The following is a 115,343-nucleotide window of genomic DNA, read 5'->3' on the forward strand; positions in this document are numbered from 1 at the left end:
TTTGTCTTATATCAGTCGAATATGCTGCTGCCATATATATCTCAATTATTTTCTTTTTTTTCCATCTTTAAAGTTTACCATCTTTGTACCGCTTTTGATCTCAAACTGCTGTAATTGCTACAATGTGAATCTGATGGGGTGGAAAATGCCGCCCCCAGATTATAGATACTGTTTAATTGAAAATACAATCCATAGAATAAACATAATGGCAGAAGTGTTGAATGTTAAGATTTTGAGGATTGTGTCCAAGTTGTGCATTGGTATTGGTGATACCAAATTTGATCAATTAATGACTCTATTCTCAATAGACAATGGATTTTACCTGGGTAAAACACAAAGATTGTAAAGTTTTATTGCAGGATTCAACACTTGTGACATAATGGTTACTATTTAATAATTCAATGGATTGAAATATAAGAATTCTTTACAAGAACTATTGTGAATTTGTTTAATCAGGTAATTCTTTTTTGGCACAGATAACGGTAAGCTATTTTTAACAATATTAAATCAAGATAAATTTTCATTATCTGTCATGACTAGATTGAGAGGGATCAACGCTAGTCAGTCTGTTTTCTTTAATTTTTGCTGGAAACTATAGGAGTAATTGAATGGATCAGTATTTGCTAGACACTATTTGGCTAATTCCAGTTTATGCTTTAATAGGTGGGCTTTTGGCCATACCTTGGTCGCCGGGAATCATTCGCAAAACAGGTCCCCGACCTGCGGGATATGTCAACGTAGTGATGACCTTTTTCTCCTTTTTCCATGCAGTCCTTGCTTTCTTTGCTATTTGGAATCATCCAGCTAAAGAAGTATTTATTCCTTGGCTATCTACCGCAGGTTTAAACCTAACCATTAATTTAGAAATTTCTGCTGTCAGTGTGGGGGCATTAATTGTTATTACTGGCTTGAACTTGCTGGCGCAGATATACGCTATTGGTTACATGGAAATGGACTGGGGTTGGGGACGCTTCTTTTCCTTATTGGGATTATTTGAAGCTGGTCTTTGTGGCTTAGTTTTGTGTAACGATTTATTTTCCACTTATGTAATTCTGGAAGTCCTCACCTTGGGAACTTACCTATTAGTAGGTTTGTGGTTTAGTCAACCCTTGGTAGTGACTGGGGCGCGAGATGCTTTTTTAACCAAACGAGTGGGAGACTTGTTTTTATTAATGGGTGTCTTAGGACTTTGGACACTTTCCGGGACTTGGAATTATTCGGAATTAGCTACATGGGCGGCCACGGCTAATGTTGACCCCACAATTATTACCTTAGTATGTTTGGGTTTAATTGCTGGTCCTATGGGTAAATGCGCCCAATTTCCCCTACATTTGTGGTTAGATGAGGCTATGGAGGGACCAGTTCCCAGTACGATTTTGCGGAGTTCGGTGGTAGTGGCCAGTGGGGCGTGGGTGTTAATTAAATTACAACCTGTATTCAGTTTATCTCCTGTTGCAGCTTCTGTAATGGTGGCTATTGGTACAGTAACAGCTATTGGTGGGGCGTTAATTGCGATCGCCCAAATTGACATTAAACGCTGTTTATCCTATTCTGTTAGTGTTTACATGGGATTGGTATTTATTGCGGTAGGTACACAACAGAACGAAGCTGCATTATTATTAGTTCTTACCCATGCTGTATCCGCTGCATTGTTAGTTATGAGTACCGGGGGAATTGTTTGGAATAGTGTCACCCAAGATGTTACCCAATTAGGTGGATTGTGGTCACGTCGTCCCATATCCGGTTTAGCCTTTATTGTCGGGACCTTAGGTTTAATAGGTTTTCCGCCTTTAGGTAGTTTTTGGGCACTATTTAAACTAGCTGATGGTTTATGGGCAACACATCCAACTTTAGTAGGAATAATTATTATTGTCAACGGCTTAACTACCTTCAGTTTAACTAGGGAATTTAGTTTAATTTTTGGTGGTAAACCTAAACAAATGAGTGAACGTTCTCCTGAAGCTATTTGGTTAATGGTTTTGCCAATGGTGATTTTATCAGGCTTTGTTTTACATCTGCCTTTAGTATTACAAAGTTTATCATTACTGCCTGATTGGGCAACATTAAATAAAGATGTTGCACTGCTATTGATTTGGTCAAGTATTTTCGGTTGCAGTATTAGTAGTATCATCTATTTAGGCAATATTCCTAAACCAATTCGTCTACCCTGGCAAGGTTTACAAAATTTATTTGCTTACGATTTTTACACCCCTAAATTGTACAAAATTACAATTATTTTTGGTGTTGCCCAACTTTCTAAATTTGCCGATATGTTGGACAAATTTGTAATAGATGGTATTGTCAATTCTGTGGGTTTATTCTCTCTATTGGGTGGTGAAGGCTTAAAATATAGCAATAATGGACAAACTCAATTTTATGCCTTGACAGTGCTTTTAGGAGTGGGTGTTTTAGGCACTTGGTTGACATGGCCTTTTTGGGGTGTACATCTCATGAAATTCATTTTTTAATTTGCACCTGACTTATAGCATTACCAATTACCAATTACCGATTTATAAATATGTTGAGTGTTTTAATTTGGCTACCAATTATAGCCGCTATAATCATCGGTTTTTATCCAGCAAAAGATATTCCGGCAAATAGAATTCGGTTAGCATCTTTAACCGTTACAGGTTTAGTTTTGCTGTGGAATATTTTCATTTTGTTAAAATTTGATATCAACAATCCAGGGATGCAATTTACAGAATATCTACCTTGGAATGAAACATTAGGTTTGAGTTATCATCTAGGAGTTGATGGATTATCAATATTAATGTTAGTATTAAATAGCTTTCTAACTTGGATTGCTATTTACAGCAGCAGTAAAGATACAGAACGTCCCCGGTTATTTTATTCCTTGATTCTGTTCATTACTGGTGGAGTTGCTGGTGCTTTCTTATCACAAAATTTGCTTTTGTTCTTCCTATTTTATGAATTGGAATTAATTCCTTTTTATTTACTAATTTCCATTTGGGGAGGAAAAAATCGGGCTTATGCGGGCATGAAATTTCTGATTTATACAGCAATTTCTGGGGCGTTAATTTTAGCCACATTTTTAGGAATGGTATGGTTAGGTGGTTCTCACAGTTTTGCTTTTGATACTGTTGCCACTGCAAACATTTCTGCGGGAATGCAATTAATATTATTAGCAGGAATAGTTTTAGGTTTTGGCATCAAAATTCCGTTAATTCCCTTTCATACTTGGCTACCAGATGCTTATGTAGAAGCTTCTGCACCTATTGCTATTTTATTAGGTGGAATATTAGCCAAATTGGGAACTTATGGACTATTAAGATTTGGTTTGGGAATGTTTCCCCAAACTTGGCATATTATCGCCCCAACATTAGCAATTTGGGGGGCAATTAGCGCGATTTATGGAGCAGTTGTAGCCATTACCCAAAAAGACATTAAAAGGATGGTAGCATATAGTTCTATCGGCCACATGGGCTATATTTTACTAGCAGCAGCAGCGGCCACACCCTTAGCCTTAGTTGGCGCAGTAGCCCAGATGTTTAGTCATGGAATTATTCTCGCTATTCTCTTCCATTTAGTGGGAGTTATTGAAACCAAAGTTGGCACAAGAGAATTAGACAAACTTAATGGTTTAATGAGTCCTATTCGTGGTTTACCCCTAGTTAGTGCCTTACTCGTTTTAGGTGGAATGGCTAGTTCAGGTATTCCTGGTTTGACAGGTTTTATTGCGGAATTTATTTCCTTTCAAGGCAGTTTTTCCAGCTTTCCAATTTCGACAATTTTATGTGTAGTTGCCTCTGGTTTAACCGCAGTTTATTTTGTTATTCTTCTTAACCGTACCTGTTTTGGTAAGTTGCAAAATAACTTAGCCTATTATCCCAAAGTTCTCTGGAATGAAAAATTTCCCGCGTTGATTTTGGCATTCTTAATTATCTTTTTGGGAGTACAACCGACTTGGTTAGTGCGTTGGAGTGAAACTACAACTACCGCTATGGTGACAGCAATTCCCACTATCGAAAAAAACCTAATTGCGGAAATTGTGTTGAAGTCCAATTAACATAAAAACGGCGGTTATAAGCCGCATTTATATGGGCAAAACCCACCTCTGTGGGTTTCAAACACCGGATTTTTATTAGTCCTCCTAGGTAGACTTCATTTGTGTAACCGCGAATTATTCGCCTTTTATAAATAACCCAATCCAAAAATGTTATGGTACAAACTCCAGAAAAACCAACTAAAATACCACCTTCAAAACACGAATTTGCCGAAATCATTCATCGTTTAGAATCTGGCGGTTCAATGTTACCAGATACCCCAGAAAACTTAATGCAAATTATCGGTATTTATAAAGCCTATGCCGTACCGATGGATTTTTATTGGCGAGATTTATTATATATTGCCGAAAGGGTATTTTTAGACCCTTTACCAGCTTTTAAATACTTCCTACCACAAGAATATTTAGACCTCCATAATCACTATGCAGGTGATGATGCTGATTTAAGAATTTGGCGAGGTGTAGCTACTGCACACCCAGAACTTTTGGCATTTATGGAAAAGGGTGAAACTAGGAAAATGCCGAAAATTTTCCATCATTTATTCCATGATAGAATCAATATGGAATTTGCAGAAGCTTGTATGCAAGCTATGTTTTGGCATCGTAAAATGTACGCACCAGTTAACCAATTTGATAGTTATTTAGATTCAGCAGAATATAAAGCTAATGCTGATAAAGCAATTAAAGCTTATTTTCGGAAAAATCCCCTCATGTCAGGACTTTATAAACTGTTTCCTGAGATGTTTTTGGAACAGTGCCGCATGATGTCCTATTATTCTAACTTAGGACTTTTTTGGGAAGTTATGGCACCGGTATTTTTTGAAATGTCAGATATTTATGATGAAGGTGGTTTTAAAAGTGTACCTGATGCCATGAATTTTCTCATAAATGGTATATTTGCTATTGCTGGTCGTCCTATTTATCATCATGTTTATATTGACGGTAAATGTTATGAAATAATCCCCAAATCAAAAGGGTTTACCTGGTTATATGAAGCCGCTTTACCCTACGTTGAAGCTGTTTTTTATCGCACCGCACCATTTAGAGGTACAAAGTCATATAATGCCCAAGCCGGAGAAGTTCCAGAAGATCAAAAAGACTTCCATTATGGTATTCTTTATGCTGATGTATTTCCCGTCGGTACAGCGGGTATTCCTCCCACTTTATTAATGCAAGATATGCTGCATTTTTTGCCCCAATATCTTGTTGATTATTACCAAGAACATTGTCGAGGAGAAGAGGATATTTTAATTCAATTGGGGATTACTTTTCAACGTTCCATGTACAATGTAACATCGGCCGTAATTCAAGCTTTAAGAACTGCCTTATTGTATCCTTTAGATGATGAAAATCCCCAGCATTTACAAGCAAACCGAGAATTTTTTGAAATGCAGCTAAATCGCTTTACTCGCAGTGATTATAATATGCGTGATGCAGCGAGATTGAGAGATATTCAAAGACAGAATTATAGATAAATTACTTTCACTACCCGCTCTTTCTCTTAATAGATTTAATGATTAAGAAAGAGGCGGGTATAGGCTTATTAATGTCTAATTTTGATGTTCTTGTCCATGATTTTTACAACCACCCTGACCATGATGGTGTTCGTGATTATGCCCATTAGCGCAGCCTTGAAGGTCTTGCTGCATGAGTTTTTCACTCATTTCTTTAAAAGACTCGTCTACGGCTTTTAAGCCTATCCATGCGTCAATTTTCTCGACATCAAAGCCTACTTCTCTTTTATCTCCTACTTGTATCAATGGACGACGAATTAATAGAGGATCTCTAAGCATCATTACCAACGCATTTTCAGCACTGATGTTTTCAGGATTTACCTCTCCTGATTTTATTCTAGGTGCGGCTTTATTAAACCATTCAATGACCGGGCGATTACCAAAAAATGACCGCAATTTTTCCGCTGTCCAAGGTTCTGTTAATAAGCTATATGCTACCACTTCATGACCTGCGGCTGTGAGTAATACTTTTTGTCTAGTATTGTTCTTACAACCTGGTTTTTCATAGAAAATTACTCTAGTCATTGCTGTTTCTCCTATAAGGTTATTGGATGTTTGGAGAGGAAGTAATTAACCGCAGATGAACGCAGATAAACGCAGATGGAAGATGATTATTTTGATTGATAGCTAACATTTAGATCCCTGATTTCTAAGATTATCATTTATTGACAATATGTAAAAAGCAGTCGGGAATCTTATTTTCTATGATATTTATCAGCATAATCTGTTATTTCTTTTTTTGCCACTATCTTTAAAATTTTTTAGCACTGTGATTAGTTATGTCAAATTCAAATCTCTGTTTTGGATTTGTTTCCCCATAAATATTAAATGTTACTGTTGGTTCTTCACCAATAGCTTGAACTTGATGTATTGTTTGAGGTGTAAAACTAACAATATCACCGGGGGATAAATTTATTTCTCCTACTTTTTCAATTTTATTAGGAAAATCTGAGTTTGAACTACGTCGCCAAAATGTGTTTTTTTCCTGACCTTTTAAGATTGCGACTACTCCCCATGTTCCATGATTATGAATATTAGAATTTGTCCCTGGTGCAAATGTTACTGTTTGCACAGTTAAGGGAAATCCTAATTCATTATATAACAGTAAAACCGAGATTCCTGTTTTTAAATCAGGTTGTAAGAATTGACTTTGTACCCAATAGGAATTGATAATTAATCGTCTTACCAACATTCTAATTTCTGGAAGTCGAGTTGATTGATCTTCAACATTGTTAAGCACGTCTTCGAGTTCGGTTAAAAAACGATATAGACGATAATTATCACGCAATAAATCCCATGTTCTCGCTGATTTACAAATTTGATACTGTCCATTTTCAGCAATAAATAAATCCCGGCCTTGCATAATTTTTAAAATATTGACTGTGGAGAATTAGGTAAAAAAATCAGAGGAGGAGAGGTTTGAGGTATTTTAGTTATAGGAGTAATTGGAGATGTAGGTAGTCCAGGTAAAATCACCGTATTCTGGTTAGAAAATGACGATATTAGCTGGGAATTTGAGTTGATAGATAGCCAATTATTCATGATTTGTAATTTAGTGATTAGTTGTTAGTTGTAGGAGTTTTTGCCTATTCCCAGATTTAATCATTTTCTTCTGGTGGACGAGTTAAAATATCAAGAAGAATACCAGCACCAAAATCGTTTTTTTCATCAATACTTTTTATTCTGGTACTAATTTCTTTTGCTTGTTCTATTCTTCCTAGTTTAGTTAATACCAAACCAGAAGCAGCATAAGCAGTTAAGAATAATCTAATTTGAGATTCTTCATGACGGTTAATTAGGATAGGTTGAAGTTCTTGCCAATTATCAGGTAGATTTTCCTCTTCTCTAATTTTAGCAATGATTTTCTCTGCTGTTGTCAGTGCAAAAACATAATTATTTTTGTAGTAAAAATATCTATAAGCTGCAACTAAAATATCTGTATTATCTGCTGTTTTAGCTAAGGCTTGTTGCATATATTTTGTAGATTCTTCCGTATTTTCCCAAGTTTTTACAGCTAATATCAATAATTCTTTGACATCATCAATTCTTTGACATCATCTGCTACATTGAACCATGAATAGCTATTTGTATCAGTTTGCATAATAGGTAATTAATCCCATTTGTTATGGCATATTTGGGATTTCTCATGTCTATTATAGCAGTTCTCCTATTTTTGAGGTACAAAGTTTTTTAGTTTTATGGAATAGGAGTACCGATCCAAAATTCTTCCCTATCCTATCCAAATTTCTTGAGCAAAACCTATTGCTAATTTACCAAGTAAGGTAATAAACAAACCCATAATTAAATAAGCTTGACGGGGATAGCGAGATAAACAGATACCTATAGCTGCACTCAAAGGCACAATTCCATAAGCAAGACGACTTAAAGAAATTGTCCCCCCAGAAGCTAAAAGTAAACCAATACCACAAAAACCATAAATTACCATAATGGGAGTTAATTGCTTACGAAAACACCATAAAAGGTAGCTGCTACCTAAGATCATAGATACGTTAAGCAAATTGTTTATTAATCCTTGATCTGCAATTATTAAGCATAATATGACTATGGCATAAAAAGTATAGAATATCAAGGGATTGAAATATTTACGCCAATATAATAAACAGCAAGAACTAATCACAATTAAACTAAAAAACAGCGGATACCAAAGGTCTTTAATTCCACCTTGATCATTTTCAACCCAACCAAAATACCAATTTTGACCAAAAAGAATTTGCATGAACATATTTAACCAACCTTCCCAATCAAAACCAAAAGAAGGCCGCCATCCTTTCTGGGCAGCAATAAAGGCTAAAAAGTCATGAAAATTTAGTTGACAATATAGGCTAAATATTAATAAACCTGTGGCAGATAATAAACCTACAATATAAGCAATTGGTGGTTTATTTTGTCGCCAAGCTGTAATTAAAAATGCAGGAATTAATGCCATTCCTGTGGGACGTGTTGCAGTTGCCATTGCTCCACAAATTGCTGTCCAATGATATTGTTTTTGATCAAAGGCACGTAAAGCGATTGTACTCAATAACAAATATAAACCTTCTGTGTAAATTACTCCTGTAAATAGAGACATGGGACAACAAGTTATGACAGCAATTGTCCAATGAGCAGCACTGATGCCACATTGTTTTTTTACCCAAGAATATAAACAATAAACTGTACCTAAAAATGCCAAATTATTGATGATTAATCCGGCTATTTCAAAGGAAAAACCCAATTTCATGAACATAAAAATGCTAACAGGAAATAGGGGGAAAAATGCTAAATTATGTTGTTTGCCATCATTAATAAATTCATAACCTTCAGTAGCGATCGCTCGATAATGTACACTATCCCAAGCATCAAAAATCCCCCAGCCAAAATGGGGCGTAATACCATCTGGTAATGCTGGTAAATTGGGGGCAATCAAAAACATCGCTATCCCCATCAATAGACGACTTACAAGCCACATAGACACGGGAAACAAGAAATCATCTGTCCAAATAAATTTGGCGATAGCTGCGGCGAGGGTAGATATGGCCATTCGCGCTTTAACCATAGGTTTCTGTTTTTTCTGACTCGGAGGTAATGATAATGGTAGTTTTAAGTAATGTTACGCATTTATGGCCAAAATAGCAAAGGTTTTGATCGCAGTTAATTGATTGTCGGAATTCCGCTGATCAATGAGTCCCAGTCCATTTATAGTGGGAATTAACTGTTAATTCTTAAAAAATTGTGAAACCTATTACTTTACTTGGTTCTACTGGCTCAATTGGTACTCAAACCTTAGATATAGTCTCTGAACACCCGGATAAGTTCCGCATTGTCGGATTAGCTGCTGGAAGGAATGTGGAGCTATTCGCGGCGCAAATTCGCCAGTTTCGTCCCCAAATCGCTGCCATTTCCGCTGCGGAGAAATTACCAGAACTCCAAGAAGCTATCAAAGACCTCGACCCTCAACCTATTTTACTGACTGGGGAAGCGGGAGTGATAGAAGTTGCCCATTATGGCGATTCTCAAACGGTTGTTACTGGTATTGTTGGTTGTGCGGGTTTATTACCTACTATCGCAGCCATTGAAGCTGGTAAAGATATTGCTTTAGCCAATAAAGAAACTCTGATTGCGGGTGCTCCTGTGGTGTTACCTTTGGTGAAAAAACATGGGGTAAAACTATTACCCGCAGATTCCGAACATTCGGCTATTTTTCAATGTTTGCAAGGTGTTCCTAAAGATGGTTTACGGAAAATATTACTTACTGCTTCTGGTGGTGCTTTCCGAGATTGGCCTGTGGAAAAATTAGCAGCGGTAAAAGTTGCTGATGCTTTGAAACATCCTAACTGGTCAATGGGGAGAAAAATCACGGTAGATTCCGCAACTTTGATGAATAAGGGTTTGGAAGTAATTGAGGCTCATTATTTGTTTGGTGTAGATTATGATAACATCGAAATTGTCATTCATCCGCAAAGTATTATTCACTCTTTAATAGAATTACAAGATACTTCAGTTTTAGCCCAATTGGGTTGGCCAGATATGCGTCTACCTTTGCTTTATGCTTTATCTTGGCCAGAGCGAATTTACACTAATTGGGAAAGATTGAATTTAGTTAAATCTGGTGATTTAACTTTCCGTGAACCGGATCATCTAAAGTATCCTTGTATGCGTTTAGCTTATGCTGCTGGTAGGGCTGGTGGTTCTATGCCGGCGGTTTTAAATGCGGCTAATGAACAAGTTGTGGCGTTATTTTTAGAAGAAAAAATTCACTATTTAGATATTCCCAAATGTATCGAATTTGTGTGCGATAGTCATCAAAATGATAACAAACAAAATCCCTCTTTAGATGACATTTTAGCAGCAGATAAATGGGCTAGAGCAGAAGTTTTTACAGCTATGGAAAAGGTAACAACTCAACCACAGATAATTTCTGTGGGTTAAACGTTTACCCCCCGGTTTATTATCGGGGGATATTAACTAATAACTGAATTTATTCAGACTATTGCTCTTGTTTAATAATTGCTAATTTCCAGCTAAAAATATGAAGTTTAGCTTCATCAAATACAACACAGAGACGGGCAAAATTAGCCGGACAAAAAAATAGTAAATATCTTTTACTTAAGAATAAAGATAAGTTAACCAAAGAGCAATTAGAGCAACTCATTAAAGTTAAAAATTTCGGCTCTTGCGTCCCTTTTGTGGTAAAAACTAAAATCACTAAAATTTAATGCTGATAAATTTAAACAATAAAAGCTGAAAACTTTATCCCTGTAAAAGTTTGCAAACTTTTAGATATAAGTGAATCAGCATAAGAGTATAATCATAATTATCAAATACAAAAGTTTTAGGGATAGTAGCGATCGCATGCCCGATAGTTTCCCCTTGATCTACTGTGCCAATTTCTGGACATTCAGCAATGTAAACATCATCTTCTTTGTACAAAATAACTGTAAAGATGCGATTTTTCATCGTTTCTTATCCTCTAAAGCTTGCTCTGAAAATTATAACATCACTGTTTCCTATCGCACTTTATCAATCCAACCTACAAGCGATTCCTACGGAGCGCTTCGCTATCGCACTTTATCAATCCAAACTACGAGCTATCTAACCTACGGGTAAACTAACAAGTCAAGGTTCTTGAGAAAGAGATAAGATACGCTGATATAGCTGGGGACTGATGCGAAAACCAGCCCGGTTGATCAAAGCATCCATAACAGGTTGAACTTGAGGGATAAGACTTCTTTGTTTAGCAACAAGTAGAATACCCAGAATACCAATAATAGGTATCCCAAGCCGGAGAGCTTCTTGCCGTCCCAAGCGTTCATCAATGAGCAAATCATCGGCTTGTAGCTCAAGTGCCAAGGCTATAGCATTTGCTTCTCCAACATCAAGTCCGCGTTCCTGTTGAAGCTGGTTAGCAAGTTGGAAGTTGTTGAGGAATTGGCTTTGAATCCAGTCCAGTTGGAGAATAGCTGAAATAGTAGGATTGCTGGCGGCTACCAGTTCGCTGGCAACCACGTCGGGAATGATAACCTGATGGTAAATAGCTTTTAGCAACCCAAGATGATCAACAAGGGCAAGATTCGACAGAGCAGAAGTATCACTGACGACAATCATAGCCAGCCCCGACTCCGCAAGTGTTCAACATCCTGCTCAAAGTCTTCCACATCGTAATGGACACAAACATTGCGGTCTGCGAGCAGCTTTTGAAAGTTCATTATGTCTATTCCAGCAATTTTGCTGGCGCGGCTGAGGGAAATCCGCTGCTGCTGGAATAGGGCAATGGCTATTTCCTGAAGCCATTCACTCTGGTTAAAAGTTTCAGTTTTACTGAGGCTATCAGGTAGGTTCAGGGTAATTTGCATCAAGTTGTCCTCACGCAGTCACTTCTAATTTTAACTTTATCAATCCAACCTACGAGCGATTCCTGCGGAGCGCTTCGCTATCGCACTTTATCAATCTAACCTACAAGCGATCGCACTTTATCAATCTAACCTGTGAGCGATCGCCCCCAAATCAAAACCAAAATATCACAATATTGTCCGATCCAATACTTTGTTATATAGAGATCGCACTGTCCGCTCTCTCCGAAACAAATCCAATGTACTCAAAGACCGACTTTGAATACCGTTGCAAATCATATTCTATCTCTTCCAAAGATTTATTCTTGAGGTCTGAAAAGAATGAAAACTTTGCCAAAGCGTCATCAACTTTTCCTACATGCTTGATTTTATTATTCAGAACTCTGCATTCATCAATATTTTGATAATTAAGATAAGTAGTTATGTCAATATTCAATTTCTTGTATCGTGCTATTTTTTTATCCCAAACGTGCGAAGACTCGGAATAAGCCATACCAAGCTGTTTTTCTAAAGAGAGTAGGATTCGACTAGTGAATTGTTCAACTGTTGCCCAAAGTGAAATAACAAACGAACTGTTTGCAAAGTATTTAGTTCGGGCTAACATCAAATCATTGTTATAGATGAATTCCCTTACCCTGGAAAACGAAATTTCAAGTTGCGCTAGTTCATCCTCATCTGAAGATTCGTCATATTTTTTTTTCATTTCCTTTAACTCTTTTGTAAGGCTTTCAACATGCTTATCTTGTTGAACATGCTGAGAATAATACATTTGGTAAAATGTACATAAATCCGCGTGATAAAAGATTAAACTATTGAAAATGATCAGCAGATCACTATTCCGTAATATTGGAAATTCAGGTTTATCTTCTGGATTTAGCTGCATGATCGACAGAATAGGTGTATTCATTTAGCTTTCCTTAATGATTTTTTATACAGAGATAGCTTCACAATTATTCATCTTACGCAATTCTGTGTACTACTTCAATGGTCAGATGACTGAAGTTTAATACCCAAAACCTGAGTATAAGCACCTCTAGCTTGAGTTACACCAATTGTCCGCTGTGCTGATTCTATCATCGGACGGCGGAGACTCACAACTATAAACTGCGCTTGTTCTGCCTGTTGTTTAATCATTCTCGCTAGTCGTTCCACATTTGACCCGTCCAAAAACATATCCACTTCGTCAAAGGCGTAAAATGGAGATGGACGATAACGTTGTAGGGAAAATATAAAACTTAATGCAGTTAAGGATTTCTCTCCCCCTGACATAGAAGCAAGCCGTTGTACAGGTTTACCTTTGGGGTGTGCGACTAGGTTTAAACCACTGTTAAAAGGATCTTCGGGATTATCTAGTTGTAAATAACCGTCACCATCGGAAAGAATAGCAAAAATTGATTGGAAATTCTCATTTACTGCGTCGAAAGCTTCTTTAAATGCTTTTTGTCGGAGGGTGGTAAAGTTTTCAATTCTTAATAATAATTCTGTTCTTTCCCCTTCCAAAGTCTCTAATTTTTCCGTAAGTTCTTGAAGACGACCTTGGACTTTATCATATTCTTCTAAAGCTAACATATTTACAGGTTCCATTGCCTGTAAACGTTTGCCTAAACTCCGCAATTCTTTTTGCAAATCTTCTAAATTAACTTTACCAGGAACTTCTGGCAGCGGACTGGGTAATTCTGCACCTAAATCTCGCAGTTGGTTTTGTAGCGCTATTAAATCTTCCCGGCGTTTTTCCTGGGTTTCTCGTAGTTTCTCAATTTCCCATTGTAACTGTTGTTGACGCAATAAAAGCGATCGCAATTCTATTTCTACTGTATCTCGGTTCTTTTTCTCTTCCCCTAAATTTTCCTCTAATTTCCGCAAATTAGTCTGAATTTCGGTAATTAAAGCATTTAATTCTTCAAGTTGACCATTAACTGTTGTTTGTTGCTGTTTTCCTGTCGTCTCTTCTTGCTGATATTGAATAACTCTGATTTGGGATTCTTCTATTTTTTCTTGTAACCGCTGTTGTTGATTTTCAAGATTTTGTAATTGTTGTTTAACATCTGTTAACGCAGTTTCCCGTTGTTGTAATTCCTGTTCCTGGTTTTTAATAATAGCTTGGATTTGTTGCCATTCGCTGGGGGTTTGAGAAGATTCTAACTCAGCTAAAGTATGTCTCAATTGTTGTAATTGAGTTTCCTGTTCTGGCAATTCCCGATTTAAAATTTCTAAACGGGATTGTGCCGATGTAAATTTTGCCGTATTTTGAGAAAGTTGAGTGCGATTATGTTCAAACTGCGTTGTTAAACTCTTAATCTCTTTTTGTAACTGTTCTAAATATAATTGTTGTTCCCAGCGTCCTTGACGCGCTTCCGTTAACTCCAGGGAGAGGGTTTTAGTACGAATTGCTAAAGTAGAAATTGCTTCTCCACAACGCTCTAAAATACGATCAATATCTATTAAGCGAGATTTCAAATTAGCGACCTCTTGAGATTCCCCCGTTTCTCCTTTATCAAAACGTAAAGATGAGCGTTGACTACCACTACCTCCAGTCATTGCTCCGCTAGTTTCCAATAATTCCCCTTGTAAAGTGACTATACGATATAGTCCCATATTTTTTCGTGCTTGAGCAAGAGTAGCAAAGACCACCGTTGCGCCGAAAACATAGGCAAAAACATCACGATAACGGCGATCGCATTCTACCAAATTTACCGCATAATTAACAAAACCATCAGCTAAAGGCAAAGTTGCATCCTGAGTAAATTTAGGGACTTTAATTTTATTTAAAGGTAAAAAAGTTGCCCTCCCAGCCCGTTTTTGTTTTAATAGTTCAATTCCCGCTGATGCTACACTATCATCTTCAACGACAATATGCCCTAAACGTCCACCCGCAGCCATTTCTAACGCCAATTGATACTGAGAATCCACCTTAGCCAACTGCACCACCAAACCACACAAGCCGGGCATTTCCGACTGTAAAATTACCTTACTAGCCTGTGTTCCTTGGATCTCCTGTTGTGCTTGTGTTTGTGCTTCTAATTTATCTAACTGACGTTGTTTGTCTCGTTGTTCTTGTAAAAGCCGCTTTTGGGTATCTTGTTGAATTTGTAACTCTTGTTCCGTCGCGGCCAGATTTTCGGCTAAATTCTGAATAGGTTGACTAGAAGCATGAAATTCCAGGTCTAACCGCCCAAATTCCCCCTTTTTTCCAGCTAATTCCGGTTCTAAAGTCCCAATTAATTGAGACTGCTCAGAAATCAACAATTGTAATTGAGTATTACGCTCCTGTAATTGCGCTTGTTCTGTGCGTTTGGGTTCGACAATATGCAGTAAAGATTCAATAGAACGATTCAAAGCCGTTTGTTGTTGTACCCAAGCTTCCGAAGCAGTAGCAATTTCCGCAGCAGCTTGACGAGAACTTTCTAAATTTTGTTGAGCGGTATCACGTTCTGATTGTAGAGACGTTACATTTACCGTTTCTACATTTTGTTTTTTCTTAGCTTCTTCTAAATCAAGTTGATATTGTTGAATTTCCTGATAAGTTTGATTTAATCTTCTTGTAGACTCTTGAACAGATGTTTCTAACTCCCGTTGTTGACGTTGGAGTTGCTTGCGTTCCGCTTCTTGGGTAGCGAGATTAGACTGAACAGCAAGAAGTTCCTCCTCTCCCAAAGCTTTCACACGGAGATTTAGCTGATCTAATTCAGTAGTTTTCCGATTAATTTGAGCATTAGTATCCGTTAACTCAGTAGTAAAATTACTTAAACTGCGATCGCCCTCTTGAACTTGTGCAACCAGCTTTTCCTGCTGTAATTGGAGAGAACGCCAAGATAAAACCGCTGACCAAGATTGTTTTTCAATAAACTCAACCCGTAATAATTGATACTTTTCTGCCCTAACCTTATCTTGAGAAAGGCGATCGCATTGTATACTTAACTCAGTCTGAATAATCCGACAACTATCCTCCTTATCCTTGACCTCATCCAAGGTAGACTTAGCTTGAACAATTTTCCGATCATAAGTCGCCACCCCGGCCAACTCATCAATAATTTCCCGACGTTCCCGCGCATTCATAGAGATAATACTTGTCACATCACCCTGTAGAACCACATTATAGCCTTCAGGATAAATCCGCAACTCTTCCAAATCCTCATGTAACTCAGTCAGAGTACAAGCCACACCATTAATATAATAATTAGACGTATACCCCCCTTGCTGAGACACACGTAACCGCCGGGTAACACTCCAGTCAGAGGATTTAGGCTTTTCTTCCTCCTCTTCCTCCTTCCGCGTCTTTGCGTCTCTGCGAGAGACATCAGAAATATCAAAAGTTACAGTTACACTAGCTTCCAGAGCCGAACGTCCCTGATGTTTTTGAGCATTATTAACCAAATCTGGTAAACGTTCCGCCCGCATACCCTTAGAACTAGCCAGGCCCAAACAAAACAGCAAAGCATCAAGAATATTTGATTTTCCAGAACCATTAGGACCAGATATGACAGTACACCCCGGTAGTAAAGGGACAGCAGTAGTCCCACCGAAGGATTTAAAATTGGTAAGTTCAACGCGCTTGACATATACCATGAGGAACTGGTTAAGTATAATCTAGATTAATAGATAAGTGTACCAATAAATTTATGGAAATTAAAACGCCAGACTGGGTTAAACACGCGGTTTTCTATCAAATATTTCCCGACAGATTTGCTAGAAGCCAGCGTTCTCGTCAGGGCTTCTTAAATAATACCAATTTAGAAGCCTGGGACGCACCACCTACATATCAGGGTTATAAAGGTGGTGATTTGTGGGGGGTTTTAGAGCAATTAGACTATATTCAAAGTCTAGGGATTAATGCGATTTACTTTACACCCATTTTCCAATCTGCTAGTAATCATCGTTATCATACCCATGATTATTACCAAGTTGATCCGATGTTAGGGGGAAATCAGGCTTTGCGAGCATTAATAGATGCAGCCCATGACCGCAATATGAAAATAGTTCTTGATGGCGTTTTTAATCATTCTAGCAGAGGGTTTTTCTTTTTTCATGATGTTTTGGAAAATGGTTCTAATTCTCCTTGGGTAAATTGGTTTAAAATTATAGACTGGCCGCTGGCACCTTATGATGGTAATTTACCGGCTAATTATCATGCTTGGGCAGGAATTCGCTCTTTACCGACTTTTAACCATGATCATCCAGATGTTAAAGAGTATATCATGAAAATTGCTGAATATTGGCTAGAATTTGGGATTGATGGTTGGCGTTTAGATGTACCTTATGAAATTAAAACTCCTGGTTTTTGGCAGGAATTTCGCCGACGAGTTAAAGGTATTAATAGTGATGCTTATATTGTGGGTGAGGTCTGGTCAGATGCCTGTGAATGGCTTGATGGGACGCAATTTGATGGGGTATTGAATTATTTATTTAATGAGGCTACTATTGCCTTTGCAGTGGGGGATAGGGTTGTTTTAGAGCAGGTGAAATATAATAGTTATTACCCCTATCCTGCTCTAGATGCGGCTGAATATGCTAATAAGATTCAAGCCATTTTAAAACTTTATCCCTGGGAAATTCAACTAACTCAATTAAACGTGCTTGGTAGTCATGATACATCTAGATTAATTACCATTGCTGATGGGGATCAAACTAGTGTAGAATTATGTAATTTGTTATTATTTACCTTTCCTGGTGCGCCCAGTATCTATTATGGTGATGAAGTTGGTTTACCCGGAGGAAAAGATCCTGATTGTCGGCGGGTTTTTCCGCCTGAATCTGTATGGAATCAAGAGATTTTAAATACTCATAAACAATTAATTTCTCTGCGTCAAAATTATCCAGCTTTGCGAATTGGTAATTATCAAGTTCTTTATGCAGTAGCAACAGTTTATATATTTGTGCGAAGTTTAGAAAGGGAAGAATTAATTATTGCTGTAAATGTGGGAACTGAATCTATAATGGTGAATGTAGATTGTCGTAATTTACAAAATCAGCCTCATCAAGTTTTATTTGGGAATGGGGAAATGATCCAGAAAGGTGAAAATGTTTGTTTAACTATTCCTCCCCGGAGTGGTTTAATTTTGGCATAAATGTTAAGATACTAATTTAGAAATGATAGATGATATTTTTTTGCCTGTTCTGGGTAATCTAATACTATTAGGAGTAATGCTGATAAGTTTGACAACAGCAATGTTTGGTATATGGCTAAATCGGGGGATGATTACTTAAATAAGCGGAGCAAGCAAATTGAACAAAAGAAAAGAATTTTTTCTTATATTTCTGCTCTGTCTTTTGGTGGTTCAATTTTGTTCGGGGGAGTTAGTTTTATTAAAGAGGCTTGGGAAAAACCTCAGCAAACAGTGGTAAAATCAGCGGAAACCGAGTTACAGAAACAGATTAAGGGTTATGAATTAGTTTTACAGCGTGAACCTAATAATCAATTAGCACTGGAGAAGTTGTCTATTATTCGGTTAAAGTCGGGGGATAATCAGGGAGCGATCGCATTAATGGAAAAGCTGGTAAAATTATATCCAGATAGACAGGATTATCAGACTGTTTTGACGGATGTAAAAAAGAAAATGGTATCAAAATAAATTAAAAGGGAAATTATGGACACCCTCAAATTGAATCTGGGAATACAATTACCAGATCATAATCAGTTACCCTGTGAAGATGGAACATTTGTGAAAAACTTTCAAGAACATCCTCAAAGTATTCTATTAACAGAATCTATCTGGTCAAAATTACAAGAAATTCATCCAGATAGACAATTTTGTATCGGACAAGATAGCGGTATTTATTGGCGAATTACAGACCCTCCAGAAAGAGGAGCAGAAGCACCTGATTGGTTTTATGTTCCTGACGTACCACCTACTTTAAATGGTCAAATGCGCCGTTCTTATGTAATGTGGCAAGAATTAGTAGCTCCTTTAATTGTGATTGAATTTGTATCAGGTAATGGTAAAGAAGAACGAGACGAAACTCCATATCAGGGGAAATTTTGGGTTTATGAAAAAGCGATTAGAGTGCCTTTTTATGGTATTTATGAAGAGAAAAAATCATCTCTGGAATTATATCATTTAATCGAAGGACAATATCACCTAATGCCACCTAATGTAAGAGGTCATTATGTAATTGAAAAAATGGGTGTTGAATTAGGAATTTGGCAAGGAATATATAAAAATGTCGAGTTACCTTGGTTAAGGTGGTGGGATTTAGAAGGTAATTTCTTATTAACAGGAGAAGAACAAGCTGAACAGGAAAGACAACGGGCTGAACAGGAAAAACAACGGGCTGATAAATTAGCAGCGAAATTGCGGGAATTAGGCGTTAAATTTGATGATTAAGCAATTTCATATAATGGGATCTTGCGTCCCTTTTATGGAGAATTAATACTAAAGTGCCAGTTTAATAAACTACGTAATCTAAAATTACTAAAATTACGAAATCCATATCCAAGTTTTTTGATTAATTTGAGTTTATTATTAATTCCTTCCACGGTACCAGTAGTAGTTCTGCCGTCAAAATAACCTACGACTTCACCAAACCATCTAACCATTGTTCCTATACTTCTGGGAAAATACTTCATTCCATCATACATCCAATCTAATAAATTCATGATATTTTCACCCCCCAAGACTTAGTAGATTCAAATATGTCTCGAAATTCTTCTTTTAGTGCGTACATTTTCGCCAGAATAGGGGAAACTTCTTGAACATTATTTAATCTTCTTTTCTGTTGTTCATTTAAAGAATCTTCATTTTTTATTAAGCTATATTTGCTTTTATTTAATCCTGCTAATATTCGCTCCCGCTGTAATTTATTATCTAAATCCATGGTGGCTTTCTTTTCAGATTTACGCATAGCATCTAAATTCATCATTTACTTGTTTCATTACATGAAATCTATCAGCAGTTATATTTGCATTTGGCATTAATTCTTCTACTAAACTTTTATAAAGTGACCAGAGATCGATGCTCACTTCAACTATTTGTTCAAGTATCTGAGATCCCCATTTTACAATAACTTCACGTATTTCTTCTATTCTTCTTGACTTCACCAATTCAATTGGTTTACGAGTATCTATGGCTAATCTTTTAGTATATCCTTTACTTTTATCTACAAAATTTAGCTTTTCACTAAAGACCTTCTTACACTTGAATTGACGGTGATTTATTTTTAATAATTTTTCACTATAAATCATGAATCATCCGCCAATGATTTTGATGTATACTATAGGTAGTTTTTCCACAGTCTGGACAAGTAGAATAGTTGACAGCCTTCTCTATTGTTATAATTATTTCTGCCCCTTTCTTGAAAATCTAACACTTTCATCTCTAGGAGATTGAGAATTTGATCTACGCTAAATTTCATAACTATCCTTAAAACTTTTGTATTTGATAATTATGATTATACTCTTATGCTGATTCACTTATATCTAAAAGTTTGCAACCTTTTACAGGGATAAAGTTTTCAGCTTTTATTGTTTAAATTTATCAGCATTAAATTTTAGTGATTTTAGTTTTTACCATAAAAGGGACGCAAGAGCCAAAATTATTTGCTCCGAGGGTGATAATTTAGGTTCTGGATATATTCAAATATGTTGCTCATAATAGGCTGCTAACAAATACTATTGTATATTCTTTTATCACGCTTTGATTTTTTTCGGAGACGTCTATTTTAATTAAATTATAACACAGTTCGCTTTTTTAAATATCCATAATATGCTACTATCTAAAAAATAATACAAAAAAGCAGTTATGGCAACAGATGATATTTTTGCAACCGCAAATCAATCCTTATCTATCCCAAAAGTCAACATTTTGACCATGTTTCGGCTAGGATTATTTCAAATGGGGTTAAGTATGATGTCTATCTTAACTTTAGGTGTACTGAACCGAGTCATGATTCAGGAAATCGCAATTCCAGCAACTATAGGTAGTTTAGTATTAGCAATACCCTATTTTATAGCCCCAACAAGAATTTTATTTGGACAAATATCCGACAATAAACCCTTATTAGGTTATCATCGTACAGCTTATGTCTGGGTAGGAGCAGGAATATTTGCCATTGCTGCATTTTTAGCAGTACAAATAATGTGGCAGTTAAATGGCGCTAATATTGGTGATACGTGGGTATGGACTAACCAAACAATCGGTTGGACAGGAGTTCTGGGTTTAGTTTTCGCAATTTACGGTTTAGCAATTTGTGCTAGTGGTACAGCTTTTGCAGCTTTATTAGTTGATATCTCCGAAGAAGATAACCGTTCTCAAGTTGTCGGAATTGTTTGGTCAATGTTAATGGTAGGAATTATAATTGGAGCAATTATCAGTTCTACGATATTAAAAGAATTAACTGCAAATGCACCGATAGAAACTTTACAAGCGGCAATTAATCGTTTATTTGTGATTGTTCCGAGCATAGTTTTTAGTTTAGCAATTATTGCCACTGTAGGGGTAGAAAAAAAATATTCCCGATTTTTTAATCGTGTCAACCCAGGAAATAGAGAAGATAGTATTACCTTAAAAGATGCTTGGAAAATTTTAACAGCTAGTCCACAAACAGGCTTATTTTTCACATTTTTATTAGTGATGACTATTAGCTTGTTTATGCAAGATCCTATTTTAGAACCTTATGCGGGACAAGTATTTAAAATGTCCTTAGCAGAAAGTACCAAACTCAACGTTTTTTACGGTACAGGGATATTAATTTCCTACGGAATTACAGGTTTTTTCATTGTCCCTCGGTTAGGTAAACGCAGAACTATAAAATTAGGTTGTATTTTAGTCGCATTTGCGGCATTATTAATAGCTTGTTCTGGTTTCTCCGCAAATCCGTCTATACTGAAATCAACTTTAGTTTTATTTGGTTTAGCGACTGGTTTTGTCACTACCGCAGCGGTTACTTTAATGTTAGACTTAACAATTGCCGAAGCCGCAGGTACATTTATTGGCGCTTGGGGACTTGCTCAGTCTATGTCTAGAGGCATAGCAACTGTAACTGGTGGTGCTATTTTAGATATAGGTCGTAAGTTATTACCAGATAATTTAGTCTTAGCTTATGGCATGGTATTTGGATTAGAAGCTGTAGGAATGTTGATATCAATTTGGTTTTTAAATCGTGTGAATGTGACAGAATTTAAAACTAATACAAAACAAGTTTTAGCTTCTGTTCTCGAAAGTGACTTAGATAATTAACAACTAACAACTAACAATTGACAACTGACCACTGAACACTAACAACTGACCAGGGATACATTCTATGAGTTACTACATTGCTCCCAGTTTTCTTGATAAACTTGCAGTACATATCACCAAAAACTTTTTGAATATTCCCGGTATTCGAGTTCCCCTAATTTTAGGTATTCATGGGCGCAAAGGTGAGGGTAAAACTTTTCAATGCGAGTTAGTTTTTGAAAAAATGGGTATCGGGGTAACTTTAATATCTGGAGGAGAATTAGAAAGTCCAGACGCAGGAGATCCTGCGCGGTTAATTCGGTTACGATATCGAGAAACAGCAGAATTAATCAAAGTCCGGGGGAAAATGTGCGTACTGATGATTAATGATTTAGATGCAGGTGCGGGACGTTTTGACGAAGGAACTCAATATACAGTAAATACTCAATTAGTAAATGCTACATTGATGAATATTGCTGATAATCCCACAGATGTCCAATTACCCGGAAGTTATGATTCAAATCCTTTATGTCGTGTCCCGATTATTGTCACCGGTAATGATTTTTCTACCCTCTATGCTCCATTAATTCGTGATGGGAGAATGGATAAATTTTACTGGGAACCCAACCGCGATGATAAGATAGGAATTGTCAGCGGAATTTTTGCACCAGATGGACTTTCACAAGGAGAAATTAGCCAATTAGTTGATACTTTTCCCCATCAATCTATTGACTTTTTTAGTGCTTTGCGTTCTCGGATTTATGATGAACAAATTCGTAATTTTATCCATCAAATCGGTTTTGAAAATGTCTCTTTACGAGTTGTCAATAGTTTAGAAAGACCCCCAGCTTTTACCAAGCCAGATTTTACTTTATCTCATTTAATTGAGTCTGGTAAATTTATGGTAGACGAACAAAAACGGGTAGAAACTTCTCATTTAGTTGATGAATATAATCGTTTAAATCGCCCAAAAGGTTATCAATCAACTGCTCCCATTGCGGAACTTCCAGTTAATAAACCTGTGATTAATCAACCCACCCATTTAAGTTTAGAAACTCAAGAACAAGTTCGACAAATTTTAGCTCAAGGTTATAAAATTGGGATTGAACACATTGATGAAAGACGTTTCCGTACAGGTTCTTGGCAAAGTTGCGGTTCTTTTTTTAATATTGATGCCCATTCCGATGCTATTTCTAATTTAGAATTTTGTTTATCTGCATATAGCGGTGAATATGTGCGTTTAGTAGGAATTGACCCACAAGCAAAAAGAAGAATAGTAGAAACAATTATTCAACGTCCCCATGGTAAGTAATTAGTATTTTTTGAATGTAGAGACGTTCTATAAAACGTCTCCGATTGAATTTAATATTTAGCTGACAGGAGTTAAAAATAGTTTAGCTTCTGCCTGTCTTCTCCGTTTCAATCCCGCTTCTACATTGCTACCAGGATTTCTGTATTTTAGAAAAGTTTCTTCAATTTCATCCCACTTTTTATCTCTCAAAACTCTAGTCATACTTGAGAAGCCAGAACCACCATAGAAATTAGCTCCCAAGTTATAAGCAAAGCTTAATAAAGCACCCTGTTGATTAGCATTTAATTCATCCCAAACCGGAATTTTTTGCAGTGGTGGGAGATAGCTATTTTCTATCTGAATCATCAATAAATCATCTGCTTCTTGTTGACTAATACTTTCACCTAATTTCCAGTTACTACCATCTCTTTTTTTAGTACAACCCCAACCAATGGTAATAGGTAAATTACCACTTAAAGGATCTGGATAAGCTTTTAAATAACAACCTTCAAATTGTTTAATTAGAGGAATTGCTGGAAGTGGTAGTTTTCCAGTTGTACCACCAAAATATGATGAAGTAAGAACGCTAGAAGTTGGAGATGATATAGATGATACCGCGCTTGTTGTTACTTGTCCAAGAGCATCATTTAAGGCATTTTGAGTATTTTTTCCAACTATACCATCTACTTCAAGCCCTTTTTGACTTTGAAATTGTTTGACGGCTTTGAGAGTATTATTACCAAAATCACCATCTATTCTCCCTGGATTGAGATTCAGTACCGTTAAGATTTCTTGTAGTTGTTGAACTTTTGGTCTTTTTGCACCTTGTCTGAGAGTTTCGTCCAAGTTTAATTTATTGAGCATAATTTTATTCTGGTAGGTTGGATTGCATTCAGTTTAATTATTCACTAAGTATATAGTATGCAGGTGTATCTTCAATATTATACAAATGACAAAAATTGACAAAAATATATGAATTAACCGGGATACCATAACAAAGCATGATATTTTAAACTAAATGAAACATTACTAATCTCAGAATACTTGTCTAAAATATGCCTTGGTTTGTCAAAATTGAAACTGGTAAAGTTGATAAACCCACCTTTGATCAATATGTACCTGCCCACAAGTCCTACGTAAAAGAGTTAATTACTAAGGGTCACAAAGCTAAAACAGGTTATTGGTCACAAAAGGGTGGTGGAATGATGTTATTTGAGGCGGAGTCAATGGATGAGGCACAAGCAATAGTAGGGGCTGATCCCTTGGTACACAACGATTGTGTCAGTTATCAACTATTTGAATGGCAAATTGTTGTGGAATAGTACACCAATTTTAAATTTTAGTGTTATGATGATGGAAGACCTGGATCTATGCAACTGCAACGCCCAAATCTTGTCAGGACCGGAAGGTAGCAGCAATAAGGGATGCTTGCAGTAGGCGTAGTCTCCGGGTCGCCTTATTTTTAGGAGCTTTCAGCAGCAATGCCTGGTTTTGGAGATATTGTACAAAAAGCTTTTTATCTCGGTGTGGGGTTAGCCTCTTACGCCAGTGAAAAAGCTGGGGGGAAGTTAACCGAACTGCGATCGCAAGTCCAAAAATTAGCAGATGAAATGGTAGCTAAAGGCGAGATGAACACAGAAGAAGCTCGCCGCTTTGTCGAAGATATGATGAGACAAGCACAACAGCAATCAACATCTGGACAAGCACCTGAAAAAACAGCTTCTTCTGAACCCCGTCGGATCGAAATTCTCGAAGTTGATGAAGAACCAACTGTTAAGGAGGAGCAAAAAGAAAATCAGAAGAATAAACAAAATGGCGATAATGTAGATCAGCTACGTAATCAAGTGCTAGAACTACAGGAAGAGTTAAAACGGCTGCAACGCGAACCATAAAAGCAATTTTTTACTTTGGGTATTGGGGACATTTAGTTCTGGAAAAATGACGCTATACCCAAAATAGTCTGATTTGCGATTACCAACCCTTAACCCTAGAACTTCCTGTCAGACGGTTTTAACCGTCATGTTTTTAGCCTTTGAGAGTATAATTTATGGAAAAGTGGCAAAAAGACTTAATCAGCATGATCGAAGCTGTTGCTGATGAAGTAGAGCAGTTCTTCCTGGGAATAAATGACATGGTAGACGCTTTTTTTGAGATTACGGAAGAAGTTACCGAAGAAGTACAAAGCACACTTGCGGCTGATATTGATGCTTTCACTACCTTGCACGAACAATTTTTACAAGACTTAACTGAACCAATTTTAGGAATTTATTGGGAAGATATCTCAGAAGATTTAGATCCGGGTTTTCCGTATAAAGTAGAAGCTACACTAGAAAAGAATATTGCTTGCATTGGTTGTAGCAACTATCATGGACAAGTTTATGGTGGGAATTTATTAGTCTGTGGTATGCACCCTCATGGTTCAGATGATGGAAATTGCCCAGACTGGGAAAAAGAAATTGATTGATACTCTTGGATCTTGTGCTTTAAACTTACCGAATATTTCTGTCTGTAAATAACTTGTCAATCTGGGGAAAATGTGAAAGAATGTTAAGTTAATAATTGTGAGTCTCTGCATTTCTTTTTACTAACATCATGAGTAGCTTTGCACCTGAAACTGATTCCCCAGCAAGTCAAGAAATGAAATATGGTGAACGGGAAATTATGGAAGGTAATTTAATTACTTTTCCTAATCCCCGTATTGGAAGACGCTATGATATTAATATTACCTTACCGGAATTTACTTGTAAATGTCCATTTTCCGGTTATCCTGACTTTGCGACTATTTATATTAGTTACATTCCAGATCAACGGGTGGTAGAGTTGAAAGCGCTCAAGCTTTATATTAACAGTTACCGTGATCGCTATATTTCCCATGAAGAAACAGCCAATCAAATTTTAGATGATTTTGTCGCTGCTTGTAATCCTTTGGAATTGATTGTAAAAACAGATTTTACCCCCCGTGGAAATGTGCATACAGTGGTTGAGGTTAAATATCTACAGGGAAGTTAGTGGGGAATCTGGGGGGATTCCCACCCCTAGGGTTAACTAACTAAAGCATTGCGGAAAAAACCATTTTGTTGCACTAATTTTTCTGCAATTAACCTGTGATAAACTGCTTCATAACCATTAGTCATCTGCTGAACACTAAAATTTTCTTCCACATATTGACGACAAGCGTAACGATTTAAGTTACTTATTTTGTCAAGAGAATTAATACATTGCTCGATGTTATCACAAAGGAAACCTGTTTCGCCATTAACAATTATTTCCTCTGTTGAACCTATTCGCATGGCAATTACAGGTGTACCTGATGCCATTGATTCTATCATAACTAATCCAAAAGGTTCTCGCCAAGTGATGGGGAATAAAGTTGCATAAGCGCCACCCATGAGGGCATTTTTTTGACTATGATTAGCTTCACCTAAATATTCAATTTGCTTACTGTCAATATGTGGCTTAATTTTCTGTTCAAAGTATTCTAAATCTACCAGATCTATCTTACCTGCTATTTTTAACTTCCAACCAGTTTTTTGAGCAATTTCAATTGCTAAATGGGGTCCTTTTTCTGGAGACATTCTTCCCAAAAAAGCTAAGTAAAATGGTTCTGTTGGTTGGGGATAAAATTCATAACTACTAACATCAATGCCATTATAAACAGTGTCTACATAGTTTAATCCTAGTTTGGGTTCTTGTTGAGAATTAGAAATACTAATATAAGGCTGTTTTTTGCCATATTTAAAAATTTTTTCATTATCTGGAGTAAAAATTCCATGTAAAGTGTGAACCGTGGGAGTTTTGACTAAATTAGCATATACCAGTGATGCTAGTCCTACATGAGAGTGAATGATATCAAAATTTTCTGCTTGTTCATAAACTAAACCTAACAACAACATTTCATAAATAGTTGGCTCTTGGATACTAGGATCTAATCTTAAAGCACGGGGATGAACTGATACTAATTCGGCTAAAGTTAAAGAATCTCCTGATGCAAATAATGTTACTTCATGTCCTCGACGGACTAATTCATCAGTTAATAAACCTACTACCAATTCTATACCACCATAAGCTGGTGGGGGTACTCTCTCCCATTAGGGAGCAACCTGAGCAATTTTCATGTCAATCTCCTAAAATATCAGATTTCTATTTCTAGTTAGTTGATGAATAAATGAAATGACTAACAGAGAAATAGGCAAAAATACAAAAACCATCCTTATTTATGATTACTATTAAATCTTATGTTTTATATCTGATTTTTTTTGTCTATCTGAGGTAATGTAAATGTCTGATACTTAAGAAATAAATTAAAAATAATCTAATTATCATATTTATATTTATAATCTAATTTTTAACTTGACTTGAAATAAAAAAATCAGTATCATGTAATACGACAAATAAAAAATTGCATCTATTAAGCAGCATGAATATATACAAACAAATTAAAAAACCGCGTGTTTCGTGGCCAGCAGTTTTTGCCCTGGTGGTATTTGTGTTTATGTATTTACCCATTCTGGTACTAGCTTTTTATAGCTTTAATCAGTCACCTTACAGTGCTAAATGGCAAGGATTCACCCTGGAATGGTACGGAAAATTATTTAGTGACGAACGGATTTTATCGGGTTTATATAATAGTTTATTGGTGGGTTTTTGTGCTGTGGGAGTTTCCGCAATTTTGGGAACATTAATGGCTGTGGGGTTAGCGCGTTATGAATTTCCTGGTAAGAAATTATATCAGGGAATTGCTTCTTTACCGTTGTTAATTCCTGATATTGCGATCGCTGTTTCTACGTTAGTATGTTTAGCAGCTTTTGCTATTCCTTTGAGTATCTGGACTATTATCGCTGCCCATATTGTTTTTTGTCTATCCTATGTGGGTTTGGTGGTTTCTTCGCGCATGAATAATATTAATCCTCATTTAGAAGAAGCCGCTTTAGATTTAGGTGCAACCCCCATACAAGCCTTTATTTTAGTTTTATTACCGCAATTAATGCCGGGGATTATTTCTGGGTGTTTATTGGCTTTTGTATTGAGTTTGGATGATTTTTTAATTGCTAGTTTTACTGCGGGAAGTGGTACTAATACCTTACCAATGGAAATTTTTAGCCGCATTAGAACGGGAGTTAAACCGGATATTAATGCTTTAAGTGTGATGTTAATTTCTACAACTGCGATTGTGGCTTTGATAGGGGAATTGATTAGAACTGCGGGGGAAAGGAGAGAATAGGGTGAAATTAATTCAAAGTAGAAAAATGTTTTAAAAATTGCATAAAAGTAGGAATATGATATTTAGCATAATTACTCTGCTCTGAATAAAATTTAGCTATTTGCCTTAATAATTCATCCCTAAATACCTCCTCTGTATTAGTCCAATCACTTGGTGGTTTAATGTCTTCCCAATAATCCTCTTGAGTTTTGTTATCCTTAACTTTTTTAAGCATTAATAAGGCATAAATTAACTCATTTTTGTGTGTTTCATCTGGAGAATTTTCAAACTGTTCTTTCCAGGAATCGCGCAACTTTTCTAAATCTGTACAATCTAATCCTGAGCAATGACTAATGCGATTAGAGACGGTTGATAAGTTATTGTTTAAATCATTGCTATTAATAATAGCATCTGCCATAGTAATATAAATATCTTCAAGAATAACACTTTGACAATTATACATTGGAGAGTTTATTTGACTATTAAAGACTTCTTGCAGTTCGGGTATCATAAAATATGATTCTTTGTGAATTAATCCTGTCACCCAAATGCGATGATTTTTTGCATTTTCTTCATTAACTTGACCTTGCTGGTAAAGATTTAAGAAAATTTCCTCCGTATTAGAAAAATGGTAATTATCAATATTTTGGGACTGTAAATCTAAATCAACTATAGCAAATAGCTTATTAGGATTTAAGTAAGATTGTTGAGCATCTTCTTCATGCAATTCCAAAAGCTTAAAATAGGTCTGTATAACATCTGATCTACCTTTACAATTAAAAAATATTGGTATATATGTTGTCCATGTGTTTGGAACGCATTTTCTATAAAAATAGGCATCGTGCCACTGCTCCATTTTTCCATAATTTGCTACTGTCTTATCATCTAAAATGCTGCCTTGACCTTCACATAAAACAACAATTTTATTCCTAATTCTTCTATCTCCAAGAATTTTTTTACAATGTTGTATGAGTATTTCTTGATAAGTATTCATAGTGAAATATTCTTATCTGATTTGATAAGTTTTGGTTCTAGTTCCCTGACATGGCCAGGTGTAAGTGCCTGACATAATTCATAGGAGTGAGTGGCCAGAATATATTGATTACTAGGAGACCATTGCTCTAAATCTGGAATTATTCGATATTGCCAATCTGGATGAAATCCTATTTCAATTTCATCCATGAGAACAATAGCATCTTCGATTTTATTATATTTTAGCCATAGGTAAATACTCAATCTCTTTAATTCACCATGACTTAAATCTTCAGGATAAAGTTCAATATTTCCATCATTTGTATCTAACTTGAATGTGATTTTGGAGAAATCTGTAGAAATATTCACTTTTTTATTAGCTAACAATAAATTCAACTCAGCTAATAATTCTTTATATCTCTTACCATACTCACCTTCAGTTTCAATAGCAGTTATAAAATCTTCATCTCTAGCACTTGTGAATGCTTTAATTAATAAATCTACCGGAGCAAAATCATAAGTGAAAAATCCTGGTAGTTTTGATTTAGATAATTTTAAATCTGAATCGTAATTTCCACCACCATTTTTTGCAAATAATCGGTATCTGGACTCTCGAGAAATAAATAAGAAAACTTGAGTAATAGGAGCAGCTAAGAATATTTTATTTGATATTTCGTCTAACAAATCTTTTGCTTGATATCTATATAAATTACCACTAACTCGACATAATAAACGGTTTTCACCCATACCCACCGATAAAAAATAAGAACATATATATATTATGTGTTCTTCACGCAAAACGGGAGGATGTATCCCATTTCTATTATGGTATTCATCATCTAAATCTACTGCTATATCTTCAATAGGATAATCACCAACCAGAAATTTAATTTCAACTTCTTTTTCACCATCCCAAATATTGATAATAGCTAATACTCTGTCACTACCATCATTATTAAATGTAAACCCATGTAGTAAATTTTCTATATAATGGTGTCTTTCTGGATTTGTGCAGCAATGTAATAACACAAAAACTAATTGTAAAAGTGTACTTTTACCACCTCCATTGAGACTTCCTAAAGGAAAGATATTAGGGACAAACCTTCTATCAAACTTAATATCAACATCTTTCAAAACGCGGAAATCTGGTACTTGAACTTGTAGTAACTTCATGTGAATTTTCTTCTTTGAGAAATATTACATATTGGAATTATACCACAAGTGTTGAATCCTGCAATAAAACTTTACAATCTTTGCGTTTTACCCAGGTAAAATCCATTGTCTATTGAGAATAGAGTCATTACAATACCAATGCATAACATTGATATGGATTATATTTTTACTGCAAATTCTTCCAAAGCCTGAAAACTGCCTACTTCCCAACTCCTTTTGATCACATTAGGGATAATCTGAGTAATAGCTATATGTTCAAAATAAGGACTTTGATCAGATTTGATATATTTACCATTTTTCAACAAATAAATAGCCAATTTACCACTATCATATATCCATAATTCTGGAACTCCAATGGCTTCATAAGCATCAAGAGTTGTTTTTGATGTCACATCAATTTCTATAGCTAAATCTGGTGGTAGATGATCAGGTTGTAACCTCCGCAAACCAATCATTTGTTGATAATTTTGAATATAAAAACAAGCATCTGGTTCAATTCCTGCTATACCTTGTTTTTTAAAAGTTGTTGAACCAAAAGGTTGATATTTAATCCCTTTAGCTTTCAACAATATTTTAACAATATCAGAAATTAGATCTTTGGAAATTTCATGCTCAGGTAAAGGAACCATAATTTCTAAATTACCTTGATTATAGGCAATTCGTGAAGCTCTTTTTTCTCCCAGTTCTTGTAAAATCGCCTCAAATTCTTCCCAGCTAACATCTGGAATATTAATTGTACTACCAGGCGTTAATTGTATCTGACTAACGGCTTTGAAAACAGGAATAGCTACACTCATAGCATTTATTATTATTATTGATTGATTAAGTTTAACAAAATTAGGGTGGGAATGACCCACCACAAATAATTAAACTTGAATTACACCGTAAACTTAGCGGTAATTCGCTTCATAGCTTCTTCGACATTTTCCCGACTATTAAAGGCCGAAATACGGAAATAACCCTCACCCGCAGCACCGAAACCAGAACCAGGAGTTCCCACCACATTCACAGTTTCTAATAACTTATCAAAAAATTCCCAACTAGATAAACCATGGGGAGTTTTCACCCATACATAAGGTGCATTGACTCCACCATAAACACTTAAACCTGCGTTTGTGAGTTCTTGACGAATGATTTTAGCATTGTCTAAATAGAAGTTTACTAAAGCTTGAATTTGTGTTTGTCCTGCTTCTGAATAAACTGCTTCTGCACCACGTTGAATAATATAAGAAACGCCGTTAAATTTAGTAGACTGACGACGATTCCAAAGTTTCCAAAGTTCAACATTAGAACCATCAGCGGCTTTAGCTGTGAGGGTTTTAGGAACAACAGTTAAAGCGCAACGAGTCCCAGTAAACCCGGCATTTTTAGAAAAAGAACGAAATTCAATTGCACAATCTCTCGCACCTTCTATTTCAAAAATAGAATGAGGTAAACTAGGATCTTTAATAAATGCTTCATAAGCAGCATCAAAAAAGATAATTGAACCGTTGACTTTAGCATAATTTACCCATGCTTGCAAATGTTCTTTCGTAGCAGTTGCACCTGTGGGATTATTAGGAAAGCAAAGATAAATTAAATCAACTTTTTGGCTAGGAATTTCTGCCGTAAAATTATTTTCAGCAGTAACAGGTAAATAAACTAAACCACCATATTCGCCTTTTTCATTCACGTCTCCCGTATTACCCGCCATAACGTTAGTATCTACGTAAACCGGATATACGGGGTCTGTAACAGCGATAACGTTATTTTTGCCAAAAATATCTAAAATGTTGCCAGAATCGCATTTAGAACCGTCGGAAATAAAGATTTCATCGGCTTCTATGGCTGCTCCTCGCGCTTGAAAGTCGTGGGTAGCGATTTTCTCCCTTAGCCAATTATAACCCTGTTCTGGTCCATATCCTTTAAAACTTGAGCGATCGCCCATATCTTCCACAGCTTTAATCATGGCCATGCGACAGGCTTCCGGTAAGGGTTCAGTGACATCACCAATCCCCAAGCGAATGATTTTCGCATCTGGGTTAGCCTGTGCAAAAGCATTTACCCGTCGCGCAATTTCTGGAAACAGATAACCAGCTTTTAGTTTCAGGTAGTTGTCGTTAATTGTAGCCATGGTAAATTTTGAGAAAAAAGACAATGATACACCATCTTACCCGGTTTAATTTTCCCAGCGGTTAAAACTCTATCCTTTACCTGAAATCATCCCAATTCCTTATCCCCAATCACCTAATTTACAACTTGGCTACCATGACTGCGAGGATCATCTTGATTACCATCTGTTGCGACTGGTGCGGAAAATTGGGAGGTTTTACCATTATCTTGAACATGGGGAAGGGTAGAACCGGCAATTAAGGCCTCTAAATTACTAGCCATTATAGTCCGAGGCATATCACCAATGGTTTCTGCGATAGTTTCCCCTTGCTTACCCAAAAATACAAAGTGAGGAATCCCGTCTACTCGATATTTGAGCATTTCTGGCAACCATTTGGTATTATCAACATTCAACATCACAAAATTTAGGCTGTTTTCATACTGTTTTCTGAGTTTGTCCATGTCGGGGGTCATTTTTTGACAAACGCTACACCAATCGGCGTAAAATTCGACCAGAGAGGGTTTTCCGTTGCTCACAGCTACTTCTAAGGGAATAGCAGTTTTACTCAAGTCCATCAGGGAAACTGATGTAGAATCAGTTTTAAGCCCTAAGAAGAGGACAATTCCCAAAGCGATCGCTACAATAGCAATTAAGAAGTTTTTGATGCGATTACTAGAATTTACAGGAACTTCGGTACTCATAATTAATTAAGACTTATTAACTTAGTTCATCATCTAGTTTACTGTTTTCTTACATAATGAAAAAAAGAGTTACCCTGACTTTTCCTAAGCGTGCGATTCAAATGCCAGTTACCTACAGACTAGCAAAGGAGTTTAATGTTGCTGCGAATATTATCCGCGCCCAAGTTGCCCCTAATCAAATTGGTAAACTGGTGGTAGAATTATTGGGAGATATTGATCAATTAGATGCCGCAATTGAATGGATGAGATCCCAACATATTCATGTTTCCCTGGGTTTGGGTGAAATTATCATTGATGAAGATGTATGCGTTGACTGTGGTTTATGTACGGGAGTTTGTCCCACGGAAGCTCTAGCTATTAATCCAGAAACATATAAACTCACCTTTGTGCGATCGCGTTGTATTGTGTGTGAACAATGTATTCCTACCTGTCCTGTACAAGCTATTTCAACTAATCTTTAAGTAGGAATTAAGTATGAGTTAATAATAGCTCAAATATCAAATTATTATTCCTATTTCAAAAGAAAATATAGGAGTAATGACTGATTTTTTCTAGTGATATGATCGAAAAAATAGATAATATCGCCAATTGTTTTTATTTATGAAAATCTCCTCAGAAATATCCATCAAAACCCTCGGTGAAACTGCACACCAAGCCATTGAAAAACACTTTACAAAAACTATAAAATGGGAAAAAGCAGTTAAAAAAGATGAAGATCCAGAACCACTACATCAAATGCGTGTAGGAATGCGACGGTTAAGAACTGCTGTTAGTAAATTTGAGAAATATTTAGATTTACCAAAATCAGTTACTGATAAAAATATTGGTAAATTTGCCAGAACTTTAGGCAGTCTCAGAGATTTAGATATACTCAAAGAAAGTCTGGAAAAGAATTACAAACCCCATGTCCTGGAAAAAGAACAAAAATATCTAGAAACAGCTTTTACAGAATTGGATAAAGAACGAGAAATTGCAGTTGATCATGTTCAGAAAATATTTAAAGATCAAGTTTATAAATCTTTTAAAAATGAATGTGAAAATTGGTTAAAAAATCCCAGGTATCAAACTTTTTCATCAGTCCCAATTCATTATGTATTATCAGATTTACTCTCACCAGAAGTTAGTCAATTTTGTTTACATCCAGGATGGTTAATTGGTGCTAAAATTGCTAAATCAGAAATAGTAGTACAAACAAAATGGACACCCAGCCAATTAGAAAAACATCTGAAAACAGAATCTGAAACTCTACATAATTTGCGGAAACAAGCCAAACGTCTCCGCTACCAAATGGAGTTATTTACTGAATTATATAGTGAATCTTTTACCGCTCATATTCACGACGTGAAAAATATACAAGAAATCTTAGGCATGATTCAAGATAACATAGTTTTACATGGGTGGTTAAACAATATCTTTAAATCAGAACTTGAGACTGAATTAAGTGGGTTAACGACCCTATTAGCCGCAAATCGTTATCAATTGTGGCAAGAATGGCAACCACTACAACAACGTTATTTACAAGCAGATACTAAATATAATTTACATTTAGTGGTACTACAACCTACATTGGAAGATATTAAACAAGAAGAAAGACATGGTTAGTTGTCAGTGGTTAGTTATTAGTTGTTAGCTCCCTATTCCCTGGTAAAATAGTTCAATATCTTTGAAAATGAGTTATCATGACTACAGAAACCACCACAGGTGCTGATGCTATTGATCAAGCAATTACCCAGGGAATTGATTTTGATGGTTCTCCTATTCCCACAGCCAAGTTAGAATTGTATAAACAAGTTATGGATTTAGAAGCCAATAGACAACGCAGTGGTGTATCCAATACCATGCGTTCTCGAATTGTCCGTATTGGTGCTAAACATATTCCCCAAGTTGAACTTGATCAAAAGCTAATTGACGCTGGTTTTGCAGCCTTAAAAGAAAAAGAAATTGCCTTTTTCTATGGTAGTAAATAAACACGAAAAATTGGTGTTTTAACCCCTTGTCCATTACCATAACAATCAAGTATTGTTTATATAGCAATCCTAAATTAGTTATGAAAAACAAGATCCCCGACTCATTTAAACAGTCAGGGATCTAACCCTTGCAAATATACATTTGCATCAAAAGAAGAAACATAAAGATATCTAGAACAAATTCCAGTTATAGTCAGAAATTCTGCTAATTTATAAATAATTGGTTAAGCTACAAAGATTTTCACATCAATAAACCAAGTCAACCAGGTAATTTATCTTCAATACCTGCGGTATTCCGTAGGAGCTATCACCATTTACGTTTCAGGGGTTATGGCAATGGATATTGTGACACTATTAATTGTTTGGTTAGTCATGGCTTTTAGCTTGTGGATGATTAGTAAACTACCCTTGGGGGTTGAAATTGATACTCCAGAAAAGGTACTTTTTTCCGCAGTAGTTTTAGGTATTATTACAGCATTAGTTAAACCAGTTCTCAAAATTTTGTTCGTGATACCAAATTTAGACACCTTTGACTTATTATCTGGTATCTTTACTTTCATGATTGCTCTTGCTTGTTTCAGTATTGCTGCTTGGTTAATAGATGGCTTCCGGTTACGTTTTGGTATTTGGAGTGCTGTTTTAGGCGCTTTTGTTCTTACTATTATCAATAACATTATCTACAAATTATTAGGTGTGTAATTAGTAATTGGTAATTGGTAATTTTGCCCATTGCCTCTTACCTAGCTATATTAACGCCAATGTCAACCTACTTAAACCACATATCCCCCATCTGTATGTATGCTGGTTGCTACCCACTAGCAGCGAGTAACGATAGTCCTGAAAATGTATGTAATATATTATTTCTTCTATCTACACCCAAAACTTTTTATGTTATTTTAAGTCATTAATTGGATACTTTTATGAGCAGGAATATCACCGTGACTTTATTTCACCAACAAAGTAACTTATTAATAATTTCCGCCTTACTGGGCTTAATAACTTTACCGACCATGGTAACACCAGCCACAGCCCAAAAAATTGATAATACTGGTAATATTGACAAAAATCCCAATCTTAATCAACTCAATTCTACCCCCACCTATCCAGCCGCACCACCACCAAAAACAGTAAAACCCCTACCAAACGAGAGAGAATTACAAGAAAGGGAAATACGAGTAGATTATCGGATTAGTAACTTACTAGGAGATCCTACAGGTAATCTTTGGGTCGGTTCGTGGCGGGGATTATCACGCATTGATCCGAATACAGGTAGGGTAATTTCTCGTATCAGTTTACCAAATATTATAATTAGTGCCTTAGTACAAGATAAATTAGGCCGTTTATGGGTAGGAAACAATGAAGGTTTAACAAGAGTAGACCCCCAAACCAGTCAAATTACAGCCCAAAATTTATTATTACCCTCCAAACGAGTATTATCACTATTAATTGATAAACGAGGTTACTTGTGGGTAGGAACTGATGCCGGTTTAACCCTGGTTAGTCCCGACCAAGGTATGATCATGACCACTGTTAAAAATATGCCCGGTGTCAGTGTTAACACCATGACCTTAGATGCTGATGGTCAACTATGGGCTGGGACTCTAGAGGGAATAGTCAAGGTAAATACCGCCAGTGCTTTAATAATGAAGAGAATCCAAAATCTACCAGGAGGAACTGTCCAAGCTTTAGCTATTAATTCCCAAGGGTTAATTTGGGCAGGAATGCCAAATCAATTGTTAGTTATTAACCCCAAAAATGGTATTGTCTTACGCTCTGTAACTCCCATGCGCGGACGCAATGTTACATCAGTCAAATTTGCCAAAGATGGTAGTGTATGGGTTGGTACTAGCAATGGTTTATTCCGATTAAACCCACATACAGGAGCAGTATTAGACCAAGTAGCTGGACTTCCTTCCAGTCGAGTTTTGACCCTTGTACCAGATCTTGGTAATAAATTATGGGTAGGAACAATGGAGGGTTTAGCTTGGTTAATGCCTTCAGTCGGTCAAGCTCAACCTCATTTTGGTTTTGGTCGCTATGTACAATAGGGAAGAATTGACAATTAACAATTAACAATTAACAATTGACAATTATCAGTTATTTATGACAGTTACCAATTATTTATGGCAGTTACCACCCAACAATTAACTCAATGGAAACAACAGGGACGGACGATTGTTGCCTTAACTGCCTGGGATTATGCGATCGCTCAACTTTTAGATGTCGCTGGTGTAGACTTGATTCTAGTTGGTGATTCTCTTGCTGTTATCCTTGGTTATGAAACTACTTTACCACTAACCTTAGATGAAATGATCCATCATGCTAAAGCTGTGCGTCGTGGTGTTAAAAATGCTTTAGTAGTAGTAGATTTACCATTTTTGACCTATCAAGAAAGTGTTTCCCAAGCCATGCACTCTGCTGGTAGGGTGCTAAAAGAAACAGGAGCGCAAGCGGTAAAATTAGAAGGTGGTTATCCCGCAATGGTAGAAACTATTACCAGACTCGTTCAAGTGGGGATTCCGGTTATGGGCCACGTGGGATTAATACCTCAATCAATCCATCAATTAGGACTGCGACAGCAGGGAAAAACCCCGGAAGCAGGAGAGAGAATTTTTAATGAAGCGATCGCTCTCGAACAAGCCGGGGTTTTTGCTATAGTATTAGAACACATTCCTACAAAACTAGCGCTGCAAATTACTCAAAAAATCCGTATTCCCACTATCGGTATCGGTGCAGGTTCTAGCTGTGATGGTCAAGTATTAGTAACTTCTGATGTTTTGGGACTTTCGGAAAAACAACCACCATTCGCCAAAGTTTATACAAACTTACGAGAAACAATTACCAAAGCTGTACAAGATTACGCTGTGGAAGTGCGAGAAGGACAATTTCCTAAATAGTTAATATTCCCGGAAGAATAGCCTTATCAAAGGCTATTGATTCTGAGATTCTTGATTGATTTTGTTTTTTTCTTCTATCAAAGGAAGTTTTATATATTTTTCTGCTGCAATAATCATATATTCAATCAAACGGTTATATTCCGTCTCCCTTTCTATGTCAGTCCTAATTAACTGCTTTTCGCGCTCTAAGGCAATTCGTTCCTGAATAACTTGTTCCCCTAACCGGATATTTTCTTCTATTGGTACACCTTCTGCTGTCACCATTGGCGCATACCATGTAGCTTCTGAATCAGGAGTACGACGACTAACCAGAATATCTAAAGCCTCCAAATCATCGTGGTTTATCCGTACATAAGCTTTTAATTCAGACCTCGACATTTGAGCAAAATTAGGTTTCATCAATAAACCTCCAATTTCCTTCAGGAAAGATTAAAATTTCCATTTCATCACCTGCTGTCAATGTATACATATCCCTTAATTTCATTAAACCGAATTAAGTGGATGTCTAGAAAGCTGTTAGAGACCATCTGGCAAACCCTGAGACAGGTTAGGGCTTGTACAGCAGTAGGATTGAAAATGGTAGTTTCCTCAATTGTGACATAAATAATCTTAAAACGAATGTCGCAATTTTCCATTACAAGTCACTTCTAACTGTTTTGGTCTCTAAACCTCAATTAAACCAACTTCAAATCAGGATATTCCGCAAATAAATCATCTGATGTCAATGTATCCCCTGACGCTTGGGGAGTCCATAAAACTTCAATAGCTAATAGTTGTTCACCACCAAGACTACCAATTTGACGTAAAGCTTGACGCAAATCATCAGCATTATTAATAGCCGGAATTTCACATTTACTCAAAGTTGCCGCTAATAAAGTGACAATAATGTATTCTCCAGGACCTTGGCTAATTAAGCGGGTGGGGTTATCTTCACCAGATAAAGCTTCCTGACGAACAGCCTTTAGTTGATTATTGACATTAGAGAGAGTTTCTTCGCTAAACTTACTCCGTTCGGCTAAAGACAACCGATTAAATTGAGATTCTGCGGAATTTAACTTGGCTTGTTGAGTTCCACCACCTGCATATACCCAGTATTCAGGATGACGTAATAAAGCTAAACTAGCCTCTTGTAAAACTTCACTTCTTCCCGCTGGGGTATTAGTATCAGCAATTTCCGCAATGTGATTTAATTCAGTTTGTAGATCTCTTCCTTGAGCTAGTAACCCAACTTGTAACCGGGTGACAGACACAGAAGAGTTGCTATTATAACTTACTTCTTCCGTTTCTCCACTGGTAACACGGCGGAAGGTTTGGACTAAAAAATTGCCTATAGCAAAAAAGATTAAAATCCCAAACAACCCGCCAAAACCGCCCCCAAAACCCCACAAGGGCAAAAGAAACGGAAAGCCAAAACCACCACCATAGGGGGCGTAATAACCGCCACCACTAGGCATATTTGTCCGGGGGGTGTAGGTACGGCTAGTAGGCATTCTAAAAGAGCCACCACCAATTCTACCACCGGAACGGGCTGCTAAGGCCTCATTAGCATGACTAAAGGCCAAAGTTAGCACTAAGCTAATGATAAAGACGGTTTTAAATAGGGGCTTGAGGAATCCTTGTATTCTTTTATTCATAAGACCTTTATGGCAACAACTGTATTTTTATGGTGACTTCCCCTGTTTTGAAGAAGTGCGCTATCTCTAATCTACCGCTTCTGATCTTGGTTAGGGAGGAAATAGGGAGAGATTTCTGGTCTTGATAACCGTACCAGCAAACATCCTCACTATCAAAAAATTTGGGAATCAATTAACAATTAATTATTTCTCATCTTCGGTGAGGCCATAGTGATAATTGTATAGCTGGACAGGTACATTGTTATTTAAGATTCTAGCACTTGTTTATTTAGATGTAAATCCTGTTACTGATAAGTATTGCTCAAGTATCTAAACAATAGTTTTGTAAATGATACGAGTTTTACTAATTTTTCTACTAACTAATTTTTTCCGGATAGAGACGGAATATTTAGCACTTATATTTTAGGGGGTTATAGTTTTCGTCAGCAATGTAAGCAAAGTAACAATTAAAAATTTTACATTTACTATCTATCAATTGTTAAGTTAATTTGAGAAATTAACCTTGAAAATAGATTGTATTGTGGCCAATATATCCATGATTATCATTTAAGGGTATTCAACTTTAAACTGGGCTGAACGCAATAATTAATACCATGATAAATCATAAACATCATGTAAGCAACCAAGGTAAAAAGAATGGACAATATTAAATCATTATTTGGCAGTAAATGCTATGACACAGATTACAAAACTACTAATATTTTCTGGCGTTTTGGCACTAAAATAGACAATATTTACAGTATTATAGAAGAAATAGTTGGATTTAACAATTTCCCGAGTAGTTTCTGAGTAATCTCTTGGGAAGATCATTAATAAATCATAGCTATATTTGATTATGCAGATAACTTATCCAGTATTGATAAAACCGAACAAATTAAACAATAATTAGCGGCAAAATAGGTGATCAATTTATGGTTTTGCTCGCTAGGTGTTTAACAATTTTCATAATACTTGTTGACTATTTCTATATAAAGTAGGGGTTTAGCAATACTAAACCCCTACAAGAATTTAAGATAATGCCCTAATTCCAGTTAATTTATCAAGCTTAATTATGGAAAATATATCACAGCTAGGGTCACAAGTTAGAGATAAAACAACTTATCCAGATATCCTCGTTATTTCCCGAACATTCTGCCCAGAGGAGGCTGTAATTGGTGAATATGTTTATAATCGTTGTTTACAAGATCCAGATCGGGTAATTGTTCTCGCTGGTGGTTGTCCTGGGGATAAAAAATTTGATAAATCTCAACAATTTCCCATTTATCGTTGGTTTAATTTTCCTAATTGGTGTGATAACTGGTTAGGAAATATGATCCAATCTGGTTTTAATATTAGTGCTACTTTTTTATTGGCTATTAAGTTATATTTTCGCTATCATTACCGCTATATTGAATGGTGTCATGGGTATGATTTTCCAGCATTATTCGTACTCAGTTATATTTTACCAATTCGCTTTTTTATCTATTTACATGGGAATGATTTATTAAGTGTAGCTAGTAATCCGTTGTGGAGATGGTTATTAAAATTAACTCTCAAACGCGCTGCTGGAATTGTTTGTAATAGTTCTTATATTCGCAATTCTTTAAGAAATACTTTTCGCTTGGATACACCCACTCATGTTATTAACCCAGTCGTGAGACCAGAAAGATTTGGTAATCCTACTAGTCTTAGTCATATTGATGATTTGCGTAAACGCATCCGTCAGGGTTACAATATTCCTGAAACAGCAATAGTTATTCTTTCTGTGGGTAATTTGGTTAAATATAAAAATTTTGATCGAATAATTGATAATATTCCCGTATTGCTAAATTTTGGTGTAGATGTTCATTGCATTATTTGTGGTAAAGGATCTTGTGAAACCCAGTTAAAATCCCAAGTTCAAAGGTTACGAATTGATCAAAGAGTACATTTTGCAGGATATGTTCCAGAACGGGATTTAGCCGGTTATTATATAGCTTGTGATATTTTTGCTATGTTAAATTCAGATTATCATGAGGATCAAACCAGAGATAATTTTGGACTGGTTTATTTAGAAGCTGGTTATTTTGGTAAACCTGTAATCGCTTCTCGTTTAGGTAGTGTTTTAGATGCAGTTCATCATCAAGAAAATGGCTTGTTAGTAAATCCCGATTCTGGTTATGAGGTTTTACAAACTTTTAATCGTTTGTGTCAAGATTCACAGCTTCGGGAAAAACTCGGCCGTCAAGGTAAGGAATTAGCGAAAAGGAAAACCTATCATCGTTGGTTATATAGTCCTGAATCTGGTTATTCTTGTTTGTTGAATTAACCACCACCAACGATGGTGACTACTTCTAAGCAATCACCATTTTTGATTTCAGTTGTTGTCCAAAATTGACGATGTAAGATTTCACCGTTATATTCTACTGCAATTAAGCGAAGATTAAAACCCAACTGTTGGAGTAATTCGGGTAAAGTAATTGGGGATATACAATGATGAGTTTCTCCATTGACTTGGAGATTAATTTGATTGGACATAAAGGGGTAAAAGTTTAAATTGAGAACTGATGAAAATAATGATTTAATCAGAATTAGAATGTGCAGTATCAAAGCATAAAGGGGATAAAATAGGTATTTAATCTCCAATTGTCAATTTTACATTCTTGAAATCCATTTCTGATGTTTGCTACTATAGCGGTATGCACTTGAATGAAATACAGAATTTACTTAAAAAACCATAGGCCAAAAGATTTTTAACTCTGTTCTCTGCTATAGTAATCTTTCAAAAGTATCACCTTGAAATTACTGTCACTACTCCTGATTTATTTAATTCTGTGTAGTTGAGAAAGAAAATATTGAGTTGCTAGAGTAGGTTGATCCGATTGGACAAGCGATCGCACTACAGCTACCCGTCGCGCTCCCGCATTCATGACATCATTTAAATTACTCATATCTATTCCCCCAATTGCAAACCAAGGAATTTGACAATTTTGAGAAACATACTTAACATATTCTAAACCCGCTGCGGCTTTACCCGCTTTAGTCGGTGTCTCATACACAGGTCCCACACCAATATAATCCGCACCTTCGCTAATTGCCCCTTGCATTTCTGGCGGATTTGTGGTGGAGCGACCAATAAGGCGCTGACTTCCTAGTAATTGACGCGCTACAGCAATGGGTATATCCTGTTGTCCCAAATGGACACCATCAGCATCTACAGCTAAAGCTAAATCTACTCGATCATTTATAATGAATAAAGCACCGTAATGATGACATAACTGCCGTAGCTGCATAGCCCGTTCTAAACACACAGAATCATCAGCGGTTTTCTCTCGATATTGTAACAGAGTTAATCCACCTTGAAGGGACGCTTCCACAATTGCCAGTAAATTATCTACAGGAGAGGTTACCAGGTATAAATGCGATCGCCATAATAACTGATGACGTTGATAACCCATCAAATTACTTTCCAGAGTATAAACCTGATAACGTATTTTTTTACAAGCTATCCCCATATTCCCGTCATCAAGTTTGCCATATTCTTCCAATACCCGCAACGCTTCCTGGACACGGCAAAAATTAGCCTGTAATAGAGATGTAATATCAACCCGTTTTTCCTCTTGAGGGTGAGTTAAATCCGTTCCTGGATCTCCCGGTGTATCTCTTGCTGCTCGAATTTCCACAGTATGCCAAATCCCTAACTCTTGGCGTAGGTGTTTACATATACTTGAAAATTCGGAATTATTTAAACCAAAACGACACCATTCCTCAATAATTCGCAGACCTTCACGAGCGCGATCTAAATTAGCGTCTAAAATGCGATAAACAGTTTGCTGTATGTGACTGTGGTCTAAAACCATTCTCAAACTCCATTCTTAATGTTTTGTACATTATTCGTCATTCCTAATTCATAACGGACAATGGATAACTTACTAAAAAACAAGCTCCAAACTTTCACTAGTGAGGGCTTTAAGCTTAGACGTGAAAGATTCAGTACAGTCACTCCTTTGGGGCATAAACTGACCAATAGGGGGATGATTGGCAGTTGGTGATAGCATCATCTGTGGGACAGATTGGGGAGGAATTTGCTCAATTGGCTGTAAATTATTATTTATTTGATACTTATAACTAACTGGGGCAGGTAATAACCGGAGATGTTTATATTCTTCCATCCTGATTTCCTGTTTGGTGGCTGGTAAAATTGGTAGAGACGCAGAAGTGAGGCGTTCAGGGAATTTGCTACAAATCATCCGTTCAAATTCCATATTGAAATGATAGGTTGTTTCTCCCTTTCGTTGCCAAAAGGTCAAGATTTGCTGTACAGAAATGGCTTTATAACGACCTTGATACAAAGCTTCAATAACTGCTAAATGTAACCAATGAAGAGGATATGCGGATTGCCATTGGTTAACTAATTCACTAACATTGTATCCATTCAGATCAAAGCTATAGTGAGTTAATAACTTAACTGCTAATTCCGCGGGAACGGCAAAAGTTTGAGTGATTGGGTCTGTTGTTAACATGGGTTGTGAGTTATAGGCAATAGGTATAAACATTTCACCCATCGCATCTAGCCTAACGTATTTTTAGCTACATGAGTTTTTTTCACAAGTTGCAAAACTGATAGGCCGTGTTTTCCATTCTAATCGTCAATTGCTGATATGCAAAATAACATAAGGTGAGTTAATAACTTTTGTGCGTTGACTAGCTACTAATGCCTGATATACCATTGCTGCAACTTCAGCACGGGTGGCTTCTCTGGTCGGTGCTAGTAAATTGGGATCTGGATAATTAACAATAATTCTTTGCTGGGTAGCGATAGTAACTGCTGTCCGGGCATATTCGGGAATTTTATCTTCGTCAATATAGGTTAAGGTTTTTTGATGGCGAGGCGCAGCTGCCGGTAGTTCAGTTACCGCAAGTCCGAGTCCGTTGACCAAGGAGACTATGACTTGTAGTCGTTGGACGTTTTGGGTAGGACGGAAGGTGCGATCGCTAAATCCGCCCACAAAACCGCCTCTGGCTGCTATTTCAATGGCGTTAGCTGCCCAAAAATCCTTGGCTATATCTGTAAATTCTGGGGACGGACGTTTAGCTGGGGGATTAAAAGCCGCCGCAATTAAGGCTGTGTATTGGGCACGGCTCATAACTTGATCTGGTTGGTATGTACCATCAGTAAAACCCTGGGTTAAGTTCATACTAACTAAGGCGCGAATAAATGGTTCTGCCCAATGGCCGACAATATCGGAAAAGGAGGGAATCTCTGTCTCTGGTTTGACAATATAGGCAGAGGGGAGAGGATTTTCTAGACCTGTGGCCACCAATGCTTGATAAATTAAAACTGCCACTTCAGCCCGGGTAATTTCCCGCAATGGTTCTAATTGATCTACTTGGGGGTAATTAACAACTAATAGTTTTTGTGTAGCTACGGTAGTGGCATTGGTAGCGTAACTGGGAATTTGGGCGCGATCTCGGTATACCATTAAGACGTTAGGATTACCACCACTCAAGTTTAAACCGTTGACAATGGACACTAAGGCCTGGATTTTGGTAATATTATTACTAGGTCGAAATGTGCCATCGGGAAAGCCTTTTAAAAAGCCTCTATCGGTAGCACTGGCTATGGCTTTGGCCGCCCAAAAGTCTGATTTGACATCTTTAAATTGATCTAATTGCTTACTTTCAGGTAGTTCAAATGTCTTTGTCATCAAGGCCGCATATTGGGCGCGGGTAATCGGTGTAGCTGGTTGAAACGTGCCCTCAGGAAAGCCGCCAATAAAACCTTTACTAACCAAAGCTTCTACAAAAGCAGCCGCCCAATGTCCTTCTAAATCAGCAAATCTACTGCTAATTCCCGTTTGACTGGGAGTATCTGCGGTAGCAGCGAGAAGGTCTATCGCCCCAATTACTTGAGTAATACTTAATTGATTACCAACGGAGGTGATTTTTTGATCTGTAACATTTTGTAAATCAAATTTACCCTGTTCTCGAAAAATGTTGTCTGCGGGGTCTTGGGGACTACCTAAATCGGGAATGGCATTACCAGCAATTGAAAGGCCTCCTTGGGTGTTACCAGCAATGAGATTTCGCCGTAATACGGGTTTAGCACCACGAGATAGGGCAATGGCTGTTCCATTGGCTGAAAGTCTATTATTGGCAATCAGAGGGGCTGCAAAATCACTAACTGCTATACCTAAGGGATTATTTTCAAATACATTCCGCAATACTTCTCCTTTGCTATTTTTAGCTATAACTAACCCACCTGTTTTATTATTAATAAACAAATTATCTACAATCCCTGGTTTAGCATTACCTGTGGTAAAAATTCCTTCTCTGGTACAGTTCTTGAATGTACTATTGGCTACGGTGGGTATTGATGATTCAATCCACAGTCCAGTACCTTTAGTTGCAGGATTAATCACTGTCACACCTAAAAGACTGGCATCACCTAATAATAGTAAAGTGATATTCTGCGCCCCGAAACTAGGACTTTGATATTCCCCACTACCAGAAATGATAATTTCCTCACCTTTATTTGCCTCATTTCCTACTACTAAGACTCCTGGTGAAATGACTAGGGGAAATATCTCACCGTTAGCTGTGCTATAAGTTCCCTTGGCTAACTGTATAATTGTTGATGTTTTCGCTTTTTTGAGGGCGCAGGTCATACTTTTGAAGGGAGCAGGGCGAGAACCATTATTAGTATCTTTTCCTGTAACAGGATTAACATAGAGTGTGGCAACAAGACGAGAATTAACCATTAGAAAGCTCCGAAAAGTATTATTCAGGCAAAAGGAAAAATACAGTATATTCGGCTTGCTTGATAGATGCCGGGAACTGCTGTATCCTAAAACGGATATTTAATTGACAGAGTTTTGATATTTAAAGTTGCTCAGGAAGGATTTAAATTAAATATCGGTACATAAGGGCGGATAATTACGAATATTTGTGGATTTATTAGTATTAAAGAAAGTCCGGTAAGAGTTTTGCCAGCAATAAAATTCTAAGTTATACTTTACAAAGTAAAGCACCTTTTAACCGGGTGTCAGTAAAATGAGATGTTGTTTCCAAAGATGTCTAACTCCATCTAAGTTAAACTCCACTTTGGTTAAAATCTCTGCTACGGTAGATTTACTATCACAGTTTTGCATAAATTCAAATTCTGCTGTTGATAACTTAACAATTTGATAATCATAGTTAAATATACATTGACTGGGAAAACCATCTATACAGGGGTTAAGTTCGGGTATAGCTGCTAATAATCTGTTATCTGCTAACCAGTCGGTTTTGGGTAAGGGAGAACGACTGAGAAAAAATTCATAATGTGCTACGTCTGGATTTAGTAATTCTACTAATCTATAACGTTGACGTTCTGTGAGTTCTGCTGCTCGCTCAATTAACTCCGGTGCTTTTTCTAACAAATTTTCTAATTGCCAAAAACCAGGATTTGAGAACCCCACAAAGTCTAAACCAGCAGCGTCTATTAATGTAAATAATGTATCAATATTGTAATCAGTTTCCTGGGGATGTACGTACATATCAGCAAAACATTCATCCCACTGGTTTTCTAATGACCATCTTTCTTTTTCTCGCTTGACAATACGGTTATTTTCTGGTAACGAAGCAAAGATCTTTCTGCCAATGTGGACACCATCTTGATAGTTACCGCGTTTATCACCTTGCAGGAGAGCGATCGCTTGTTGCATTAGTTGTATTTCCCATCTTCCCAGTTCTCCATAGACAAAGATGTGCATTAATCCACCTGGGGCGAGTTTTTTCGCTAATGATTGAATACCACGAATGGGGTCTGGTAGATGATGAAGCACACCAACGCAGTTAATTAAATCAAATTGTCCTGGTATCTTGTCTACATCATAAATACTCAGGTGATGAAATTCTACACGATCAGCACCGGAACTCTGACAACGTTTTTTTGCTACTTCTAATGTACCAGCACTTAAATCTATTCCGACTACCTGCGCGTAGGGGTTAAGATGTACTAAATATTCCGTTCCTACTCCTGAACCACAACCAGCATCTAAGATACGGATATGTTGATTTTGTGGTTTTCTCCCGGTGCAGAAGTTGTAAGCAGCTAACCAATTCCAGCGCCAATTGTAACCTGGTGGTGGTTCATCTAGTATGGGTTCGGGAGGGAATGGGTAGGTATCGTAGAGTTTAGCAACAGCAGCACTTACTTGGGAGTCAGACATGATTAAGAATAACGCAGCATTTTTAACTTTAGGGGATAGGGGGATTTTGAGCAACGGTGTTATGAAGTACATATTTAGCGGGCAAGATGCCCGCACCACAAGAGTTTTATAACTCATCTTCATTTGAGCAACGGTGTTATGAAGTATATATTTAGCGGGCAAGATGCCCGCACCACAAGAGTTTTATGATTCAACTTTGTAACTCATCTTCAGTGGAAAACGCTGTAAATAATTAAAACTGTTGTAAAAAACGCAAATCGCTATTATACAAACGGCGAATATCATCAATTTGGTGTAATACCATAGCAAAACGTTCTACACCAAAACCAGCAGCAAATCCGCTATAAACTTCTGGGTCATAACCTACAGATTTTAATACATTGGGGTCAACCATCCCACAACCCATGACTTCTAACCAACGTCCTTTCCATTGTAAATCTACTTCGGCTGAAGGTTCAGTAAAGGGAAAATAACTGGCACGAAAACGAATTGGTAAATCACCAAATATTGATTGTAAAAATACTTTTACAGTTCCTTTGAGGTCTGTAAATGTCAGTCCTTCATCTATGGCTAAAAGTTCAATTTGATGGAAAACTGCTGAGTGGGTCGCATCTACATCATCTCTGCGATATACTCGACCTGGGGCCACAACTCGAATGGGTGGTTCTTCTTTTTCCATGTAGCGAATTTGCACTGAGGAGGTATGAGTCCGCAGCAAATTACCATCTGGTAAATAAAAGGTATCCTGCATATCACGGGCTGGATGATCTGGAGGAGTGTTAAGCGCCTCAAAATTGTAGTAGTCTGTTTCCATTTCCGATCCCTGGGCAACAGTATAACCCATACCGACGAAAATATCTAGAGTTTGGTCAATAATGCCATTGAGGGGATGAATTCGACCCTGGGGACGGTAAATACCGGGCATGGTGACATCTATGGTTTCTGCCTCTAGCTGTTCCTGAATTTGAGCGGATTCTAAGGATGTGCGTTGCTGGTCTAGGCTGTTTTGAATGGCTTCTTTGACTGTGTTGGCGATCGCCCCAATCTTAGGACGTTCTTCTGCACTCATTTGCCCCATGCTTCGCAATAACGCCCCCAATTCTCCTTTTTTGCCTAAATAGTTAACTCTGAGTTCTTCTAGGCGTTCTAGGGTATCAGCGGCGGCTATGGCTGTTTCTCCCTCCTGGCGTAATGCTAAAAGTTGATCCTCTAAATTGTTAGTCATTAGTCATTGGTCATTGGTGATTAGTCATTAGTCTATAGCAGGGAAAGGGGAATAGGGAACAGGGGACAGGTTACAGGTTACAGGTTACAGGTTACAGGTAATATTATTTCCTAATGACAACTAACAACTGACCACTGACAACTGACCACTGACAACTGACAACTGACCACTGACAACTGACAACTGACAACTGACCACTGACCACTGACAACTGACCACTGACAACTGACCACTGACAACTGACCACTGACCACTAACAACTGACATAATGAAATTACTAATTAGTAACGATGATGGGATTTCTGCTTTGGGTATTCGCACCTTAGCCAATACCTTGTCCGCTGCGGGTCATGAAGTGACTGTAGTTTGTCCAGATAGAGAGCGATCAGCAACTGGACACGGGTTAACTTTGATGCAACCAATTCGGGCTGAAATAGTGGAATCGGGTTTTGATCCTCAAATTAAAGCTTGGGTTTGTGATGGTACGCCTTCTGATTGTGTAAAATTGGCATTATGGGCTTTATTAGATTCTCCACCGGATTTAGTGCTGTCTGGAATTAACCAGGGTGCAAATTTAGGGACAGAAATTCTTTATTCTGGGACGGTTTCGGCCGCAATGGAAGGTTTGATAGAAGGTATTCCTAGCATTGCTTTTAGTTTAACTAGTCATACTCATAAAGACTTTCAACCAGCGGCTAATTTTGCCGAAATTCTGGTGGCTAAAATCGCTGTTGAACCTCTGCCAGATTTAATGTTACTTAATGTTAATATTCCGCCTTTATCTTGGGAGGAAATTGCTGGTGTTACTTTCACTAGACAAGGAGTTAGACGCTATATAGATGTTTTTGACCAGCGAACTGACCCTAGAGGTAAAACTTATTACTGGTTAACTGGAGAGGTGATAGAGGATGTAGAACCACCCCTAGAGTTAAATTTACCAACTCACATTCCCCTCGATGTTCATGCTATTCAAAATAAATACATCAGTATTACTCCGTTGCAATATAATCTGACTTATGGGCATGGACTGAATCAGCTATCTACATGGGAGTTGAAATTACTATAAATTCAGACTGAATAAAAGGCTGTATCATATCATTTTGATGTTTAATAGGTCAGATGACACAGTTTTTTTTAACTATAGCCGCGATTTTTGGCGGTTTGTCTGTTGCTGGAGGCGCTTTTGGTGCTCATGCTTTGCGGGAAAAAATTAGCGATCGCTCTTTAGAAATATTTGAAACTTCTGCTCGTTATCAAATGTACCACGCTCTCGCACTTTTGTTAGTTGCCATTTTGATCAGTCGTTGGGAAAATCCACCAATTATACTTTTGGTTAGTGGTTGGTTATTTATTATTGGTGTAGTGATTTTTTCCGGTAGTTTATATACTCTCAGTTTAACAGGTATCAAATCCTGGGGAGCAGTTGCACCATTAGGAGGATTAGCGTTAATGATTGGTTGGGGTACTTTAGCTTTTGCTGGTACAACTATCAAGTTTTAATCAAAATAACAATAAAATAGGGTGTAAATTATCACTTAAAACACCCTGCTACTTGTTACCTCTGACTTATTCCATATAATTCATTGATAAATAGTATCATCCGTTAGGGTCATCAAGTAGTTAGAATATTACCGCAGTCTTATGAAATAGGTGTAGCCAGCACGTGAAGATATTCATATATCACACTCCCGAATTAACCCCAATTGATATAGTTCCCGAATGCGCGATCGCTGTTGATGTTCTGCGAGCAACTAGCACCATGGCGACAGTCTTAGCCGCTGGAGGGGAAGCTGTACAGGTTTTCAGCGATTTAGATCAACTCATGACCGTGAGTGAACAATGGCCTTCAGAAAAGCGATTAAGGGCTGGAGAACGGGGTGGAGCTAAAGTAGCTGGTTTTGAGTTAGGTAACTCACCCTTGGATTGCACAGCGGAATTAGTTGCAGGACGACGGTTATTTATCAGTACCACCAATGGTACACGGGCTTTAAAACGGATACAAAACGCCCCTATTGTCCTTGCAGCAGCTTTAATTAATCGGGCATCTGTGGTGAAATTTCTTTTGGAAAAGCAACCGGAAACTGTCTGGATTGTTGGTTCTGGTTGGGAGGGTAGTTATTCTTTAGAGGATACAGTATGTGCTGGAGCGATCGCTCATAGTATTTGGCAACAAACTAATTGTTCCCTAACAGAAATTAGTGGTAATGATGAGGTAATTGGTGCGATTGCTCTTTATTCCCAATGGCAAAATGACTTATTAGGACTACTTCATCAAGCTAGTCATGGTCAACGATTATTAGGTTTAGAATGTTTGGAAGACCTGAAATATTGTTCCCAAATTGATACTTTAGATATTTTGCCAATTCAGCAAGAACCAGGAGTATTAAAAAGTCAAAATAAATAACCCAGAAATTTCTTTGAATCAGAATTAAAAATGTTTAAAGATTTCCGGGATTTAATTATCTATATTTTGCATTTTTTTATCCCGTTAATCTCTTAATTCTAGAGATTCTGATTCAGAAATTTCTCTGATAATATTACTGAATACTTGTCAAAGGTACACCCAACCAACCTCTAAAATTTTCCATTTCTGATAAGGAAGGATTTTCCACAGATTTAAGTTGATATTTCCCAGGAATTGATGCAGCTAAAATGACAGAATAAGTCCGCAATTCATCTTGATGAAAGACTGTAATATCAATGGAATCACTGACTCGATAATCCTTCAAGCGTTCATTTAACTGATTTCCTACTCTAATACCATCAATTGCTAATAACTCATCTCCAGCATCAATTCCCGCTTGTTGTGCCGGTGAACCAGTTTCGACAAATTTAATTATTTCCCGTCCATTTTCAGTATTTATATTCACCCCTAAATAAGGTTCTTCATTCTTTTCTTCTACTAATTGTAAACCAAAAGGTTGCAAATACTGATTAAAAGGTAAATCTGCTAATCCATGCAAATAGCAGTTAAAGAAATCTCCTAAATCCATACCCGCTACAGACTCAATTACTGCTATTAATTGTTCTGGAGTATAACCAATTTCCTGTTTACCAAACTGCTCCCACATTTGCCGCATTACATCATCTAAAGAACGCTGATTTCCATGATGAACGCGAATTAATAAATCTAACAAAAGTGATACCATTTCCCCTTTAATATAATAGGAGATTTGAGAATTACCACTATTAGCATCTGGACGATAAAGTTTAATCCAAGCATCAAAACTCGACTCGGATAAAGGTTGTACCTTTCGTCCTGGAGTTTTTAAATATCTAGTAATTTCCTTACTCAAATAATTCAAATATGCTTTGGTATTATAAATACCTGCTCGTAAAGGAATTATTAAATCATAATAACTGGTTGTTCCCTCACAAAACCACAAAGATGTTGTATAGTTTTCCTGGTCATAATCAAATACTTCTAAACCTTGAGGACGAATTCTTTTAACATTCCATAAATGAAAGAATTCATGGGCTACTAATTGTAAAAACGGCTCATACTTATCTTGAGTCCGAAATCCAAATCGTTGATAAATTAAGGAACAGGAATTTTTATGTTCTAAACCTCCAAAGCCCTGCTGAAGTAAATACAGAAAAAATACATATCTATCATAGGGTAAACCACCAAACATTTGTGCTTCTACCTCAATGATTTTTTGACAATCAACAATCATTTTTTGTGGTTGAAAATTGCCTTTTCCCCAAACTGCTAATTCATGGGGTTTATCTAAAACAGCAAACTTATATAATTGATGATTACCAATTTCAAAAGGACTATCAACCAAAGTATCAAAATCTGCGGCTAAAAAAGTATTTGTGGTTTCTGCAACTGTTGGTAAACCAGTAGTTATTTGCCATTTAGGGTTAGCAGGAATTACAGTTATTTGTATAGGTAAATTTTCCCAACCGGGGATTCTTAAAAACAATGCTGCCCCATTAAAATAACCGTGAGTTGCGTCTAAATGATTTGTACGAACTGTTAATTCATTAGCAAAAACACGATAATAAATAGTTACTTGTGAAACATTATTTTTTGCAACTTGCCAATGATTTTTACTAACCTTATACCAAGATAAAGGTTGATGATCAGCAAAAGCCGCAAAATCTTGTAAATGTCTGCCATATTCCCGCACCAAATATGAACCAGGAGTCCACACAGGCATTTTTAAATCGAGAACGGCTAATGGATAATTAACAATGTGTAAAGTTACCTCAAATAGATGGGTTTCTGGTTGAGACATTCCCACTAAATAATGAATTTTGGGAGAAATTTCTGAAAATTGAGTATTCAGACGTAGTCCTGTTGCTTCAGTCATGGTGTTTAATTATTGGTCAGTGGTCAGTAGTCGGTTATCATTAGGAAAAAATATTCCCTCTTGTCTATTCCCTTCATTACGAAATAAGAAGCTAGGTAAACAAGATGATAACTTTTGATCTAGTCTAGTAAAGCAATTACACCAAATTCACCAAGGAGAACCCAATGGCAATGGAATCAAATCTATTAACAAGCGCGACTGTAGATAATCAGGATACAAGTGAATACGTTGCTCATTTACAACTACACATGGCACTACAAGCTCGTAACTTAGTTCCTAACTTGGTTCCCAACAGCAAACAAACAATACAAGATAGTCGTCAACAATTACTTCATCAAACCCAAGCCGACTTTGAAAAATTCGCTTCTCGCCAAGGGTTCTAGATTTAAAGGTATTTTTCCCAAAAATAAGCTAGAATAGGGGCAGATCTTGTAGTTTTTAACCCACAGGTACACTCACGATTTCTGCTTTTTATATTTTTTTACATATTTAGTTAGGAAAATCACTCTTTGGAAATAAGAACTTAGAGCAAAAAACCATTAAAATGATTGCAGCATTACATCAATCATCGTATTTTGTAAAGGTTAAATGGCGGCTTGAATCAAAATGACTTCACTACTCCCTCGACACCTCAGTGTTATTATCCGACCAGTCCAACATAGGGACCTGGATGGAATTGATCATTTAACTCAAGAATCGTTGTCCCATCTTTCTCCCCAAGAAGCTGGTGCAGTCATGGGGCAAATGCAATGGCTACGACGTTGGTACGGATTACTTAAATTCTTAAGTTGGTTTCCTAACCCTTTACAGTACCGCTTTTGGGGCTATATTGCCGAACAAGGACGGGTGCTATTAGGAATGATTCAAGTATCGCCCTTTAACCGTACCCGCAGCACTTGGCGAATTGACCGGGTAATGTTAGCAAAAATTGGCGATCGAATGTCCATAGGTTCACAACTTCTGCGCCATTGTTTTGAATCAATTTTAGAAGCGCGGACATGGATATTAGAAGTTAATATTAATGACGTTGATGCCTTAGCACTATATCGCCACAATGGGTTTCAACGTCTGGCAGAAATGACATACTGGGAAATTAGTCCCCAGTTATTAGCAGAATTAATTCAAACCGAACCGGATTTACCCAATCTCTTACCAGTCAGTAATGCTGATGCTCCCTTACTATATCAATTAGATACAGCATCAATGCCACCTTTAGTCAGGCAAGTATTTGACCGGCACACCCATGATTTTAAAACTACTTTCTTTGCTGCCATTAGTGAGGCCTTCAAGCAATGGATGACAAAAACAGAAGTTGTCAGCGGTTATGTCTTTGAACCCCAGCGGAAAGCAGCCATTGGTTATTTTCAGGTGCAACTTGATCGCACAGGGACAAAGCCCCATATAGCCACTCTAACGGTACATCCTGCTTATACTTGGTTGTATCCTGAACTGTTGTCTCAATTAGCCCGCATTGCCCAAGATTTTCCCCAACAAGGATTACAATTGGCTTCTTCTGACTATCAACCAGAGAGAGAAGAATATTTAGAGCGCGTTGGGGCTAAACGTAAAGAACATACCCTGATCATGTCTCGCTCAGTCTGGCATAAACTCAGAGAATCAAAATTTGTCTCCTTAGAAGGGATTCAGTGGCAAGAAATGTTACAGGGACTACAACCAACCAGGAAACCTATCCCTGGGGGTATGTCATGGATACCGCAACCACAGCAGGTACAACCAGAAAGACCCATACCAATCCCCTCGGACATTGTGGCTTTCACTCACCAAAACTCCCATATAATGGACACACCTTGTCCATCAGATTCAGCTACAGATACACCCCAGGAGCAACAATAGCGTGATCTATCAACAGCCATCAAAATCATTTATTTCTGCCTTAGGTGTGGATGTTGGTAGTAAGCGCATCGGTTTAGCTGGATGTGATGGAACTGGGTTAATTGCTACAGGTATAACCACAATTGAGCGTAAATCTTTTGTCGAAGATGTGGAGAAAATTCAGCAAATAGTTAACGAACGACAAGTACAAATTCTAGTGGTGGGTTTACCTTATTCAATGGATGGTTCTATTGGTTTTCAAGCCCGTCATGTGCAAAAATTTGCAGCTAGATTATCGGACGCGCTGAAACTTCCTCTAGAATACATGGATGAAAGATTAACTTCCCATCAAGCAGAACAATTGCTGATAGCTGAAAATCGCTCTCCATCAAGAAATAAGGGTTTAATTGATCGGAAAGCTGCCGCCTTGATTTTACAACAATGGCTAGACGCTAGACGCAATTGATTGACAATTTCAGCGGATTTAACTTTAATTGTATAAAAAATATTACAAGAATACTCAGTAAAAGTAAAACTCAGTCACAAAGCGTACTGAGATATAAGCGAATCCTGCGGTTTTAACCGCCTAGAGTTTTTCCTTTTGTAAAGATTGGTTAAAGTAGGTAAAGGGTTATCGCCTTTGTACTTAATGGTGTTACACTTTTCACAACAGGAACGGTAATTAACCTGTCTAAAAACCTAGCTGCCTAACGGACCCTCTGTACCTTGACAATTGAAGATATACGGTTCTATTCCATAGTTCTAGTTCGTGACCTCCGAATAGGTAAAATCTTCATGGGAGCTAGACGACACAGGATTTAAACTCAATCAAAATTTGCAGCAATGCAACTACCTCGCCCACTGGAGGAAAGTTAACGCTTGGGGAGAAAACCACCTCTGACCAAAATGGGAGACAAGCCCTATCTACTAGAATGGCTTTTCGACTATTATGGTAGAATTCTGTTCAGTCGCCTGATGGCATTGGGAGACTTTAAACGAACGTTGAGGGGCTAAGACTATTTTGATAGTACAACCCAATGAAGCGTTAAGGAATCCTCTCTCATGAAAGAAAGAGGAGACACAGCGTTTTCCGCTGAAGATGAGGTACAAAGTTGAATCATAAAACTCTTGTGGTGCGGGCATCTTGCCCGCTAGATACGTACCTCATAACACCGGGAAGTGATTTATGTCAAAAGGGCTATCATTTAGCGGTTCAATGATTTCCATATTTAAGGGTATTTTTACAGTTCCATAATCCAGCTATGGTTTCATCTCAATTTTCTGAAGACAATGATCACGATTCCGAAAGTTCTCTGATTTTAACAGACGAGCTAAAACGGACACTAGAATGTTATATTGAGCATACACTTTCAGTAGAGGGGGAAAAATATGTTCTCCTTCTCCCCGTAGATGCACCAATAGAAATTTTTGCTTGGCAAGCTGATGGGGACGAAGAAGAAGCCGTTTTGGTGGAAGATGATGAAATCATAGACGAAATTTTCGGCACTGCCCAAGCTGTGCTTTCTGAGCAAAATCTGATTCTCAAGAATACTGCTTATGCCTTGACTGTAGCAGGTGAGTTGCCTCCTGAAGATGAATCGAAGTTCTTCACTTTAGAAATTGAAGATGAAGAAAACGGTTTAGAACCAGAGCAATTAATGGAAATTGCCACTTTTTATCATGATGAACAGGAGTATGCAATTTATACTCCCCTCGACCCCTTGCTCTTTTTTGCCAGAATTACAAAAACCGGTGAACCAGAATTACTTTCTCCCGAAGAGTTCCGTAAATTTCAACCCCTCTTAGAAGAACATCTTTTTAATGAAGTTGAGTAATTAGCATCAAAATTTAAGTATGGGAGTAAAAGGTCGACCTTGACTTCCATACTTAAGAAGCTCAAGGTAACTATCCAAAAATTATGACTCGCAATCATCTATTAGAGCCTAACTTGACTTTACCAGGTTCAGTATTAACGCTGACACCAGATCTAATCCAAAAATATGGGCTGAAAGGGCTAGTATTGGATGTAGATGAAACTTTAGTACCCATAACAGCCGGTTCTACCTTTCCAGAACTGCAAGCATGGATAGAAGAAATCCGTAGTTGTACAGCATTGTGGTTAGTTAGTAATAATTTAAGTGAAGCAAGGATTGGTGGTATTGCCCGTTCTCTGAATTTACCTTACTACCTGGGTGCGGCTAAACCCTCCCGGCGGAAAATTAGAGCAGCGCTACAAGAAATGAATTTACCCGCCTATCAAGTAGGTATGGTGGGCGATCGCTTGTTTACAGATGTCTTAGCGGGTAATCGCTTAGGAATGTTTACTATTTTAGTTGAACCAATTATCCATCCTGATTTTACTGCCTTCCGTTCCCATCCTATCCGCAATATTGAAGTCTGGATCTCAGAGATTTTAGGCGCGTCTATCACCAATAAAAAACATTGATGGGAATTTTGATTGGACCTGTGACTGAGATAGAAATCTCCATAAAGATCCATAATTGGTCAGGAAAGTAAATATAAAGAAATACTTAAGAAAGTACATAGTTGAAAAAAAATAGGCGATGATTAATGTCGATAATATCAGGGTCAGCCGAAAAAGACCCTAGCGGATAACGAATAAATATAAAACCGTACAGCGCCAACTTTCACTATAGAGAGATTGGCGCTGTATATTTTTTAAACTAAACTTGGTAATAAGACCGATACCATTGCACAAATCGCTCAATACCCACCTCAATTGAGGTATTGGGTTTAAACCCAACATCTTCCACTAAGGAATCAACATCAGCATAAGTTACCGACACATCACCAGCTTGCATAGGGAGCAAATTTTTCTTTGCTTTGATTCCCAAACAATTTTCTAAGGTTTCGATGAAGTGCATTAATTCCACTGGCTGATTATTACCGATATTGTAATTTTTGTATGGTGCATAACTTGTCGCTGGGTCAGGTGTATTTCCCGACCAGTTGGGATTTGATTCGGCAACGTGGTCAACTACGCGAATTACACCTTCAATAATATCATCAATATAAGTAAAATCCCGCTTCATTTTACCGTAATTAAAAACATCAATAGGTTGTCCTGCTAAAATTGCCTTGGTAAAGAGAAATAAGGCCATATCAGGGCGACCCCAAGGACCGTAAACTGTAAAGAAGCGTAATCCTGAAGTTGGTAAGCCATATAAACTACTGTAAGTATGGGCCATTAATTCGTTAGCTTTTTTAGTAGCTGCATATAAACTCATGGGATGATCTACATTGTCGTGAACAGAGAAGGGTATTTTTGTATTTGCACCGTAAACTGAACTTGAAGAAGCAAATACCAAATGTTGTACGTTTGTATGCCGACAACCTTCTAAGATATTGACAAATCCTACTAAATTGCTATCTATGTACGCATGGGGATTTTTTAAGGAATAGCGAACCCCTGGTTGTGCAGCCAAATTGACAACTTGATCAAAATTAGATTTAGTAAATAATTTGGGAATGCCTTCCCGGTCTGCTAAATCTAATAAATGGAAGCTAAAACCTGGTTTTTCTAAAAGTCGCTTGAGTCTGTCTTGTTTTAAAGTTACATCATAGTAATCATTAAGGTTATCCAAACCAAAAACTTCATCTCCCCTTTCTAATAAGCGGTTACTGAGGTGAAAACCTATAAAACCAGCCGCACCTGTAACTAAAATTTTTGCCATAATTGCACGCCGGTTTGAGATAACTTTCCTTGGAAATTAAAATAATAGCAGCAAACATAGTAGTTACACTTTATTTGCTGCCTAATTACATTGAAAACCTCAATTGTTAACTTCTTTATAATCAAGCTAATACATAACGGTGTAAATCAATCAATTATTAAAAATTCATAACCAGAATTTTTAATTTTTAATTCCGTCGGACGGTACTAGACCTTTGTCTGTAATGACTTGAGTAATTCAGTATTTACACCGGACTCACGAGTAAGAGAAATTTTACCTGTACGAGCGATTTCTCTAAGTCCAAATTTTTGGAGAACTTGCACAATCGCCACCATTTTACCAGGATCACCCACAACTTCCAAGGTTAAAGAATCTTCGGAAACATCAACAATTCGCGCTCGGAAAATCTGAGATAATTCGATAATCTCTGAACGATTACTACTAGTAGCATTTACCTTGAGAAGCATCAATTCTCTTTCTACACAGGGAATTTCTGTAAGATCCTGCACTTTGAGAACATTAACTAATTTATACAATTGTTTGGTAAGTTGCTCAATAATGCGGTCATCACCAGGTACAACCATTGTAATTCGGGACACACCTTCCTGTTCCGCAGGTCCCACAGCAAGGCTTTCAATATTAAAACCCCGACGAGCAAATAAACTAGCAATGCGGGATAGAACCCCGGCTTCATCTTCAACAATTACTGACAGCGTATGTTTCATCGGCAACTAAGGGAGCATGGCATGAACGTAGACCGACACTCATAACTGCGAAGCGAGTTTTTACCACGCTGAGTTGTCGGACTGAATTCTTATTTTATACTTAATAATTACAATCATTCCTTTCCTCGGAAAAAGTTATCTAAAAATCTAGCTGAAGTATCTATTTTCAAAGGTAGATGCAGTTTTGAAATCAAAAGCATATATTGTTCTCAGTGGTGACAATTAACAGGAATAAAGTATTTATGGGTTGGTTACAAAGACTTTTTGGGTTAGAAAAATCGGAAAACGCCCAAGTTAATCCAGTTTCTAATCAGGATGCTATTACACAAGAAATAGCCCCAGAACGTATAGGATTAAATGGAGAATATGACCAAAGTGGCTTGGCAAAGCGGGTAGCATTGGCATTTGATCAAGATCCGGATCTTAATGATGTTGATAACTTATGGGTTGCTCAAACAGGTAGCACTGTGGTCTTAAAAGGTCAAGTTTCTAATCAGGATATTCTCAACAAAATGGTTTCTGTGGCTCATACTGTTAATGGTAGTACAGATATTGATACAACACAAGTCAATTTTAGTTAAATGGGAATGGGTTCAGGAGCTTTATTAACCAATTGTCAATTGTCAATCCAATTTAAAATTGCCTGGTTAACTTGTTCTGGTGATTCGTCCTGGGGACAATGACCGACATCTTCTAAATATAGCAATTGCAATTTTTGATTGTAGGCAACAAATTGATGCGCTAGTTTTGGAGGCACAAATCGGTCTTTTTTTCCCCAAATTAACAGCATGGGAATTGTTAAATTTGGCAAAATTTTCTTGACACTAGGACTAAAATTACCTCCTGTTGTTGCTTTAAATAAGGCTCTAAAGGCACGAGCAGAACCTCTATCCTGAGGTGGTCCGGCTAAAATGTCTATAAGTTCATCCGTAATAGCTTGGGGATTCTTATAAGCCCAACTCGCCCAAAAGCGGAGAACACTAGGACGACGGACAAAGTAAAATATAGGTTTCAATATTAATCTGGAAGTCAATATACTTTTAATTCCCCTGACCAGAGGTTGCATGGCGGTCGGGATCATTTCTTGTTCTAAACTGGGGTCTGGTAAACTGATCATGACTATGCCCTTTACCATGTCAGGGTGGGTAGCGGCGGCGACCAGGGAAATCAAGGAACCAATGGAATTACCGACTAAAACCACTGGTTGACCGATAAAGGTTTTCCAAAAATCATAAACTTGCTCTACCCATAGTTCTACGTTGTAGCTGGTTGCGGCTTTTTCCGATGCACCAAAACCAATCATGTCCAGAGCGTAAACTGTGTGAGATCTACCTAAAACCTCTAAGTTGTGTCGCCAATGACCAATGGAAGCACCAAAACCATGAAGTAAAATTAAGGGTGTTGTTTTTGGACAATTATGGGGAGGACGAATATAAGTATAACGGGTTTGCCAACCACGCCACACCCAATCCCTTTGATTACCTACTTTTTGCTGCCAATGTATTGCGGTAGTCACGATTATCTGTTAATTAATTAGCAGGGAACTAATTTACGTACTCCAACCCATTCTAGTATTCTTGGTGTAATCTTGTCAAGGTTGTGGGATAAGAGACGGTATATAATTGGAAACTGTTGTATATTAATAACCAAAAATATAAAATCATGTTTTGATATTCCAAATTTTTATGTACCCAAAGGAGGAATTAAGACATATTCAATAAATATTAAATAATTAAATATTCCGATCACCTGACGACCCTTTAACAACGCATTCCCTTGTTTGCTCTCTACAAGCAAGGGATTTTTTGTACAAAGTCCCATAATGATACCAATTGTAGATAATAATTATGAATTTATATATCTTAGGGGGGACTAGATTAAAGCAGGATCAATATTAAATATTAAATAGCCCGATTACCCTACCGGACTTTAGCTCCAAACCCTCTCTTATCATTACCCGATAAGAGGGGTTTCATTCACTTTTAAAATTGATATATAGCAGTTCCTAATCCGGCACTTCCTGATGTTATGAGGTACATATCTAGTGGGCAAAATGCCCGCACCACAAGAGTTTAATGTCAAACTTTGTAACTTATAAGAGCGGAAAACGCTGTATTGAAAAAAGTTGCCTCACAATGAGGAATAATCCCCCTATAATTAGGATTATTAATGTTATTTTCCCTCCAGGAACTAGGGTTTGAGAATTACTATTTATAAATGCTGGTTTTTGATGTTGTTTCCAACTCATTAATGCTGGCATAATTCCCGCCAAAATGGAAACACTAAATGTTCCTGTATATTTTAGGGCATCAAGAAAAATGCTAGGATTTAATGTTCCGAAGCTTAAAGGTGGAAGTAATACTAAAGAATAAAGAGGTAAACGAGAAATCTCACTTTTGGTAATGGTGAAAACATCTTTAAAAAAATCTGCTAAACCATAGGTAATGCCAATAAATGAGGTGATAATTGCAAATTCCGAAAAAATTGATAGTAGCATGGCAAACCATTGTCCAGATTCACCATTTCGGAGAATTTGTAGTGGGTTAAATGCCCTTTCATTGCCAAAATTATCCTGTAAAGTATCTGGAGTCATACACCCTAAAATAATGGCATTCCAGGCTAAAAACATGAATAGGGGAATTAGAGAACCAATAATCATAGATTGGCGAATTTTGACAATATCTCCTTCTAATTGAGTTACAACTAATGGGATAATACTGTGAAAAAACATTGCTACATACATAACAGCAATAGAGCTACCTACAGCTTGCCAATTTTGCACTAATAATTGAGAGGGTTTAAATTGCATTCCTCCTAGTATTAATAAACCTATAAAAGCAGCTAATAAAATAATGATAAATAGCCCATTAATTTTTTCAATTAAGCTATCTTTTCCCCAATACATCAAACCACCAAATATTAAGAAAAAACTGATGATTCCTGGCCAGTGAGGTAAAATATTTTCTAATTTCCAAACTTGATTAACTGTTGTTGTTAATACTTCTCCTCCTTCGGTCATATATGCAACTAAAAGGGCATAGTGATTAAATACATAGGCAATTCCGGCAATTCTCGCTCCCATTTTACCGAGAATCTTTTCGATTATTGCTAATAAACCTATATGGGTAATTCCTTCAATGTGCATGACATTTAAAGTTAATTCCGCAATTAATAAACCGGAAATTAATGTATAAACCCATACTATAATTAATAGAATTGTTGATGGTATAATTCCTGAGGTTAACGTTACTGCAGGTAGTCCAAGAATTCCTGCACCAATAGTAGTTCCTACAATTAAGGCTGTATTTCCAAATACACTACCGGGTTGATGTTGAAATTGATTATTTTCAAATTTCAGATGAGAAAATAATTGTGTTACTGGTGTTTGATTTGGTTCTTCTTGTTTATTCATAAGCTCACATAATCCTCACATAAAAGTATCTTTAAACTAAAAATCTCTAATCCGTTCAACCTTGTGAGATATAAAAAGATACATACAAATTCTCACCTTTATTGATTCTATTGTCAATACCCTTGGCAAGAAAATCTGATTTTATGTTAGAATTAATTCTTAAGTAATTGTGATATTTTTTATAAGAAAGGGAAAAACTATAAATTTATTGATCTTTATGAATAAATTTATTTAAATTTTTGCATATAATGAAATATATCTGCTAAAGGTATTAAAGGTGGATGGTTATTTCCTGTTCAAATTGGTTAGTATAAATCACCAATAAGGGTGACTCACGATTTCGTCTTATCCCGAAAAAAAGGATTACTACCCTATTAAATACCCGGTCGAGGAAATGTATCTAGCACGTTCATTCATGAGTGATAAAAAAGGGCAAAAACATCAACAACCTTTAATTTTAGTTGTAGAAAATCATGATGATAGTTCACTGCTTATGAGTTATGCTCTTGAGTTACTTGGCTGTCAGTCTATTTGTCAAAAAGAAAGTTCTACAACAGTATTTATAGCTAAAAAATACCAACCTGATTTAATTTTATTGAATATTTTTTTACCAGGTATGAGTGGACTAGATGTTATTCAATATCTCAAGTACGAATCCTTGACTTGTCGTATTCCTGTGGTTGCTGTGACAGTTTTAACTGGAAATGAAGACAAAAAATGTATGCTCGAAGCTGGTTTTGATGATTATATTACTAAACCTTATATGATTGAGGAATTAGCAGCAATTATTCACCGCTTACTAGGTAGAAAATTTGAGCTAAGTCCGGCTTTAGAAGTGCAGTAGATTCATTAATATAAAACTCTTGAGAGAGTGAAAAGAATGGTGAAAGTATTATTCTCCTGGGGTTCAAGTAACAAACCCTCTCAAAAAATGTGCTTTTTATAGAACTCTTTTTCCTAAATCTTGCGATAATTATCCAGTGATTTTAGGTAATTTAACCGTGAATGTACTACCTTTTCCCAGTTCCGATAAAAGTTCTATTTTACCTTCATGTGCTTCAACAATACGGGAGGAAAGATGTAGTCCTAAACCACTACCTGATGTTTGATTCTTACCTTGACGAAATCGCTCAAAAATTGTGCCTTGATCTTCCGCTGCAATCCCATAACCTGTATCTTGAACTTGAATAATTACTTGATTAAAATTATTAATTGGGGATAAGGCTTCAAAAATGCGAATTTTTATGCTCCCTGTATCAGTGAATTTGATAGCATTACCAATTAAATTACTGAATACTCGTCTTAGTTCTAACCCATCTCCTTTAACTATTACTTGATGATTTTCCGTTGAATTTAATTCATGGGTATCCAATTTTAAAATTAGGTTTTTCTCAAATGCTAAGGGAGTTAGTTCACTGACTACTTCACCCACAATTGTTGTTAAGTTGCATAATTCAAAATTGAGGCTTTTTTTCCCAGCTTCAAAACGGTAAACTTCTAGTAATGTATTAACCATTTCCAGAAGATTTTGATTACTGCGAATCATTACATTAATTGGTTGTTTCATTGCTGAAGGAACTGGACCAAAAACTTCTTGCAGAAATAGATTTAGCATTCGATCAGCAGCTATTAGGGGAGTGCGTAAATCATGGGTAAGACGAGAAACAAAATCTTCTCGCTGTAGGGTCATTTTTTCTTGTTCATCAATACTATGTTTCAATCTTAAAAGCGATCGCACTCTCGCTAATAATTCTCCTATTTCAAAGGGTTTGGAAATAAAATCATCAGCACCAGCATCTAAACCTTTAATAACACTAGATTCAGGATGTGCGGTTAATAGTAAAATCGGAATATACTTTATTTTGGGATTATTCCGAATCCTTTGGGTAACTTCATAACCATCTATACCGGGCATCATCACATCTAAAATAATCAAATCTGGAGGTAATTCTTCTACTTTTTTAAAGTTGCTTCACCACTTATAGCTGAATCAACATAATATCCTTCATCTTCTAAAAGTGTTCTCACTAAAGTTAAATTATCTTCAACATCATCAACAGACAAAATTCGGCTTTTTTTCAGAATAGACATGATTAAATTGTTAGTAGTTTACGACTTTAAATAGTTAATATGATGCTGGTAAGGACTCAAAACGACATTCCCTAAATCTGTTTCTAAATTGATTTTTCGCGGTAATTCTATTTGAAACATTGAACCCACCCCTAATTGACTTTCAATATATATTTTTCCTCCCATCATCCAGACTAGTGAATCAATAATAGCTAAACCCAAACCCGTACCTGAATATTTGCGGCTGATTCCTTGATCACTTTGATGAAATGCTACAAAAATCTTTTGAAGATCTTGAGCAGCAATACCTATTCCTGTGTCTTTCACGGTTATTATAACTTGATTTTTAAATGTTTCTCGGATTTCTACGCAAATAGTTCCAAATTCCGTAAACTTAACAGCATTGGAAAGTAAATTAAGTAAAATTTGTTCTAGTCGGGCTGGATCATTAAATACTAATGGATTCTCTAAGAGGATGTTGACCAGTAAAGATAAATTTTTGGCTTTAGCTGAGGAGGAAATTTTTGTCACCGCATTACTAAGGACTTTTGATAGATCTAATATTTCTGGCTTTAGTTCTAGTTTCCCGGATTCTAATTGAGAAAAATCAAGAATTTCGTTAATCTTGATTAGTAAATTTTTACCATTATTGAGAATTTTCTCTACCATTTCCAGTTGTTTATTGGTCAATTGACCAAAGTTAGGACGTAATAGAATTTGCGAAAATCCAATAATTGCATTCATCGGAGTTCTTAGTTCATGGGATATGCTGGCTAAAAATTGTAATTTTAAACTAGATGCTGCCAAAAGTTTGAAGTTTTGTTGTTTAATTTGTTCCTGGTGTGCTATTATCTTTTTATCCCGCAATATTATCTGTTCATAATTTTCTTTCAGTTGTTGATTTGCTAAAGTTAGCTGCATTTCCATATTATATATACGAATTGTACTGCGTAAAATTTGAGCTATGGTTTCTGGAGATAATATAGACTTAATAAAATACTCACTAGCACCTAACTTTATCCATTCTCTAGCTATTTCTTCATTTTCTGAATCTATAAGAATGATTAAAGGAATTTTAATCCCTGAAGCTCGCACTTTATCAATTAATGTTAAGCCGTCCTCATTTAGTAAATGATAGTCAAGAAATACACAATCATAGTAATTATTGATGATGGCAAAGAAAGCATTATTTACATCTTTAATTTCATCAATTTCTATGTTAATATTTGTTCTAGTCTGAGCTAGACTAACTATTAATCCGTCTACCTGATTATTTTCAACAACTAAAATTTTTAAATTCTCTTCCATCGGTTTTTCTTTTGACTATTCAATACAAATTTATATTCACCTTCATATTCAGCATTTCAGCATTTTTATTTGGCTCTTCGGTAATTGTTATTTCAAATTACCAATCAGCAACAGCAAACAGAAGAAAGAGAGAATATTTTGCTATAATACTCGCTCATTTATTATACACAGCTATCTTTAAGAGATTTTTTCAGATTTTGCTGATCATGTACTCAAGAGCCTTTTATTTTGATGCTTTCTAGATTATACAAATAATAAACATCATTTTTGTTTACTCCCCCAAGTAAAATAAAATACTTTATCTAATTAAAGACATTGTAAATTAGTAATTCATTAACTGTCCTCACCCATTAGTGAGAGTTGCATGGAAACATTATGTACTATGTTCATGAGTATCTTTACTTAAATAATGGTCATTTTTCTTGAATAAGAATCACCTAGTTTGTAAGTATAAATACGTTCTTAGTACAGCTATCGGCCTGAAAAGGTTTTCTATCTTGATCAGATGGTTCAGTATAAGTCATATTTTACAATACTTCCCAGAATTGTCGGGGATATATTATTACAACAACCTACCATATCAGCTTTTTGACTTTTAATATCCATATTATGTAATTAGGTAACTCAGAGGTTTAATGTCTTGTCAATTTGGTGATCATTTTACAACTGTAATTTTCCTGATTTGTTTACACAATTTCAGCTATTTTGGAAGAAATATCCATACACCTTTAGCTAGATTTTTACATCTATTTAAATTCAAAAATCAGTTATTTATTATTACTTTAGGTAGATGCTTATAAACCTATAGATCATATATACTAAGGATTTGATAAATTCGTTACTATACAACAAGTAACAAGCTTTTTTTCTTTTATCTATGGCTACAACTACATAAGTAATTTGATGATCTTGGGTATAATAAGGTGTAATAATGAGTGAAATTAGTATTGTATTGATTGAAGATCATGATTTAACCCGGATGGGACTCAAAACCGAATTGCAGTTACACGGTGGGTTTAAAGTAGTTGGTGAGGCGGCCAATGCGACCCAAGGACTAAAACTTCTAGAAACCATCAAACCAGATGTAGCTGTAATAGATATTGGCTTACCTGACATGGACGGGATTGAACTGACGCGCAAATTTAGACGTTATCAAACGGAAACAGGACAATCTCAGACAAGAATCTTGATTTTGACCATGAATAATGCCGAAAATATAGTTCTGGCGGCCTTTGCTGCGGGTGCAGATTCTTATTATATGAAGGATACAAGTGTTAATAAATTTATTGAAGCTGTACAAGCAACTTTCAATGGTAACTCTTGGATTGATCCAGCGATCGCTAATATAGTATTACGAAAAATGCGTCAAACCGTCCCCAGTGATCATCAATCATTGGAGAAACCAAAAACAGTCAAAATCGAAGCCCTGGAAGTAGAATACGAACAGGTTTTAGAAACTTACCCCCTCACTCAACGGGAACTGGAAATTTTAGAATTGATTGTGGGTGGTTGTAGCAATGGTCAAATCGCGGAGAAATTATATATTACCGTAGGCACAGTAAAAACTCATGTTCGCAATATTCTCAATAAACTCTGTGCTGATGATCGGACACAAGCAGCGGTTCGGGCTTTACGCTCTGGGTTAGTAGTTTAACAATCTTTCCTGTAAACATTCTGCAATCCGTCGTGCAGCACCCGCAGATCCCATGCGCTGAGTGCCATTTTTGGCAATCTCATGTAAAAGGTCGGGATTTTTGAGTAGGGACTGGATCGCTGGGAGAACTTGTGATGGCTGCTTGACAAGGGTAAGAGATGGTCCTAAAAGCCGACTTTGAGCTTCTGCAAAACCGGCATTATATTGAGGACCATTACCAGGAATAGCGATCGCTGGTTTTCCCAGACCGATGAATTGTTCTGTCGCAGTTCCGGCCATAGCAATGGCCAGATCCCCCCATTGTAAGCAGTCATTATAGGCCTGTTGGGTTAAGATAAAATAGGCATTTTTCTGTTTAAAAATCAAGCTATCGGGGTCAGAAATAGGTATTGGAGATTCCGTCGATGGTCGCCAACCTTGAATATGTAAAGTTTGGGATAAAATACTACAATCTAAACCCGGAGCGATCGCCCCTAAAAAAATCATCGTTCCCGCTGCTCGAAATACGGAATCTGGTTGTCGTAAATTAGCCATCAACGCAGATACCGCAATCATCATAATTTCCCAATTATTGTAAGCTTCCGGGGCGCGAGAACCGGGTAACAGAGTCACAATCAAAGGCCTAATCACTTCTTCAAGTTCAGCATGGGGACGATAAAACTGCTGTGCGGTAAAAGTCGTCTGTAAACCATCCATCATGGGATTTCCCACATCTACGGCGGGAATTGCCCATTTTTTGAGAATTTTCGTAGTCAGAGCATCTCTAGGAAACACAGCCTGACAATGGCTACGACTCATTAACCATCTTTCCCAAGGATGGTAAATTGAACCAGAGAAATTTTCCCACCATGTCGACTTTGATTTTCTCGGTAATAATCCCGCTTCATCGCGTACATAATATTCTGATTTGGCCGTCCCCACAAAGGCATAATTAGCGCCACTGACCGCTGCAAATAGCAAGGGCACAATATCCCCCACAGCCAAAATAGCTTTAGGATTACCTAACTTTGTTTGTGAACTGACCCAACTGCGGATAGATTGAATTTGATTAACCGTCAACTGCACCAATCCACCACCTACATCGCGCATCAATTCGCGGCTATCCATATAGATAAAGCCACCAGAGGGCATATTTCTTACTTTACCAATTATGGGAATATCTATTTTTTTATAAGCACGTCCTTCACCCACTATTGGTAAAGCAAAAATATCTGGTGGGGAGGATAATTGTTGTAAAGCGTGGATAATCCGCACAGCAATCATATCTTCTCCGTGACCATTGCTTAAAACTAATAACTGTACATGAGAATTAGCCATTGACTGTTAAAACATCCTCTCAAAAATTAATTAGGAATTAAATTATATTTAATTTAATTTATCCCTTGATTCCGCTACCCGTATCCGTAGGGACAATATACTTTTGTAGTAGCAAAAACAATAATAACACGGGAGTGATAGAAATTACTGAACCAGCAGCCACCAACCGCCAATCTAAAGAAAATGTCCCTGCTAACTTAGCCACTCCCAAGGGTAAAGTATATAGACTTTCATCTTGAATGATAATTAAAGGCCATAAAAAATCACTCCAAGCACCAATAAAGACAAAAATCGCCAAGGTCACTAATGCTGGACGAATGGCAGGTAACATGATGTGCCACCATAATTCTAACTCAGAACTACCATCTAAGCGGGCAGCCTCTTCAATTTCTTTTGGTATACCCAGGAAGGCTTGCCGGAGTAAAAATATACCAAAGGCAGAGGCTAAACTGGGAAAAATTATTCCTAAGTAACTATTTCTTAACCCTAGTTGTACTGTCAAAATATATAAAGGAATCATGACAATTTGGAAGGGAATCATAATTGTTGATACAATGGCAATGAAAATTCCATTTTGTCCCACAAATGACAGTCGGGCCAAGGGATAGGCCGCTAAGGAACAAAACAACAAATTTAAACTAACTGTTAATACTGACACTAGGATACTATTGTATAAATAAGTTCCAAAAGGTAGAGATTGCCAAACCTTGGAGAAGTTTTCTAATGTGGGTTGACTGGGTAATAATTGTGGCGGTGACTGCCAGATATTTTCCGTAGGTGATTTTAATGCTGTACTGATTAGCCATAACAATGGAAACAGCATAATTATGGCGATGATTGCTAGTATTGCATAAATGATTAAAGTTTGGATGGGGGGTTTTTTAAAATTTATCATCTTGATAAAAATGATTGAGGATGAAAGTAATTAACCTAATAATACAAAAAAATGATTAGGTTTGACGATATGATGAAATCGAAATTTTCAAAACAAGTAATATTTTCATGAAACTAATTCTGAAAATAGCAGCATTCATCACGATAATTATTTTTGTTAGTGTTAGCTTAGTCTCTATTCACAAAATTTCTCAGAGTCAGTCATTACCAACTCGTGAAGTTGTCCAGGAATGCCTAAATAACTCTCAGCAATCTTGTGATTATTCAAAAACATCTGTAAATACAAGATTTATTCCCAATCAACAACTAAATGATCAACAACGTTTTTTAGCAACAATTGCCAATAAAATGCCGACAATTCCCGAATTTAATACTTTTGAGTATACCTTACTGCGTTCCTATGGAACAGTATTTATTAATCAAGAATTAGGAATTAACTTACCACAAAAAGTTATTTTAGATAATGAATTAGAAACAAAGTCTTTTCAAGATACAATCAGTATATCTTTGGTAGATGGTACTCAAGAATGTTATTTACAGAAAACAGCGGTAGCAGCTTTAAATAAAGCCAAACTTTTAGCAAAAATTGATCTTAAATCAGGTTATGCTGGGGATTGTCTTCGCAATTTTATCACTAATTTAAGATTTTGGAATAAATATGCAAATAGTGAAACATTGACGCGAGTAAAAGCTGGAAAAGAAACAAAAATTCTTGGTTTAGTTGCACCTCCAGGCACCTCACAACATCTTTGGGGATTAGCAATTGATTTACAAGTATCAACACCAACCCAAAGACAGGCTTTAAATGAAAATGGCTGGTTTCAAACTGTAGTTAATGATCTTCCCCATTGGACTTATTTAGGTTGGAGTGAGAATGATTTACCGAAATTTGGATTACAACAAAAAATTGTTCAGGGAATTAAATATTGGGTAACACCAATTTAACTTGTCAGGAGAAAGGGTGCATAAAAGTGGGGTGGGAAAATTTACCAATTATCAACTAGCTATTATAAAATAGACATATATCTAATATTTGGAGTGTTAACAGTGAGTTTATTTGATGATTTAAGTCGGTTTTTAGAAAGTCGGTTAGAAGAATTTTTGCGGAATAATCCTCATTTAGAGTTAGAAGCACTTTTAGAACAACTGCGAGAACAAGAAGAGGATACATTAAAGTTAATTGCTGAGTTACAATTACAAGAAAAGCAATCTCAAGAAGAAATTTTAGCCACAGCCCAAGAGATTCAAAAATGGCATATCCGTATTCAAAAAGCCCAAGCCGCAGGTAGACAAGACCTCATTAACCCAGCCCAAGAAAGAGAAGCTGCACTATTGCGAGAAGGAAATCAAATGTGGGGACATATGCAAGGTTTAAAGGAACGCATTACCCAATCTCAAGAACTACTTCGCAAAATCCAACAGCGTCGCCAAGAAGTACAAACCAAAGCAGCGGCAGCACAAACAGCGAGAACCAAAGCACAAGCCCAGCAACGGTTAGAAACTGAAACTCAGGGTTGGAATACAGCTACTAATTATAACAGTAATTTTGACGATTTAGAAGATAAATTTCGGCGTTGGGAAATCGAAGATGAATTAGAAAAACTCAAACGCAATATAGGAAAATAATTGGTCAATATTAATTGACAAAATTATAGACTATACTCTTACCTTTGTGCCTTAGCGTGAGGCTAACCTATCTCTGCAATCAGCAATATTAAAAAAGTGGCCTTGTGTTTAACAAAACCACATTTAAGTAAAATCAAACTCTAACTAACGAGCTTGACCATGACTAGAAACCATATCAATAGGCTTCATCAAGTATAATTGTAACAACTGCCAAGCATGAGATCCATAAATTGGCAGTTTTTGGAAGAATTGGAAGAATTTAGGCGTATTAGACTCAGAAATTGCTGCCAATTTTTCATTATTCTTGACGCAAACATCCAAACGTTCATAAAATACTGGGTTTTCCACATCCAACATGACTGGGAAGACTCTACCGGCGGTTTCATTGGTCTTCTTAATTACATGAATGTCGTACTCCCTTGCATCTAAACCCAAGGAAGCATAGAAATCTTTGCGTTGAATATCATTGAGATACATTGTAGCAAATACCGATAACAGGAAGAAGCGACTCCAAAGTTTTGCTTTCCAGTCATTCAACATTTGCGGTTGTGCTCTCATAATCGCATCAAAGAAATCCCCATGACGGTTTTCATCTTGACACCAGTTCTCAAAGAAACGGAAAATTGGATAAATCCGATCTTCAGGATGGGATTCTAAATGACGATAAATGGTGATATAACGCCAATAACCAATCTTTTCAGAAAGATAGGTCGCATAGAATATGAATTTGGGCTTAAAGAAGGTATAACTACGGCTTTTGGTCAAAAACCCTAAATCTAAAGAAAGATTAAAGTCTGACATGGCTTTGTTCAAGAAACCAGCGTGACGGGCTTCATCCCGTGACATCAGGTTAAAGCACTCTGCCAAAACAGGGCTTTTGTCCTTTAAGCGACGACCGAGTTCTTTATATAGCAAGAAGCCAGAAAACTCCGCTGTACAAGAACGTTCCAAAAATTCCACGAACAATTTGCGAGTTTCCCCGTCAATATGATCCCAGGATTGTTCAAATTGAGCATCCCGAACAAAATGATGGCGGTTATAATCAATGCGAAATTCTGCCAAAATCGCTTGTAATTCGTCTTCATTGACGGAAATATCCATTCGCGCCATTTCGTCGAAATCGGTTGTATAAAACCTTGGTGTTAAAAGGGTTTCTTTGGCGGGGGACTTAATTCCAGAACGGATTTCGTCAAAGCCTGGTTTTTTGAGGGAGTCTACCATGTTTTGATTTGCTCTTTTATCTTTCTTTTCTTGATTACACCAGAAAGCTGATCTTTATGCTCTCATAAGGTGCAAACTACAACAATTATGATTTTGTATGAAATTCAGTGTAGCAATATCTAGCCCAAAAATGAGCAGATAATTGATTAAGAGTTGCAAAAATCAACAAACAAGGATTTTCATGGTTAATAGAGGCTGGGAAAAGGTGCAGGTGAAATTAGCCAAAACCTGAGAAAATCATGTAGGCTTGAACAATATACCCTAATTTCAGATTCCCTGAATTATTGTTAGCTTAAAAGGATGTTAATTAATGCTCAACTTTTACTGCAATTTCAACGCTGTCAGCGCCGGCCTTTTTTAGACATTTATGGTGATTACCAACAGCGAGAAGTTCCCAATGAGTTAGCGCTGAAAATACAACAGGATAAAATGCTGCATCATCAGCGAATAGTCAAAAAGTTATGTTATTATGAACCTGATTATCCGCCAAAAGATTGGACAGCGGGCGCAGCAGCAACTATCAGCCTGATGCAGCAGGGAGTGAGTTATATTCGTCGCGGTGTCTTATTAACGACATATCGAGAAAAATATACTTTGCTCAGTCGCCCGGATTTGCTTGTGAAACAGCCGGGGGAATCCCGTTTTGGCGCTTGGAACTATGTCCCAGTTGATATTGAATTGGGTAAACGTCCTAAACAAGAATATCAGGTGCTTGTGGCTTTTCACGCTGAAGTTTTGGCTACGGTTCAGGACGTGACTCTGAGTAAGGCCGGACTGATATTGCGGGATAAAGATCAAACTTATGTGGTAGATTTGGATAAATGGACACCACAAATGTTAGATATTTTAGATGAATATACTCAAGTTATTGAGTCAGTAGATCCACCAGAAATTTTTATTTCTCGGCAAAAATGCAGTCTTTGTCCTTGGTATAATTATTGCCATAGTATTGCTCAAGCCCAAGAACACCTTTCTCTATTGCCCGGTGTTACACCAATTCGCTATACTCAATTACAAAATCTCGCTATTACTAGTTTAGAATCCCTGGCTCATACCCATCCTAGCACTTTGGAAAACCTGGCAGGATTTGATCGGGGTGTGGCGGCTAAATTGGTTATTCAAGCTCAGTCTGTGTTCACAAAACAGCCCTTAATTCTAGCAAATTCCTTTTCTCAAGAATATCTCACCTTTACAGCCCCTATTGAACTTTATTTTGACATTGAAGCCCAACCCGATTTAAACTTAAATTATCTTTTGGGTGTTTTGGTGGTGGATAGGGTGGCTCAAAATGAACAGTTTTATTCTTTTTTAGCGGAAACACCGGAGCAAGAACAGCTAATTTGGCAACAATTTCTGAATTTAGTGAATCAATACCCCCAAGCACCAATTTATCATTTTTGTGCTTATGAGGTAGATACAGTGAAGAACCTTGGTAAACTCTATCGTACACCACATTCGCAAATCCGTCCTATACTGAGTCGGTTTATTGATATCTATGAGCAGTTAATTCAAAGTGTGGCCTTACCAATAGATAGTTATGCGTTAAAGGCTATTGCTCGTTGGTTAGGGTTTACATGGCGTGAACAGGAGGCTAATGGGGCTAAATGTATTTATTGGTATGATAAATGGTTAGAAACAGGCGATCGCAGTTTATTAACAATTATTCAAGATTACAATGAGGATGACTGTCGCGCTACCCGCACGGTCAAGGATTGGCTAGTTAGCTTTTTTAAGGATCAGTCGAATAATATTAATTTATCACAAAGTTGACTATTTTATGCTTCGTCGTCCTCTCGTTTTCATAATACCACTAATTATTATTAGTTTTCTGTTTACTAATTTCGCCTCTGCTTCTTTAATGATCAATGGGATAGAGTTTATTGGAGAGGCTACTTTACCCACAGGTTTAATATTTCAAAAAACGGAAGTTGGCGGTTTATCGGGAATTACTTATGATGCCAAAAGCAATCTATACTACGCAATTTCCGATGATCGAGGACAAAAAGCCCCGCCGCGTTTTTATACTTTAACCATTGACCTGAGCAAGGGTAAATTAACGGATAATGATGTTATTCCTGTCAGTGTAACTAATTTATTAGACACCAATAATCGACCATTTGCTGTTGATACTACTGATACAGAAGGAATTGCTCTCACGGATAAGGATACTATATTTGTTTCTTCTGAAGGTGATGTAGATAAACTGGTAAATCCCTTTATTAAAGAATTTGCTTTGGCTTCTGGTCAAACAATTACTACTTTACCAGTTCTGGATAAATTTTTACCAGATTCCCAAAAACAAAAAGGTATCCGCAATAATTTGGCCTTTGAAAGTCTGACGATTACACCGAATCAAAAGTTCTTATTTACAGCTACGGAAAATGCTATAATCCAAGATGGTAAAGACGCTAAACCTGGTGTTGGTAGTTCTTCCCGGATTTTGGAGTATAATCTCTTAACTAAGCAGCCAGAACGGGAGTTTCTCTATCAGACACAACCAGTTACACCTTTTTTTAATTTTACTGGCAATTTTACCAGCGGCTTACCAGATTTATTGGCATTGGATAATGAGGGAAATTTTCTCAGTATAGAAAGAAGTTTCACGGGTTTGGGATTTACAATTTTTCTGTTTGAGGTTTCCTTAGAAAAAGCTACGAATATTCGCAATTTAGACAGTATTGCTAAAGTTCAACCTGATAAAATCAAGCCACTAGGTAAAAAACTCCTGTTGGATTTACGGACTTTAGATGTATTATTAGATAATATTGAGGGAATGACCTTAGGTGCAAAACTACCTGACGGACAATCATCACTAATTTTAATCAGCGATAATAATTTTAATGGATTACAAAAAACCCAAATTCTGGCTTTTAAGCTGAAAACTGAGTCTCCTTTGGCTAAATTGACTAAATTTTTAGGGTACTTAAGACCTAATTTTTAGGAGAAGCGGAGGAAATAGACATCACCCATGCTTAAGCACACTGTATTTTTACTAAAGGGAGGGTTGTGTAGAATAAATAAACTCGCGCTTTCTCCTATGTTTCTCTTGTCCGGTTAAGACCGTGGAGGAGTATTTTTGTATCTCACTAAAGAGAGAAAGGATACAAATAAACTTAAACGCATCCTTCTGTATATTCTACCTCTGGGAGTTTACCTACTCTGTAGCTAGTGACACGCTGACCATCTGTTTCAAAAATGACCCGATAGTTTTGTTCGGCTTTATTTTTGGGGACAAAAGTTAGATAGTGTCCTTGTGGACCATTATATGTATGGGGTGTAACTTTAATTTGTCCAGGGTACAGTGATTTGATACGCGCTTCTGTATCACCAACTTTTGCACCGGAAACTGTAGTAATTTTTGGGTTGTCTATATCTATTCTCGCAATAACATCACTGGTAGCATATTTATCACGACTTTTAGTTTCATCTTTTGTTACCATAAATGAGACTCCTTTGAGATCCCCTTCTCCTATTATATAGTAACAAGCCTCGTCGTTACCAGCATATTCAACATATAAACGAGTCTTGGCAGCAGCGGTGGCTTGAGGTATATTCATACCTACTTTCACTGGTCCAATACTATTGATAGTTACTTTTGCTTGACTCGTGAGTTTTGTTTGTGCGATAACTGTACCGATTGTAACGGTATAAGTTGTTAGGGTAATGGTGGCAATTTTTAGTAATTTGTTTTTGTTGTTCATGGTTTTATTTTCTGGGTAGGGTAAGGTGTTATTGATTATTATTATTTCTGTTTCTTTGTTTGAGTCCCCTGAAGGGGATTAAAGATGTAGAAATCCCGTGGTCTGAAACATAAACATAGAGAGGAATCTAGAGACAATTTTGGCAGGACAAAGAATTTCTACCCTGAGTTGCCAAGCTGGTAAACGCGGAATTACGTTATGATTACCATATCGCTACTGTGAATTGTGATCAGACACGGACTTAGAACTGAGTACCATTCCAATATAGACTAATCTGGAATAGGCCGCCACCAATACAATATATAATGTAATAGTTAGTGAATAAAAACAGGTAATGGTTACTTACAACATTGAGTTAAAAAACGACATTTTGCGGGTGAGTTTTGGTGAACCTGCTCAAAATGACCAGATTGTTAAAGATGCTGCTGCAAAGTTAGAGCAAATGATACAATCGGGGGAATTAGCGGGGGGACAATTACTGAGAATCAATGGACCAATTTCTATACCTGTGGCTTTTGTATTGGCGCATAAATTAGCTCATATTTACGGAGCAATTGGTTTTTTTGACCCAAAACTAAGTAAGTACGTAATTTGTATTACACATAATCCTGCCTATAGATTAGGGGATTTAATTGATTAAGGTTTGAGGAAATTACGGTGATTGTGTCTTAATTATCTTGTAAGAGAGTTGTAGAATGAGTAACTACGATATTAGTTTAGACGGTACTATTTTTAATAGTGTTTGACAATACCCTGGCAGTATGTGATAAAATTTTCTGTAATGCTTTGGATGTGGTAAGGGGCTAAAAACGCAAGGAAGATGTATATGTCCGTCCGATGATTTGGGCTTTGGTGGGGTTTATCTACTGGTAGGGAGTTTTTATGATGACAAGTTCTGAAAAAGTTGCATTACAAGTTTTTCAAGAAGCTGTTGCAATTCTAGCACAATGGGCTAAATTTGATTATACTTTTCGGGGTAATGAATATCCAGAGGTTAAAAGAGCTAAGGATATATTAGGTTGGAAAGATAATATCAAAATTGGAACATTGCGCTTGTTATTTGACAGTGTGAATTTATGTGATGAACCTAAACAAGAATCATCAAAAATTCATTACCACAAATTAATGGCAATTGACAATGATAATAAAGAATATCCTGATATTCCTTATCCATTAAATTGTGAACCTAGCGAAACAGAACAGAAAGATTTTAAAGAAAAGATTAATCAAGAACTTTCAAAATATCTCAAAGATAATTTAGACAATCTTTCTTTATTGATGTTGGTATTAGAAAAATTTGGTTCATGTCTTAGCTTTGGTGAATCTAATGAATCTAATGTGGCGTTGGTAGATATGGTAAGAACTACAGCCGCAGTCGCAACAGCTTTAATTAACAATCCTGCTGAAGAAATTAGTTTAATTGCTGGTGATTTGTCAGGAATTCAAAAATTCATTTATACCATATCTTCTGATGGTGCATTGAAATCATTGAGAGCGAGGAGTTTTTATTTAGAGTTAGTTACGGAAGAAATAGTACAACAACTTTTAGAACAATTAGAACTAACTCGTACTAATGTCATTTATGCAGGTGGTGGTAATTTATATATTTTGGCATCTGGAAAACCAGAAGTTAAAAGTATCATTGAAAAAGTTCGCCACCAATTTAATAAATGGTTTTTGGATGAATTTCAAGGTAAAGTGTTTCTGGCTTTAGATTGTTTATGTTTCCCTAAAGATGATCTGAAACTAGAAGCTAAAGCGGAAGATAAAACCTCTAAATTTGCAGAACATTGGACGAAAGTAACTAAAAAGTTAGCTAAACATAAATCATGTAAATTCTCCCATGAAATTAATGATTTTATAAAAGTTACTAGTAGTCATAAACCTTGTACAATTTGCCATCGTGACGACTTACAGAGTTTAAAACCTTTAATTGACCTAAATCAAGACTCTTCACTTGCTTGCTGGATGTGTCGGACAATGTTTGAATTAGGAGATAATTTATTTGATGTAAAAGCTGTATTACGTTCTAAAAGATCGAAGGTTCAAGAATTCAGAGTTAAAGGTTCTGTTGATAGAATTGATCTTGCTAATAATTACTACTATTTCTTCTCTAAATTAGAAGATGCTGTAAATATATCTCAAGATAGTGAAATAATATTTCTCATTAATAATTGGGAGATAGAAAACTATAAATCATCACGCATTGTGCCATTACTATTAGGAAATTATGGAAAGCGTAGTGAAGAGAAATTAGAATATCAAAAAGATTTCGGCTTTATGCGGGCGGGAGAAATGGCAGAAAAAGCCCAAGGAATTAAAAGAGTTGCATCACTAAGAATGGATGTAGATAGATTAGGACAAATATTTGCTAAAGGTTTAGGTAAAAATCAAACACTACCTAGATTAGCAGGACTTTCACGGCAAATGAGCTATTTCTTTAAGGTTTATCTCAATAGTTTAGCAAAGAAAAGAATCGGCAATATTCCTGAAAATTTCAAATTTAAACAATTATTGCCAAAAGATGAGAAATATAATATACTATTCATATATGCGGGGGGCGATGATTTATTTATTACTGGTGCATGGAATGAAGCAGTAAATTTTGCTTTTGATGTTTATCAATGCTTTCGAGCTTATACAGGATACAATTCAGATATTACTCTATCAGGTGGAATCAGCATTGACGGTGCTAAATTTCCTCTTTATCAAGCAGCAAAATCTTCTGGTCATGCTGAAGATGCAGCCAAAGGAAATGGTAGAAATAGTTTAGGTTTATTTGGTGAAGTTTTTAAATGGGATGAATGGTTGGGAGGAGAAAATATCAATATTTCAGATATTAAAATATTTGATCATGAAATCAAACAATATTTAGGAGTAAATACAAATCTTGATTTATTTGGTATCTTCCCATTGGTGCAAAAGTTGGAAGAACAGGAAATAGAAATCAATTATACTCGTAGTTTTGTTCGTAATCTGTTAGATACTGCTCAAATGCAAAATTTGAAGATTCAAGAAATTGAGAGTAAACGACAAAAAGAGCAATATGAAGGTGAAATTAAGGATATCCGTTATTATTTGCACTTACCGAAGATAGCCTATAGTTTGGCAAGATTACCTCATGAAATCGTAAATAAAGATGGGTTTATCCCCATTCGTAAATCATTGTTGAGTCCCTATAATGCGCCATATTTTCGAGCTATTGCTACTTGGATTGAATTATTAAATCGTGGATCAGAATCATGACACAAACACCCAAAAAATTAAACCCTAAACCAGAGATAAAATCTCTAACAGCTAAAGCAGTTGAAACATCACCAAAACCATTGGAATCAAAAATGAAGATAACTGCTGACAAAAAAATGATTCAGACTATCAAGAACTTACAAGATGAATTATTGCGAAACTATGATATTCGTTGCTTGGTTAACCAAGCTAAAGAATTAGGTGAATATCTTCAAGAATTAGGATTAAAGACAAACCAAATTCGCAAATTTTTGGATGCAGTAAATCGTCTAAAAGTAAAACTTTCTCAAGACAAAGACGAAAGATTTTCAAGCATTGAAACAGAAGTATATTTGCTCAAACCTAAATTAGCCTATGCTACTGCTCGCAAAGAAAATGAAAAAATAAATTCAGTGAAGCCATTGAATAATGAAAAAATAAATTCAGTGAAGCCATTGAATGATGTGCTTTCAGAAGCAATAGATAAAGTCAAAGACACACCTGATTTCTATCGGTTGGTCAATTTAATTGAATCTATTATTGCTTATCACAAAGCCGCTGAAACAAATAAGTCAAAATAAGGAAAAGTCAATGTTGCAACAGAAAAAATTACTTGGTAAATTCCGTATTGAAGGAATTCTGATTGTAGAGACTGGTTTACATATTGGAGGTGGTGAAGGAAAAATGGATATCGGGGGGTTAGATAAACCTGTGGCGCGTGACCCTATTACCCAATATCCTTACTTACCTGGTTCTTCTATAAAAGGAAAACTTCGCTCTCTTTTAGAAAGAGTTCACAATAAGCCTTTAAATCGTGCTGGAAGTAGAGATACTTTTCGTTATGAAAGTGATGATTTAGTTGATGGATACACCGAACTTCACACAATTCCTTATACAGGAGCGCGGACTTGTCCTATCAGTAGATTATTTGGCTCAACAGGTGGTTCTGATTTCTGGGTAAAAACGACAGATGCAATAGCAGAAAATTTAGACAGAGTTAAACAAAATGACCAATTTGTTACTGAAATCTATTCTGGGGTGGAATATAGCAAGATTCTAAGGGGTCGTAATTCTCCAGCAAAAATCATTGTACGAGATTGTCGCTTATCTGAAGAATCAGCTAAAAAATTAGAGCGAGTAGACACAGGTTTATACATGACGGAATGGAAATGGGAAAACGGTTTAGATCGTGTGACAGCAGCAGCAAATCCCCGTCAAATCGAACGAGTCCCAGCAGGAGCAGAATTTGATTTTGAGCTAGTATACACAGTTGAAGCTGAGGGTAGCCAAACGGATGATCTTACCCCAGAAGAATTACAAAAAGCATTTCGTGAAGCTGCGGAAGATTTGCGGAATATTGCGATCGCTCTCTCACTTTTAGAAGATGATGCTTTAGGCGGACATGGTTCTCGTGGATACGGCAAAATTAGATTCAAAAACTACCAATGTTTTTGGCGAGATTTGAAGCAATATCTCCAAGTAGTAAAGGATGGTGTCGAATTTAAACAGCCAATAATTGCAGTTGAAGATACATTAAATCTACTCAAAAAATTTGGTAATTTAAGCGATGAAATGCAGATAAGTTTACCAGGGAATTAATCATGAGTGTTTGGAAATTAGTTAAACTCAATTTTGGCAATAATCCAGCGCATTTTGGGGAGGTAGGAATAGGAATGGAAGAAACGAGCGATCGCGTCCGTTCTGATACTCTATTTAGTGCTTGGATTACTAACTATGCGCGATTGTTTAGGAAAGATGCAGTAGAAGAATTATTACAGCTATTTCCCACAGAAAAAACTCCTGAACTAATACCACCATTTCGCATTAGTTCCACCTTTATTTATCGAGAAGTAGAGAAAGATAGCAATAAAAATACTATTTATTATCTTCCTCGTCCGCTCAAATTTCCTATCAACTACCCAGATAATGATTTAGAATTTTTTAAAACCTACAAAAAGCTGAATTATTTACCTTTGGAAATTTGGCAAAGATGGTATCAAGGAAAAGGATTTGATCAAAATGCTGATACTAAAGAATTGATAAAATATACCAAAATAGGTGAATCTATCGGAGATTTAAACACAGCAGGAACATTCGATTACAAAAAAGCCTTTAAAATTCATCAACTCCCAAAAATAGGAATTGATAGAGTTACTACAGCTACTAACCTTTATCATACCGGCTTTGTTCACTTTGCTGGTGATAATAACTCCGCAGGGTTATATTTTCTATTGGAACTTTCTCCAGAAGGTGAAAAATTAGCTGATAAATTGCAAGCAGCTTTACATCTTTTAGGAGAAGAAGGAATAGGAGGAGAACGTTCTAGTGGTGCGGGTAGATTTGAGATAAAATGGTTAGATTTATTAGATTTACCGGAAATTTGGGACAAAGTTATTAATTATAAACATGGTAAATTTCACACTTTGATGAGCTTATTTTGGGATTATTCTATATCACCGGACTTTCTTAAAAATTCGAGTTATGAAATCCAAGAAAGAGGAGGTTGGATAGTAGAAAGTCAAACACGACGAAAAATGGTAAGAATGTTTAGTGAAGGTTCTGTTTTTACCTCCTCACTTCCAGGAAAATTAGTCAATGTAACACCAGAACAATTTACAAAACATCAAATTTACCGTAGTGGTATTAGTTTAACTCTACCCATTAACACTAAAAAGGAAGAGGAAAAAGAAGATGACAATTGTTGATAAATTAGCATTAAAAAAACCTGACTTCTATCAAACTAGAAAAATACAGTTAACCAGTCCCATTTTACATATTGGTTCATCTGTATCTAGGTTGAATCCCTTTGAATATGTGCAAACTGCTGAAAAAGTCTATCTTCCTAATCAAGAAGCATTATCCAAAGCATTATTAAAAAAAGGAGGAAGTTTTCTCAATGACTATATTCAAGCAATTGAGAACAATCAAAATATCACTAAACTATTAGAACAAGCATTTGGTAATGAATGGTGGAAAGCTAAAGACACCAATGAAAATCCCATTTTTCCTGAAAATTTGATTAGTCAAAAACTAGCGGAACGAGTTACAGATTTACGTCCAATGATTCGTAATGGTATGGGATATTTATTCATCCCTGGTTCATCTATTAAAGGAGCAATAAAAACCGCGATACTTTATCAATTATTAAAACATCCAGATAAATATAAAATTCCTCAAACTAGCAGAGTTAGTGAAATTGAAAAACAACTCAAGCAAAGATTAGGAGACTTAAGAATTAGACGTAATCAAACATTTGCTGATGATGAGTTAATGGATAGTTTATTTTCTAACTTTTTACTTAATTATCAGGGACAAAATTTTTCTGGCAAATCTCAGAATACTGATTTTTTGAGATGTTTAAAAGTTAGTGATTCAGAATCATTAATTAAAACAGAAGTTTCTGGAAAAACAGGTAAACCAATTCCGATAAACTTACCAGTAGTGGTAGAAGTGATAGTTTCTAGTAGATTTGATGATTATCGAGCAAAATACAAAGCTCCTCTTTATGTGGAAATGGTAAGAAATGTAAAAACAGAATTTACTATCACATTAGACAAAGAAATGCTTACTTGGTTTAAACATAAACAAGGAATGAAATTACCATTTAATAACATTGATGAATTATTACAAATATGCCAAGAATTTGCTCAAGAACAATGGGATTATGAACATGATTATTGGAGTGCAATAGAAAATAATCCTAACGCATCTGGTAGAAACTTAGATTTTAGTAATATTGGTGATTTTTACGAACCGGAAAAATGTCCTTATGGAATGCGATTAGGTTGGGGTAGTGGGATGACAGGAACAACAATAGGATTATGTTTTGATGATGAACTGAGAGAAAATATTCGTGATATTTGTGGTTTAAAAGCACCTGGTTTTGAAGCACCAAAATCTCGCAGAACTATTCTGGGTTCTGATGGAGATATTAAGTTTTTACCAGGGTGGATTAAGTTTAAAATAAATAATAATTGATAATCAAAATGCTAATCAATTCTACATTTACCTTAACCGTACCCACATCAACAATTTTACCCCGTCCCTATGGGTTAGAACTTATAAAACAACTACATCAAAAGCTAAATCTAGAAATGGGAAATGAAATCACTCCCTCAGTTTCTTACTCAGGAATAACAGGTTATTATATTTCATCTAGAGATTTTATCACCTTTGCGCCAGAAGAATTTTACCAATTATCTTTGTCTGGATTAAATGAAATATCAGCTAAAGCTATTAATTGTCTGGAATTGGGAGAATCATTAGAATTTTTGGGAGCAAAATTTAATATTATTAATCGAGAAGATGAAATTACCAGTTATGAACAACTATATACAAAATTCGTAGGAAATGAACCCGAACCTGTCAGAAATCATGAATTACAGTTTATTACTCCTACGGCTTTTTCTCAAGCTGGTTCAAATTTACCTCTACCCGTTCCCACATTAATGTTCCGCAGTTGGTTGGAACGCTGGAATAATTTTGCACCTGTTTATTTAGGAGGTGATGAATTAATTGCTTATTTGAATAATGCAGTATTACTTAAACATCACAAAATTCAAACCCGAAGTTATCAATTACATAAGGGTTACGTGAATGGATTTGTTGGTGATGTGAGGTTGCAAGTTTTTCAACGTGCTGATCATTTATTAGCAAATGTGGCTAATTTATTAGTTCAATATGCGCGGTTTGCTGGTACGGGGATTAAGACACGGTTGGGAATGGGACAGACGATTATAAAAAACTGAAAATTTAAGGAATGAAAAGATTATGGAAACCATGATAATGACTGTAGGAACTTCACTTCTTACTAATCGAGATGATAATTCAGAAAAAAAACGTCCTTGGGTTGGACAGAAAAACATAGGTGATCGTCAAATAGCTATTCAATGGATGAGTGAAATAGAACCAGAATTTATTAGTGCTGAAACAAATACAATATGGCGACTGAATCCTAACTTTAATGATGAAATTTTATTACTACACTCAGATACTCCATCTGGTTTAGAATGTGCAGAAGTATTAAAGGAATATCTAGAAAATATTCGTGGTCAAAAAAATGTTTCACTAAATCCAATACCAGGAATTAATTATGATTTAGATGAATCAGGTTCAGCACTAGAACAAATGGCGATATTTTTGAAAAAATTAGTTCTAGAATCTAAAGGAAATGTAACTCTAGCCGCAACAGGTGGTTTTAAAGCCCAAACAATGATTATGGCAGTAATAGGTAATGCCTTTAAAATTCCTATATGCTATGTTCATGAACAATATAAAGCTCTCATTTATTTACCATATTTATCTGATACTGCTGAACCTCAAGTATTAATAAAACCTGCTAATTTACCTGAATCTGGTCTAGATAGATCACAAATTATTAAAGTTCAAAATGATTCCTATGGACATCATAGACCAAAAACATGGAAAAAAGTTGAAAAAATGCTGCAAGATATTCCTTGGGTTGAGTATGTAAGGTTTGATAAAAATGCGTTCTCTGCTCCTAAAAATGGCATGAAAGCAGCTACAAGAAAAACTGGTGATGGTCGTCATATATTTTGGATTCACTTATATGAAAATGAAGAAAAAAAGATTGCTGTTTCTGTGGAAACTACAGGTTATAAACCAGAACATTTGGAACAAGCAACAAAAGAACTACGCGAACGCTTAGGTAGATTGATTTAAAAGAAAAAATTAACTTGTTAATAAGTGAATTACAGGTTTTTAGGATGTACACAAAACACTACAAGAGAAACAATATCCCGACTCATAACCAACGTCATCTTTAGATGACTAAAAAGACTCAGAGATATTTAGTTTACTAAAGTAAACTTTAGCTATTAGCCCGGAAATTCATTTCTGGGCGGGTCTGGAAACCAACAGATAAAACATTTTTTATCAGTTGAAACTAATGATTGATGACTTACCCCTACAGGAAAATTACAAGGAGATAAAAATGCAACTTTTAACCGTCTTAGGAACAGGTAGATATGAAAAAACTTGCTATACTTGGCAAGAAAAACAGGTTGAAACTCGTTATGTAGCTCATGCTTTATGTGAATTTTTTCAACCAGATCAAGTAACAGTATTAGTGACAAAAGAAGCAAAAGAAGCACATTGGAATACTCTACAAGAAATATTAGGCGATCGCTTTCAATCTCAAGATGTTCTCATTCCTTCAGGAAAAGTAGAAACTGAAGTATGGGAAATATTTGATGCAGTTGTTAATTCTGTTGAACCTAACGCCAAAGTTTTATTTGATATTACCCATGCTTTTCGCTCTATTCCTCTTTTAGTCTTATTAGCAGCAGCATTTTTACAAAAAGCTAGAAATGTAGAAATCGTGGGAGTTTATTACGGTGCATTTGATGCAAACCGTGAACAACCTCCTATTTTTGATTTAACTCCTGCCATTAAATTATTAGACTGGTTAACCGCTACTGATAAATTTTTAAGTACAGGCTCATCTGTAGAATTAGGAAAACTATTAAGTACCATTCAAAAAGACTTTTATCGCCGTGGTAAACAAAAAACAGCAAATGTAATACCAACTAAATTAAAAAGTTTTGGCGATCGCATTCAAGCTTTATCTCGTTCTATCGAATTGATTCGTCCTATTGATTTGATCACAGAATCAGCACAACTCCAAAATATTCCCACTTCTCAACTACAAGAAGAAGTAGGCGCATTTGCTAAACCATTTGAACTTCTTTTGAGCCAAATTCAAAATGATTACAGTCAATTTGCCCTCAATATTGACCAAAGTAGTCCTAAAGAACAATTACAAAAACAATTTCTTTTATTACGTTGGTATATTGCGAAAAATCTAAGTTGTCAAGCAATTCTATTAGGTAGAGAATGGTTAATCTCTGCCATTTGTATAGCTGATGGAACTATTAATTATCGAGATAGAATAAAACGAGAAGTAATAGAAAAACAACTTGGACAAATGATAGGTGCTAATTCTAATTTTAATCAAGAAATTGTTAAGTACGTTACCAGCACTGAAAAATTAGGAGCTTTATGGTCAACTTTAACAGAATACCGCAATGACATCGCTCATACCCAAATGCGTCCTACTACTATTAGTGCTACAACCTTAGAAGAATATGCACAAAATAAACTAGTTCAAGGACTATCAGAACTACTACCCGATTTTACAGCATAAAAACATTTCAAATCACTACACAGAACACAATTTTATCAATGCACTTGCTTTTAATATTCCCAATTACTTTCGTAATTTAGAACTAGCAGAATGATATTACTTAAAGCTAGAGCGTATAGTATAATTAATTGCCATCTGCAAAAATCCCATAGGAGTATAATACAAAATTTACCTAAAAAAAACACACCAAAAGACTTTTGACCCCTTTCCCCTTCCCAGCTACAGCTTTTTTCCTGTTTAGCCTTGAGTAAAAGTGAACTTTATCCTAAAATAACCAGTAGGCATTTGGTGAAGCGGTTGATTTTAATTGCCCCTTCCCACCGAAAATGAATCAACAGCAGTTAAAAGTAAGATAAGTCACCTGTGAGTAACTCCTAGAAAAAAGCCAACAGCTTGATATTGGATGCTCAAAAAGGTAGTTTAGATGTTTTGAGTATCTTGAGAGTATGATCAAAAGTATGAAAGCTGAACATATTGATTTTCCAGTGCTACACTCAGAGTTATTCCTGCGTCATCGTCTACAGGTAGTCGAAGAACTGTGGGAATCCGTACTGCGGCAAGAATGCGGTCAAGAAATGGTTGATCTTTTGCGTCAACTACGCGACCTATGTTCCCCAGAAGGACAAGCCACAAACGACCTCGCCGCCTCTGCTGTAGAATTGATTGAAAAATTGAATATCAATGAAGCAATTCGTGCAGCCCGTGCCTTTGCATTGTACTTCCAGTTGATTAATATCATTGAGCAGGAATACGAGCAAAAACAGCAATTAAACCGCCATACAGCCCAAGTTGATCAAGAAAACCTCCCCAGTATAATTTATTCCTCTAACCATCAAGAGGAAGAATCACCAGTATCTTTCGTCACAGCTAGGGACTTAATGACCTCGGAAACTTCCCAAAAAGGTACATTCGCGGCTTTATTTCCCCTTTTATTTAAGTTAAATGTCCCTCCCCAACAAATTCAACGCCTAATTTCTCAACTGGATATACGCTTAGTTTTCACTGCACACCCGACAGAAATTGTTCGTCATACTATCCGGGATAAACAGCGTCAGGTGGTACATTTGTTACAAAAAATGGATGAAGCTGAATTTAGCGCTGGTAGCTATCCTTGGGAAACCTTAGAAGTAAAAGAAAGATTACTGGAAGAAATTCGCCTCTGGTGGCGCACCGATGAATTGCATCAGTTTAAACCAACGGTTTTAGATGAAGTAGATTATGCCCTTCATTACTTCCAGGAGGTGCTGTTTGATGGTATTACGCAACTATACAAACGTTTTAAATATTCCTTGGCGGAAACCTTTCCCTGGTTACAACCACCGACAACAAATTTTTGCTCCTTTGGTTCTTGGGTAGGTTCAGATCGAGATGGTAATCCCTCAGTAACACCAGAAATAACCTGGAAAACCGCTTGCTATCAGCGAAAAATGGTTTTAGAGCGGTATATTAAGTCAGTGAAAGAGTTAGTCGCCTTATTGAGTGTATCTATGCACTGGAGTGATGTCCTGCCAGAATTGCTAGAATCTCTAGAGTTAGATCAATCTCAGTTAAGTAGTGTCTATGATGATCTATCTTTGCGTTTTCGTCAAGAACCCTACCGCCTCAAGTTATCTTACATCCTCAAGCGCCTGGAAAATGCCCGCGATCGCAATTTGGCTTTATATAATCGAGAAACGCCAAACAATGAAGATGCATCTATGTACCGTTATGGTACAGAATTTTTAGCGGAATTATTGTTAATTCAACGCAACTTAAAAGAAACAGGTTTAAGTTGTCGAGAATTGGAAAATCTCATCTGTCAAGTCGAAATCTTTGATTTTAATCTCACTCAATTAGATATTCGTCAAGAATCATCCCGTCATGCTGATGCTTTAAATGAAATTCTCGAATATTTACAGCTTTTACCCCAATCTTACAACGAATTATCAGAAGCACAAAGAATAGCTTGGTTGACTTCAGAATTACAAACTCGACGGCCATTAATTCCCGCTGAATTACCATTTTCAGAAAAAACCAATGATGTAATTCAAACCTTCCGAACTTTGCGATCGCTCCAACAAGAATTTGGCATTAAAATCTGTCAAACTTATATTATTAGTATGTGCCGTGAAGTTAGCGATGTACTAGAAGTTTTACTCTTAGCCAAAGAATCAAGTTTATTTGATCCTGTAGTTGCAGTAGGCACAATTCGCGTAGTTCCTCTTTTTGAAACCGTAGAAGATTTACAACGCTCTAGAAGTGTGATGAAAGAACTGTTTGAACTACCTTTATATCGGGCAATGTTGGCTGGTGGTTACGCCGCAATTAACAACAGTGAAGAACAAACACCTCCATCTATTGCTACTCTTAATCCTAACTTACAAGAGGTAATGCTAGGGTATTCCGATAGTAATAAAGATTCAGGATTTTTAAGTAGTAACTGGGAAATTCATAAAGCTCAGAAATCACTCCAGAAAATCTCCGAAAGTTATGGTGTAAATCTGCGGATTTTCCACGGTCGAGGGGGTTCTGTAGGCCGTGGTGGCGGTCCTGCTTATGATGCGATTTTAGCCCAACCAGGTCATAGTATTAGTGGCCGAATTAAAATTACTGAACAAGGAGAAGTATTAGCTTCTAAATATTCCTTGTTAGATTTAGCTTTGTATCACTTAGAAACCATCACTGCTGCTGTAATTCAAGCCAGTTTACTAGGAACAGGGTTTGATGACATTGAACCTTGGAATGAGATCATGGAAGAGTTATCTCATGCATCGCGTCAACACTATCGTAACCTAATTTATGAACAACCTGATTTTATTGACTTCTTCCACCAAGTCACCCCCATTGAAGAAATCAGTCAATTGCAAATTAGTTCTCGTCCAGCCCGTCGTCCATCTGGTAAAAAAGATATAGGTAGTTTGCGAGCGATTCCTTGGGTATTTAGTTGGACACAAACCCGGTTTTTATTACCTTCTTGGTATGGAATTGGAACAGCATTACAAGAATTTTTGGATGTAGAACCAGAACAACATTTGAAATTACTCCGCTATTTTTACCTGAAATGGCCATTCTTTAAAATGGTGATTTCTAAAGCCGAAATGACTTTAGCAAAAGTAGATATGGAAATGGCACGTCACTATGTTGATGAATTGTCAAACCCCGAAGATAAACCCCGATTTGAGAAAGTTTTTGAGCAAATTTCTAGCGAGTTCTTTCTGACCAGAGATTTAGTTTTAAAAATCACAGGACACCAAAAATTATTAGATGGTGATCCAGTATTGCAACGTTCTGTACAATTAAGAAATGGGACAATTGTGCCTTTAGGATTTATCCAAGTTTCCCTCCTAAAACGTCTACGTCAATCGAAAAATGCGCCCACAACTGGAGTAATTCACTCTCGTTACAGCAAAGGGGAATTACTGCGAGGAGCATTATTAACTATTAACGGAATTGCTGCTGGTATGAGAAATACAGGTTGATGAAAGGTGACGTAAAAAGAAGACAATAAGTTTAATAAATGTCTCTCTGTAAATAGTTAGGGCTTGTGGTGCGGGCATCTTGCCCGCTATATATGTAACTCATAACATTAGTAAGTTATATGACAAATTTTAACAATAATTTATACATACCTGGACTTCTCTGAATTATACTGTACACAGTGCATTATCCTTCATCTTGTTAAAAATGAACAGTAATTCATCTATGTCGGTAGAGTCAAAACAAGAACTCTTGTTTTTGTCGTCAGAAGTGAAAAACGGAAATATATTGCCAGAAAAAAGCCAATTTGGCGATAAAATTCCCAATAATCATCAGGATTTTTGGCAATTATGGAACTCACATCAAAGTTATCTTTACAACTGTTGTTTAAAATGGCTTAACGGTAATTACCATGATGCGGAAGATACAGTAAATTACGTAATGCTAAAAGCTTGGACTCAATGGACACAATCTACAAATGACATTGAACATCCTAAATCGTGGTTAGCTCAAATTACTTATAACTGTTGCATAGATGTGTCTCGAAAACGTCAATTAGAAGTTACAACAATTGATAAGATTGACGACACAATACTTATTCCTAATTTACAACTTCCTGAATCCCAGCTTTTGAATGTGGAACTGGAGGCATATCTCAAGTATAAAATTGCATCTTTACCCGATAGATTACGCTATCCTTTTATTTTACGTTGTTGTCAAAACAAATCCTATCCAGATATCGCTAAACAACTCACCATTTCTGAAGAGAACCTTCGTAAACGTATTCAAGAAGCGCGAAGGATTCTAAAACGGGATTTAAATAAATATCTTGCGGGGGAAGATAACACTTCTTTTGATTCCTTTTCATCATTAAAAATCGTGATTCCAATAGTAGAAGAAATTGACTACAAAGCAACTTTAATATGTCTGGAAACCTTACCACATCATTGGTACAATTCACAGATTCATCTGGTATAAAGATGAATGCTCAGTTATTGATAGCAGAAAAATCAGCCAGACAACAACAGAAAATTATCACTTTAAACAAGTACATTGAAAAATATCCTCAAGGATGGGAAAAAAGATTAGAATTAGCTGATTTGCTTTACGAAATAGGAAACTGGTCACAAGCCATTATCGAATATAATCAAGTAATTGTACGACAACCTCAACTACTTGATGTCCATCTAAAATTGGGGAAAATATTGCAGTTAATGGGACAAAGAAAAGAGGCTTTACAATCCTATGATACAGCCCTATTTTTGTCTGAAAATTCGGTAACTCAGCATTATATACAAGGATTGATTGCAACTTGCAAAGGTGACAATGAAAAAGCTCTCACAGCCTTTAATTTAGCGGCTAGTTTAGAACCTGATCAAGTATTTCACCGACTGGCTTTGTCACAGGTATATCAAAATGTAGAAAATCCCCTGGGTATTATCCGCAGCCTAGAGCCGGTTTTAGCAATCAATCCAGATGATGTTATGTCCCTGATTTACAGCTATGATGCCCTAATAGCGGTGGTGGATATACAAACAGCAAAGGAGAGGTTTAACAGCCTTATAGACCTAGCTGGTGATGATTTTCGGGTAATACAACGACAAATTGATCAACGTTTGCTGGCGAGAATGGTATCCGCTGAAGAGGGGAAAATCACTAAAAAAATGATTACCTCCTTACTAGGAACAATTCCCCATTGTGTTGAAGTCCATAAATCCTTAGCCTACTATCACATTTTACGAGGGGATTGGGCGAAAGGGGTGGAGATATTAGCCAAATTTACCACAGAATCCCCCAATTATCCTTATGGTTGGTATTATTATGGGCTGAGTTTATTCCACACAGGGAAATACCAGCAAGGGGCGGAAATGATGGTGAAAGCGTATTATCTGTATCCCCATGACCGGGAAATTTATCGGGGGTTGTGTGAAATTTTACCCTTTGCACCTGATCCAGTGAAGAGTAAAACGATTCTTGCTTCCATAGTGGAGGAGATGTTAACGCGCTTTCCTGAATGCTGGAGTATGTGGACAACTGCGGGGCGGGTATTGGTGGAACATTTTCCAGACATTGAACGGGGTTGTCAGGTTTCCCAACAGGGAACAAAACTACAACCCCAGTTAGCGGATACTTGGTTGCGTCATGGCCAGGTGTTGATTTTGGCTCGTAAACATCGGGAAGCCCTGGAAGCCTTAAAAAAGGCATGGGAGCTTTTACCAGATGGCAGTTATTTGCAATCCGTACCAGCGGCGTTTTGGTTGGGGGAAAGTTATCGAGTTTTGAAAAATGCTAAGGCTAGTAAACGGTGGTGGGAGGTAGCTGCTCAAGGATGTCAGGAGTTGAGGTTATTTAACCCAGCCATGGCTGATTACTGGTTAGGGAAGGTGATGTTTCGTTTGGGGGATAAATCAGGGTCTAGACAGGCTTATAAAGGGGCTTTGAGTCAGCAGTTGTTGTATCCCGTGCGTGGGGAGGTGGAGAGAATTTTGGAGAAGCTTAAAAGGTAAGAGGGGTAAGGTTTATGGCGATTTAGTCCAGTTTTTTTGGGGGGGAAATTTGCCGGTAACTCGAAAAATTCACAAATGGGGGGGGGTAAAACGTCTAACTAGTGTGGGAAGAAAAAACCACAATTACATTCAACTTATCAAGGATTTTTGAGGATGAAATCTCTAACTAGAGTTTTTACTGCTTTTCTATTGGCTATAACCATTGCCTTCGGTGGTTTTTCTGGCAATGCCCATGCTAAAGTGGGCGCTAACGTCAATGTTGCAATTGATGTTAATACAACCATAGCTCAAGTTTTAGGGCTAGTCACCTCGACACAGGAATTTCAAATGGTGATAATTAATAAAACTAAGCATGATCTTATCCGTTCGGGTTCTCACAATGACCTAGGAAATTGGGTTCTTGTTGATGTTCCTCCATTAACGGCTCAATATAGAGATTGGACAGAGAGTGGTGCTGGGTATTTTAGCTTTGCTGCTAACTATGCAGTTGGAAATACTGGAAAATATTTCCAATTTGCAGCTTCATGGCCTGTTGTAGGAGCCCGAAAAATTAATATCTGTACAGAAAATAACTCTGGCAACCCTCCTGCAAAAACATGTTGGCAGAATATGAGGAATGCAGGTTCTGATGACAAAAATGTGACAAATGGTGAATTCTTTGGTAGAGCGTTGATGGGCAATGACAAGGGCAGAGTTCAGTGGATATATGAAGTGAGATAACTTGATCTAATTGATCTAAAAAGAGGTAGGTATGTTTTTTCCTACCTCTTTTTTAGTAGTTGCTGATTTTGAAAAATTTGTCATTTTGAGTTAACTAAGGATATCTAATTTATGAAATCTCTAGCTAAAGTTTTTATTGCTTTGTTGTTGACTGTAACTATTGCCTTTGGTAGTTTTAATACTCGTGCCAACTCTTCACCTATAAGTTATGTAGACCATAATCAAGTTAGTTCATCTGATCTACAACCGCAAATTCTTCCTAATCAAAGTATAGAAATACCAATGACCATAACCTATAAAAGGATTGTTGAAATAGCTAACAAAACTCAATGTATTCTTAGACCTGTAGGTGTTTATAATAAATCTTTAGAATGGCCTCTCGGTGATGTCGGTTCATTGCGACTAGTCGCTGAAAGATTTAATAGTGATACTTTTTCTTTTGCTTCTAATTATCGAGTTGATTGTGGAATAGGTAAAGAAAAAAGAAATTTACAATTTTCGACTTCATTAGATACTGAAGGGAATAAAAAAATTAATGTTGGAGTTATTAATCAAAATGGCAATCAGCCAGCAAAATCAACTTGGGATAAAATGACAGATCCTAGTGATAAATCTCTCCTTAATCATTCTTTTGGGGTTAATGCTTTTATCAGACAAAAAGACCAAACATCAATCTGGCTGTTTGAAGTTGTAGAAAAATAATAACTTTTTTTGTGGAGTTTTGATTCTGTAGGGTGCGTTAGTGCTGCGGGAATTTCGAGACAATTTTGGAGAAGCTTAAAAGGTAAGAGGGGTAAGGTTTATGGCGATTTAGGGTGGTTTTTTTGGGGGGGGAAATTTGTCCTTAACTCGAAAAATTCACAAATGGGGGGAGTAAAACGTCTAAATAGTGTGGGGGGAAAAAACACAGCTTGAGGTATGAGAGTGAAAGTGAGCGATCTCCAGTCCTAGCATAGTTCACAACTTACTACTAACCCAACTTACCAGTTTTTTTATCTAACCTAATAAAAAACGAACTCAAAAGTTGACAACCAATACACGTAAAAGGAGAGATCAAATGAGCAACTCAGCTTGTAGGGTGCGTTAATGAAATGTAACGCACCTTATGTATGTTTATTTACTGATTTTCGGTGCGTTACGCTGTCGCTAACGCACCCTACGTTTTTGTCCGTGGTTGATAGCCTTTCCCTTGTTTCCTCACCAATCAATCAACTTAATTTGGTATAAACTAGGTTTTGTTACTATAATTTATGTTTCTAAATCTTTAATTGCCTTTTGAACCTTTCATCTGAGATATTATGCTATTAACAGTGGTTAAATAAGTTTAATTTATGTATGCCAGCTAAAGATTTATTTCATAATACAGTTAAAACAGCCCTGACAAAAGATGGATGGACAATTACTGACGAGCATCTATTTATTCAAGTTGAGGATATTGATTTTTACATAGACTTAACAGCAGAGAGAATTTTAGCTGCTGAAAAAACTGGTAAAAAAATAGCAGTAGAGATAAAATCTTTTTTAGGAGCCTCAGACGTAACTGAATTTCATCTAGCACTTGGTCAATGTCTTAACTACCGTTCAGCGCTGAGGTTGACCCAACCTGCTCGGATTTTGTATTTAGCCGTTCCGGTAGATGTTTATGATGAGTTTTTTAGTCGGAAGTTTATTCAAAGAATAATTGGCGAATATGACCTAAAATTACTGATTTTTAACCCAGATCAAGAGGAGATTGTGATATGGAGAGACTAAATTACAAAGAAATAGTCCAAACAATTCTGGAAGGTCACGCAAGAAATCGCCCAAATAATCAAACAGAAGTCAAATTGATATTTGATACAGAGCGCGATCATTATCAAGTTATTAATATTGGTTGGCAAGAACTAACGCGAATATTTGGTTGTATTATTTACGTAGAAATTAAAGATGGCAAAATTTGGATTGAACGCGATGGCACAGAAATCGGAGTAGCTAATGAATTAGTAGAAGCTGGAGTTCCTAAACAAGATATAGTTTTGGGTTTTAAAGCTCCATACAAACGGAAATTTACCGATTTTGCTGCTAGTTGAACCGTATATAATTCCGGTAAAATAAGGTAATTAGGGAAGGAACCTACAGATGGAGTATGTGATAGCGATCGCTGATCCTCTAGAGTGCGTTAATAGAATTTAACGCACCATTCCACATTTTACACAACTACATGATATTAACAGGATCAACATCAATTGCCAAACTCACAGAAGCGGGACAAAGCGATCGCACTTCTGGCCAATCTGGTAAATTTGGTAAAGCATCAGGAGCAAATTTAAGTAATATTTGCCAGCGATAACGGTTTGCAACTCGTAAAATATTAGCCGGTACAGGTCCTAATATTTCAACCCCATCTTTATCATGCAAAAATGTAGCGATAATTTGGGCTGTGTTTTGGACTTGAATCGCATCTAAACTACTTAAACGCAATAAAATTAATCTTCCATAGGGAGGATAATTTAGAGCTTGCCTTTGTGCTAACTCGGTATTAGCAAAAGATTGATAATCATGTTTTTGCACCGCTTCAATAATCGGATGTTCTGGGGTATAGGTTTGGATAATTACCCTACCTGGATCATCCCCTCTTCCCGCCCTACCTGTAACTTGGGTCAGAGTTTGAAATGTACGTTCATTAGCGCGATAATCAGATAAATGCAATAATCCGTCCGCAGCCACCACACCCACAAGAGTAACTTGGGGTAAATCTAACCCCTTCGTTAACATCTGTGTACCTACTAATAAATGGGCTTCACCCCTAGCAAATTGGCTGAGAAGTTCACGATGTGAACCTTTTTTGGTGGTAGTATCACTATCAAAGCGAATAATTTTTAAATTGGGAAATTCTTTAGTTAATTCCTGCGCTACCCGCTGAGTACCACTACCGAAAAACTTCAAATAAGGGGAACTGCATTCGGGACAATAGGGAGGAGACAAGCGCCCATAATTACAATAATGACAGCGTAATAATTCTGGGGCTTCTGCTGCGACGTGATGATAAGCTAAGGATACATCACAGTTAGGGCATTCTAACACATATCCACAACTTCGACAAGATACAAATGTACTATATCCCCGGCGATGAATAAATAATATTCCCTGTTCTTGTTTTTCTTCTAATTGTTGTAGTGCATTTTGCAGCTTTCTACTAAAAATAGACCGATTTCCCTCTTTTAACTCTCGACGCATATCCACAATTTCCACCGGGGGTAATGGCCGGGAATTAATGCGTTCTGGTAATGATAAATATTGATGATTTCTGCTTACCCAACTTTCTAAAGAGGGAGTTGCAGAACCTAAAATCACGGGACAATTTTCTAATTCGGCTCGCCATTGGGCCACGGTACGGGCATGATAGGTGGGAATGGGAGCATCTTGTTTAAAGCTGCTGTCGTGTTCTTCGTCCAGGACAATCAAGCCTAGATTGGGTAAGGGAGCAAAAATGGCGCTGCGGGTACCGATAATGATTTGTGGTTCTCCTGTGAGCATTTGTCGCCAGGTGTCGAAACGTTCACCGTCGGAAAGGGCACTATGATAAACGTGGACTTTGCTACCAAATCTAGCCCGGAATCTGTCTGTAAGTTGGGGTGTAAGTCCAATTTCGGGCACTAAGACCAGAGCAGATTTCCCTTGTTCAAGTAATGGTGATATGGCTTGCAAGTATACTTCAGTTTTTCCTGAACCTGTCACTCCATGTAACAATACTCGAGCAAATCCAGTTAAGGAATTAATTGTTTGTAAGGCGTGATTTTGGGCGGGTGTTAAGGATTTTGCCCAATCTCTGGTGACTGTGGGTCCTTGTTCTCTCCGTAATATTTCCCTGTCTTCAATGACTATATAGCGTTTATCTACTAGGGGTTTGAGTGCGGAGGTATTGGTACCACAAAGTTGCAATAATTCACTTTGCCACATTTCCCCCCCTTGTCTGCGTAAAATTTCGATAATTTCTTGTTGACGGGGTTTTAAATCGTTATCTTCAGGGCGTAATTCCTGCACCCCTACTAGTGTAACTGCTTTTGCTAATTTGGGTTGGGTAAGTCGTGGCGGTTCTAAATAATTTTCTGCTAATCCTAAGCGGATTAATTCCTGAATTCCCCGATATGCAGCTTTAACTTTTTGTTTAATGTAGTGATAACTATAATCTGCGGTGGGGTTCTTTTGTAGAAGAGCGATTATTTGCTGGGCTGTAGGGTTGATATAAATATTAATATTTTTTCTACCCAAAGAAGTCAACCTAAGACGACGTTGGGATTTCCCTAACAATCCTGGTGGTAAAGCAACGCGAACTACTTGAATAATAGGTGTGTAGTAATAGGTTGCAACGCGATTGAGTAATGTCCAATAACCGGGAGGGAAAAATTCTGGACTAACAACATCTTCTACTTCTCGGATTTTCTCTGGTGCTAAATCTGCGGGAGGTTCGGTTAATAAGCGAATAGCTATGGCACCTATCTGTGTTGCACCAAAGGGAACACTTAAAATGTCCCCTGCTTTGATTTGTAGTTGTTCAGGTATTTTATAGGTAAATAGGTCTAAACATCCTGGACAGTCTACAAGCACTTCTACCCATTGATACGGCTTTGGTTGAGATTGATATGATCCCCTCAGTTCAGCTACAGCGATAGCAGATGATCTTTTACTAATGCTATACATAACTCCCCGATTTATGAATAAATATTTTGTTCACAGACTTGGTTGATTTCGGACAACCTAACTTAACTATATCCTTTGATTTTACTATATGTAAATAGTATTTTACAATACTTCAAATATCGATCATACTTGGTAATCTGATGTTGATGTAATTTGCTGGGTAAATTACCTCTAACTATGGGGGTAATAAATAATTAAAAATTGGAAATTGATTTATCTACCTATATTCACAAAACTGAACTTGAGAAATAGGTTTAGGTAATCAGTAATCACCAGTAATAAGTAATAAGATGAAGATTGAGAATAGACAATAAACTTTAGATTAAGTTATTGTGAAAATTCCTATATAACAAGGATTTTAACCCCTAAACATGGAATAATATATAATCATGTTATTATCCTATTAATCAGTCGTGAAATTAAAATACTGAATAAGGTATAGAGGGTTTCGATCTATTGGTAGATATTAAATACTTTTTGAATATGAGATGCTTTTAAACGATAAATATTATCCGGATTAGAAGTTTACATTTTTGTAATTTGTATCATTTAGTAAATTTTCGTAGAGATAAATAACTCTAGTACCAAAATGGTGATTTATTTAATAACTATCATCCTCCAAACGGGACAAACCTAAAAACTTTGCAAAAAATACACGAAAAATTTAACATATATTATTTTTCGTTGATTTGTTACCTTTTCATGAAGTTTAGACACAGACAACAGGCAACAAGCAACTGATTTTTTCGCAGATGATTTAGGATAGATATGTAGGGTTATTTCTCTATATTTTTGGAAAAATGTTGATTTGAGGAGGCTGGATATATTTGATAAATGGGAAAAAATCAAGAATATGTCTATTTCTCTTCTGAAAAAGCTAGTAACACGGGACAATTAATAATTAAAAATTAGGAAAGCAGAGCATAGAAGCTTTTCAGATATTTTTAATGATTAGTTTATGAACGCCCTTGTGTACTAACTTTTTCTGAGTGCTAAAATCAGTAATGATTATAGGTTGTATCTAGCCAAAACTAAAAATAATGGACAAATACTGATTTACATTCCTAATTAGGAATGATCAAAAAGAAAGTATTTTGCTAATAGTAAGGGTGTATTTGTCCTCAAGGGAAAACTACCCAGCCTGAAAGAGGCTGTTGTCATGAAATTATGTACCAAACAAAGCAACTATCCCTAAAGGAAACTATGAATCTTGCTGAATTGGGGACAATGGAAATACTAGAGAATATTACTGATCATGAAGAACCATCAATTGAGAGCTTAGATCAGGTAATATATGAAGATACTGCAATTATCGAAAACTTGGAATCAGAAGAACGCGATGGCGATGACATGGCCGCGGCCCGTCCTTCGGGATATAATAAAACCGAAAATGATGATGCTGTGGGCGCATTTTTTAAAGAAATGGCACGTTATCCACTACTCAAACCCGATGAAGAGGTGGAATTGGCCCGACGAGTCAGATTTTTAGAGGAAGTTAAGGAATTGCAAGCAGCTTTAGAATTGGAACTGGGATCCCACCCTAGTAAAATCCAGATAGCTTCTCGGTTACAAATGACAGAAAAGCAACTGGAAAGCCGCTTGTATCAGGGTAGAGTCGCTAAACGAAAAATGATTCGTTCCAATCTCAGGTTAGTTGTGTCTATTGCTAAACGATATTTAAATCGTGGTGTCCCTTTTCTTGATTTAATTCAAGAAGGCGCAATGGGTTTAAACCGCGCTTCCGAAAAATTTGATCCCGATAAGGGATATAAGTTTTCTACCTATGCTTATTGGTGGATTAGACAGGCGATTACAAGGGCGATCGCTAATGATGCCAGAACTATTCGCTTACCAATCCATATTGTTGAAAAACTTAATAAACTAAAAAAGGCTCAACGGGAACTCAAGCAAAAACTCGCTCGTAATCCTACAGAAGCGGAAATGGCCGAGGCTTTGGAAATTACGGTTCACCAACTACGTCAACTTCAACAACTCCGACGACAGGCCCTTTCACTTAACCACCGTGTCGGTAAAGAAGAAGACACAGAGTTAATGGACTTGCTGGAAGATGAAGATAACCAGTCTCCCGAAGCAAAAATGAACGAAAACATGATGCGTCAGGAGATTTGGGAAGTTTTAGGTGATGTACTTACACCTAGGGAAAAAGATGTTATTTCCCTGCGCTATGGACTGATCAGCAGCGAACCCTGTACCCTGGAAGAGGTAGGTAATATGTTTAATCTTTCCCGAGAACGAGTCCGTCAAATCCAAAGTAAGGCGATGCGAAAGTTACGTCGTCCTCACATAGCCAAGCGTTTAAAAGGATGGTTGGTATAAGATATTAGTTATTAGTCAGTGGTCATTAGTCAGTGGTCAGTGGTTAAAAAATTTATCCATTTAGATATAAACTACGAACTGTAGACAATAGACTATGGACTAATGACTAATGACCGCTAATACTAATTTAATTATCCGCTTTGTCCAACCTAGCGATTCTCATACCTTGTTTACATTAATTCAAGGACTTGCAGAATATGAAAAACTATCTGATGCTGTCATTGGTAATGCTGAAGCTCTCAAAGATCATTTATTCGGTTCACAAAAATATATAGACGCAATCCTAGCTGAATTTGCGGGTAAAGCTGTGGGTTTTGCCATATTTTTTCATAATTATTCGACATTTCTCACTAAACCAGGAATTTACCTGGAAGATATCTTTATTTTGCCAGAATATCGCCGTCAAGGCATTGGTAAAGCACTTTTGGCAAAAGTAGCTCAAATAGCTATAGAAAGGGATTGTGGGCGCTTAGAGTGGAGTGTTTTAGATTGGAATGTCTCAGCCCAAGCATTTTACCGGAATATGGGAGCAGATATTTTAGAAGATTGGCGGATTTGTCGTGTGACTGAAAAGGATCTCATCCAATTAGCAAATCAAAAATGAAGTTTAAAAGATCAAGATCAATGATAAATTTGGTAAACTCCTCTTTTATCCTTCATTATCAATTTATTTTTGCTAATCTAAAATTTAAATTTACATAAATTTACATTTTGCCAAAACCATGAAAATATCAACCAATTAATCCCCAATTCTCAATTATTAGAGCCAAGTTTGACAGCCTGTCGTTTGACTAATGCAACGAAATCAAATGAGAATTATAGAGGATATTTGCATCAAGTCAGATATTGTTGTAGAGAGAACACCAGATGAAAAAAATTATCTCCGTATTACTGTTAAGCGTAGCTATCTTCACTTTTGCCTTTACCAGTCCCGCTTCAGCGGCAGATACAGTTAGTGGAGCCGCATTATTTAAGGCTAATTGCGCTCAGTGTCACGTTGGAGGCGGAAATTTAGTTAATCGTGCTAAAACCTTGAAAAAGGAAGCTTTAGAAAAGTACAATATGTACTCTGCTGAAGCAATTATCGCCCAAGTTACTCACGGTAAAGGAGCTATGCCAGCTTTTGGTAAGAGGTTAAAAGCAGACCAAATAGAAAATGTTGCTGCTTATATATTAGAACAAGCTGATAATGGCTGGGAAAAGTAAGTTTATGTCTGATTTAATGGCTTAACAATGTGCGGGGCTTTGAGTCCCGCCAAGTATTTTTACTGAACTTAATTGATTACCAAGTATATGGCGATTATAAATCGCTACTACACAAAAAAAAGTCTACCTGCGCGGACTATTAATCAATTTTTGCTGTATTCTCAATTTTCAAACAAATAATTAATTATCAAAACTAGCTATCAAATATGGGGTTATCAACTTTTATTATACAACAGCGAGAAAAAGAAGCTGAAGCATTGAAAACTTTTCTTTGCTATAGTCTCATGGCTTCAGTAGCATTACATATTGGGGTACTAGCTTTAAGTATTAATAGGTTTTTTCTCAGAGTTCCTGAAGTTAGAGAAGAACCAATTGAAGTCACAATTCTGGAAACCGTACCCCAGAAAGTAGTTGAACCATTAGTAAAGACAAAATTGCTACCAAAAATAAATTCTGACGCTGGAGGTGGAAATCAAGGTGGTGGAATTTCCATACCCACAAAAACAGCTATCAGTATAATAAAGTCTTCTGTCGCACCCGTAACTAAACAAAACCCACCAAAAACCAGTAATAATTTTATTACAAAACAATCTCAAATACTTACCAGTCCCGAACCAAGGACAGCACCAAAACCGGTAAAAATTAATCCAACTGAAAATACCAGTTCTGAGCCGACGATAAGAACAAACCCGGTAAAAACCAACCCAATAGAGAAATTAGATGAAAACTCCAATAACCTCGCGTCTACTCCACCCCAAGCAAATACAAAAACCGCAGATATCCCTCACAATTCTACCACTTCCACACAGTTACCCCAGAATATAAATAGTTTAAACAATTTAGGCGATCGCTTGGGAAATAATTTAGATAAAGGTACTGGTGTAGGAAAAGGTTCTGGTAATGGTGTAGGTACTGGTGTAGGAAAAGGTTCTGGTAATGGTGTTGGGAATGAGATTGGGAATAAACAAAAACCAGAAAATACACCAGTAGCTACCGCGACCAAACCTCCCAAGGAAAATGGTTCTACATTGAATCGTGCAGATTGTATTCAGTGTAAAATTAAATACCCAGATAGTGCTAGACGGCGGGGCGCGGAAGGAAATCCAGAAGTTTCTATTAATACTGATTTGAATGGCAACGTTACGCAGGTAAGACTAATCCGTTCTAGTGGAGATAGGGAACTAGACGAAGCTGCTCAAAAAGCTGCACAAGAGTGGAAATTAACACCCACAGAAGGGGGAAGAGAAGGAGTAAAAGCCTCAGTTAATTTTGCTATTAAAGGGACACAGCGTCACCGTCAACTTCAAGAACGTCAAACAAAAAAAGAGAGAGAAGTCGCTAAGAAAAAACCTGAAAAAGAAACTTTTACTTCTAATTCTGTAGAATCTTCTCAAGGTAATCAAAGAAAAACAACTCCTATTATTACCGATGTTCCTACCGAAAATACAACTAGACGTAACCCAGCATCTGCACCTTCTGAAAGTAAATCATCTACTGAGTCTAATAGTGATTTATAAGATACCAGACCTATTGAAGATTACAACTATGACAGATTGTCTTTTGACAGGATTTCTATTAATAGGGAAAATCTCAATTAGTGATTGTTATTACCGGGTGTGAGTTGAGCAATATGAATAAGAGTTTTTTTGTCTTACCAGTCTCCCTGCTGAGTTTACTGATAGCACTTCCTGGAGTTGCTGCTGATAACGAACATGATCAGAATACAGTAAAGTCAGATATTCCTAATTTAAATGAAATTGAATTACCTGTCACAAATGCTGAATTATTAACTCAACAACCAGGAGAAAACGAAGTTAAAACAGAACCTAAATCAGAATCAGATTTAACTCCTACAAATGATGCAGATATATTTGTAGAAACTATTGGAGAAAAAGACATTCTCCCCGAATCTACTCCTACTTATGTAATTGAAAAAGAGGAAATTAAAAAACAGAGTGCAACCAGCGTTGCTGATGTTTTAAAAAAAATGCCCGGTTTTGCAATTAATAATGTAGGACATGGTGCAGATATTCACACAGGTACATATTATCGAGGAGCTTCTATTGACCAATCTGTATTTCTAATTAATGGTAGACCAATTAATACAAATATTAGTACCTATCATGGTGCAACAGATTTAAATAGCATTCCTGTAGAGGCTATTGAAAGGGTAGAATTATACAGTGGTACTGCTTCTTCTTTATATGGTTCTTCAGCCTTTGGTGGAGTTGTGAATATTATCACAAAAGCAGGTTATGGTCAACCAAAACTAACTGGAAGTTTAGAATTTGGCTCATTAAATTTAAATAATCAACAGTTAACTTATGGTGGTTCAACTAATAAGGTAAAATACAATTTTAGTTTTCAAAGGTTCTTTATAGATAACCGTTATCCTGTTCCCGTCGGGGCTGCGAATAGAGATAGTCAAGGATATTTATCTAATGCAGATACGTCTACCAGCACTTATTTTGGTAGTGTGGGTATAGATTTAGATCCTAAAAATTCTTTAACTTTAGATGTAACTACTCTCAGTAGTCGTCGAGGTTTAATTTATTTTGGTTTCCCCTTACAAAAAGATAGATTAGATCATGATGGTTTGAACGTTGGGTTATCTTGGAAAACTCGACTAGGTAAAGATGAAAATTCCAATTTAACAACTACATTGGGTTACAATCGAGATTATTTTAGCACTTATGGACCAACAGGAGCGACATTTTACAGGACTGGAATTTTAGATACACAACAATTCAAAACCAGGATAGATCATGAATGGAAACTCACTGAAAATAATCAATTGCGCTGGGGTTTAGACCTAAAAAATACAGATTTAATTGGCAATGTTTTGAGTACGAATCCTGTCCTAATTCCTAAAAATGAAAAAGAAGATAGAAGTGTTTTAAATACAGCTTTATTCGCTGTTAATACTTGGAAAATTAGCGATACTTTCCAAATAGATTTAGGGTTAAGACAAAGCTTTGATAGCCAATTTGGTAGTTATTTTAATCCCAGTGGAGGTTTACGTTATAATGTTAATCCAATAGTCGCATTTCGTGGTAGTTGGGCGGGGGCACAACGGAATCCTGGATTAGATCAATTATATGTTTTTGATACGGTTCATAATTGGAATCCTAACCCTGATTTAAAACCAGAAACTGGTTCTAATTGGACTGCGGGAGTAGATATCAAATTCTCGGAAAAACTGTTAGGACAATTTACTTATTTTGGAAATAGTTTAGATAATCGTTTGGGAATAATTAGTGGAAAATGGCAAAATATAGGTTTAGTTGATACCAATGGTTTAGAAACAGGATTACAATTAAAAGTTAGTCGTAATTGGTCAACTTTTCTTAACTACACTTATACAGATGCTCAAATCAAAACTGGCACAGAAAAAGGATTACAATTAGGATTAATTCCCTATTCTTGGCTACAAACTGGCATTGGTTATCAAAAAGATGGATGGGAGGGTAATTTATATGCTACTTATAATAGTGGTTCTCGTCGTTCTATTTTTAATAACAGTAGTGCTGGAGACAAAAATACAGATTTTGCACCGTCTTTCTTTAATTTAGATTTTGGTGGTCGCATTCCTGTAAATAAAAACTTGGGAGTGACTTTTTACCTAGAAAATATATTAGGTGAACAATATGAAAAGGTAAATCGGATTTATAGTCCTGGTTTTACTTTTCGTGTGGGTTTAAGTTCCAGTTTATAGGATTTTGTTGGGTTGCGCTGTTGCTTAACCCAGCCTACGGTTAGAATTTGTAGAATTGTGTTGGGTTGCGCTGTTGCTTAACCCAACCTACGGTTAGAATTTGTAGAATTGTGTTGGGTTGCGCTGTTGCCTAACCCAATCTAAGGTTAGAATTTGTAGAATTGTGTTGGGTTGCGCTGTTGCTTAACCCAACCTACGGTTGGAATTTGTAGAATTGTGTTGGGTTGCGCTGTCGCTTAACCCAACCTACGATTTTACAAGGTTCTACGGTTCTGGCTCAATTCCCAATTCCCGCAATTTAGCAGCTAATTTTTCTGCTCTTTGATATTCTCTATCTGCTCTTTGTCTTTCCTCCTTTGCTATTTGGCGTTCTTGTTCTGATATTTGGCGTTCTTGTGCTGCTTGTTCTGAACTCCACAGTAGTAAATTACCTGATTTATCCCACCAACGCAGCCAGTTCATGGTTTGTCCCAACCTTTCCCCAGACCAGATTCCCAGGTATAATTCCAATTGTGGAATCCACAGCCGCCCTTGGGTATCTACTGGGTGTAAAATATATTTACCATCTTGCAAATAACGGACTTCTAGACTACTATCATAGGGATCATAAGTCACATAAGTGGGTACTTGCAGAACTTGCTCGTAAAAATGCAGTTTCCCATAGGGTGGGGTTGACCGAATGGATAGTTCTCCTCCCTCTGCTTCTGAGAGAAATTCCATCACAATTGTGATTGCTGCACCATCTGTATTAGGGGTATAACTGCGACGAATTACCCCCTCTGGTACGGAATGTACTTGAGGAACATAAAACCAGTCTGGAGCTTTGACGACAATTTTTTTATTAACTGTTGCTACCAGCCCCAAATTCGAGCCAATTAGCATTTCTGGCTGGATATATCCTGAAGCTCCCAAAGCATCGGTTAGAGCCGCTGCGAGGGCGGGTTGTTGAATATTTTCCACAGGATCATCTGGTAATATAAAATTAGCTGGTAGAGGTTCCCAGGTGATGGTTGTTTTAGCTTTGATAGACGGGGCTTCGAGTACCATTGTATTAACCTTCAACCCGAAATATTTGTGCAAATTAATTAACAGTATATCAAAGTTGAGCCACTACCATTAATTTTGATTTAATTACTATTACCATCCTACAATTTTTTCACCAATTACTAATACTATTTTCATCCCAAACTTTTATTTTTAATTCTTGGAGATAATTTAACCCGTTTTGAATTTGTGCTTCTGTTCCTTGTAAGTCTAAATCAAACCAACCGTCACCTTCACCATTTGGTCCAAGAATTGCAGCTTTGATATTTACAGTCAAGCCGTATTCGGAAACTAGGTGAGAAATTACAGGTTCTTGATAATGATCTTGAGAAATTCTGACGAGAATGCTCTTATTTGTCAACTGATTTTTACTATTCATAACAACTCCTAAGATGTAATTTAATAGTTGAGTTATTACCCATTACGAATTACGAATTATTCAACTTCTTTAATACGGGTTTTTCTTTCTAGAATTTCCTTGAGTATTAATGTAACAACGGCCAAAAGTGCCAAAATTACAGCCGCAGAAAAAGCCGCTTCGGTTTCATATTGTTTATAAGCATCTTCCACAAATAATGGTAAACTCTGGGTTGTATTAGCAATGTTACCAGATACCACAGAAACTGCGCCAAATTCACCCATGGCTCTAGCATTTGTGAGGATTAAACCATAGAGTAAACCCCAGCGAATACTCGGTAAAGTTACTCGCCAAAAAATTTGCCAATCATTTGCACCTAATGTTCTGGCGGCTTCTTCTTGGTCTTTTCCAAATTCCTCTAAAATCGGAATTACTTCTCTGGCCACAAAAGGCATACTCACAAAAGCTGTAGCCATAACCATGCCTGGAAAAGCAAAGATGATTTTAATATCTAATGCTTCTAACCAAGGTCCAAACCAGCCTTGTCTACCGTACAATAAAACTATCATTAAACCGGCGACAACTGGAGAAATAGAAAAGGGTAAGTCGATGATACTAAGAACTATAGCACGTCCAGGGAATTTATGCCGAGCGATCGCCCAAGCCGCACATAAACCGAAAATTGCATTTACAGGAATAGCAATTACAGCTAATAATAAAGTTAACCAAGCTGCGTGGAGAAATTCCGGTTTTGTCAGGTTAGATAAAAATGGTCCAGTTCCCCTTTTAAAGGCTTCAAAAAAAACATTAATAGCGGGAATATATTGAACCAGAAATAAGTAGGAAATTGCCACCCCAATTAAAACTGCTGGTACCCAACTTTGTTTTTTTAGATTTTTAACTTTATCTATTGTCATATCTTCTTGCCCAAGCTTGTAAGAAATTAATTGCTAATAACATCACCAAGGAAATTCCTAATAAAACCACACCAATTACAGTTGCACCGGCATAGTCATATTGTTCCAAACGTTGGAAAATTAACACAGGTGCAATCAAATCTTTATAGGGTGTATTAGAAGAAATAATTACTGTTGAACCATATTCTCCCACTGCACGGGAAAAACCTAAAGCCACACCGGTTAAAATCGTCGGAAATAGAGGAGGTAAAATCACTTTCCAGAAAGTCTGCCATTGAGAAGCGCCTAAACTCCAAGCCGCCTCTTCAATTTCTGCTTCCATTTCTTGAAGTACAGGTTGTACAGTTCGTACGACAAAGGGTAATGATATAAATACCATAGCTACTCCCACACCTAAACGAGTAAAGGAAACTTTAATTCCCATTGGTGCTAGTAATGAACCTAGCCAGCCATTATCACTATAAACAGTTGCCAGTGTTAAACCAGCAACAGATGTTGGTAGCGCGAAAGGTAAATCCACTGTAGCATCAATAATCCGTTTAAAAGGAAAATCGTACCGCACCAATACCCAAGCAATCAAAGTTCCAAATACGCCATTAAGCAAAGCCGCAAATAATGATGTAACAAAAGTTACGCTATAAGTTGCCAATGCTAAATCATTAGTAGCAATTTCCCAAAACTTCGCCGGTGACTCCGTACCAGCCTTGAGAAACATGGCCATAATGGGAATAAATAACATGATAGTTAAATATCCCAAAGTAATTCGCCAAGTCCAAGGAAGATGAATTAAATTATTTAAAAACACCCTCCAAACGGGAGTTTTAATATTAGTTTTTACAGAAGAAGATACAGCCATAATTTAATCAGTTGTCAGTTGTTATTTAGAAAATTCAGGCGACTGGAAGTCACGACTACACAAGCAAAACGCGCGTGGATTTTAAATTTTCCTAGTCCGCGTACGGACTTTGTTTGTATAGCCGTGATTTATAATCGATAGGACTTGTCAACTACGGTTTATTCTTAGCTTGAATTTTATCAAAAATTGCCCCTTCAGCAAAGAATTTTTTCTGAACTATATCCCAACCTCCTAATTCTTGAACTGTACTTAAGGTTTTTATGGGCGGATATTTGTCCTCAAATTCCTTGGTTTTAGCCACTGTTTCATTTACAGGACGAAATCCCACTTTCGCAAATTCCTCTTGTGCTTCAGGAGTAAACAAGTATTTAACAAAAGCCTCTGCTACTTCACGATTACCATGTTTATCAACATTTTTATCAACAATAGTAACAGGATTATCAATGGAAATATTTACATCAGGAAGAATATAATTAGTTTTTTCACCCTTGTCTTGGGCTAAAACAATTTCATTCTCATAATTGATTAAAGCATCACCTTGGCCTTGTTTAAAAAATGCGTCTGTAGCTTCACGAGCATCTTTTGTTAAGACAGGGACATTTTTATAAACTTTAGTCACAAACTCCGTTGCTTTTGCTTCGTCTCCACCTGTTTTAATTACTGAATTCCAAAGTGCTAAAAAATTCCACCGCGCCACACCAGAAGTTTTAGGATCTGCGGTAATTAATTTAACATCATCTCTAGCTAAATCAACCCAGTTCTTGATACCTTTGGGATTACCTTCACGGGTTACTAAAGCTGCAACAGATTTAGTAACAATACTGTCATTAGGAAATTCTTTTTCCCACCCAGGCTGAATTAATCCCGCTTTTTCAATTTTTTGCGTATCTAAAGCTAGTGCTAGATGAACAATATCTGCTTCTAAACCATCAACTACAGCTCTGGTTTGCGAACCAGAACCACCATAGCTTTGTTTAAATTCTACAGTTTGCTTATGTTCTTGTTGCCATTTTTCCACAAATTTGGGAATAATTGCCGCGTGAGCAGCTTTAGTAACAGCATAAGATACAAGTGTTAATTCTACGTTCCCTTTTTTATCAGGTGAATTACTGCTTTTTGTCCCAGAGCAAGCAGCAAGAGATACACTTAATACAGTTCCTACTAAAACAAGTGATACAAAGCTTTTGAGGGAATTTGCTCTCCAGGTCTGTTGCCATATTTTTAGTAATTTATACCACAAATTCATCTTTTATCCTTTAATTAATCTTTTTGAATTTTGCTAAAGCGCAAGATTTTAATTACAAGCCCTTTATAAGTATTTGGTGATCAATACCAGCTAAAACTGCATATTGACGATAGGGAATATGGAGATTTTAGCAGTATGTGGGACAAATGACAACATCTTTACTTCTCATTTATCAATTTCTGATCATCTTCATTATGATTAATTAAGAATAATTACTTAATAATCTAATACTTTAAACACTTTAATTTAATAATTACTTTATAATACATCCTGCTGAAATACTTACCAAATAAGATTTTTAAGCAATTTAATTATTAAAAAATACTTACAATATATAATACATACAATATCCGATAGGAAAATGATTGATTTTAAGTGTAAAAACTATTGATTTTATTTATTGTGTCTGGTATGCTTTTTTCTAGCAAATAAATACGATATCCCGACAGGAGTATCGTAGATTCTATTAATATCCAGTTAAGGACACCATGACAAATAATTCTGCAACAACAAAGCCATTATTTCCCGCTTTATTCTTAGCAACTGGTTTAAGTATCAGTACAATTTTACCTGTATTCGCAAATTCAACCCAGAGAACGCAAATAATTGGTCAAAGTCCTAAAAAAGTTGAAATTACCTTAGTTTCCTATGCTGTTACCAAGGCCGCTTACGGAAAAATTATTCCTGATTTTGTAGCAAAATGGAAAAGAGACAAAAATCAAGATGTTGTAATTCGGGAAAGTTACGGTGGTTCTGGTTCTCAAACCCGCGCTGTCATTGACGGTTTAGGTGCAGATGTGGTAGCATTAGCACTAGCTGGTGACATTAAAAAAATTGAACAAGCTGGTTTAATTCAAGCAGGTTGGGAAAAAGAAGCTCCAAATAATGCTATTGTTACTCGCTCAGTAGTTGCTCTGGAAACTCGCGCAGGTAATCCGAAAAATATCAAAACTTGGGCTGATTTAACAAAACCTGATGTTAAAATTGTGACCGCAAACCCAAAAACATCTGGTGGTGCTAAATGGAACTTTCTAGCTTTGTGGGGTGCTATAGTTAAGAATGGTGGAAATGATACCCAGGCTTTAAAATTCGTGACAAATGTCTTTAAAAACGTAGTTGTATTACCGAAAGATGCCAGAGAATCAAGTGATGCTTTTTACAAAAAAGGACAGGGTGATGTATTAATAAACTATGAAAACGAAGTCATTTTAGCTGCACAGCAAGGCAAAACAGATACTTCTTACATAATTCCTCCAGTAAATATTTCGATAGAGGGACCTGTCGCAGTTGTGGATAAAAATGTTGATAAACATGGAAATCGTGAGGTTTCTGAAGCTTTTGTCAAGTTCCTTTTCACTCCAGAAGCACAACGTGAATTTGCTAAAGTTGGTTTTCGTCCAGTTAATTCTACTGTGTCCAAAGAAGTAAAAAATAAATTTCCCCATATTTCTCGTCTCTACACTGTAGCTGATCTTGGAGGTTGGAATAGCGTACAGAAGAAATTCTTTGCAGATGGTGCTATTTTTGACAAAGTTCAAGGTGGAAGACGGTAAAATACAAAAGAGGGGTTGCTGTTTTCGTTTATCCCTCTTCTTATTCATGTCCTCAAAATGAGCATTTTTGGCAAATATCCAGTTAAATCTAGATATTTTGTAGTGGTAAACCATCCTCAAATACTAGTAATTCTCCTGGTTGAATTGGTGTCCAAGCTTCATTATCCGTAAGTGGTGTAGTTACAATCACAGCTACGCGATCGCTTGGTGTAGTCAATTCACTAAAATCTACAGTCATTTCTTCATCAATTAAGTGAGCGGCCGCAAAGGGTGCTTGTCTAATAATATAACAAAGTTTAGTGGAACAATGGGTAAAAAAGTGATCCCCATCTGAGAGTATATAGTTAAAAGATCCACAAGCTGCTATTTCCTTGGTAATTGTCTGTAATGTGTGGTAAAGTTCCTTTAGGGGTGGTTGTCCTTGGGGGTAATGCGATCGCAAAGTATTGAGTATTAAGCAAAACGCTCTTTCGCTGTCGGTAGCACCCACAGGTTGAAAAATACCATTGTTTTCCGGGTAAAAATCTGGTAAATTACCATTATGAGCAAATACCCAATATCTTCCCCAAAGTTCTCGACGGAAAGGGTGACAGTTTTCTAGGGCTATTTCCCCTTGAGTCGCTTTGCGAATATGGGCGATAACATGAGTAGAATGAATGGGATACTGACGGATAAACTCAGCAATTGGTGAGGCTATGGAAGCTTCAGCATCTAAAAAAATCCGACATCCTTTCCCTTCAAAAAAAGCAATTCCCCAACCGTCGCTATGTTCATCTGTTTTTCCCCCCCGTGCGGAGAATCCTTCAAAGGAAAAGCAAATATCTGTGGGTACGTTGCAGTTCATTCCTAGAAGTTGGCACATTAGGGTTGTACTTCTGATTGTAAACTAAAGAATAACATTAAAAGAAATTAAAATTAATAAGTGCCTGTTTGGGGAAATTCATCATTCAAAGCCCATTTACCAATTTCCCGCAGTCTATAATCAACCGTAGGTCGCCAATAACGATCAAAGCTATATTTTTGACTCGTAGCAGATGGTCCCATAACTTGAAAAATGCGGTTGGTAATGTCTAAACCTACTTTGGTGGCTGCAATTTTAGCAGTATTCACTGCTATCATACATTCTCCCCTTTGTGTTGGGGTAAGATTGTGTTCTTTTTCCCAAGCTGCTTGTAGTAATTCTATGGCTTGGTCAACTAAGGCCTTTGCCCCTTGTAAGTCTACCCACATATTACCATAGTGGTGAAGAATAACAGGATCTTTGGTAACACATTCCACCTCTGATGTCAACCAAGGTTTTTTACGGTTCTGAGTATAATTTTTAGCTGATGCAAAAGCACCCTCAGCAAGCCCTAAGTAAATATTAGCTAGGTTGAGTTGAGTTATACAACAACGAATAGTAGCAAAAATAGAATTTTGATTGTATCTAGCACCAATGATTTCCTGGGGATAAACAATCACATTGTCAAAATCAATACTACCGCTATCAGTTTGGCGTTGTCCCATGTTATGCCAATCAGTATTAATTTTTACCCCTTGTCTCCGACTGGGAATGACTAAAATAATTAATTCTCCCGTTGTTTGATCAATAGCTGAAAGTGGTAAAATATCAGAATCTACACAACCGGAACAAAAGCTTTTACTACCATTAAGTAAAAAATGATTTTCCTGTGCTGTAATAACTGCTCTTTTGTCTCTAGGATTAAGATCATTACACCAAAACCAATTATGATTAACAGTTTCGCTATAGTAATATTGTTTATGCTCAATTGTACCAAAAATATGGGGAATAACTACCCCAATTTGATGACATGAGAAAACATGAGCTAAGGAACTATCAACTTTAGCAAATTCCCGAATTATTTTGAATGTAGTTATCCAGTTTGCGCCAATTCCCCCATATTCTTGAGGGATAATCAATTTAAGTAGGTTACTTTGTCGCAAACTATCCCGTTCTTGTTTTGGTGTAACTCCTTGAGTCTCTCTTTCCATAGCAGTTTGGGCAAATTCTCCTGCTAAAGACTGAGCTAAAATAATGTAATCTTTGGCTGCTAATTCTAAATCATTTCTCATTATCTTAAAACCTACTTATGAAAAATCTTTATTCAATTTCTAATTGTTTTTTAGCCTGTTTTAATTGTTTCCACAAACTACGAATTTCTTGGTAAGCTTCCTGTGGAGGTATTTTACCAGATGTTTGTAAATTACAAATATAATTTACCCTTTGAGCAAATTCCTGGAGATTAGCATTAAAAACTAAATATTCCGGTTTAAACTGACCATAATAGGAACTACGAGGGTAGAGAAAATCACATATCTCGGAGAGTAAATCAGATTCTTGTCTCATGGTAATTTCTTAATTTGTAATCAATCTTCGGTTATCAGTAGTCGTGATTAGATAGAGATACAAATTTGACATTTCAGCGTTTTTGGGTTTTAAAGACCGGTAATCCGATAGAGATAGAGTAGTTTTAAAATTTATTTTACAAGCATTACATATTTTTCTGAATTAGGCAAGACATTTTTAGGGAATTACTTTAAAAAAAGATTATTACATATTTTTCTCAATTAGTTAAGAGGTTTTGAGTTCATTTTTCTCAATTTATGGGAAAATTGAGAAGTAGTTTCCAAGATTTATTTGTAGATTATTACATATAATTCTCAATTAGGCAAGAGGTTTTGAGTTAATTTTTCTCAATTTCTGGGAAAATTGAGAAACTTGCTAGAGTTGGTTAGGGTAGGAAAAGAAAAATAACAAATAATAGCAAATAATAGGATTATGGACAAACGTTATTTTTTGCAAATGGGTGCCGTATTAGTCGGTACAGCCTTTTTTTCCCGTTATATCAATTGGAGTTCAGAAACAATGGCGCTTTCTAATACAGAGTTTGCAGTTACGAAAACGGAGGAAGAGTGGAAGAGTATCCTGACACCGGAACAGTTTCGGGTGTTGCGGAAACATGGTACAGAGCCTTCTCATACCAGTCCTCTGGATAAGCAATATGAACCTGGTACTTATGTCTGTGCTGGTTGTGGACAAGCTCTATTTACTTCAGAAACTAAATTTAATAGTGGTACTGGTTGGCCGAGCTTTTTTAAGCCAATTGAGGGAGCAATTGCTACGACTACAGACCGATCATTTTTCATGACCAGAACTGAGGTTCATTGCAGTAATTGTGGTGGACATTTAGGCCATGTATTCAATGATGGTCCTAAACCAACTG

The 115,343-nt window shown here is 36.7% G+C and carries 104 protein-coding genes, 1 other RNA gene and 2 pseudogenes (1 of these 107 running past the window's edge); 60 read left to right on the forward strand and 47 right to left on the reverse strand.

What is annotated here, in order from left to right; translation table 11 throughout:
* Positions 1-608 precede the first annotated feature (608 nt).
* The 3 genes from H6G44_RS03525 to H6G44_RS03535 all read left to right on the forward strand — a co-directional run bounded on the left by H6G44_RS03525 (position 609) and on the right by H6G44_RS03535 (position 5,499).
* Complete coding sequence (locus H6G44_RS03525) at positions 609-2,468, forward strand: NAD(P)H-quinone oxidoreductase subunit F (protein WP_190384991.1); 1,860 nt, start codon at positions 609-611, stop codon at positions 2,466-2,468.
* 50 nt (positions 2,469-2,518) lie between these two features.
* On the forward strand, positions 2,519-4,027 hold the full coding sequence (locus tag H6G44_RS03530; RefSeq protein ID WP_190384992.1) for an NADH-quinone oxidoreductase subunit M: 1,509 nt from the start codon (positions 2,519-2,521) through the stop codon (positions 4,025-4,027).
* 152 nt (positions 4,028-4,179) lie between these two features.
* Positions 4,180-5,499, forward strand: a complete 1,320-nt coding sequence (locus H6G44_RS03535; RefSeq protein WP_190384993.1) for a CO2 hydration protein — start codon at positions 4,180-4,182, stop codon at positions 5,497-5,499.
* Between the two features lie 75 nt (positions 5,500-5,574).
* On the opposite strand, the gene H6G44_RS03540 is transcribed toward H6G44_RS03535, so the two are convergent.
* From H6G44_RS03540 to H6G44_RS03555, 4 genes are all read right to left on the reverse strand, one after another.
* On the reverse strand, positions 5,575-6,063 hold the full coding sequence (locus tag H6G44_RS03540) for an ArsC/Spx/MgsR family protein (protein ID WP_190384994.1): 489 nt from the start codon (positions 6,061-6,063) through the stop codon (positions 5,575-5,577).
* A 226-nt stretch (positions 6,064-6,289) separates the two neighbouring features.
* Entirely contained in the window at positions 6,290-6,901 is a 612-nt protein-coding gene (locus H6G44_RS03545; protein WP_190384995.1) for a cysteine dioxygenase family protein, read from the reverse strand.
* A 235-nt stretch (positions 6,902-7,136) separates the two neighbouring features.
* On the reverse strand, positions 7,137-7,511 hold the full coding sequence (locus tag H6G44_RS03550; protein WP_390802700.1) for a hypothetical protein: 375 nt from the start codon (positions 7,509-7,511) through the stop codon (positions 7,137-7,139).
* Positions 7,512-7,768: 257 nt separating this feature from the next.
* On the reverse strand, positions 7,769-9,091 hold the full coding sequence (locus tag H6G44_RS03555) for a hypothetical protein (protein ID WP_190384996.1): 1,323 nt from the start codon (positions 9,089-9,091) through the stop codon (positions 7,769-7,771).
* Between the two features lie 176 nt (positions 9,092-9,267).
* Between H6G44_RS03555 and H6G44_RS03560 the strand changes: the two genes are divergently transcribed.
* Positions 9,268-10,464 carry a 1-deoxy-D-xylulose-5-phosphate reductoisomerase gene (locus H6G44_RS03560; protein ID WP_190384997.1) on the forward strand — a complete coding sequence of 399 codons (1,197 nt, stop codon included), beginning with the start codon at positions 9,268-9,270 and terminating at the stop codon, positions 10,462-10,464.
* Between the two features lie 321 nt (positions 10,465-10,785).
* On the opposite strand, the gene H6G44_RS20140 is transcribed toward H6G44_RS03560, so the two are convergent.
* The 5 genes from H6G44_RS20140 to smc form a co-directional block, all read right to left on the reverse strand.
* Positions 10,786-10,992 (reverse strand): type II toxin-antitoxin system HicB family antitoxin, encoded by a 207-nt coding sequence (locus H6G44_RS20140; RefSeq protein WP_242031624.1) that lies wholly within the window; start codon positions 10,990-10,992, stop codon positions 10,786-10,788.
* 159 nt (positions 10,993-11,151) lie between these two features.
* Positions 11,152-11,580: a DUF3368 domain-containing protein gene (locus H6G44_RS03570; RefSeq protein ID WP_242031625.1), complete on the reverse strand. Its 429-nt coding sequence runs from the start codon at positions 11,578-11,580 to the stop codon at positions 11,152-11,154.
* A 56-nt stretch (positions 11,581-11,636) separates the two neighbouring features.
* Positions 11,637-11,888: a UPF0175 family protein gene (locus H6G44_RS03575; RefSeq protein ID WP_190384999.1), complete on the reverse strand. Its 252-nt coding sequence runs from the start codon at positions 11,886-11,888 to the stop codon at positions 11,637-11,639.
* Between the two features lie 193 nt (positions 11,889-12,081).
* Complete coding sequence (locus H6G44_RS03580; RefSeq protein ID WP_190385000.1) at positions 12,082-12,792, reverse strand: hypothetical protein; 711 nt, start codon at positions 12,790-12,792, stop codon at positions 12,082-12,084.
* Between the two features lie 74 nt (positions 12,793-12,866).
* Positions 12,867-16,451, reverse strand: a complete 3,585-nt coding sequence (smc, locus tag H6G44_RS03585; protein ID WP_190385001.1) for a chromosome segregation protein SMC — start codon at positions 16,449-16,451, stop codon at positions 12,867-12,869.
* 53 nt (positions 16,452-16,504) lie between these two features.
* On the opposite strand from smc, the gene H6G44_RS03590 reads away from it, so the two are divergent.
* The 3 genes from H6G44_RS03590 (at position 16,505) to H6G44_RS03600 (ending at position 19,207) form a co-directional block, all read left to right on the forward strand.
* The gene (locus H6G44_RS03590; protein WP_190385002.1) at positions 16,505-17,950 is read left to right on the forward strand and encodes a glycoside hydrolase family 13 protein; all 1,446 of its coding nucleotides are present in this window, start codon (positions 16,505-16,507) and stop codon (positions 17,948-17,950) included.
* A gap of 111 nt (positions 17,951-18,061) precedes the next feature.
* Complete coding sequence (locus H6G44_RS03595) at positions 18,062-18,454, forward strand: tetratricopeptide repeat protein (protein ID WP_190385003.1); 393 nt, start codon at positions 18,062-18,064, stop codon at positions 18,452-18,454.
* A gap of 15 nt (positions 18,455-18,469) precedes the next feature.
* Positions 18,470-19,207, forward strand: a complete 738-nt coding sequence (locus H6G44_RS03600; protein ID WP_190385004.1) for a Uma2 family endonuclease — start codon at positions 18,470-18,472, stop codon at positions 19,205-19,207.
* Between the two features lie 32 nt (positions 19,208-19,239).
* Here the strand turns inward: H6G44_RS03600 and H6G44_RS03605 are convergent.
* Positions 19,240-20,234, reverse strand: a pseudogene (locus H6G44_RS03605) (transposase).
* Between the two features lie 386 nt (positions 20,235-20,620).
* Between H6G44_RS03605 and H6G44_RS03610 the strand changes: the two are divergent.
* The gene (locus tag H6G44_RS03610) at positions 20,621-22,057 is read left to right on the forward strand and encodes a BCD family MFS transporter (RefSeq protein ID WP_190385005.1); all 1,437 of its coding nucleotides are present in this window, start codon (positions 20,621-20,623) and stop codon (positions 22,055-22,057) included.
* A gap of 64 nt (positions 22,058-22,121) precedes the next feature.
* Positions 22,122-23,348 carry a ribulose bisphosphate carboxylase small subunit gene (locus H6G44_RS03615; protein ID WP_190385006.1) on the forward strand — a complete coding sequence of 409 codons (1,227 nt, stop codon included), beginning with the start codon at positions 22,122-22,124 and terminating at the stop codon, positions 23,346-23,348.
* Between the two features lie 57 nt (positions 23,349-23,405).
* Here H6G44_RS03615 and H6G44_RS03620 read toward each other — a convergent pair whose 3' ends face one another.
* Positions 23,406-24,191 carry a glycoside hydrolase family protein gene (locus H6G44_RS03620; protein ID WP_190385007.1) on the reverse strand — a complete coding sequence of 262 codons (786 nt, stop codon included), beginning with the start codon at positions 24,189-24,191 and terminating at the stop codon, positions 23,406-23,408.
* Positions 24,192-24,382: 191 nt separating this feature from the next.
* Between H6G44_RS03620 and H6G44_RS03625 the strand changes: the two genes are divergently transcribed.
* From H6G44_RS03625 to queF, 5 genes are all read left to right on the forward strand, one after another.
* Entirely contained in the window at positions 24,383-24,649 is a 267-nt protein-coding gene (locus H6G44_RS03625) for a YciI family protein (protein WP_190385008.1), read from the forward strand.
* 37 nt (positions 24,650-24,686) lie between these two features.
* Positions 24,687-24,783, forward strand: an RNA gene (gene ffs, locus H6G44_RS03630) — signal recognition particle sRNA small type.
* Between the two features lie 25 nt (positions 24,784-24,808).
* Entirely contained in the window at positions 24,809-25,219 is a 411-nt protein-coding gene (locus H6G44_RS03635) for a phasin family protein (protein ID WP_190385009.1), read from the forward strand.
* A gap of 155 nt (positions 25,220-25,374) precedes the next feature.
* Positions 25,375-25,791, forward strand: a complete 417-nt coding sequence (locus H6G44_RS03640) for a hypothetical protein (protein WP_190385010.1) — start codon at positions 25,375-25,377, stop codon at positions 25,789-25,791.
* 128 nt (positions 25,792-25,919) lie between these two features.
* A complete protein-coding gene (gene queF / locus H6G44_RS03645) occupies positions 25,920-26,336 on the forward strand; it encodes a preQ(1) synthase (RefSeq protein WP_190385011.1) in 417 nt (138 codons plus the stop codon).
* Positions 26,337-26,368: 32 nt separating this feature from the next.
* Here the strand turns inward: queF and H6G44_RS03650 are convergent, their stop codons facing one another.
* Positions 26,369-27,382: a glycosyltransferase family 4 protein gene (locus tag H6G44_RS03650; protein WP_313885297.1), complete on the reverse strand. Its 1,014-nt coding sequence runs from the start codon at positions 27,380-27,382 to the stop codon at positions 26,369-26,371.
* Positions 27,383-27,744: 362 nt separating this feature from the next.
* Between H6G44_RS03650 and H6G44_RS03655 the strand changes: the two genes are divergently transcribed.
* The gene (locus H6G44_RS03655) at positions 27,745-28,548 is read left to right on the forward strand and encodes an ABC transporter permease (RefSeq protein ID WP_190385012.1); all 804 of its coding nucleotides are present in this window, start codon (positions 27,745-27,747) and stop codon (positions 28,546-28,548) included.
* Positions 28,549-28,555: 7 nt separating this feature from the next.
* Here the strand turns inward: H6G44_RS03655 and H6G44_RS03660 are convergent, their stop codons facing one another.
* From H6G44_RS03660 to H6G44_RS03680, 5 genes are all read right to left on the reverse strand, one after another.
* Complete coding sequence (locus H6G44_RS03660; protein ID WP_190385013.1) at positions 28,556-29,521, reverse strand: hypothetical protein; 966 nt, start codon at positions 29,519-29,521, stop codon at positions 28,556-28,558.
* Positions 29,518-30,672: an AAA family ATPase gene (locus tag H6G44_RS03665; protein WP_190385014.1), complete on the reverse strand. Its 1,155-nt coding sequence runs from the start codon at positions 30,670-30,672 to the stop codon at positions 29,518-29,520. The genes H6G44_RS03660 and H6G44_RS03665 overlap by 4 nt, the downstream gene beginning before the upstream one ends.
* Before the next feature lie 158 nt (positions 30,673-30,830).
* Positions 30,831-31,469, reverse strand: a complete 639-nt coding sequence (locus H6G44_RS03670) for a Uma2 family endonuclease (protein WP_190385015.1) — start codon at positions 31,467-31,469, stop codon at positions 30,831-30,833.
* An 80-nt stretch (positions 31,470-31,549) separates the two neighbouring features.
* Positions 31,550-32,785 carry an LL-diaminopimelate aminotransferase gene (locus tag H6G44_RS03675; protein WP_190385016.1) on the reverse strand — a complete coding sequence of 412 codons (1,236 nt, stop codon included), beginning with the start codon at positions 32,783-32,785 and terminating at the stop codon, positions 31,550-31,552.
* Positions 32,786-32,898: 113 nt separating this feature from the next.
* A complete protein-coding gene (locus H6G44_RS03680; RefSeq protein WP_190385017.1) occupies positions 32,899-33,465 on the reverse strand; it encodes a thioredoxin family protein in 567 nt (188 codons plus the stop codon).
* Positions 33,466-33,521: 56 nt separating this feature from the next.
* On the opposite strand from H6G44_RS03680, the gene H6G44_RS03685 reads away from it, so the two are divergent.
* The 6 genes from H6G44_RS03685 (at position 33,522) to panB (ending at position 38,329) form a co-directional block, all read left to right on the forward strand.
* Positions 33,522-33,926, forward strand: coding sequence for an NIL domain-containing protein (locus H6G44_RS03685; protein ID WP_190385018.1), 405 nt, complete (start codon positions 33,522-33,524; stop codon positions 33,924-33,926).
* A 139-nt stretch (positions 33,927-34,065) separates the two neighbouring features.
* Positions 34,066-35,067 carry a CHAD domain-containing protein gene (locus tag H6G44_RS03690; protein WP_190385019.1) on the forward strand — a complete coding sequence of 334 codons (1,002 nt, stop codon included), beginning with the start codon at positions 34,066-34,068 and terminating at the stop codon, positions 35,065-35,067.
* Positions 35,068-35,144: 77 nt separating this feature from the next.
* Complete coding sequence (locus H6G44_RS03695; protein WP_190385020.1) at positions 35,145-35,432, forward strand: small RNA NsiR4-regulated ssr1528 family protein; 288 nt, start codon at positions 35,145-35,147, stop codon at positions 35,430-35,432.
* A 336-nt stretch (positions 35,433-35,768) separates the two neighbouring features.
* Positions 35,769-36,131, forward strand: coding sequence for a phage holin family protein (locus H6G44_RS03700; RefSeq protein WP_190385124.1), 363 nt, complete (start codon positions 35,769-35,771; stop codon positions 36,129-36,131).
* 221 nt (positions 36,132-36,352) lie between these two features.
* Positions 36,353-37,480 (forward strand): ligand-binding sensor domain-containing protein, encoded by a 1,128-nt coding sequence (locus H6G44_RS03705; protein ID WP_190385021.1) that lies wholly within the window; start codon positions 36,353-36,355, stop codon positions 37,478-37,480.
* A 75-nt stretch (positions 37,481-37,555) separates the two neighbouring features.
* Positions 37,556-38,329, forward strand: coding sequence for a 3-methyl-2-oxobutanoate hydroxymethyltransferase (panB, locus tag H6G44_RS03710; RefSeq protein ID WP_190385022.1), 774 nt, complete (start codon positions 37,556-37,558; stop codon positions 38,327-38,329).
* Between the two features lie 33 nt (positions 38,330-38,362).
* On the opposite strand, the gene H6G44_RS19995 is transcribed toward panB, so the two are convergent.
* Genes H6G44_RS19995 through H6G44_RS03720 form a run of 3 tightly spaced genes read right to left on the reverse strand, consistent with a single transcriptional unit; the run spans position 38,363 to position 39,963 of the window.
* Positions 38,363-38,728 carry a DUF6887 family protein gene (locus H6G44_RS19995; protein ID WP_199291693.1) on the reverse strand — a complete coding sequence of 122 codons (366 nt, stop codon included), beginning with the start codon at positions 38,726-38,728 and terminating at the stop codon, positions 38,363-38,365.
* Positions 38,729-38,775: 47 nt separating this feature from the next.
* Positions 38,776-38,964, reverse strand: a complete 189-nt coding sequence (locus H6G44_RS20695) for a DUF6888 family protein (RefSeq protein ID WP_390802713.1) — start codon at positions 38,962-38,964, stop codon at positions 38,776-38,778.
* Positions 38,965-39,003: 39 nt separating this feature from the next.
* The gene (locus H6G44_RS03720; RefSeq protein ID WP_190385023.1) at positions 39,004-39,963 is read right to left on the reverse strand and encodes a DUF1517 domain-containing protein; all 960 of its coding nucleotides are present in this window, start codon (positions 39,961-39,963) and stop codon (positions 39,004-39,006) included.
* Between the two features lie 1,051 nt (positions 39,964-41,014).
* Here H6G44_RS03720 and H6G44_RS03725 point away from each other — a divergent pair.
* On the forward strand, positions 41,015-42,250 hold the full coding sequence (locus tag H6G44_RS03725; protein ID WP_190385024.1) for a glycosyltransferase family 4 protein: 1,236 nt from the start codon (positions 41,015-41,017) through the stop codon (positions 42,248-42,250).
* On the opposite strand, the gene thiS is transcribed toward H6G44_RS03725, so the two are convergent.
* The 7 genes from thiS to H6G44_RS03760 all read right to left on the reverse strand — a co-directional run bounded on the left by thiS (position 42,247) and on the right by H6G44_RS03760 (position 49,626).
* Positions 42,247-42,459 (reverse strand): sulfur carrier protein ThiS, encoded by a 213-nt coding sequence (gene thiS / locus H6G44_RS03730; RefSeq protein WP_190385025.1) that lies wholly within the window; start codon positions 42,457-42,459, stop codon positions 42,247-42,249. The two genes, H6G44_RS03725 and thiS, sit on opposite strands and share 4 nt — an antisense overlap.
* Positions 42,460-42,743: 284 nt before the next feature.
* Positions 42,744-43,781, reverse strand: a complete 1,038-nt coding sequence (locus tag H6G44_RS03735) for a thiamine phosphate synthase (protein WP_190385026.1) — start codon at positions 43,779-43,781, stop codon at positions 42,744-42,746.
* Between the two features lie 72 nt (positions 43,782-43,853).
* Positions 43,854-44,486 carry a hypothetical protein gene (locus H6G44_RS03740; protein ID WP_242031626.1) on the reverse strand — a complete coding sequence of 211 codons (633 nt, stop codon included), beginning with the start codon at positions 44,484-44,486 and terminating at the stop codon, positions 43,854-43,856.
* A gap of 84 nt (positions 44,487-44,570) precedes the next feature.
* Complete coding sequence (locus H6G44_RS03745; RefSeq protein ID WP_190385027.1) at positions 44,571-46,682, reverse strand: S-layer homology domain-containing protein; 2,112 nt, start codon at positions 46,680-46,682, stop codon at positions 44,571-44,573.
* Between the two features lie 273 nt (positions 46,683-46,955).
* Entirely contained in the window at positions 46,956-48,134 is a 1,179-nt protein-coding gene (locus tag H6G44_RS03750) for a class I SAM-dependent methyltransferase (protein ID WP_190385028.1), read from the reverse strand.
* 232 nt (positions 48,135-48,366) lie between these two features.
* A complete protein-coding gene (gene pheS / locus H6G44_RS03755; protein ID WP_190385029.1) occupies positions 48,367-49,359 on the reverse strand; it encodes a phenylalanine--tRNA ligase subunit alpha in 993 nt (330 codons plus the stop codon).
* A gap of 120 nt (positions 49,360-49,479) precedes the next feature.
* On the reverse strand, positions 49,480-49,626 hold the full coding sequence (locus H6G44_RS03760) for a hypothetical protein (RefSeq protein ID WP_190385030.1): 147 nt from the start codon (positions 49,624-49,626) through the stop codon (positions 49,480-49,482).
* A gap of 1 nt (position 49,627) precedes the next feature.
* Between H6G44_RS03760 and surE the strand changes: the two genes are divergently transcribed.
* The 3 genes from surE (at position 49,628) to H6G44_RS03775 (ending at position 51,763) form a co-directional block, all read left to right on the forward strand.
* On the forward strand, positions 49,628-50,425 hold the full coding sequence (surE, locus tag H6G44_RS03765; RefSeq protein WP_190385031.1) for a 5'/3'-nucleotidase SurE: 798 nt from the start codon (positions 49,628-49,630) through the stop codon (positions 50,423-50,425).
* A gap of 53 nt (positions 50,426-50,478) precedes the next feature.
* The gene (locus tag H6G44_RS03770; RefSeq protein WP_190385032.1) at positions 50,479-50,859 is read left to right on the forward strand and encodes a DUF423 domain-containing protein; all 381 of its coding nucleotides are present in this window, start codon (positions 50,479-50,481) and stop codon (positions 50,857-50,859) included.
* Positions 50,860-51,022: 163 nt separating this feature from the next.
* Positions 51,023-51,763, forward strand: a complete 741-nt coding sequence (locus H6G44_RS03775) for a 2-phosphosulfolactate phosphatase family protein (RefSeq protein ID WP_190385033.1) — start codon at positions 51,023-51,025, stop codon at positions 51,761-51,763.
* 133 nt (positions 51,764-51,896) lie between these two features.
* On the opposite strand, the gene H6G44_RS03780 is transcribed toward H6G44_RS03775, so the two are convergent.
* Positions 51,897-53,678, reverse strand: a complete 1,782-nt coding sequence (locus H6G44_RS03780; protein ID WP_190385034.1) for a M61 family metallopeptidase — start codon at positions 53,676-53,678, stop codon at positions 51,897-51,899.
* Between the two features lie 170 nt (positions 53,679-53,848).
* On the opposite strand from H6G44_RS03780, the gene H6G44_RS03785 reads away from it, so the two are divergent.
* The 5 genes from H6G44_RS03785 (at position 53,849) to H6G44_RS03805 (ending at position 57,957) form a co-directional block, all read left to right on the forward strand.
* Positions 53,849-54,061, forward strand: coding sequence for a hypothetical protein (locus H6G44_RS03785; protein WP_190385126.1), 213 nt, complete (start codon positions 53,849-53,851; stop codon positions 54,059-54,061).
* A 223-nt stretch (positions 54,062-54,284) separates the two neighbouring features.
* Positions 54,285-55,532: a GNAT family N-acetyltransferase gene (locus H6G44_RS03790; protein ID WP_190385035.1), complete on the forward strand. Its 1,248-nt coding sequence runs from the start codon at positions 54,285-54,287 to the stop codon at positions 55,530-55,532.
* 1 nt (position 55,533) lies between these two features.
* The gene (ruvX, locus tag H6G44_RS03795) at positions 55,534-55,977 is read left to right on the forward strand and encodes a Holliday junction resolvase RuvX (RefSeq protein ID WP_190385036.1); all 444 of its coding nucleotides are present in this window, start codon (positions 55,534-55,536) and stop codon (positions 55,975-55,977) included.
* Positions 55,978-56,773: 796 nt separating this feature from the next.
* A complete protein-coding gene (locus tag H6G44_RS03800) occupies positions 56,774-57,346 on the forward strand; it encodes a DUF3727 domain-containing protein (protein WP_190385037.1) in 573 nt (190 codons plus the stop codon).
* A gap of 83 nt (positions 57,347-57,429) precedes the next feature.
* Positions 57,430-57,957: a YqeG family HAD IIIA-type phosphatase gene (locus H6G44_RS03805; protein WP_190385038.1), complete on the forward strand. Its 528-nt coding sequence runs from the start codon at positions 57,430-57,432 to the stop codon at positions 57,955-57,957.
* A gap of 238 nt (positions 57,958-58,195) precedes the next feature.
* Here the strand turns inward: H6G44_RS03805 and H6G44_RS03810 are convergent, their stop codons facing one another.
* Both H6G44_RS03810 and ilvN read right to left on the reverse strand, forming a co-directional pair.
* Positions 58,196-59,206: an NAD-dependent epimerase gene (locus tag H6G44_RS03810; RefSeq protein ID WP_199291694.1), complete on the reverse strand. Its 1,011-nt coding sequence runs from the start codon at positions 59,204-59,206 to the stop codon at positions 58,196-58,198.
* 206 nt (positions 59,207-59,412) lie between these two features.
* Entirely contained in the window at positions 59,413-59,931 is a 519-nt protein-coding gene (gene ilvN, locus H6G44_RS03815) for an acetolactate synthase small subunit (RefSeq protein WP_190385039.1), read from the reverse strand.
* A 242-nt stretch (positions 59,932-60,173) separates the two neighbouring features.
* Here ilvN and H6G44_RS03820 point away from each other — a divergent pair, with 242 nt between their 5' ends.
* Positions 60,174-60,512 (forward strand): BON domain-containing protein, encoded by a 339-nt coding sequence (locus H6G44_RS03820; protein ID WP_190385040.1) that lies wholly within the window; start codon positions 60,174-60,176, stop codon positions 60,510-60,512.
* A gap of 35 nt (positions 60,513-60,547) precedes the next feature.
* Here H6G44_RS03820 and H6G44_RS03825 read toward each other — a convergent pair whose 3' ends face one another.
* Entirely contained in the window at positions 60,548-61,447 is a 900-nt protein-coding gene (locus tag H6G44_RS03825; protein ID WP_190385041.1) for an alpha/beta fold hydrolase, read from the reverse strand.
* A 576-nt stretch (positions 61,448-62,023) separates the two neighbouring features.
* The gene (locus tag H6G44_RS03830; RefSeq protein ID WP_190385042.1) at positions 62,024-63,343 is read right to left on the reverse strand and encodes an amino acid permease; all 1,320 of its coding nucleotides are present in this window, start codon (positions 63,341-63,343) and stop codon (positions 62,024-62,026) included.
* A 394-nt stretch (positions 63,344-63,737) separates the two neighbouring features.
* Here H6G44_RS03830 and H6G44_RS03835 point away from each other — a divergent pair, with 394 nt between their 5' ends.
* A complete protein-coding gene (locus H6G44_RS03835; RefSeq protein ID WP_190385043.1) occupies positions 63,738-64,187 on the forward strand; it encodes a response regulator transcription factor in 450 nt (149 codons plus the stop codon).
* Between the two features lie 129 nt (positions 64,188-64,316).
* Here H6G44_RS03835 and H6G44_RS03840 read toward each other — a convergent pair.
* Both H6G44_RS03840 and H6G44_RS03845 read right to left on the reverse strand, forming a co-directional pair.
* Positions 64,317-65,434, reverse strand: a pseudogene (locus tag H6G44_RS03840) (hybrid sensor histidine kinase/response regulator).
* An 18-nt stretch (positions 65,435-65,452) separates the two neighbouring features.
* Positions 65,453-66,721, reverse strand: a complete 1,269-nt coding sequence (locus tag H6G44_RS03845) for an ATP-binding response regulator (protein WP_190385044.1) — start codon at positions 66,719-66,721, stop codon at positions 65,453-65,455.
* Between the two features lie 931 nt (positions 66,722-67,652).
* Here H6G44_RS03845 and H6G44_RS03850 point away from each other — a divergent pair.
* A complete protein-coding gene (locus H6G44_RS03850) occupies positions 67,653-68,375 on the forward strand; it encodes a response regulator (protein ID WP_190385045.1) in 723 nt (240 codons plus the stop codon).
* Here H6G44_RS03850 and H6G44_RS03855 read toward each other — a convergent pair.
* Both H6G44_RS03855 and H6G44_RS03860 read right to left on the reverse strand, forming a co-directional pair.
* A complete protein-coding gene (locus H6G44_RS03855) occupies positions 68,364-69,692 on the reverse strand; it encodes a lipid-A-disaccharide synthase-related protein (protein WP_190385046.1) in 1,329 nt (442 codons plus the stop codon). The two genes, H6G44_RS03850 and H6G44_RS03855, sit on opposite strands and share 12 nt — an antisense overlap.
* A 58-nt stretch (positions 69,693-69,750) precedes the next feature.
* On the reverse strand, positions 69,751-70,587 hold the full coding sequence (locus H6G44_RS03860; protein WP_190385047.1) for a carbohydrate ABC transporter permease: 837 nt from the start codon (positions 70,585-70,587) through the stop codon (positions 69,751-69,753).
* A 107-nt stretch (positions 70,588-70,694) separates the two neighbouring features.
* Between H6G44_RS03860 and H6G44_RS03865 the strand changes: the two genes are divergently transcribed.
* Both H6G44_RS03865 and H6G44_RS03870 read left to right on the forward strand, forming a co-directional pair.
* A complete protein-coding gene (locus tag H6G44_RS03865; protein ID WP_190385048.1) occupies positions 70,695-71,531 on the forward strand; it encodes a D-alanyl-D-alanine carboxypeptidase family protein in 837 nt (278 codons plus the stop codon).
* Positions 71,532-71,633: 102 nt separating this feature from the next.
* On the forward strand, positions 71,634-72,212 hold the full coding sequence (locus H6G44_RS03870; protein WP_190385049.1) for a TIGR04376 family protein: 579 nt from the start codon (positions 71,634-71,636) through the stop codon (positions 72,210-72,212).
* A gap of 144 nt (positions 72,213-72,356) precedes the next feature.
* On the opposite strand, the gene acsF is transcribed toward H6G44_RS03870, so the two are convergent.
* Positions 72,357-73,433: a magnesium-protoporphyrin IX monomethyl ester (oxidative) cyclase gene (gene acsF / locus H6G44_RS03875; protein ID WP_190385050.1), complete on the reverse strand. Its 1,077-nt coding sequence runs from the start codon at positions 73,431-73,433 to the stop codon at positions 72,357-72,359.
* Between the two features lie 300 nt (positions 73,434-73,733).
* Between acsF and H6G44_RS03880 the strand changes: the two genes are divergently transcribed.
* Together H6G44_RS03880 and H6G44_RS03885 are read left to right on the forward strand one after the other, a co-directional pair.
* Positions 73,734-75,203 carry a TM0106 family RecB-like putative nuclease gene (locus H6G44_RS03880; protein ID WP_190385051.1) on the forward strand — a complete coding sequence of 490 codons (1,470 nt, stop codon included), beginning with the start codon at positions 73,734-73,736 and terminating at the stop codon, positions 75,201-75,203.
* A 7-nt stretch (positions 75,204-75,210) separates the two neighbouring features.
* Complete coding sequence (locus tag H6G44_RS03885) at positions 75,211-76,374, forward strand: esterase-like activity of phytase family protein (protein WP_190385052.1); 1,164 nt, start codon at positions 75,211-75,213, stop codon at positions 76,372-76,374.
* A 172-nt stretch (positions 76,375-76,546) separates the two neighbouring features.
* Here H6G44_RS03885 and H6G44_RS03890 read toward each other — a convergent pair whose 3' ends face one another.
* Positions 76,547-77,134, reverse strand: a complete 588-nt coding sequence (locus H6G44_RS03890) for a hypothetical protein (RefSeq protein WP_190385053.1) — start codon at positions 77,132-77,134, stop codon at positions 76,547-76,549.
* A 334-nt stretch (positions 77,135-77,468) separates the two neighbouring features.
* Here H6G44_RS03890 and H6G44_RS03895 point away from each other — a divergent pair, with 334 nt between their 5' ends.
* From H6G44_RS03895 to H6G44_RS03970, 16 genes are all read left to right on the forward strand, one after another.
* A complete protein-coding gene (locus tag H6G44_RS03895) occupies positions 77,469-77,774 on the forward strand; it encodes a CRISPR-associated protein Csx3 (RefSeq protein ID WP_190385054.1) in 306 nt (101 codons plus the stop codon).
* 242 nt (positions 77,775-78,016) lie between these two features.
* The gene (gene cas10, locus H6G44_RS03900) at positions 78,017-80,380 is read left to right on the forward strand and encodes a type III-A CRISPR-associated protein Cas10/Csm1 (RefSeq protein ID WP_199291695.1); all 2,364 of its coding nucleotides are present in this window, start codon (positions 78,017-78,019) and stop codon (positions 80,378-80,380) included.
* On the forward strand, positions 80,377-80,940 hold the full coding sequence (gene csm2, locus H6G44_RS03905; RefSeq protein WP_242031627.1) for a type III-A CRISPR-associated protein Csm2: 564 nt from the start codon (positions 80,377-80,379) through the stop codon (positions 80,938-80,940). Before cas10 ends, csm2 begins: the two co-directional genes overlap by 4 nt.
* A 10-nt stretch (positions 80,941-80,950) precedes the next feature.
* Entirely contained in the window at positions 80,951-81,958 is a 1,008-nt protein-coding gene (gene csm3, locus H6G44_RS03910; RefSeq protein WP_190385055.1) for a type III-A CRISPR-associated RAMP protein Csm3, read from the forward strand.
* A gap of 2 nt (positions 81,959-81,960) precedes the next feature.
* Positions 81,961-83,064 carry a type III-A CRISPR-associated RAMP protein Csm4 gene (gene csm4, locus H6G44_RS03915; protein ID WP_190385056.1) on the forward strand — a complete coding sequence of 368 codons (1,104 nt, stop codon included), beginning with the start codon at positions 81,961-81,963 and terminating at the stop codon, positions 83,062-83,064.
* Positions 83,051-84,337: a type III-A CRISPR-associated RAMP protein Csm5 gene (gene csm5 / locus H6G44_RS03920; protein ID WP_190385057.1), complete on the forward strand. Its 1,287-nt coding sequence runs from the start codon at positions 83,051-83,053 to the stop codon at positions 84,335-84,337. The genes csm4 and csm5 overlap by 14 nt, the downstream gene beginning before the upstream one ends.
* A gap of 8 nt (positions 84,338-84,345) precedes the next feature.
* A complete protein-coding gene (cas6, locus tag H6G44_RS03925) occupies positions 84,346-85,107 on the forward strand; it encodes a CRISPR system precrRNA processing endoribonuclease RAMP protein Cas6 (RefSeq protein WP_190385058.1) in 762 nt (253 codons plus the stop codon).
* A 22-nt stretch (positions 85,108-85,129) separates the two neighbouring features.
* Positions 85,130-86,041: a putative CRISPR-associated protein gene (locus tag H6G44_RS03930; protein WP_190385059.1), complete on the forward strand. Its 912-nt coding sequence runs from the start codon at positions 85,130-85,132 to the stop codon at positions 86,039-86,041.
* 271 nt (positions 86,042-86,312) lie between these two features.
* Entirely contained in the window at positions 86,313-87,524 is a 1,212-nt protein-coding gene (gene csx2, locus H6G44_RS03935; protein ID WP_190385060.1) for a TIGR02221 family CRISPR-associated protein, read from the forward strand.
* Positions 87,525-87,982: 458 nt separating this feature from the next.
* The gene (gene ppc, locus H6G44_RS03940) at positions 87,983-90,982 is read left to right on the forward strand and encodes a phosphoenolpyruvate carboxylase (RefSeq protein WP_242031628.1); all 3,000 of its coding nucleotides are present in this window, start codon (positions 87,983-87,985) and stop codon (positions 90,980-90,982) included.
* Positions 90,983-91,187: 205 nt separating this feature from the next.
* On the forward strand, positions 91,188-91,958 hold the full coding sequence (locus tag H6G44_RS03945; RefSeq protein WP_190385062.1) for an RNA polymerase sigma factor: 771 nt from the start codon (positions 91,188-91,190) through the stop codon (positions 91,956-91,958).
* On the forward strand, positions 91,904-93,487 hold the full coding sequence (locus H6G44_RS03950; protein WP_190385063.1) for a tetratricopeptide repeat protein: 1,584 nt from the start codon (positions 91,904-91,906) through the stop codon (positions 93,485-93,487). Before H6G44_RS03945 ends, H6G44_RS03950 begins: the two co-directional genes overlap by 55 nt.
* A 153-nt stretch (positions 93,488-93,640) precedes the next feature.
* A complete protein-coding gene (locus H6G44_RS03955) occupies positions 93,641-94,207 on the forward strand; it encodes a hypothetical protein (protein ID WP_190385064.1) in 567 nt (188 codons plus the stop codon).
* 111 nt (positions 94,208-94,318) lie between these two features.
* Positions 94,319-94,909 carry a hypothetical protein gene (locus H6G44_RS03960; protein ID WP_190385065.1) on the forward strand — a complete coding sequence of 197 codons (591 nt, stop codon included), beginning with the start codon at positions 94,319-94,321 and terminating at the stop codon, positions 94,907-94,909.
* Between the two features lie 633 nt (positions 94,910-95,542).
* Entirely contained in the window at positions 95,543-95,959 is a 417-nt protein-coding gene (locus H6G44_RS03965) for a XisH family protein (RefSeq protein ID WP_190385066.1), read from the forward strand.
* Positions 95,947-96,276: a XisI protein gene (locus tag H6G44_RS03970; protein WP_028082398.1), complete on the forward strand. Its 330-nt coding sequence runs from the start codon at positions 95,947-95,949 to the stop codon at positions 96,274-96,276. The genes H6G44_RS03965 and H6G44_RS03970 overlap by 13 nt, the downstream gene beginning before the upstream one ends.
* Positions 96,277-96,403: 127 nt before the next feature.
* Here H6G44_RS03970 and priA read toward each other — a convergent pair whose 3' ends face one another.
* Positions 96,404-98,887, reverse strand: coding sequence for a primosomal protein N' (gene priA, locus H6G44_RS03975; RefSeq protein ID WP_190385067.1), 2,484 nt, complete (start codon positions 98,885-98,887; stop codon positions 96,404-96,406).
* A gap of 1,167 nt (positions 98,888-100,054) precedes the next feature.
* Here priA and H6G44_RS03980 point away from each other — a divergent pair.
* The 5 genes from H6G44_RS03980 to H6G44_RS04000 all read left to right on the forward strand — a co-directional run bounded on the left by H6G44_RS03980 (position 100,055) and on the right by H6G44_RS04000 (position 106,145).
* Positions 100,055-101,224 carry an RpoD/SigA family RNA polymerase sigma factor gene (locus H6G44_RS03980; protein WP_190385068.1) on the forward strand — a complete coding sequence of 390 codons (1,170 nt, stop codon included), beginning with the start codon at positions 100,055-100,057 and terminating at the stop codon, positions 101,222-101,224.
* Positions 101,225-101,333: 109 nt separating this feature from the next.
* Positions 101,334-101,828: a GNAT family N-acetyltransferase gene (locus H6G44_RS03985; protein ID WP_190385069.1), complete on the forward strand. Its 495-nt coding sequence runs from the start codon at positions 101,334-101,336 to the stop codon at positions 101,826-101,828.
* A gap of 263 nt (positions 101,829-102,091) precedes the next feature.
* Positions 102,092-102,430: a cytochrome c6 PetJ gene (petJ, locus tag H6G44_RS03990; RefSeq protein ID WP_190385070.1), complete on the forward strand. Its 339-nt coding sequence runs from the start codon at positions 102,092-102,094 to the stop codon at positions 102,428-102,430.
* A 206-nt stretch (positions 102,431-102,636) separates the two neighbouring features.
* Positions 102,637-103,947, forward strand: a complete 1,311-nt coding sequence (locus H6G44_RS03995) for an energy transducer TonB (RefSeq protein ID WP_190385071.1) — start codon at positions 102,637-102,639, stop codon at positions 103,945-103,947.
* Positions 103,948-104,060: 113 nt separating this feature from the next.
* Complete coding sequence (locus tag H6G44_RS04000; protein WP_190385072.1) at positions 104,061-106,145, forward strand: TonB-dependent receptor plug domain-containing protein; 2,085 nt, start codon at positions 104,061-104,063, stop codon at positions 106,143-106,145.
* Positions 106,146-106,409: 264 nt separating this feature from the next.
* Here the strand turns inward: H6G44_RS04000 and H6G44_RS04005 are convergent, their stop codons facing one another.
* From H6G44_RS04005 to H6G44_RS04025, 5 genes are all read right to left on the reverse strand, one after another.
* Complete coding sequence (locus H6G44_RS04005; protein ID WP_190385073.1) at positions 106,410-107,192, reverse strand: Uma2 family endonuclease; 783 nt, start codon at positions 107,190-107,192, stop codon at positions 106,410-106,412.
* Positions 107,193-107,301: 109 nt separating this feature from the next.
* Positions 107,302-107,568: an NIL domain-containing protein gene (locus H6G44_RS04010; RefSeq protein WP_190385074.1), complete on the reverse strand. Its 267-nt coding sequence runs from the start codon at positions 107,566-107,568 to the stop codon at positions 107,302-107,304.
* Positions 107,569-107,624: 56 nt separating this feature from the next.
* The gene (cysW, locus tag H6G44_RS04015; protein ID WP_190385075.1) at positions 107,625-108,464 is read right to left on the reverse strand and encodes a sulfate ABC transporter permease subunit CysW; all 840 of its coding nucleotides are present in this window, start codon (positions 108,462-108,464) and stop codon (positions 107,625-107,627) included.
* The gene (gene cysT, locus H6G44_RS04020; RefSeq protein WP_190385076.1) at positions 108,451-109,320 is read right to left on the reverse strand and encodes a sulfate ABC transporter permease subunit CysT; all 870 of its coding nucleotides are present in this window, start codon (positions 109,318-109,320) and stop codon (positions 108,451-108,453) included. Before cysT ends, cysW begins: the two co-directional genes overlap by 14 nt.
* Positions 109,321-109,471: 151 nt before the next feature.
* On the reverse strand, positions 109,472-110,566 hold the full coding sequence (locus H6G44_RS04025; RefSeq protein ID WP_190385077.1) for a sulfate ABC transporter substrate-binding protein: 1,095 nt from the start codon (positions 110,564-110,566) through the stop codon (positions 109,472-109,474).
* A gap of 488 nt (positions 110,567-111,054) precedes the next feature.
* On the opposite strand from H6G44_RS04025, the gene H6G44_RS04030 reads away from it, so the two are divergent.
* Positions 111,055-112,119 carry a sulfate ABC transporter substrate-binding protein gene (locus H6G44_RS04030; RefSeq protein WP_190385078.1) on the forward strand — a complete coding sequence of 355 codons (1,065 nt, stop codon included), beginning with the start codon at positions 111,055-111,057 and terminating at the stop codon, positions 112,117-112,119.
* A gap of 88 nt (positions 112,120-112,207) precedes the next feature.
* Here H6G44_RS04030 and H6G44_RS04035 read toward each other — a convergent pair whose 3' ends face one another.
* Genes H6G44_RS04035 through H6G44_RS04045 form a run of 3 tightly spaced genes read right to left on the reverse strand, consistent with a single transcriptional unit; the run spans position 112,208 to position 114,466 of the window.
* Positions 112,208-112,981, reverse strand: a complete 774-nt coding sequence (locus H6G44_RS04035; protein ID WP_190385079.1) for a class II glutamine amidotransferase — start codon at positions 112,979-112,981, stop codon at positions 112,208-112,210.
* A 53-nt stretch (positions 112,982-113,034) separates the two neighbouring features.
* A complete protein-coding gene (locus tag H6G44_RS04040; RefSeq protein ID WP_190385080.1) occupies positions 113,035-114,192 on the reverse strand; it encodes an acyl-CoA dehydrogenase family protein in 1,158 nt (385 codons plus the stop codon).
* A 28-nt stretch (positions 114,193-114,220) separates the two neighbouring features.
* Entirely contained in the window at positions 114,221-114,466 is a 246-nt protein-coding gene (locus tag H6G44_RS04045) for a DUF7219 family protein (protein WP_190385081.1), read from the reverse strand.
* 432 nt (positions 114,467-114,898) lie between these two features.
* Between H6G44_RS04045 and msrB the strand changes: the two genes are divergently transcribed.
* Positions 114,899-115,343 carry the 5' portion of a peptide-methionine (R)-S-oxide reductase MsrB gene (msrB, locus tag H6G44_RS04050; RefSeq protein WP_168360558.1) on the forward strand. 50 nt of this gene lie beyond the right edge of the window, so only the first 445 of its 495 coding nucleotides appear in the window; it begins with the start codon at positions 114,899-114,901; the stop codon falls past the right edge of the window.

The sequence above is a fragment of the Aphanizomenon flos-aquae FACHB-1287 genome (genome assembly GCF_014698755.1).
Classification (GTDB): Bacteria; Cyanobacteriota; Cyanobacteriia; order Cyanobacteriales; family Nostocaceae; genus Dolichospermum; species Dolichospermum flosaquae.

Excerpts from the sequence above, each read along its gene's own strand:
- H6G44_RS03695 (WP_190385020.1), top strand. The coding sequence starts at position 35,145 with ATGACTACAGAAACCACCACAGGTGCTGATGCTATTGATCAAGCAATT.
- H6G44_RS03615 (WP_190385006.1), top strand. The coding sequence starts at position 22,122 with ATGAGTTACTACATTGCTCCCAGTTTTCTTGATAAACTTGCAGTACAT.
- H6G44_RS03830 (WP_190385042.1), bottom strand. The coding sequence starts at position 63,343 with ATGAATAAACAAGAAGAACCAAATCAAACACCAGTAACACAATTATTT.
- H6G44_RS03950 (WP_190385063.1), top strand. The coding sequence starts at position 91,904 with ATGTCTGGAAACCTTACCACATCATTGGTACAATTCACAGATTCATCT.
- H6G44_RS03860 (WP_190385047.1), bottom strand. The coding sequence starts at position 70,587 with ATGATAAATTTTAAAAAACCCCCCATCCAAACTTTAATCATTTATGCA.
- panB (WP_190385022.1), top strand. The coding sequence starts at position 37,556 with ATGGCAGTTACCACCCAACAATTAACTCAATGGAAACAACAGGGACGG.
- csm2 (WP_242031627.1), top strand. The coding sequence starts at position 80,377 with ATGACACAAACACCCAAAAAATTAAACCCTAAACCAGAGATAAAATCT.
- H6G44_RS03745 (WP_190385027.1), bottom strand. The coding sequence starts at position 46,682 with ATGGTTAATTCTCGTCTTGTTGCCACACTCTATGTTAATCCTGTTACA.
- H6G44_RS03665 (WP_190385014.1), bottom strand. The coding sequence starts at position 30,672 with ATGAAGTTACTACAAGTTCAAGTACCAGATTTCCGCGTTTTGAAAGAT.
- H6G44_RS04035 (WP_190385079.1), bottom strand. The coding sequence starts at position 112,981 with ATGTGCCAACTTCTAGGAATGAACTGCAACGTACCCACAGATATTTGC.
- H6G44_RS03750 (WP_190385028.1), bottom strand. The coding sequence starts at position 48,134 with ATGTCTGACTCCCAAGTAAGTGCTGCTGTTGCTAAACTCTACGATACC.
- H6G44_RS03790 (WP_190385035.1), top strand. The coding sequence starts at position 54,285 with ATGACTTCACTACTCCCTCGACACCTCAGTGTTATTATCCGACCAGTC.
- H6G44_RS03785 (WP_190385126.1), top strand. The coding sequence starts at position 53,849 with ATGGAATCAAATCTATTAACAAGCGCGACTGTAGATAATCAGGATACA.
- thiS (WP_190385025.1), bottom strand. The coding sequence starts at position 42,459 with ATGTCCAATCAAATTAATCTCCAAGTCAATGGAGAAACTCATCATTGT.
- ppc (WP_242031628.1), top strand. The coding sequence starts at position 87,983 with ATGAAAGCTGAACATATTGATTTTCCAGTGCTACACTCAGAGTTATTC.
- H6G44_RS03610 (WP_190385005.1), top strand. The coding sequence starts at position 20,621 with ATGGCAACAGATGATATTTTTGCAACCGCAAATCAATCCTTATCTATC.
- H6G44_RS03800 (WP_190385037.1), top strand. The coding sequence starts at position 56,774 with ATGGTTTCATCTCAATTTTCTGAAGACAATGATCACGATTCCGAAAGT.
- H6G44_RS03525 (WP_190384991.1), top strand. The coding sequence starts at position 609 with ATGGATCAGTATTTGCTAGACACTATTTGGCTAATTCCAGTTTATGCT.
- H6G44_RS03635 (WP_190385009.1), top strand. The coding sequence starts at position 24,809 with ATGCCTGGTTTTGGAGATATTGTACAAAAAGCTTTTTATCTCGGTGTG.
- H6G44_RS03705 (WP_190385021.1), top strand. The coding sequence starts at position 36,353 with ATGAGCAGGAATATCACCGTGACTTTATTTCACCAACAAAGTAACTTA.
- csx2 (WP_190385060.1), top strand. The coding sequence starts at position 86,313 with ATGCAACTTTTAACCGTCTTAGGAACAGGTAGATATGAAAAAACTTGC.
- H6G44_RS04025 (WP_190385077.1), bottom strand. The coding sequence starts at position 110,566 with ATGAATTTGTGGTATAAATTACTAAAAATATGGCAACAGACCTGGAGA.
- H6G44_RS03970 (WP_028082398.1), top strand. The coding sequence starts at position 95,947 with ATGGAGAGACTAAATTACAAAGAAATAGTCCAAACAATTCTGGAAGGT.
- H6G44_RS03740 (WP_242031626.1), bottom strand. The coding sequence starts at position 44,486 with ATGGGTGAAATGTTTATACCTATTGCCTATAACTCACAACCCATGTTA.
- H6G44_RS04010 (WP_190385074.1), bottom strand. The coding sequence starts at position 107,568 with ATGAATAGTAAAAATCAGTTGACAAATAAGAGCATTCTCGTCAGAATT.
- H6G44_RS03555 (WP_190384996.1), bottom strand. The coding sequence starts at position 9,091 with ATGGTTAAAGCGCGAATGGCCATATCTACCCTCGCCGCAGCTATCGCC.
- H6G44_RS20140 (WP_242031624.1), bottom strand. The coding sequence starts at position 10,992 with ATGAAAAATCGCATCTTTACAGTTATTTTGTACAAAGAAGATGATGTT.
- csm4 (WP_190385056.1), top strand. The coding sequence starts at position 81,961 with ATGAGTGTTTGGAAATTAGTTAAACTCAATTTTGGCAATAATCCAGCG.
- csm3 (WP_190385055.1), top strand. The coding sequence starts at position 80,951 with ATGTTGCAACAGAAAAAATTACTTGGTAAATTCCGTATTGAAGGAATT.
- acsF (WP_190385050.1), bottom strand. The coding sequence starts at position 73,433 with ATGGTAGACTCCCTCAAAAAACCAGGCTTTGACGAAATCCGTTCTGGA.
- queF (WP_190385011.1), top strand. The coding sequence starts at position 25,920 with ATGAGTAGCTTTGCACCTGAAACTGATTCCCCAGCAAGTCAAGAAATG.
- H6G44_RS03890 (WP_190385053.1), bottom strand. The coding sequence starts at position 77,134 with ATGAACAACAAAAACAAATTACTAAAAATTGCCACCATTACCCTAACA.
- H6G44_RS04005 (WP_190385073.1), bottom strand. The coding sequence starts at position 107,192 with ATGGTACTCGAAGCCCCGTCTATCAAAGCTAAAACAACCATCACCTGG.
- H6G44_RS03595 (WP_190385003.1), top strand. The coding sequence starts at position 18,062 with ATGGCTAAATCGGGGGATGATTACTTAAATAAGCGGAGCAAGCAAATT.
- H6G44_RS04045 (WP_190385081.1), bottom strand. The coding sequence starts at position 114,466 with ATGAGACAAGAATCTGATTTACTCTCCGAGATATGTGATTTTCTCTAC.
- cysT (WP_190385076.1), bottom strand. The coding sequence starts at position 109,320 with ATGGCTGTATCTTCTTCTGTAAAAACTAATATTAAAACTCCCGTTTGG.
- H6G44_RS03930 (WP_190385059.1), top strand. The coding sequence starts at position 85,130 with ATGGAAACCATGATAATGACTGTAGGAACTTCACTTCTTACTAATCGA.
- pheS (WP_190385029.1), bottom strand. The coding sequence starts at position 49,359 with ATGACTAACAATTTAGAGGATCAACTTTTAGCATTACGCCAGGAGGGA.
- H6G44_RS03655 (WP_190385012.1), top strand. The coding sequence starts at position 27,745 with ATGAATATATACAAACAAATTAAAAAACCGCGTGTTTCGTGGCCAGCA.
- H6G44_RS03955 (WP_190385064.1), top strand. The coding sequence starts at position 93,641 with ATGAAATCTCTAACTAGAGTTTTTACTGCTTTTCTATTGGCTATAACC.
- H6G44_RS03835 (WP_190385043.1), top strand. The coding sequence starts at position 63,738 with ATGTATCTAGCACGTTCATTCATGAGTGATAAAAAAGGGCAAAAACAT.
- ilvN (WP_190385039.1), bottom strand. The coding sequence starts at position 59,931 with ATGAAACATACGCTGTCAGTAATTGTTGAAGATGAAGCCGGGGTTCTA.
- H6G44_RS03580 (WP_190385000.1), bottom strand. The coding sequence starts at position 12,792 with ATGAATACACCTATTCTGTCGATCATGCAGCTAAATCCAGAAGATAAA.
- priA (WP_190385067.1), bottom strand. The coding sequence starts at position 98,887 with ATGTATAGCATTAGTAAAAGATCATCTGCTATCGCTGTAGCTGAACTG.
- H6G44_RS03575 (WP_190384999.1), bottom strand. The coding sequence starts at position 11,888 with ATGCAAATTACCCTGAACCTACCTGATAGCCTCAGTAAAACTGAAACT.
- H6G44_RS03850 (WP_190385045.1), top strand. The coding sequence starts at position 67,653 with ATGAGTGAAATTAGTATTGTATTGATTGAAGATCATGATTTAACCCGG.
- H6G44_RS03600 (WP_190385004.1), top strand. The coding sequence starts at position 18,470 with ATGGACACCCTCAAATTGAATCTGGGAATACAATTACCAGATCATAAT.
- H6G44_RS03640 (WP_190385010.1), top strand. The coding sequence starts at position 25,375 with ATGGAAAAGTGGCAAAAAGACTTAATCAGCATGATCGAAGCTGTTGCT.
- H6G44_RS03810 (WP_199291694.1), bottom strand. The coding sequence starts at position 59,206 with ATGGCAAAAATTTTAGTTACAGGTGCGGCTGGTTTTATAGGTTTTCAC.
- smc (WP_190385001.1), bottom strand. The coding sequence starts at position 16,451 with ATGGTATATGTCAAGCGCGTTGAACTTACCAATTTTAAATCCTTCGGT.
- H6G44_RS03865 (WP_190385048.1), top strand. The coding sequence starts at position 70,695 with ATGAAACTAATTCTGAAAATAGCAGCATTCATCACGATAATTATTTTT.
- H6G44_RS03545 (WP_190384995.1), bottom strand. The coding sequence starts at position 6,901 with ATGCAAGGCCGGGATTTATTTATTGCTGAAAATGGACAGTATCAAATT.
- H6G44_RS03540 (WP_190384994.1), bottom strand. The coding sequence starts at position 6,063 with ATGACTAGAGTAATTTTCTATGAAAAACCAGGTTGTAAGAACAATACT.
- H6G44_RS03550 (WP_390802700.1), bottom strand. The coding sequence starts at position 7,511 with ATGCAACAAGCCTTAGCTAAAACAGCAGATAATACAGATATTTTAGTT.
- H6G44_RS03780 (WP_190385034.1), bottom strand. The coding sequence starts at position 53,678 with ATGACTGAAGCAACAGGACTACGTCTGAATACTCAATTTTCAGAAATT.
- H6G44_RS03620 (WP_190385007.1), bottom strand. The coding sequence starts at position 24,191 with ATGCTCAATAAATTAAACTTGGACGAAACTCTCAGACAAGGTGCAAAA.
- H6G44_RS03995 (WP_190385071.1), top strand. The coding sequence starts at position 102,637 with ATGGGGTTATCAACTTTTATTATACAACAGCGAGAAAAAGAAGCTGAA.
- H6G44_RS03945 (WP_190385062.1), top strand. The coding sequence starts at position 91,188 with ATGAACAGTAATTCATCTATGTCGGTAGAGTCAAAACAAGAACTCTTG.
- H6G44_RS03985 (WP_190385069.1), top strand. The coding sequence starts at position 101,334 with ATGACCGCTAATACTAATTTAATTATCCGCTTTGTCCAACCTAGCGAT.
- H6G44_RS03625 (WP_190385008.1), top strand. The coding sequence starts at position 24,383 with ATGCCTTGGTTTGTCAAAATTGAAACTGGTAAAGTTGATAAACCCACC.
- H6G44_RS03820 (WP_190385040.1), top strand. The coding sequence starts at position 60,174 with ATGGGTTGGTTACAAAGACTTTTTGGGTTAGAAAAATCGGAAAACGCC.
- H6G44_RS03770 (WP_190385032.1), top strand. The coding sequence starts at position 50,479 with ATGACACAGTTTTTTTTAACTATAGCCGCGATTTTTGGCGGTTTGTCT.
- H6G44_RS03960 (WP_190385065.1), top strand. The coding sequence starts at position 94,319 with ATGAAATCTCTAGCTAAAGTTTTTATTGCTTTGTTGTTGACTGTAACT.
- H6G44_RS03965 (WP_190385066.1), top strand. The coding sequence starts at position 95,543 with ATGCCAGCTAAAGATTTATTTCATAATACAGTTAAAACAGCCCTGACA.
- cas10 (WP_199291695.1), top strand. The coding sequence starts at position 78,017 with ATGATGACAAGTTCTGAAAAAGTTGCATTACAAGTTTTTCAAGAAGCT.
- cysW (WP_190385075.1), bottom strand. The coding sequence starts at position 108,464 with ATGACAATAGATAAAGTTAAAAATCTAAAAAAACAAAGTTGGGTACCA.
- H6G44_RS03535 (WP_190384993.1), top strand. The coding sequence starts at position 4,180 with ATGGTACAAACTCCAGAAAAACCAACTAAAATACCACCTTCAAAACAC.
- H6G44_RS03880 (WP_190385051.1), top strand. The coding sequence starts at position 73,734 with ATGTTAATTAATGCTCAACTTTTACTGCAATTTCAACGCTGTCAGCGC.
- H6G44_RS03725 (WP_190385024.1), top strand. The coding sequence starts at position 41,015 with ATGGAAAATATATCACAGCTAGGGTCACAAGTTAGAGATAAAACAACT.
- H6G44_RS19995 (WP_199291693.1), bottom strand. The coding sequence starts at position 38,728 with ATGAAACCTAATTTTGCTCAAATGTCGAGGTCTGAATTAAAAGCTTAT.
- csm5 (WP_190385057.1), top strand. The coding sequence starts at position 83,051 with ATGACAATTGTTGATAAATTAGCATTAAAAAAACCTGACTTCTATCAA.
- H6G44_RS04040 (WP_190385080.1), bottom strand. The coding sequence starts at position 114,192 with ATGAGAAATGATTTAGAATTAGCAGCCAAAGATTACATTATTTTAGCT.
- petJ (WP_190385070.1), top strand. The coding sequence starts at position 102,092 with ATGAAAAAAATTATCTCCGTATTACTGTTAAGCGTAGCTATCTTCACT.
- H6G44_RS03590 (WP_190385002.1), top strand. The coding sequence starts at position 16,505 with ATGGAAATTAAAACGCCAGACTGGGTTAAACACGCGGTTTTCTATCAA.
- surE (WP_190385031.1), top strand. The coding sequence starts at position 49,628 with ATGAAATTACTAATTAGTAACGATGATGGGATTTCTGCTTTGGGTATT.
- H6G44_RS03720 (WP_190385023.1), bottom strand. The coding sequence starts at position 39,963 with ATGAATAAAAGAATACAAGGATTCCTCAAGCCCCTATTTAAAACCGTC.
- H6G44_RS03530 (WP_190384992.1), top strand. The coding sequence starts at position 2,519 with ATGTTGAGTGTTTTAATTTGGCTACCAATTATAGCCGCTATAATCATC.
- cas6 (WP_190385058.1), top strand. The coding sequence starts at position 84,346 with ATGCTAATCAATTCTACATTTACCTTAACCGTACCCACATCAACAATT.
- H6G44_RS03980 (WP_190385068.1), top strand. The coding sequence starts at position 100,055 with ATGTACCAAACAAAGCAACTATCCCTAAAGGAAACTATGAATCTTGCT.
- H6G44_RS03685 (WP_190385018.1), top strand. The coding sequence starts at position 33,522 with ATGAAAAAAAGAGTTACCCTGACTTTTCCTAAGCGTGCGATTCAAATG.
- H6G44_RS03660 (WP_190385013.1), bottom strand. The coding sequence starts at position 29,521 with ATGAATACTTATCAAGAAATACTCATACAACATTGTAAAAAAATTCTT.
- H6G44_RS03675 (WP_190385016.1), bottom strand. The coding sequence starts at position 32,785 with ATGGCTACAATTAACGACAACTACCTGAAACTAAAAGCTGGTTATCTG.
- H6G44_RS04030 (WP_190385078.1), top strand. The coding sequence starts at position 111,055 with ATGACAAATAATTCTGCAACAACAAAGCCATTATTTCCCGCTTTATTC.
- H6G44_RS03760 (WP_190385030.1), bottom strand. The coding sequence starts at position 49,626 with ATGTCAGTTGTTAGTGGTCAGTGGTCAGTTGTCAGTGGTCAGTTGTCA.
- H6G44_RS04000 (WP_190385072.1), top strand. The coding sequence starts at position 104,061 with ATGAATAAGAGTTTTTTTGTCTTACCAGTCTCCCTGCTGAGTTTACTG.
- H6G44_RS03680 (WP_190385017.1), bottom strand. The coding sequence starts at position 33,465 with ATGAGTACCGAAGTTCCTGTAAATTCTAGTAATCGCATCAAAAACTTC.
- H6G44_RS03895 (WP_190385054.1), top strand. The coding sequence starts at position 77,469 with ATGGTTACTTACAACATTGAGTTAAAAAACGACATTTTGCGGGTGAGT.
- H6G44_RS03855 (WP_190385046.1), bottom strand. The coding sequence starts at position 69,692 with ATGGCTAATTCTCATGTACAGTTATTAGTTTTAAGCAATGGTCACGGA.
- H6G44_RS03670 (WP_190385015.1), bottom strand. The coding sequence starts at position 31,469 with ATGAGTGTAGCTATTCCTGTTTTCAAAGCCGTTAGTCAGATACAATTA.
- H6G44_RS03690 (WP_190385019.1), top strand. The coding sequence starts at position 34,066 with ATGAAAATCTCCTCAGAAATATCCATCAAAACCCTCGGTGAAACTGCA.
- H6G44_RS03735 (WP_190385026.1), bottom strand. The coding sequence starts at position 43,781 with ATGGTTTTAGACCACAGTCACATACAGCAAACTGTTTATCGCATTTTA.
- H6G44_RS03845 (WP_190385044.1), bottom strand. The coding sequence starts at position 66,721 with ATGGAAGAGAATTTAAAAATTTTAGTTGTTGAAAATAATCAGGTAGAC.
- H6G44_RS03885 (WP_190385052.1), top strand. The coding sequence starts at position 75,211 with ATGCTTCGTCGTCCTCTCGTTTTCATAATACCACTAATTATTATTAGT.
- H6G44_RS03700 (WP_190385124.1), top strand. The coding sequence starts at position 35,769 with ATGGATATTGTGACACTATTAATTGTTTGGTTAGTCATGGCTTTTAGC.
- H6G44_RS03805 (WP_190385038.1), top strand. The coding sequence starts at position 57,430 with ATGACTCGCAATCATCTATTAGAGCCTAACTTGACTTTACCAGGTTCA.
- H6G44_RS20695 (WP_390802713.1), bottom strand. The coding sequence starts at position 38,964 with ATGGAAAATTGCGACATTCGTTTTAAGATTATTTATGTCACAATTGAG.